Genomic DNA, 114,202 nt, shown 5'->3' with positions numbered 1-114,202 from the left:
ACACCGCACCGCTGGAAGCCGCGATGCAGGCCGGCCTGCGCGATGTGGTCAAAGACATTCTCGACAGCCTGACACCGCGCGAAGCCAAGGTGCTGCGCATGCGCTTCGGTATCGAAATGTCGACCGACCACACGCTCGAAGAAGTCGGCAAGCAGTTCGACGTGACGCGCGAACGCATCCGCCAGATCGAAGCCAAGGCGCTGCGCAAGCTCAAGCACCCTTCGCGTTCGGACAAGCTGCGCAGCTTTATCGATACGCTGTAAGCTGCTTTTTCCTCAAAGCCTCTTGAGAGCCCGGCCCCGGAAGGTGCCGGGCTTTTTTATGCCCGTTTGAAATTCAAGGTGCCGTCAGCCCTACCTTGCGCACGAACGCATCGAGCGGCACCGACCACATATTGCCACCGTAGGTCAGCAGCGAATGCCCATCATGCCCTGGCACCGGGCCCGTCTGGACGAACTGCGTGTCGCTGCCGCCTGCCCTGAAGGCCTCGTGCCATCCGCGGGGCGCCTCGGCTCCCCAGAACTGGTCGTTCTCGGCGTAGAGCCACAGGTTGGGCACCTTGACCAGCTTGCCGAGTTCACCATAGGTTTTACCCATGTTCTCGGGCTTGCAACTCCTGGCCGGGGAGTCTTCCGGATTACCGCCGGAGCCGCCCGCGAAATTGACGGCGCCGACGACGCCCGGCAGATTGAGCGCCGCGACCGACACCGTCGTCATGCCGCCCACCGACTGCCCTTCGAGCAGCACCCTGTCCTTGCGCACCCAGGGCTGCTGCAGCGCCCATTGGTGCAACGCGACTACTGTCTGGCCCGCGTGGCTGGCCACACGCATGAAGTCGGCATCGCCGGTGCAAACCTTGCCGCTCCACCGGATGCCGGAGTCCTCCCTGTCGGAGCCCCCGGTATCCCCGTATCCCGGCCGTACCGGGGCAACCACGGCAACACCCTTGCGAAGCCAGTAGTTGGCGTGCCCGACCAGCACCGGATACTCAAGCTTGGCCCTGTCAACGCGCGACGGCGCTCGCCCGTGGGAAAAGATCACCAGCGGAAACGGACCTTCGCCCGCGGGCTTGTAGAGATGGGTGACAACCTCATACTGTTTACCGTCGATCAGCAGAGGCAGTTTGACGATCTGCGGCGGCACGCGCTCGGGCTGCTGCGCCCATGCGGGCATGCCGGTCGTCTGCGCCGCCCACACCATCCCAAACATCCACGCCAGTTTCCACCATCGCATGCTCAGCTCCTTGCTTGTTGCCGGAGCATTTTGACATGCGGAACGCACTCGCCTAAGAAGTGCCGAAGCGGTAGAGCGTGCGGCCCTGGCGGCGCTGTCCCGGCTCATGTACGGCGGAAGGAAATGCCGGCACATTGGGTGCGTTGGGGTACCCTTGCGGCTCAAAGCACAGGCTTTGCTGCTGCGCGTATTGCCTGCCGCCCTTGCCCGGCCCGCCGGCCAGCGGCTCGCCTGCCACAAGACCGGTGTAGAACTGCATGGTGGGCTCGGTCGACCAGACTTCCATCACCCGCCCGCTAATGGGTGCACTCACGCGCGCGCATAGCGCCAGATCTTCATCACTGGCGGCAGAGCGGTCAATCTCAAAACAGTCGTCATACCCGGCGACGAGGCCAATACCAGCCTCGGCTTGCAAGCCGCGCACCCGCTTGCTCAGCACGACCGGCTTGCGCAAATCAAACGGCGTTCCTTCCACCGGCAGCAACCTGCCTGTCGCGATGAGGTCAGGCGCCATCTCGAAATAGCGGCTGGCGCAAATCGTGACCTCATGCTCCAGCGCGTTACGACTTCCCGCGCCTTCGAGATTGAAAAAAGCATGCGTGGTGAGATTGGCCACCGTGGGTGTATCCAGCGCGAGCGCCTCGTAGTCGAGCACCAGCTCGTTTGCCTCGGTCACGCTGTAGGTCAGGCGCAGTGCCATCGCGCCCGGAAAGCCCTCTTCCCCGTCGGCAAACACATAACGCATTTCAACGCTGGAATCGCTGCACTGCACCGTATCGAATACCCGAAAACGCGAGCCTTTCACGCCGCCGTGCAAGCAGTGCAGGCCGTTGTTGGCGGCCAGCACATGCTCCTTGCCACCCAGCGTGAAGCGCGCATGGCCAATACGGCCTGCATAGCGCCCGATGAAGGCCCCCACCGAGGGCGCTCCGCCGATCACGCCGTCGATGCTGTCGTAGCCCAGCACCACGTCGTCAAAGCGGCCATCCCGGCCCGGCACCAGTACTTGCTCGATCTTTGCGCCGTAGTTTGTCACGCACACAGTCATGCCTTGACCGTTGCGCAACGTGAACAACGCGGTGGGCTTGCCACCGAGCTCTCGTACAAATCGTGTGGGGTCAAGCAGCATGGCAATGCACGGTGTCTGGGACGCTCACTTCGAAATAATCGTCAGCAACTCTTCGCGTGTGGTCGGGTCCGCCATGTATTTTCCATACAAAGGCCCCATGCGCCTGACCATGGGCGATGCATCCCTGACCTTGACGAACTGCGAACCCTGCTTGGTCGTGGTCTCCAGGGCCGCGGCCACCCGTTTGTTCCACAGCTCGCGCATCAGGATGGCGGACTTGACGCCGGCCTCGGTGAACGCGGCTTTGTCTTCTTTGCTGAGTTTTTCCCACAGCTTGGTCGAGACGACCAGGGCCTCGGGCGAGATCACATGGTTGGTGACGTAAACGTTTTTGGCCACCTTGAAGTGTCCGGTGGACTCATACGAAGGCAAGTTGTTCTCGGCGCAATCCACCTTGCCCTGCTCCAGGGCGGCCAATACGTCCTTGAAGGGCAAGGCCACCGGCTTGGCGTCCATCAGCTTCACCATCTCGATGTAAATTTCGGACTGCTGGACACGAATATTCATGCTGGCCAGGTCCCTGATATTGTTGACGGGCTTGACGCAGTAAAAAGAACGGCCACCGCCGTCATACCAGCCCAGCACAACGAAGCCGGCGGCCTTCAGGTTGGCGGCAAAACGCTCACCCAGCTTGCCGTCCAGATGGCGAAACATGTGCGCGGAATCAGTGAACAGGAAGGGCAGGTTCAGCACCTTGATGCCCGGCACGGCGTCCGACAGCGGACCGGAACTGAACTCAGCCACGTCAATCTCGCCGCTCTTGAGCATCTGCACGGCCTTGGGCTGGTCGCCAAGGGTGCCGCTGTTGAAGAGCTCGATGTTATAGCGGCCACTGGTGCTCTTGGCCACCTGCTCCACGAAACTCTTCATGGCCTCCGATACCGGATAGCCATCGGGATGAATGTTCCATGCCCGCAGCTTGGTCTGAGCCACAGTGGCGCTCGCGCATAGGGCAAAAGAGAGGCACAAAAGCCCCTTGAATGAAGTCCGCATGTTTTTGTCTCCTGGCGTGGCTAATAACGGCCAGCCTCTGATGGGCCGACTCGTTTCTTTTCAAAATTGAATCCCTTGCTCGATATTCCCACGGATGCGCGCTCACAACCCAAAGATATCAGGCAATATCACCACTAAGTCACGCAACGATTTTTCAGTCCAGTTTGATGTTTGCTTCTGCAACAACTTTGGCCCATCGGCTGCGCTCCTGGTTGAAAAAAACATCCTGCTGTGCCGGTGTCATGGTCACGACCTCGGCGCCCTGCCCCGCCAGCTTGGCGCGGATGTCCGGGCTGCGGATGATCTTGATGAGCTCGGTGTTGAGGCGATTGATGACGGCTGCCGGCGTACCGTTGGCCACCAGCAAGCCCTGCCAGGTGCCCGACTCGAAGTTGGCAAGACCCTGCTCCGCCAGCGTCGGCACATTGCCAATCAGCGGCATGCGCGTGCTCTTGGAAACACCCAGGATCTTCAGCTTCCCGCTTTGCACATGCGGCAAGGTGGCCAGCATGCCGTTCATCAACACCTGGGTCTGGCCGGCGATCGTATCGCTGACGGCCTGCGAACCGCCCTTGTAGGGGATGTACTGCCACTTCGCCTTGCTCGCCCGCTCGACCGCGACACCAGCCAGGTGCGGCGCGCTGCCCATGGCCGTTACCGCAAAGTTCAGGTCGGTCTTGTGCGAGAGCGCTACGAGCTCCTTGAGATTGCTGGCGGGCACCGAGGGATGAACCACCAGCAGGTGCGGCGAATAGGCCAGCATCGTGACGCCACGCAAGTCCTTGGTCGGGTCGAAACCCAGCTTGGGATAGACCGAAGGGCTGATGGCCAGAGCGCCGGTGTCGCACAGCAGCAGCGTGTAGCCGTCGGGTGCTGACTTGGCCACGATGTCGGCGCCCAGGTTACCGTTGGCGCCGGCCTTGTTGTCCACGATGACCGACTGCTTGAGCGCCTCGGACAGAGGCTGCGCAATGGCGCGCGCGATGATGTCTGAAGAACCGCCGGGTGGGTACGGCACCACCAGGCGTATGGGTTTGGACGGCCATGAAGCCTGCGCGCTCGCAGCGCCAGTCCCCAAAGCCAGTGAAGCAGCCATAAGCTCTCGTCGATTGATCGGCATGTTCGTCTCCGGATGTATGAAAAAGCGGTGTCCTCCACCAGCTGCGCCGTGAGCCTCTGTGGGCTCTTCATGCGGATGAGTTACGCGACTTCGTGGTTGCCCAGAAGTTCAAGCGCACGCACCAGAGCGGAATGGTCCAGGTCCTGCATGCCGTTGGCGGCACAGGCCTGCATCAGCTGGGCGGCGCCCGCCGTTTGCGGTAAAGCCAGACCCAGCGTACGTGCACCGCTGAGCGCGAGGTTCAAATCTTTCTGGTGCAAGCCGATACGGAAGCCCGGCGCAAAGGTGCGCTTGATCATGCGTTCGCCATGAACTTCCAGAATGCGCGACGAGGCAAAACCGCCCATCAGCGCCTGGCGCACTTTGGCTGGATCGGCGCCAGCCTTGCTGGCAAACAGCAGGGCTTCGCCCACGGCCGCAATGTTCAGCGCCACGATGATCTGGTTCGCCACCTTGCAGGTCTGGCCGTCGCCGTTGCCGCCCACCAGGGTGATGTTCTTGCCCATCAGCTCGAACAACGGCTTGACGAGGTCAAACGCGGCCTGCGGACCGCCCACCATGATGGTCAGGCTCGCAGCTTTGGCGCCGACTTCACCGCCCGACACCGGGGCGTCCAGGTAGTCGCAACCCAGGGCATTGATCCTTTTGGCGAACTCTTTGGTGTCCATCGGCGAGACGGAGCTCATGTCGACCACTGTCTTGCCTTTGGTCAGCGCCGAGGCCACTCCGCCCTCGCCAAACAGCACGTTCTCCACGTCGGGGGTGTCGGGCAACATCAGGAAAATGATGTCCGCCTGCTTTACTACGTCGGCGATGGAATCGCAGGCCTTGCCCTTGCCCGTCAAGAGAGCCGCAGGCACTTTGCTCCGCGTGTTCATGAAAACCTCGTGTCCCGCCGCAATCAGGTGCGCAGCCATCGGCGCGCCCATGATGCCCAGGCCGATAAAACCAAGCTTGCTCATAAAAATGTTCCTTGTTCGTAAAAAATAGCGGTAGCCCCGGCCGCGCGGTCAGGGATGACAGAAAAATCAGGCGAGGTATTTGTCGCGCAGGGCCTGCGTGGCGCCACGGAACACGCCGAGATCGCTGCCGACGCCGACAAAAGTTGCGCCCATCTCCATGTAGCGGCGTGCGTCGGCTTCCACCGGCGCCAGGATGCCGACCGGCTTGCCGTGCGCCTTGGCGGCGGCAAAAATTTTCACCATGGCGGCCTGCACCTCCGGGTGCCCGGCATTGCCGAGGTGGCCCAGTCCGGCGGCCAGGTCGGACGGGCCGACAAACATGCAGTCGACACCCGGGGTGGCGGCGATCTCGTCAGCAGCCGCCGTGCCGGCGATGCTTTCGATCTGCACCATCACGCAGATGTGGTCGTTGATGGACTTGAGGTAGTCCGGCACCGTGCCGTACTTGTTGCTGCGCTGGGATACCGAGACACCTCGAATGCCCTGGGGCGGATAACGCGTGGCGGCAACGGCGCTGACAGCCTGCTCGGCGCTTTCGACAAAGGGAATCAGGAAGTTGTAGAAGCCGGCGTCGAGCAGGCGCTTGAGCTCAACCGAGTTATTGCTGGTCGGGCGCACCACGGGTGCGCTGACACTGTCCTTCAGCGCCATCAGCTGCGGGATGTAAGTGGCCATGTCGTTGGGCGAATGTTCACCGTCAAGCAGGATCCAGTCGAAGCCGGCCACGCCCAGCACCTCGGTGGTGATGGCGTTGGACAGCGAGGACCAGCAGCCGATCAGTTTTTTGCCGGCCAGCAGGTCGCGCTTGAAGCTGTTGGGAAAGGATTGGTAAGGCGTGGGTTGTGTCATGGTGGTTTGCTGTTGCTCTCTGAAAGGGGTACGGGCTTATTCGGCCTTGATGTTGGCGGCCTTGATGACCTTGGCCCACTTGTCGACCTCGGTTTTCTGATACTCGAGCAACTGCGCGGGCGTCATGCTGGAGGGCTCCATGCCGAACACCTTGAGCTTGGCCTGAACCTCGGGCTGAGCCAGCACCTTCATCACTTCGGCGTGCAGACGGTCGACCACGGCTTGTGGTGTGTTCGCGGGGACAAACAAGGCCTGCCAGGACACCATGTCGAAGCCCTTCTGGCCGCTCTCGGCGATGGTCGGCACATTCGGGTAGCTGGGCACGCGCTGGCCGCCGGTGACGGCAATCGGGCGCAGCTTGCCGCTCTGGATGTGTGGGCCGACGATCAGGCTGGTGTCGAACATCATGTCGAGCTGGCCCCCTATCAGGTCCTGCACCGCGGGCGCCGAGCCCTTGTACGGCGCATGGGTGAACTTGACGCCCGACTGGCTGGCCAACAGCTCCAGCGCCATGTGCGGCGAGGTGCCGATGCCCGGCGAGCCCGAGCTCAGGCCGCCGTTCTTGGCGCGGGCGGCCTTGAGCACGTCGTCCAGGGTGCGCAGCGGGCTGCTGGCCGGCACCACCAGCAGCAGCGGGCTCACGCCCAGCATGGCGACGGGCGCGAAGGATTTCACCGGGTCGTAGCCGATGGGCGTGCTGTAGAGGCTGACGTTGATCGAGTGCGAGCTGATGGTGCCGCCCAGCAGCGTGTAGCCGTCGGCCGGTGCGCGCGACGCGATGGCCGAACCCACGCTGCCACCGGCGCCGCCCTTGTTGTCGATGACGATGGGCGTGCCGAGCGCGGTGGACAGCGGCTGCGCGATCAGGCGGGCCAGCGTGTCGGTGTTGCCGCCGGGCGGGAACGGCACAACATAGGTGATGGTCTTGCCAGTGGGCCAGGCGCCTTGCGCAAATGCAGAGAGGGCCGACAGGCCGCCGGCAGCTGCGGCGATGGCAGTGTGGATCAGGGTACGGCGTTGCATGATGATGTCTCCTTGCGTGTTTTTGAACGAAAAATCAGGTCACGGGTGCGGGGTTGAACAGCACCAGCGCGTTGTGCAGCTTCCAGTGTTCAGCCCAGGTCTTCTTGCGGCCGCTGGCCACTTCGAGCATGAGGTGGAACATCTCCCAGCCCACGTCTTCGATGCTGGCGTCGCCGTCGGCAATGCGGCCGGCGTTGATGTCCATCAGGTCGTGCCAGCGGCGCGCCAGATCGCTGCGGGTGGCGACCTTGATCACCGGGCATTCGGCCAGGCCGTAAGGTGTGCCGCGGCCGGTGGTGAACACATGCAAATTCATGCCGGCGGCGAGCTGCAAGGTGCCGCAGATGAAGTCGCTGGCCGGCGTGGCGGTGTAGGTCAGTCCCTTGCGCTTGAGCTTTTCACCGGGCGCCAACACGCCGCTGATGGGCGAGCTGCCGGACTTGACGATGGAGCCCATGGCTTTTTCGACGATGTTGGACAGGCCGCCCTTCTTGTTGCCGGGCGTGGTGTTGGCGCTGCGGTCGACCAGGCCTTTTTGCAGGTAGGCGTCGTACCAGGCCATCTCGCGAATCATGGCCTGTGCCACTTCCGGCGTGGCCGCGCGCGAGGTGAGCTGGTCGATGCCGTCGCGGACCTCGGTGGTTTCGGAAAACATCACGCTGGCACCGGCGCGCACCAGCAGGTCGGTGCAAAAACCGACCGCCGGGTTGGCGGTGACGCCGGAGAAGGCATCGCTGCCGCCGCACTGCACACCAACCACCAGTTCGCTGGCGGGCACGGTTTCACGGCGGCGCGCATCGAGCTTTTCCAGGTGCAGCACGGCCGCCTGCATGATGGAATCGATCATGGACATGAAGCCGACATGGTTCTCGGACTGCAGGCACACCACATCAAGCGGCGCTTCGGCGCTGATGCCGACGTCGGCCACGCTGCGTTCGTCGACGATCTGGATGGTGCCGGGCGGCATCAGGCGCTCGGGCTGGAGCTTTTCGCAGCCCAGGCTGACCACCATCACCTCGCCGCCGAAGTTGGGGTTCAGGCTGATGTTGCGCAGCGTGCGTATCGGGATGATGGCGTCGGGGGCGTCGATGGCGACACCGCAGCCGTAGGTGTGTTCCAGGCCGACCACGTCGTCGACGTTGGGAAACTTCGGCAGCAACTCGTCCTTGATGCGCTTGACGGCGAAGTCCACCACGCCGGCCACGCACTGCACCGTGGTGGTGATGGCCAGGATGTTGCGGGTGCCGACGGAACCATCCGCATTGCGGTAACCCTCGAAGGTGTAGCCCTCCAGCGGGGCCTGTAACGGTGGCTTGACGGTGGCGATCGGCAGGCCTTCGAGGCCCCGCGCGTCGGGCATGGCGAGCAGGCGCTCGTGCACCCAGCTGCCGGCGGAAATATCTTTCAGTGCGTAGCCAATCGGCACGTTGTAGCGCAGAACTGCCGTGCCCTTGGGCAAGTCAATCAGCGCCACCTTGTGCCCTTGGGGAACCCGCTCGACCAGCGTCAACCCATCGGCAAACACTGCGCCAGCCGGCAGTCCGCCGTCGTTGGAGACGATGGCGACGTTGTCCGCATCGTGCATGCGGATGTACAGCGGTGGACGGGGGGCGAGTGCGTTCATCAGAAGTCCACGATCTCGACCCAGTTCGGGTTCTTGCCGCCAGGCTGGCTCTTGCCCGCGCCCGGCAGGCCGGTGACGGGATCGATGGCATGCAGCGACACGCCGTGCGAGTCCTGGCCGGTAGCGATCAGGAAGCGGCCGGTCGAGTCCACCGCGAAGCCGCGCGGTGTCTTCTCGGTCGGCGTCTGGCCGACCACCGCGATCCGGCCCGTGGCAGGGTCGACCTTGAAGGTGGTCAGCGTGCTCGAAGTACGCTCGGAGCCGTAGAGGAATTTGCCGTCTGGCGAAATCTGCAGATCGGCCGCCCACACCTTGCCGGCAAAGCCCGGCGGCACAACGGTGCTGCGCTGCAGATGGCTCATTGCGCCTCTGCCGGCGTCATAGCTGAACACGTCCACGCCACCATCCAGCTCGTTGAGCAGATAAACGTATTTTTGCGGCTTGTCCCACACGAAGTGACGCGGGCCGGTTTTAGCCGGGGCGACGTTGATGAGCGCGGGGTCGTTGGCCGAAAGCACACCGGTTGCCGGGTCGAACTTCCAGCTCGAGAGGTTGTCCCCGCCCAGGCTGGTGGCGAAAACGTACTTGCCCGAAGCGTCGGCATGGATGGCATGCGCATTGGGCGCGGTTCTCACGATTTGCTGCACCGCACCCACGACGCCGTCGGCGCCCATGCTGTTCACGGTGATCTTGTTGCCGCCGTACGAGGCGGCGAACAGCCACTTGCCGGTCGCGTCGAGGTCGATGTTGGCCATGCTGTCGGCCAGCGTGGATTCGCCCAGCTTCTTCAAGCCACCCGTGGCCCCGTCGATGGCGAAAGTCACGACACGAAACGGCTGCGAGCGCAGCGCCACGTAGAGGAATTTTTTGTCACGGCTCACCACCATGGGCATGGCCGTGCCGCCCACGGGTACGGTGGCCACCGGCTTGAGGGCACCTGCCGCGCGGTCCAGCTGCATCACCGAGATGTCCTGGCTGTCGGCATTGGCAACGTACACCCAGGTGGCCGCGCTGGCGGCACCGGTGGCGGCGATCAGGCCCGCGCCGGCGAGCAGCAGAAACGAAGTGCGCAACGAGGCTGGAATCATGGCAAGTCCTTGTTTCATGGTTGAAGTTGTCCTGCGGATGGGCGCCGTTCAATAGCGGGGTTGCGCGCCGGTGAATGCGGGGTCGTATTTGCGCATCTGCGCGAGGTCGTCGCGGTTGCGGATGCCGCAGTTCAGGTAGTTGTCGTGCAGGCGCGCCAAAGCCGTGCGGTCCAGCGTCACACCCAGGCCGGGGGTGGTCGTCACGCGCAGGCTGCCGTCCTCGAAGCGCAGGCGGCCGCCCTCCACCACTTCCTCGTCCTGCCAGGGATAGTGGGTGTCACAGGCGTAAGTCAGCAGCGGCACGCTGGCGCACAGGTGGGTCATCGCCATCAGGCTGATGCCGAGGTGCGAGTTGCTGTGCATCGACAGGCCCAGGCCAAAGGTGCTGCACAGCCGCGACAACTGCTGCGTGACGCGCAGGCCGCCCCAGTAGTGGTGGTCGCTCAGCACGATCTTGACCGGGCAGCCCATCTCGGCGTTGCGGCGGAACTCGGCGAAATCAGTCACCACCATGTTGGTGGCCAGCGGCACCTCGCAGTCGCGCGCCACGGCCGCCATGCCCTCCAGGCCGGGGGCAGGGTCTTCGTAGTACTCGAGCACGCCGCGCAGCTTTTCCACAATCTTCAGGCTGGTCGCCACGCTCCAGTTGGCATTGGGGTCGATGCGCAGGGGCACCCCGGGGAAAGCCTCGGCAAGCGCCAGCAGGCCCGCAGCTTCCTGATCCGGCGCAAGCGCACCGGCCTTGAGCTTGATGCTCTTGAAGCCGTACTCTGCAATCATCCGGCGCGCCTGGGCCACCAGTTGGGGTGGTGTGAGCGCTTCACCCCAAGGGTCGGCCGGATATCCGGAAGAAGCAGGCTTGTCGATGTGCTGCGCATACTTGTAGAACAGGTAGGCCGAAAACGGTACGCGGTCGCGCGCCGCACCGCCCAGCAGGTCCACCACCGGTGCGCCAGCCAGTTGTCCCTGCAGGTCCAGCATGGCGACCTCAAAGGCGCTGACGACCTTGGCCACGGTCTTGGACACATGGGTGCCCGGCGCCAGCGACACCTGCTGGCCGAGAAATTCCGATGCGGTCTGCACCGGCGGCGTGACCTGACCGGCAACGCGCGACTCCATCTCGCTGAGAGCCCAGGGCGACAGGCCAACGAGCGTGGGCGCGACCTTGGCCAGCGCCTCGAGCATCGGCAAGTCACCGTAACTTTCGTTAATGCCGACCAGGCCGGAGTCGGTTTCCAGCTCGATGATGGACCGCAACGCCCAGGGCTCGTGAATACCGGCCGCGTTCAGGAGCGGCGGGTCGCGAAAGGCAATGGGCGTGATGCGAACCGCGGTGATCTTCAATACGGACATGAATTACTTGAGCAGCAGGTTGGGCAACCACAGCGACAGCGCCGGCACGTAGGTCACCATGAACAGCACCAGCAACAGCGCGCCAAAGAAGGGGTACAGCGCCCGCACCACTTTTTCGATGGGAAGTTTGGCTACCGCCGCGCCGACAAACAGCACGCCGCCCACGGGTGGCGTGATCAGGCCCATGCCGAGGTTGACCATCATGATCATGCCGAAATGCACCGGGTCCACGCCGAGCTGGGTAACCACGGGCAACAGGATGGGCGTCATGATCAGGATCAGCGGCGCCATGTCCATCAGCGTGCCCAGAATCAGCAGCAGCACGTTGATCATCAGCAGTACCACATACTTGTTGTTCGAGACGCTGGTAAACATGCCGGTGATCTGCTGCGGAATCTGCATCAACGTCATGATGTAGCCGAAGCTCGCGGCAAACGCGATCAGGATCATGACGATGGACAGGGTCTTGACCGTGCGGTGTACCAGCTTGGGCAGGTCGCGCCACTTGTAGTCGCGGTAAATGCACATGGTCACAAAGAAGGCCCAGATCACGGCAATGGCGGCCGATTCGGTGGCCGTGAAAATGCCCGACAGAATGCCGCCCAGGATGATGACCATGGTCATCAGGCCCCAAAGCGCATCGGCGCAAATCTTCAGCGCCTCGCGCATGGGGATGACGCGGCCCTTGGGAAAGTCGCGTTTCTTCGCGATGAACAGACACATGACAGCCAGGGTCAGACCCAGCAGCAAGCCAGGCAGCACACCCGCGAGAAACAGCGCCGCGATCGACACGCCGCCGCCGGCGGCCAGCGAATAAATCACTGCGTTGTGGCTGGGCGGGATCAGGATGGCCTGCACCGAGCCGCTGACGGTGACCGCCGTAGCGAAGTCGCGCGGGTAGCCCTTTTTCTCCATCTCGGGAATCAACACCGAACCGATGGAGGCCGTGTCTGCCATCGACGAGCCGGAAATGGCGCCGAAGAAAGTTGAGGCCAGGATATTGACCAGCGACAGGCCGCCGCGCACAAAACCGACCAGCACACTGGCAAACGCCACCAACCGGCGGGACATGCCGCCCTCGGCCATGATGGCGCCGGCCAGTACGAAAAAGGGAATCGCCAGAAGCGAAAACTTGTTGACGCCGCTGGAGATCGCGATCATCACCGCGTCCAGCGGGATGTCTATCCACCAGGCGCCAATCAGCGCGGACAAGCCCAGCGCATAAGCCACCGGCAGGCCCAGAACCATGAGCAGGAGAAAAGACCCCAGCAGAACAAATGCATCCATCAGAGGGCCTCGCCTTCAATTTTTTCGTGGTCGTAGGTGACAACTTCGCGGTCACCCTGATGGCCCAGCGCCATGCGTTCAAGTACAAAGATAAGCGTAATCAGGCCACCTAGGGGCAGCGGGAGATAGGTCGCACCCACCGGCATCCAGGGGATTTCGCCGATGTACTGGCCCCAGGTCTGCATGCAGAGCTTGGCGCCGTAATAGGCCATGAAGACGGATACCACCGCCATCAAGATGTCCATCAGCCAGGCAACGACGCTGCGCATTTGTTCGGGCATACGGTCTGTAACCATGGCTACAGAAATATGAGCGTTGGCGCGGTAGCCGGCAGCGGCGCCGAAGAAGGTAAAGATCACCATCAACAAAATTGAAATGGGCTCCGGCCACTGCGAACCGGTGCCCAGCACGTAACGTGTGAAGATGCCCCATGGAATGATCAGCGACATGAGAAAGATGGACAGGCCCGAGATCCAGATGCACGCAAGGTACAGCCAGTCGTTGAAGCGAAGGGTATGGTGTTTCATGGTATTTCCGCAATACGGCAAGACGGCCCGGGCGCGCCGCGTCGGCAGCGCACCTGGGCCCGGGAGCAACGCTTATTTGGTTGCGTCGATACGCTTCATCAGGTCAGCAAACTTCACGCCGTACTTGGCGCGCACGGGCGCCGTGGCATCAAAGAACAGCTTCTGGTCCACCGGCACAAACTCGACACCCGCGGCCTTCAGTTTGGCCGAGTATTCCTCGACGCTCTTGTCCCACAGTACGCGCTGTTCCAGCTGTGCCTCACGGCCCAGCTTCTTGACCAGGGCCTGGTCGGCTGGCGTGAGTTTGTCCCATGTCACCTTGGACATCACCAGCAGTTCTGGAATGATCAGGTGATTGGTTTGGGCGTAGTACTTGGCACCGGCGGTGTAATGGTTGGAAGTGAACATGCTGGGCGGGTTGTTTTCCGCACCGTCGATCACGCCGGTCTGCAGTGCGCTGAACACTTCGCCGTAAGCCATGGAAATGCCGTTGCCGCCCATGGCGTTCATGGTGTCGACAAACAGCGGATTGCCCATCATGCGGACCTTCACGCCCTTGAGGTCGGCGGGGGATTTGACCAGCTTCTTGGTGTACAGGCTGCGTGCGCCGCCGTCCATCCAGCCGAGGGCAACCAGGCGCGCCGGGCTGGCAGTGACCTTGGCCAGCAGTTCGTCGCCGATCGGGCCGTCGATCACTTTGCGCATGTGCGGGATGTCGCGGAAAACGAAAGGCATGTTGAACACGTCAACTTCCGGCACGATGGGGCCGATCACGCCCAGCGAGATGCGGTTGATTTGCAAGGCGCCGAGCTGGGTCTGCTCGACGGTTTCCTTTTCCTGACCCAGCACGGCGCCGGGGAACATCTGCATCTTGATGCGGCCATTGGTCTGGGCTTCAAGCTTCTTGCCCATGTTCTCGACGGCGACAACCGTCGGATAACCCGCCGGGTGCGTGTCAGATGCCTTGAGCACGATGTTCTGCGCCGAGGCAGTAAACGATGTGGCCAATGCGACTGCCGCAACGGCTGCGGCGATAAAGTTTCTGCGGAAGGTCATGGTTGTCTCCTTGAAGGACCGGTTTATAAATAACTAGCGGGAAAACTGCGGCTCGGGCAGCCCGCGCACGCCGGGGCGCAACGCGAACACACCGCCGGCCAGCGGCTGGTCAGATAAGTCGACACCTTCAGGGCGTATCGACGTCACGAACAGGGTGTCAAGCCCGGCGCCGCCAAAGGCGCACATGGCAGGTTTTTTCACCGGCACGGCCAGCGAGCGGTCCAGCTTGCCGGCGGGGGTGAAACGATGGATCAGGCCGGCATCGTTGCCGCAAATCCAGTAGCAGCCGTCGGCATCGACAGCCGCGCCATCCGGACGGCCGGGCAGCGGGTTCATGTCGACAAAGACGCGCCGGTTTGATGGCGTGCCAGTGTCGGTGTCGTAGTCAAAGGCCCAGATGGCCTGTACCGACGGATGCGAGTCCGACAGGTACATGGTACGGCCGTCGGGGCTGAAGGCCATACCGTTCGGCGTGATGAAACCGTCCAGGAGTTTTTTCAGTTCGCTATCTTTTTTATAGCTATAGATACAACCCACACGTGCGCCGGCAGCCATATTCATCAACATGGTACCGGCAAGAAAGCGCCCCTGACGGTCACAACGGCCATCGTTGAAGCGCATGCCGGGCATGGCATGCGTAACGGCGGCAAGCTGCTTGAACCCAAGCTGGCCATCCGCCCGTGGACTCAGGCGGAACACGCCGCTTTCAGCGCCTGCAACCCAGTCCTGCGTGCCGCCTATCGAAGCAACGCAGGCCAGCATTTCAGGAGCGGCCCATTCAGTGAGAACGCCTTCGGCCACGCTCCAGCGGCACAGCCTGCGCGCCGGAATATCAACCCAATAGAGCGCTTGTTCGGCGGCCTGCCAGACAGGGCTTTCCCCCGTGCCATTGCGCGCATCCAGAATCAGCTCAACGTGAGATTCACTCGTGTTCATCCTGGCCACTCAGTCGCCGAAAGGGCCGGCCACGACAAAGCCACCACCCTGGTACTGGGCGACCGGGTCTTTCAGGTCAGGTGCAGCGGTTCGGGCGTAGACGGCCTCGCGAAAGATGTCCGAGCTGTCTTTCGGCACATAACCGATGTGGCGTGCGCGGCTGTTGTCCCACCAGGTGACGGCGTTGTCGGACATGCCAAACACAATGCTGTGGCCCAGCACCGGCGTGGTCAGGCAGGCGGTAATCAAGCGGTGCAGGTCGTCAAAGCTCAGCCAGGTCGCCAGCATGCGGCGGTCTTTGGGCTCGGCAAACGAAGAGCCGATGCGCACGCAAGCGGTTTCAATGCCGTAGCGGTCAAAGTACAGGCGCGAGAGATCTTCACCGAAGGCTTTGCTCAGGCCGTACAAACCGTCGGGCCGCGGCGGATGGTCGGCATTGATGGTCTGGTCCTGGCGGTAAAAACCGGTGACGTGATTGGAGCTGGCAAAGACGATGCGTTTGACGCCGTTCTTGCGCGCGGCCTCATACAAGTTATAGGCGCCCAGGATATTGGCCTGCAGGATGGGGCCAAAGGGCCCTTCTACCGAGACACCGCCCAGATGAACAATCGCATCAACACCCTGAACCATGGTGTGGACGGCAGCGGAATCGGCCAGGTCGGCCAGAATCACCTCCTCGTTGACCGCGGCAGCACCGAAAGACTGCACGTCGGACAGCCGGAGTACCGAGCAATTGGCTTTCAGGCGCTCGCGCAAGGCCTTGCCCAAGCCACCAGCCGCGCCGGTCAACAAGAGCTTTTCGTGAACTTTGATGGTCATTTTTTACATCTGTGCCCGGTGCGATTGCAAACACTGGACTTTTTTATGAAGTTTGTTAAAGTCAACCCAAGAACATCGCAGTCATAGGTTGTCTGATGACTTGGAATTCTCCAGTTCGCCCCCTAGCTTGTCAATGGTTTTTTAATGGACTCAAGGAAAACCCCTAGTCGCTCCGAGGCAGGCCTTACGGTTGGCTTTCACGAAGAGCCGTTACGCATGCGCCGCCCCCGCGGACTGGTGGGTGAGATCGTCGAAAATCTGGCCACCAGCATCCGTTCAGGTCACCTGCAGCCGGGCGAAAAACTGCCCACAGAAGCCGAAATCATGGCTCGTTTTGACGTGAGCCGGACCGTGGTGCGTGAGTCGCTGTCCAAGCTCCAGGCCTCGGGGCTGGTCGAAACCCGGCACGGCATCGGCACCTTTGTCCTGCAACCGCAGGACGCCGGCAACTTCAAGATCACCGCCGAGGACTTTGCCACCGTGGCCGATGTGATCTCGGTGCTGGAGCTGCGTATCAGCCTGGAAACCGAAGCCGCCGGCCTTGCCGCCCAGAGGAGAACGCCAGAAAACCTCAAGGCCCTGGAAAATGCATTGCGCGCCTTTCACGACTCCATCAGCCTGGACTCCGACGCCGTGCCACCGGACTTCCAGTTCCATATGGAAGTAGCCCGCGCCACGGGCAACCGGCACTTCGCCGACCTGATGACCTACCTGGGCACCATGATCATTCCGCGCACTCGCGTCAACACGGCGCACAGTGCACCCGAAGGCCGCTTCAACTACCTGCAGCGGGTCAACAGCGAGCACGAGAGCATCTACAACGCCATCCGCAATCAGGATGCGGAGGCCGCACGCGCCGCCATGCGGACGCATCTGTCCAATAGCCGTGAACGGCTTCGCCGGGGCAATAACGCGCATACCATGCAGCCACCCGAAGAGCCTTCCGAACCTCAGGCACCTCGCACCCTGGGTACAAATCTGGTTGCATAAATAATCGGTGAGTTGTACGATAACTGATAAATTGTTTTATCAACCATCCTACAAGCAAGTCCGGTATGCCCGCTTCAAACGCTCCCGCAACAGCCCCTCACGCCCTTTCCCAAACTCCCCGAATCACTCGCGTGCAGGTGATTCCCGTGGCCGGCCAAGACAGCATGCTGTTAAACCTCAGCGGTGCCCACGGCCCATTTTTTACCCGGAACCTGCTGATCCTGACCGATAGTTCAGGCCGCACCGGCGTAGGTGAAGTACCGGGCGGCGAGAAGATCCGCAACACCCTGGAAGACGCCCGTGAACTGATCGAAGGGCAATCGGTAGGCGCGTGGAACCAGATTCTCAACACCCTGCGCACACGTTTTGCGGACCGCGACAGCGGCGGCCGCGGCAACCAGACCTTTGACCTTCGCGTGGCGATTCATGCCGTCACTGCCGTGGAAAGCGCCCTGCTCGACCTGCTGGGTCAATTCCTGGGTGTACCTGTGGCCGCCCTGTTGGGCGAAGGCCAGCAGCGGGATTCAGTGGCCATGCTGGGCTACCTTTTTTATGTGGCCGATCGCAAGCAGACGGACCTGGCCTATTCCAGTGCGCCGGATGCAGAGGACGACTGGCTGCGCCTGCGCCACGAGGCCGCCATGGATGCCGACGCCATCGTGGCATTGGCCGAAGCGGCCTACAAGCGTTACGGCTTCAAGGATTTCAAGCTCAAAGGCGGCGTGCTGCGGGGCGAGGAAGAGATGGAGGCCATCATTGCCCTGTCAGAGCGGTTTCCCGATGCACGCATCACGCTGGACCCGAACGGCGGCTGGCTGCTCAAGGATGCCATCCGCATCTGCCAGGGCCGCGGCGATGTGTTGGCCTACGCAGAAGACCCCTGCGGCGCCGAAGGCGTGTTCTCCGGCCGCGAAGTGATGGCGGAGTTTCGCCGGGCCACCGGCCTGCCGACCGCCACCAACATGATCGCCACCGACTGGCGCGAGCTGTCGCACACCATTCACCTGCAGTCGGTTGACATCCCGCTGGCCGACCCGCATTTCTGGACCATGCAAGGCTCCGTTCGCGTCGCGCAGGTCTGCCAGACCTGGGGGCTCACATGGGGCTCGCACTCCAACAACCACTTCGACATTTCCCTGGCCATGTTCACCCATGTGGCTGCGGCCGCGCCGGGCAAGGTCACCGCCATTGACACGCACTGGATATGGCAGGATGGCCAGCGCCTGACCAAGGCCCCCTTGCAAATTGTGGGCGGCCAGGTTGCGGTGCCGCAAACACCGGGCCTCGGCGTGGAACTGGACATGGCCGAAGTGGAAAAAGCGCACCAGCTTTATCTCAAGCACGGCCTCGGTGCGCGCGACGATGCCGTAGCCATGCAGTACCTGATCCCCGACTGGAAATTCAACAACAAGATGCCCTGCATGGTTCGATAAATCCAGCAGGTCGCCGGAATTTAGAGGGTTCCGGAAATCTGTCATGCCCATTGCACGGGACATTTGTTGCACGCCAGGCGCCGGGGGCGGTATACCGCGGCGCCCTTTCCCCACCAACGATACCCACTGAGCCACAAAAACAATCAGGAGACAAGACATGAAACGCAGAACCCTTTGCAGCATTGCGGGTGCGACACTGCTGGCACTGGCCGGCACGCTGGGCGCAGGCGCCGCCGCAGCCCAGACCAAACTCAAATGGGCTCACGTCTACGAGACCTCGGAGACCTTTCACAAGCAAGCCGTCTGGGCCGCCGACGAAATCAGGAAGAAGACCAACGGCCGCTATGTGGTGGAGGTCTTTCCGGCCTCATCCCTGGGCAAGGAAACCGACATCAACCAGGGCCTGACACTGGGTACCGTCGACATCATCTACACCGGCGCGGCCTTTGCCGGGCGTGCACACCCGCCGTTGTCGATCGCCGCCGCGCCTTTTGTGTTTCGCGATTACGCGCACTTCCAGGCATTCCGTAACGGCCCGATCTTTCAGGAGCTGGCTCAGGGTTATGCCAGCAAAACCGGTGGCCAGCATATTGCAGGCTACACCTACTACGGCCTGCGCCACATGACTTCCAACAAGGTCATCAACAAACCCGACGACATGAAGGGCCTCAAGCTGCGCGTGCCCGACGCACCACTTTTTGTGATGTTCCCAAGGGCCGTGGGCGCGAACCCGACGCCCATCGCCTTTGCCGAGGTCTACCTGGCGCTGCAAAACGGCACGGTCGATGCACAGGAAAACCCGCTTCCCACGATCGAGGCCAAAAGGTTTTACGAAGTCCAGAAATACATCACCCTGACCGGCCACATCACCGAATCGCTGATCACGGCCGTGTCGGGCTCGGTCTGGACCAAACTCAATGAGGCCGACAGGAAAATCTTTGACCAGGTGCTCTGGGAAGCATCAAGCCGCGCCAGCCAGGACATCGTCGATGCCGAAAACCGCCTGGTCGCCGAGTTTGAGAAGAAAGGCAAAACCGTCAACAAGGTAGACCGTGCGCCTTTTGCCGCAGCGGTCTTGCCCTCGCTGACCGCAGCCGATGCCCCCTGGCCCAAGAGCCTGTACGAGCGCATTCAGGCCATCAAGTAAGTTCCAGCCAACACCACCAGACAACACACAGGAGACATCATGAAACGCCGTTCCCTTCTTCACTCTGCCATTGCCGGCGCCATCCTGCCGGCGCTTGCGCTCCCCGTGTGGGCGCAAGACAAGTGGCCCAGCAAGCCCATCACCTTCATCGTGCCTTTTCCTGCGGGCGGGACCACCGACATCCTGGGCCGGCTGATTGGCCAAAAACTCGGGCCGGTACTCGGCACCACCATCGTGATTGACAACAAGGGCGGTGCTGGCGGTAGCGTCGGCTCGGAAGTCGCGTCCCGCGCACCGGCAGATGGCTACACGATGCTGGGCGGCACCGTCAGCTCGCACGCTATCAATGTGAGCCTTTACCCGAAACTGGGCTACGACCCGATCAAGTCTTTCTCTCCGGTGGCGCTCATCGGCACCAACCCGGTTGTGCTGGTGGTGGGAGCCAACAGCCCTTACAAAACGCTGCAGGACGTGCTGGCCGCCGCGAAGGCCAAACCCAAAACCATTTCGTCCGCATCGGCCGGCAGCGGCACGTCGCAGCATCTCTCGCTGGAACTGCTGGGCTTCAAGTCGGGCACCCAGTTCATCCATGTGCCCTACAAAGGCAGCGGCCCCGCCATCCAGGACGTGATCGGCGGACAGGTGGACATGATGTTCGACACCACGGTCGTAGCAGGTCCGCATATCCAGAGCGGCAAGGTGCGTGCGCTGGCGGTCACCTCCGCCAAGCGCCTGGAGTCCATGCCGAATGTGCCAACGGTGGCCGAATCCGTTCCCGGATTTGAGGTTGCCTCGTGGCAAGCCATTTTTGTGCCCACCGGCACCCCCAAGCCCATCATTGACAGGCTGCACGATGAAATCATGAAAATCACCGCGCAGCCCGAGATGCAGGAACGCCTCAAAGGGCTGGGCATGCAACCGTCCAGCATGACGATCGAGCAGGTCTCCGCCTTCCAGAAGGCCGAGGTCGAGAAATGGGCGCAAGTCATCAAGGCGGCCAACGTCAAGCTTGACTGAACATGCCGTTCGTACCCAGCCCTGCGCGGCTGCGCCTCGCCGTCATTGGTGCAGGGCTGGGCTCTGCACCTCACTTCCGAAGTCTTGAAGACCTGGCCAGTGAAGCAGACGTCGCATGGGTTTATGGGCGGAACGCCGAACGGCTGGCCGCTGTAGAAGTGCCTCAAGGGGCGCGCCGAACCACACGCCTGGAAGATATTCTGGAAGATGCCAGCGTGAAAGCCGTGCTGGTTCTTACGCCGCCCAATACCCATCTGGACCTCGTGCAGCAGGCAGCGCGCGCGGGCAAGCATGTGCTGGTCGAAAAGCCGCTCGAAATTGATTTGAACCGGGCCAATGCATTGGTTGAGGCTTGCGAAACTGCGGGGGTCATGCTGGCGGTGATGCTGCAGCACCGCATGCGCGACGCGGCCCTTGCCGTGGCGGCACTGCTGCGTGACGACGTTATGGGCCCGCTGGTCAGCGCCGCCGCGTCGATCCGGTGGTGGCGGCCGCAAAGTTATTACGATGAACCCGGCCGCGGCACCCTGGCGCGGGACGGCGGCGGCGTGCTGATCACGCAGGCCATTCATACGCTCGACCTGCTGCTCAGCTTCACCGGCATGCCGGAGCGCGTCACAGGAGTTGCCAGCACCAGCGCAGTGCATAGCATGGAGGCCGAAGACATGGCTGCCGCATTGCTGCACTACGGCAGTGGTGCGGTCGCTGTGGTTCAGGCCACTACGGCGGCCTACCCCGGTTTTCCCGAGCGCGTTGAACTCAACTTCACCCAGGGCACCGTGACGCTGGAAGGCGGTGAAATGCAGGCGGTTTTTTCCAGCGGAAAGACGCTGACCGCCGGTGCACGCCAGGCCTCCGGCGGTGGCGCCAACCCCATGGCCTTCGACCATGCCGCTCATCGCGCCGTGCTGCAGGATTTCATTCGCTCTGTCCAGAATGGATGCGCACCCGCCGTGACGGGGCGCTCCGCACTTGGGGTGCAACAGGTGATTGAAGCGATCATGGAGTCCTCCAGAACAGGCAGCGCTGTAGCACTTCATCCGGCAACACGGATCCCCGTGATGTAGGTAAAAATAATGTGCTTTGACACCACCCGGTGATCCTGCCAGCGCATTGCGGTGTTCGCCACATCAGGGTTTTCCAAGGCACAAACATGCCCCAGTCCAACTGCAGCGGGCGTGGACAGCTATAAAACTCGTAGCAGTCAGCAATTTGCGTTATATTTGGCCCCAAGCTTTCGAAGCTTTCTGCTTAACAACCCCCTGTGACCAAACTGTGACCCGAGGAGATAACCTGATGAGTGCCAAAGAAAATGCAGCGGTAGGCCAATTGCTTGAACTGCTGGAAGCACGCTACGCACTGCGCGTGCTGTGGGCCCTGAAAGACGGCCATCCCCAGACATTCCGCCTCCTGCAAGACAGCATCGGCAGCATCACACCCAACACCCTCAATACCCGCATCAAGGAATTGCGCGCAGCCGGCCTGCTTGGCCATGGCAGCGATGGCTACACGGTCACCACGCTGGGCGCCGACCTGCTCAAGCGCCTGAACGACCTGCAGGCATTTGCCGGCAAGTGGGCCGTCAGCCAGACCAAGAAAAAGTAAATTACCTGGCCAGCCTGGCCCGAAAAAAAGCGACCTTCAAGGTCGCTTTTTTGTTGCGCTGTTTTACCGATCAACAGGCATTCATCAGGTATTCATCCATGCACTTCCCGGCGCCCTAATCCACTGCAGCGCCGGAACGCTTCACCGCGTCACCCCACAAGGTCATGCTGCCAGCAATATGCCTGGCCAGTTCCTCGGGGGTGCCCGGCGCCACCTCGGCACCACGCGACTGTAGCTGTGCGCGCAACTCCGGATCCGCCAGGGCTTTGTGGATCGCTTCGTTGAGACGATTGATGATGGGCCTGGGCGTTCCGGCCGGAACAAAAATCGCGTCCCACGCGCTCACATCAAATCCGGGCAAGCCCGACTCCGCGATGGTGGGTAGATCCGGCCAGCCCGCCACGCGTGTGGCTGTCGTCACCGCCAATGGTTTGACACGTCCGCTTTTCACCTGGGGTGCGGCATTCGGCATGACCTCGATCATCATGTCGACCTGCCCGCCCATCAGGTCCGTCATGGCCTGTGCGCCGCCGCGGTAAGGTATGTGCACCACCGCCAGGCCCGCGCGCGATTTGTAGATTTCTCCGGCCAGGTGGGACGTGGTGCCATTGCCGGCGGAGCCAAAGGTGTATTTTCCCGGATTGGCCTTGAGCAGCTTGGTGAGTTCCGCCATGGAGTTGACCTGCAGCGTGGGCCGCACCACCACCATGGCGGCGATGCGGGTGAGCTGGGTCACGGGCTCGAAGTCGCGAGACGGGTTGAAGCCGGGTGACCTGTAGATCGCATGGTTGATGGCATGTGTGCCGTTGGTGCCGTATAGCAAGGTGTAGCCATCGGCCGGCGCCTTGGCCGCTGTTGCACTGCCCACGTTTCCGCCGGCGCCGCCCAGGTTTTCGACCACGATGGGCTGACCGAGCTCTTTGGCCGCGCGCAGCATGACCAGTCGGGCCAACGTGTCGCCACCACCGCCTGCCGGAAAAGGAACGATGAGCTTGACGGGCTTGCCGGGATACGCTGCAGCCGGCTGGGCATATGCCACTGTCAAGCCGTTGAAGACAAGTGAGGCCGCACAAGCCGCAGTCAGCTGGACTGCCGTGCGGGCAAACTTACGCAAGCGATTGAAGCGGGGCAGGTTCTTCATGGGTGTCTCCTGAGGCTCGCCGCCGTCACCGGCGCATTGAATGGTTCATGCAGGCAAAAAATACTTAGTACCCTTATTTTATTGCACGCAATAATTGGTATATCACCCTCATAAACCCTAATAAATCAAGATACTGCATGCAATAATTCAACCACTTTCGTCGTTCGTCCATTTACCCCCAGGGCCTATGTCTTCCCAGATTGAATACACCACGCAGACGTTGAGACAAAGAATCCTCAGCGGCCAGGCGGCCCCGGGCGAACGAATGGTGGAGCTTGAGCTGTCCGCCCAATTGGCGGTTTCGCGCACACCGATCCGTATTGCGCTCGGCGAGCTGGAAAAGGAAGGCCTGCTGGAACGCCTGCCGACACGCGGCTTTCGCGTCAGGCAATTCAGCGTTGACGAAATTGCCAATGCAGTCGACGTGCGGGGCGTACTGGAAGGCATGGCGGCCCGGCAGGCGGCCGAGCGCGGCATTACGCCCGAAACCCGGGAGGCCCTGCAGGCCTGCGTCGAAGAAGGCAGGCTGCTACTGGAGCAAGCACAGGCCGCCTGTCACGTGATTGACGCGGCCCGCTGGGTACCGATGAACGCCCGTTTTCATGGCGCCCTGGCGCACGCCGCAGGCAACAGCACATTGACCTCCGCACTGGCCCATGTCAGCAAAACCCCGATGGCCGGCGCCGGTGCGCTCAGCCTGAACGGCGCCCTGCCTCTGCTCGAATACGGGTTCATCCAGCGCGCACAAACCGACCACGAAGATGTGCTGGCCGCACTGCTGGCCGGTGAAGGGGCGCGCGCCGAAGCCCTGATGCGCGAGCATGCCCACCGCAGCCGTGACAACAAGCGCGAACTCATGACGCGCATGCAGAAACCGGCAGCGCCTTGAGGCCTTTTTTACCGCCTCACCAGAGTTTTCGACGATTTGGCCTCCAGCTCAATGTGGGCGTGCGCAAGCAGCTATCAATAACATAGCATAAGGCCTGCATTCGGGCGCCATTCGATGGACAGCCAGAACCAGCCCCGCTAGCCGGGAACATGGGTGGCCAGCCACTACAATTCAGGCCACGAACCAGTTCCTACGGCTGGGGCACACCGGTCCACATAGGGACGGCAGGGCCCCCAACCGCGCTGGGCCCCAGGCCGCGCACCCGCAGCCAAACTATCTGGACCAAAAACGAAGCCCCTGTCTTGAAAAGGGCTTTGCCATCCCCAGCTGGAAACATTACCAGCTTCAACCCTGTCTTCGAGCATGTCTGACAATACACAACCCGAACAAAATCAACCACTTAGCGGTGAGCCCAGCCCTGAAGAACTGGAAGCGGCACAGGCCGCCAACGAGTTTGACGCGCTGACGGTCGCACAAGCCGAAGTCGCCACGCTGCAGGCCAAAAACACCGAGCTGGCCGACAGCTACCTGCGCGCCAAGGCCGAGACCGAAAACGCCCGCCGCCGCGCGGATGAAGAAGTGGCCAAGGCGCGCAAATACGCCCTGGAAAGCTTCGCCGAAAGCCTGCTGCCGGTAGCAGACAGCCTGGAAGCCGGGCTCGCCATCAAGGACGTCACGCCGGAGCAGATCCGCGAAGGCGCCGAAGCCACACTCAAGCAGCTGAAAAGTGCACTCGAGCGCAACAAGGTGGTCGCCATCGACCCGGCTCCTCGCACCAAATTCGACCCGACCCAGCACCAGGCCATCAGCATGGTCCCGGCGGACCAGGAAGCCAACACCGTGGTCAACGTGCTGCAAAAAGGCTACCTGATCGCCGAGCGCGTGCTGCGCCCCGCTTTGGTCACGGTGGCAGCCCCCAAGTAAAACCCCCTTTAAAAACCTTGAAAACTTTGTTGAAGCCCTTGAAGCCGCACAACTTACCCACAAGTTATCAACATAGTTAATCCACACAGCGGCTGCGGCCTCAAACGCCCCGGCCACCCCACCTTCAATCTTTAACGAATCAAAAAAGCAGGAGTAAATCATCATGGGAAGAATCATCGGCATTGACCTCGGCACCACCAACAGCTGCGTGTCCGTCATGGAGGGCAACACCCCCCGCGTGATCGAGAACTCGGAAGGCGTGCGCACCACCCCTTCCATCGTCGCCTACCAGGAAGACGGCGAAGTGCTGGTTGGCGCATCTGCCAAGCGCCAGGCCGTGACCAACCCCAAGAACACCCTGTACGCCGTCAAGCGTTTGATCGGCCGCAAGTTCAGCGAGAAAGAAGTCCAGAAGGACATCGCGCTGATGCCTTATTCCATCGTGGCCGCCGACAATGGCGACGCCTGGGTGGAAGTGCGCGGCAAGAAGCTGTCGGCCCAGCAAGTCAGCGCCGACATCCTGCGCAAAATGAAGAAAACCGCCGAAGACTACCTCGGCGAGCCGGTCACCGAGGCCGTGATCACGGTGCCTGCGTACTTCAATGACGCACAGCGCCAGGCCACCAAAGACGCTGGCCGCATTGCCGGCCTTGAAGTCAAGCGCATCATCAACGAACCCACCGCAGCGGCTCTCGCCTTTGGCCTGGACAAGCAGGAAAAGGGCGACCGCAAGATCGCCGTGTATGACCTGGGCGGCGGCACCTTCGACATCTCCATCATCGAAATCGCCGACGTCGACGGTGAAAAGCAGTTTGAAGTGCTGTCTACCAACGGCGACACCTTCCTGGGCGGCGAAGACTTCGACCAGCGCGTGATCGACTACATCGTGGCCGAGTTCAAGAAAGACAGCGGCATCGACCTGTCGAAGGACGTCGTGGCCCTGCAGCGCCTGAAAGACTCGGCTGAAAAGGCCAAGATCGAGCTGTCCAACAGCCCAGCCACCGAAGTCAACATTCCCTACATCGCGCACGACCCCGCTACCGGCCCCAAGCACTTGCTGGTCAAGCTGACCCGCGCCAAGCTTGAAAGCCTGGTCGACGAACTGATCGAGCGCACGATTGCGCCTTGCCGCATCGCCATGAAGGATGCCGGCGTCAGCGCGGCCGACATCCATGACGTGATTTTGGTCGGCGGCCAAACCCGCATGCCCAAGGTGCAGGAAAAGGTCAAGGAGCTCTTCGGCAAGGAACCCCGCAAGGACGTGAACCCCGATGAAGCCGTTGCCGTGGGCGCAGCGATTCAAGGCCAGGTCCTCTCCGGCGACCGCACCGACGTGCTGCTGCTGGACGTCACCCCGCTGTCCCTCGGTATCGAAACCATGGGCGGCGTGATGACCAAGATGATCAAGAAGAACACGACCATCCCGACCAAGTTCGCACAGACCTTCTCGACCGCTGAAGACAACCAGCCGGCCGTGACGATCAAGGTGTTCCAGGGCGAGCGCGAAATCGCTTCGGGCAACAAGGGCCTGGGCGAGTTCAATCTCGAGGGGATTCCGCCCGCAGCACGCGGCACGCCGCAGATCGAAGTGTCCTTCGACATCGACGCCAACGGCATCCTGCACGTCGGCGCCAAAGACAAGGGCACCGGCAAGGAAAACAAGATCACCATCAAGGCCAACTCAGGTTTGTCTGAAGCTGAAATCCAGCAGATGGTGAAAGACGCCGAGCTGAACGCCGAAGAAGACAAGAAAAAAGTCGAGTTCGTCACCGCCAAGAACAACGCTGAAGCCATGGTGCACAGCGTGAAGAAATCGCTGGGTGAATACGGCGACAAGCTCGAAGCCGGCGAGAAGGAAAAGATTGAAGCCGCCATCAAGGACATGGAAGAAGCGCTCACTGGCGACGACAAGGCCGCCATCGACGCCAAGAACACGGCCCTGATGGAAGCCAGCCAGAAGCTCGGCGAAAAAATGTACGCCGACATGCAGGCATCGCAGGCGGCAGCCGGTGGTGACGCAGGCGCAGCGGGCGCCGCCCAGGCTGAAGCCAAACCGGTCGACGACAATGTCGTGGACGCTGAAGTCAAGGAAGTCAAAAAGGGCTAAGCGCTTTTTTACAAAGCACCCCTGCATTGGCGCGATAACTGCATGCAAAAGCAGACGGCAAAGGCAGCCAGCAAAGGCGGAAAACCGGGAGCAATCCAGGATTTCCGCTTTTGCGTTTCCCGCTGACCCTCACAACAACGATTCCTGACTGACCTGCCATGGCCACCAAAAAAGACTATTACGACACGCTGGGCGTTGCCAAAAACGCCAGCGATGAAGACATCAAGAAGGCATATCGCAAACTCGCGATGAAGCACCACCCCGACCGCAACCAGGGGGATGCGTCCAAGGTTGCCGAAGAAAAATTCAAGGAGGCCAAAGAAGCCTACGAGATGCTTTCCGACGAGAACAAGCGCGCGGCCTATGACCAGTACGGCCACGCCGGTGTAGACCCCAACATGCGCGGTGGCCCGGGTGCGGAAGGCTTTGGCGGCTTTGCCGAAGCCTTTGGCGATATCTTCGGCGACGTGTTCGGCGGCCAGCGCGGCGGGGCACAACGTGGCGGTGGCCGGCAGGTTTACCGTGGCGGCGACTTGAGCTACGCCATGGAAGTCACGCTCGAAGAAGCCGCTAACGGCAAGGACGCACAGATTCGCATTCCGAGCTGGGACGACTGCAATACCTGCCACGGCAGCGGCGCCAAGCCCGGCACCAAGGTGGTGACCTGCACCACTTGCCATGGCCACGGCGTGGTGCAGATGCGCCAGGGTTTCTTCAGCGTGCAGCAGACCTGTCCGCAGTGCAAAGGCACCGGCAAGCTGATTCCCGAACCTTGCGTGACCTGCCACGGTGTGGGTAAGACCAAGAACAACAAGACACTCGAAGTCAAAATCCCCGCGGGCATCGACGACGGCATGCGCATCCGTTCCACTGGGAATGGCGAGCCGGGTACCAACGGCGGCCCGCCCGGCGACCTCTACATCGAGATCCGCCTGAAGAAGCACGACATCTTCGAGCGCGACGGTGACGACCTGCACTGCGCCGTGCCCATCAGCTTCACCACTGCCGCACTGGGCGGCGAAATTGAAGTGCCGACACTCGCCGGCAAAGCGGCCATCGACATTCCCGAAGGCACCCAGGCGAGCAAACAGTTCCGTCTGCGCGGCAAGGGCATCAAGGGCGTGCGCTCCAGCTACCCGGGTGACCTGTATTGCCACATCACGGTCGAGACACCGGTCAAACTGACCGAGCACCAGCGCAAGCTGCTCAAGGAGCTGGACGAGTCGCTGAAAAAAGGCGGAGCCAAGCATTCACCCAGCGAAGAAGGCTGGGCCGACAAGCTCAAGAGCTTCTTCAGCGCCTGATCCCCGCGCCCCAGAAAATGCCGGACCTGCTCCGGCATTTTTTATGGCCGGGCGCTACACACTGTCACACGCCTGTCGTGATCAGACACATACGATCAGCCCTTTAACTCCGGAAACACCCATGACCGTATCGACCCGCCAGGCCGTGAAGCAAGGTAGCCTGCTCGCCCTTATTTGCAGCAGCGTACTACTCACCGCTTGCTCCTCCTCAGGCACAACATCACAAGCAGGCCTGCCCACCCTTGACGGCAAGGCGCCACTGGTCATCGCCCACCGCGGCGCTTCCGGTTATGTGCCGGAAGAAACGATGGAAGCCTATGTGCGGGCGATCGAACTCGGCGCCGACGTGATCGAGATGGACCTGGTCGTGACCAAGGACGGCGTGCTGATCACCCGCCACGACCCCAACCTGGCCATCAGCACCGACGTGGCCAAACATCCGGAGTTCGCTTCACGCAAGAAGACCATCCAGGTCGACGGCGAAACGCAGACCGGCTGGTTCAGCAACGACTTCACACTGGCCGAGATTCGCACCCTGGGGGCGATCTCGACCGACGCCGAGCGCCCGCAGCAGTTCAATGGCCAGTACAAAATCCCCACCCTCCAGGAAGTGGTGGACATGGCCAAAGCCCAGTCCGCGAAAACCGGCCGCACGATTGCGATCTACCCGGAAACCAAGAACCCGACCTACTTCCGGGAACTCGGCCTGCCGATGGAAGACAAGCTGATTGCCATCATCAACGCCGCCGGATGGAACAGCAAGACCGCGCCCATCTATGTGCAGTCGTTTGAACCCGGCAGCCTGAAGTACATGAAGAGCAAGGGCCTCAATACGAAACTGATCCAGCTCGTCGACGGCGACGGCATTGACCCGAAAACCGGCCGCGTGACCTTTGCCGTGCCGAGCGACCGCCCTTACGACTGGACCAAGGCCGGCGACAAGCGTTTCTTCAGCGCCATGGTCACACCAGCGGGCCTGGCCGAGATCAAGACCTACGCCGATGGCATCGGCCCCTGGAAGCGCTACATCATCAGCACCAAGGGCACCTTCGGCGCCGACGGCAAGCAGGTCGACATCAACCGCGACGGCAAGCTCAACGACGCGGACTCCACCTCGCAGCCAGCCACCAGCTTCGTCGCCGATGCGCACAAAGCAGGCCTGTTCGTTCATCCCTTCACCTTCCGTAACGAGTCGCGCCGCCTGGCCAGCGACTACCAGGGCGATGCCAAGGCCGAGTACCTGGCCTTTTACCGCACAGGCGTTGACGGCGTGTTCACCGACTTCACCGACACTGCCATCGCCGCCCGGACGCAGTATCTGAAAGAAGCCGGCCGCTGAGCAAGCCGTGGCGGGTATCACTCGCCAGACCTCAATGCTATGAAATTAATAGCTGCTTGCGCTCATGTTTAATGGGCCAGGCAGCTTTTTCATTTACAGAGAAGGCCATGAAGGCTCTGCTCCCACGATGCGCGGCATATTCCAGCCTTAGGGTCGGCGACACAGCCCGGGTGCATGGCCCAGCTTTTCTCAAAATGAAACATCGGGCCCATGAAGATACGGCTTCAGGGGAGACTCAGCGACGGTGACTGGCTTATAGTGACCTACGCACGGAACCTCATCCCCACTCACTTCAAGCGCAAGCCAACACACCATGAAAACCAAAGCCGCCGTTGCCTGGAAATCAGGCCAGCCCCTGACCATTGAAACCGTGGACCTGCAAGGCCCGAAGTTCGGAGAGGTGCTCGTCGAGATCAAGGCCACCGGCATCTGCCATACCGATTACTACACGCTCTCGGGCGCCGACCCGGAAGGCATCTTCCCAGCCATCCTCGGCCACGAAGGCGCGGGCATTGTGGTTGACGTCGGCCCCGGCGTGACAACGCTCAAAAAAGGCGACCACGTCATCCCGCTCTACACGCCCGAGTGCCGGCAATGCAAGTTCTGTCTTTCGCGCAAAACCAACCTGTGCCAGCTGATTCGCGGCACGCAGGGCAAGGGCCTGATGCCCGACGCCACAAGCCGCTTCAGCCTGGACGGCAAACCCATCTTTCACTACATGGGCACCAGCACCTTCAGCAACTACACCGTCGCCCCTGAAATTTCGCTGGCCAAAATCCGCGAAGACGCTCCCTTTGACAAGGTCTGCTACATCGGCTGCGGCGTCACCACCGGCATAGGCGCAGTGCTCTTTACTGCCAAGGTGGAAGCCGGCGCCAACGTCGTCGTGTTCGGCCTGGGCGGCATTGGCCTCAATGTGATCCAGGGTGCGAAGATGGTGGGTGCCGACAAGATCATCGGTGTGGACATTAACCCCGCGCGGCAGGAGATGGCGCGCAAGTTCGGCATGACGCATTTCATCAACCCCAAGGACACCGAAAACGTCGTCGACGCCATCGTGCAACTCACCGACGGCGGCGCCGACTACAGCTTTGAATGCATAGGCAACACCAAGGTGATGCGCCAGGCGCTGGAATGCACACACAAGGGCTGGGGCCGCAGCATCATCATCGGCGTGGCCGAAGCCGGCGCCGAGATCAGCACCCGCCCCTTCCAGCTGGTAACCGGCCGCAAATGGGAAGGCTCGGCCTTCGGCGGCGCGCGCGGCCGCACTGATGTACCCAAAATCGTCGACTGGTACATGGAAGGCAAGATCAATATCGACGACCTGATCACGCACACCATGCCGCTGGAGGACATCAACAAAGGTTTTGATTTGATGAAGTCCGGTGAGTCCATCCGCGGTGTGGTCCTGTACTAAGCGACATGACAACACCCCTCGAACTCCTCAGCGAACACGGCTGCTTCGGCGGCGTACAACGCTTCTACCAGCACGACTCGCGCGAGGTCGGCCTGCCGATGAAGTTTTCGGTCTTCCTGCCGCCGCAAGCCATGGCTGGGGAGAAGGTGCCGGCGTTGATCTACCTGGCGGGCCTGACCTGTAACGAAGAAACTTTCATGATCAAAGCCGGTGCGCAGCGCGTAGCCGCCGAGCTGGGCCTGGCGCTGATCGCGCCTGACACCAGCCCGCGCGGCGCAAAGATTCCGGGCGAGACCGACAGCTGGGATTTCGGCCGCGGCGCGGGCTTCTATCTTGATGCGACACAGGCGCCGTGGTCACAGCACTACCGCATGGAAAGCTACATCACGGCAGAGCTGCTGCCACTGCTGACGAGCGCCTTGCCGCTGGACGCCAGTCGCATCGGCATCTTCGGCCACTCGATGGGCGGCCATGGCGCGTTGACGCTGGCACTCCGGCATCCGGATCTCTTTCAATCAGTCTCGGCGTTTGCACCTATCTGCACGCCCAGCCAGTGTCCCTGGGGCCGCAAGGCGTTTACCGGCTACCTCGGTAGCGATGAGTTGCAGTGGGTCGAACATGACGCCACCGCCATCATGAATCTCATGCCCGCAGCGCCCTACCCTGGCGGCATACGCATAGACCAGGGGCTGGACGACAAATTCCTTGCCGAGCAGTTGTACCCCGAGCTGTTTGAAGCCGCCTGCGTCAAAGCGGGCCAGCCACTGGCGCTGCATCGCCATGCGGGCTATGACCACGGCTACTATTTCATCGCGACCTTTATGGCCGAACACCTGCGGCACCATGCGCGGCAGCTGGGTTTGACCACCGCCACTTGAGGCGCGCATAAGTCCGCCCTAAGGTGGGGCAAATACAATGCAGCGCTATGCCGCTGCAACCGCCATCCGGGTCCAGACCCCTTTCCTCTCCTGACCAACACCGTCGAGGCATGCGGCCGCTGTGGCTGGTGGTCATTGCAAGCCTCTGGATCGCGACCGTGTGCAATGTGGCCTTGTGGCGCGAGCTGGCCCGCCTGCCGGGCCTTACCGGGGGCCAGGCGGTGGTAATAAGCATCGCCTTGGCGCTGGTGATTGCGCTGGCGACCATCGCGCTGCTCAGCGTGCTGGCCTGGCGCTGGACACTCAAGCCCGCCATCACTGTCTTTCTGCTGTCGGCCGCTTTCGGTGCCTATTTCATGGTGACTTATGGCGTGGTCATCGACAAGACCATGATGATCAACACGCTGCAGACTGATGTGCGCGAAACACGTGACCTGCTGAACTGGCGACTGCTGGCCACGGTGATGGTGCTGGCGGTCCTGCCGATGATCTTTTTGTGGCGGCAGAAGGTCAGACGTGCAGGCGCAGTGCGACAGATGCTCACCAACGCAGCCACGCTGACCGGAGCGTGCGTGCTGCTGGTGTTAGTGGTGTTCCTGTTTTTCCAGAGCATTGCCTCCGTCATGCGCAACTACACGCATGTGCGTTATCTCATCAACCCACTCAATTCCTATTACGCGCTAGGCGCCATCGCGGCCAAGCCCTTTCAGCGCGACGAATCCACTCTGTTGCCGTTGGGTGAAGACGCAAAACTCGGTGCCAATTACACAGCCCAAACCAAGCCACCGCTGCTGTTGCTGGTGCTGGGTGAAACAGCGCGCAGCGCCAACTTTTCACTCAACGGCTACAGCCGGCCCACCAACCCGCTGCTCGCAAATGAAAACGTCGTGAGCCTGCGCAACGCGTGGTCGTGCGGCACCAGCACAGCCGCATCGGTGCCCTGCATGTTCTCCAACTTCGGGCGTGAAGCCTATGACTCACGCCCGGCCAATTACGAGGGCATGCTGGACGTGCTGCAGCGCGCGGGCCTGGCCGTGCTATGGATAGACAACCAGTCTGGCTGCAAGGGCGTGTGCGACCGTGTGCCCAACGTGAACACCATACAGCTCAAAGTACCGGGCCTGTGCGACAGCGGCGAATGTTTTGACGAAGTGATGCTGCACGGCATTGACGAACGCATTGCCGCGCTGCCGGCCGAGCGCCGCGCCAAGGGCGTGGTGGTCGTGATGCACCAGATGGGTGGCCACGGCCCGGCGTATTACAAGCGCTCGCCCCAAGCCGTCAAAAAATTCCTGCCCGAGTGCACCGACAACGCGCTGCAAAGCTGCAGCCGCGAAGGCCTGCTCAATGCCTATGACAACAGCATCGTCTACACCGACAAATTGCTGGCGTCTTCCATCCAGTGGCTCAAGGCACAAGAGGCGCGCAGCGCGCCTGCCCTGCTCTACCTCGCCGACCACGGAGAGTCGCTGGGTGAGAACAACCTCTACCTGCACGGCATGCCCTACGGCATTGCGCCTGAAGTGCAAAAGCGCGTGCCGTGGATCACCTGGCTCTCACCCGCATTCGAGCAGCGCAACAAGCTGACGACGGCATGCCTGAAGGAGCAACTGGACGCCATGGTGAGCCACGACAATTACTTCCACTCGGTGCTCGGCCTGATGAATGTGCAGACCAGCGTCTACAAGCCTGCGCTCGACATCTACGCCCACTGCGCCAAGCCCTGAGTCCGCGCTCAGCGTCCGCGAAGCATCCGGATGCGCCGTAGGGCCTTTGTCGCCCTGCATGCACCAATGTGACGGCAGATTTAATATTCACTTTTCATCTCAATAACAATTCTCTTATGCAAGGGTTGAATATGAATATTCGCAAGGCTGCCGCCTCCACCATCGCTTCCACACTTCTTTTGACGCTCGCACTCAGCGCCAGCGCAGCCGACCTGCTCGACACCGTCAAACAGCGCGGCACCCTCAAAGTTGCACTTGAAGGCACCTACCCGCCCTTCAACTACAAGGAAGGCGGCCAGCTCGCCGGCTTTGAAGTGGAACTGGCCAATGCCTTGGCGCAGAAGCTGGGCGTCAAAGCCGAGTTCTCCACGAGCGAGTGGAGTGCCATCCTGGCAGGCCTGCAGGCCGGCAAGTACGACGTGGTGATCAACCAGGTCGGCATCACCGACAAGCGTAAGGAGACCTTTGACTTCTCCGAGCCCTACACCATCTCTGCACCGCAACTGATCATCCGCAAGGATGAAAAGCGCGAGTTCAAGACGTTGGCCGACCTCAAGGGCAAAAAGCTCGGCCTGGGCCAGGGCACCAACTACGCCGACATCGCCAAAAAAGTCGGCGGCATTGACGTGAAGACCTATCCCGGCGCGCAAGAGTATTTGCAAGACCTGGCTTTGGGCCGCATTGACGCCGCGCTCAACGACAGCCTGCTGATTCCCTACATCGTCAAACAAACCAAGCTGCCGCTCAAGCCCGGTGCGCCCGTGGGCGACCTTGAAAAATCCGGCATTCCCTTCGTCAAGAACAACCCGAAGTTCAAGGCCGCCATCGACAAGGCGCTGGCCGACCTGCAGGCCGACGGCAGCTTCGCGAAGATATCCACCAAGTGGTTTGACCGCGACGTGAGCAAGCCGCCTGTCGCCGTGAAATAACCGAAGTAACATTCGATCAGCCGCGCGCCGCTTTCCGGCAGGCGCCCTGAAGCAACCCCGGCTCACTGCCGGGGTTTTTATTTGTGGAGACTCCCATGGATTTGTCTGGCTTGACCCAGTTGCTGCGCGATGCCCTGCCACTGATGCTCAAAGGCGCGGCGTGGACGCTGCTGCTGGCGGTGGCATCTGTATTCTTCGGTGCCATCATCGGTACCATCGTGGCCGTGACGCGACTGGCGAAGGTGCCTGGGCTTTCGCAGTTTGCAACGCTGTACGTCAGCTGCATGCGCGGCACGCCGCTGCTGGTGCAGCTCTTCGTCATTTACTTCGGCCTGCCTAGCATCGGCATCCAGTTCGACCCGATCAGCGCGGGCATCCTGGGCCTGAGCCTGAACGTGGGAGCCTACCTGTCGGAAACCATTCGCGGCGCGATCAACGGTGTGGAACACGGGCAGTGGAACGCCGCCCGCAGCCTGGGCCTCACACAAGCGCAAACACTGCGCTATGTGATCGGCCCGCAGGCCCTGCGTCTGGCGGTGCCCAGTCTCTCCAACAGCCTGATCAGCCTGATCAAGGACACCTCGCTGGTGTCGGTGATTGCCGTGGGCGAGCTGATGCTGGCGACCAAGGAAGTGATTGCCACGACCTTCCAGCCCTTTCCGCTGTACCTGGCGGCGGCGGGCATTTACTGGGCCATGAGCGCCTCGTTTGAAACGCTGCAGAAAAAGCTTGAAGTGAGGCTGAACCGCAGTTATCTGCGTTAGGGCCGGCTCTCGGTTGCCCGATCAGTTATCGCTGATCAAACCGCTTTGCAGCGCTTGCTCGGTATTCGCAAAAATCGCCATCGCGGTCAGCATGCGACTAAAGCCAAGCTTGCGGTAAAACGGTTCCTTGCCGGCCACCGCGTAGAGGATGATTTTTTTGTGACCGCCGGAAAGCCGCACCAGCGCCGCGACCATGTCCTTGCCCATGCCGGAGCCCTGCCGGTCCGGCGCTACCGCGATGTCGCAGATATAAGAGCAATCCTTGCCGTCCGCCACCGCACGGCCGGCGGCAATCAGCTTGCCGGCGTCGTACACAAAACACTTGAACATGCTGTTGGTGAATACGACCTGCAGGTCGGCCGGCTTCTTGTCGCCCAGTGGGGCCATCCGGTAAAGGTTCGACAGTTCTTCCCAGTCTGCGGCGACCATGCCTTCCGATGAATATTTCCAGTCAAGCGCCAAGGTGAACTCCTTTTATCTTCAAACAGTATGAGGCGTGATGCACACGCTTTTTTGGACTATAGCCCTCGCGTCGAACTGACGCGTGCCCCCTCAGAACAGCCGGCCCTGCCCTTCGGCACCCGCAGCCGCTGGCGGCCGGAACCGGCTCAAATCCAGCTCAATGCGCTGGCGGTTAAAGCCAATCCGGTTGCAGGCTTTCTCAAAACGCTGCTTGATGAGTTCAGCCCACAGGCCGTGGCCTTTCATGCGCGAGGCAAAGTCGCTGTCGTAATCCTTGCCGCCGCGCATTTCGTGGATGCGCGCCATGATGCGCGCGGCGCGCTGCGGGTAGTGCAGCTCCAGCCACTCCTTGAAGATGGGTGCCACTTCCCAGGGCAGACGGATCACGGTATAGAACGCGCTGCGCGCACCGGCCTCCCAGGCGGCCTCCAGCACATGCTCCATGTCGTCGTTCACAAATGGGATTTGCGGCGCCACACTGACGCCGACGGGAACGCCGTGCTCTGCCAGCGTGCGGATGGTGCGCAGGCGCCGGTGCGGTGCGGCCGCGCGCGGCTCCAGCTTGCGCGCGAGTTCGCCGTCGAGCGTGGTGATGGTCACGTAGGCGGCGGCCAGCTTGTCAGCGGCCAGCGGCGCCAGCAGGTCCAGGTCGCGCTCCACGCCGCTGGATTTGGTGATCAAAGAGAACGGGTGCCGCACTTCCTGCATCACCTCGATGATGCTGCGCGTCAGTCGCAGCTCGCGCTCGGCGGGCTGGTAGCAGTCTGTGGCCGAGCCGATGTTAAGCAGCTTGGGAACATAGCTGCGTTTGCGCAGGTCGGCGCGCAGCACCTCGGCAATGTTGCGCTTGGCGATGATCCTGGTTTCAAAGTCCAGCCCAGGCGAAAGATTGAGGTAGCTGTGTGTGGGCCGCGCATAACAGTACACACAGCCATGCTCACAGCCCCGGTAGGGATTGATGCTGTAGTCAAAAAAGATATCGGGCGAATCGTTGCCGACAATGGCGCTGCGCGCTTCTTCCATCGTGACCGTGGTTTCGATCCGGGGCGCCTCGCCCGCCGCGCCTTCTTCCAGCGTACCCCAGCCGTCGTCCCATGCGTTGCGCACGTCTTTTTCAAACCGGTGCGGCATGCGCGTGGCAGTGCCTCGGCCCTTGATGGCGTGTAGCGGGATGATGGCGTCGGACATGGATTAATAAGATTTGGTGGGGGCAAGCGCAGTGCCCGGCAAGGTCGCAGAAAAATACTGTATATAAATACAGTATATTCAAACAAAAACCCTTTAGCAAATGTCTGCAACAGGGCCCGCAATAATGGGTTTAAAGCAGGAGACGTCCCATGGCACACGTACTGGTAAAACTCACCGGCGCGCCGCTGGCCGCCGTTAAACAGCAGCTGGAAAAGGACGCGGACGAACATGCGAAGCAAGGCATGTATCTGGAGCACCTCTGGCAAAACGCGGAAGACGCGGCCGAGGTGTTTTTCCTGTTTCAGGTAAAAGACCTGGCGCATTGCCGGCAGCGCATGAAGCAGACGCATGCAAAAGCCCGAGAAGAAAACCCCGATGCACCGCTACCGGCCCTGACGTTTCTGGAGGATGCCTGAGGACTCATCCAATGCAGTCATTGATACGCCCCCTTTTTTCATTTTTCCGTCCCTCTTCTCCCTTTCCGTTTCACCATGATCCAGCGTCCCGAAAACCTTTATGCCCGCTACCACGCCCATGTGTACTTCGGGCCCGGCACCGTTGAGCAGGCACGCGCCCTGTGCGAAAAGGCCGGTGCGCTTTTCGGGATTGCCGTGGGGCGGGTGCATGAACGAGAGGTGGGGCCGCACCCGCGCTGGAGTTGCCAGCTGGCATTTGACCGCGCGGCGTTTGACAGCGTCATTCCCTGGCTCGAAGAACACCGCGACGGACTGGATGTGTTTGTGCACGGGCTCACCGGCGACGACCTGGCCGACCACACCACGCATGCCTCATGGCTGGGTGAGCCTGCGGCATTGAAGCTGGAGATGTTCAGGCAGTGAGCCTGGCTCCGGTTGAATGCTATTAATTCAATAGCTAGTTGCGCTTGTCCAGAAAGGCGAAGAGCTGCTTTTTAACGCAAATAAAAGCGACTCAACCAGCGCGGCCGCAAAGGAATCGGCCGCGATTCCACCGACTGATACAGCACCCAGCCCGCCAGCAGCGACAGCAGGAAGGCCAGCAGCAGGCCCAGCACATTTGCCGCAAGCTGCGTGGGCCAGAAATGGCTCACGATGGCATTGACCAGCAGGCACACCGGAAAGTGGATGAGGAACACAGAGTAGGACATCTGGCCCAGCTGCACCAGCCGGCGCTGCTGCAGCCATCGCACCGGCCAGGACTGTGGCTGCAGCACCGCCAGCCCGACCAGGCCGAAGGCGGTGACCAGTGCCACCACCAGGCGCCCCCTGAAATCCAGCGCCAGGGCCAGCCCGCCCATCACCGCCAGGGTCACGAGCCAGAAGCTGCGCCGCGCGCCAAGGCGGTTTGAGGCCCAGAAGGCCAGCATGCCCAGGGCATAGGAGCCGCAAAAATAGAGGGCGGTGATATCAAAGGCCGGCAGGCGGTTGAAAAACAGCAGCGAAGCCAAGGCTACCAACAGGATGAGGCTCACGCCGAGCGGGGCCGAAACCGAAGTGGTATGCGTTGCATCGCCGTCATGCGGCTGAAACTGGAACCGCCGGGCAAAGGCAAAAATGAGAACCGCCATGGCGTAGAGCTGGAAGTCGATGGCCACGTACCAGACTCCAGCAGAAAGCGCATCCTGTCCGAGCAGGTCCTGCAGCAACAGGACATGGGCGAGCAGCTGGTGCACCGTGGGAGCCTCCGGCACCGAATGATGTGCGAACCAGGGCCTGACCAACGCGGCCACGAGCATACTCACGGCCAGCGCCACCCCATAAGGTTTGACGAGCCGCCAGTAGCGGCGAAAAATCAGGGCACCAGATGAGCCGAACACGGCCACACCCTGCGGCGCCAGCGAGGCCGCCGCCAGAAAACCGCTCACGACCAGGAACACCTGCACGGCCATGCGGCCGTAGTCGTAAAGCCAGTCCATCAAGGCCGGTGCAAACGGGTGCACCACATCCGACATCGGGCCGTAAAAAGCCAGGTGATGCAAAACAATGAGTACGCAGGCCAGCCCTTTGAGGGCATCCATGCCGGGAAAGCGTCGGGTCGCGGTGGTCAAGGCGGGTATTTCAGGCGCAGCGCTGCTCAAAGGTAGCGATGGCGCTTAAGCGCAGACCCGTTTGCGTGCCTGCTCGTACTCGCGCCTGAGCTGGTCCACAAAGGCCGCGGCGCTTTGGACCTTGCTGACAGAGCCAATGCCCTGGCCGCAACCCCAGATGTCTTTCCACGCTTTGGACTTGCTGCCTTCGCCGCCGCCGAAGTTCATGGTCTTGACGTCGCCTTCGGGCAGGTTCTCAGGGTCCATGCCAGCAGCGCGAATCGACGGTGCGAGGTAGTTGCCGTGCACGCCGGTAAAAAGGCTGCTGTAGACGATATCGTCGGAATTTCCGTCAACGATGGCCTGCTTGTAGGCGTCGGCGGCGCGCGCTTCGTCCGTCGCGATGAACGCCGAACCGATATAGGCAAAGTCGGCGCCCATGGCCTGCGCAGCCAGAACCGCGCCGCCGGTGGAGATGGCGCCCGACAGCGCCAGAGGGCCGTCAAACCACTGGCGGATTTCCTGGATCAGCGCGAACGGGCTTTTGACGCCCGCATGGCCGCCCGCACCGGCGGCCACGGCGACCAGGCCGTCGGCGCCTTTTTCAATGGCCTTGCGCGCGAACTTGTTGTTGATGATGTCGTGCAGCACCACGCCGCCGTAGCTGTGGGCGGCAGCGTTGATGTCTTCGCGTGCACCCAGGCTGGTGATGTAGATGGGCACCTTGTACTTCACGCACATTTCCATGTCGTGCTCCAGGCGGTCGTTGGACTTGTGCACGATCTGGTTGATGGCAAAAGGCGCCGCCGGCTTGTCAGGGTTGGCCTTGTTGTGGGCTGCCAGTGCCTCGGTGATCTCGGCCAGCCACTCATCAAGCTGCGACGCGGGCCGAGCGTTGAGCGCGGGCATGGCGCCCACCACGCCGGCTTTGCACTGCGCGATGACCAGCTTGGGATTGCTGATGATGAAGAGCGGTGAACCGATGATGGGCAAAGGCAGCTTGTTCAATGCGCCGGGCAGTCTGGACATGGTGGCTCCGTTGTTATTCTGAATTCAAGAAAAAACATGCTGCAGCCCTTTACTGACGGGCGCTAACAGCTATCAAATAAATAGCAGTGTGTACGGGGGTCAGAACGCGTCCAGCGCCAGCGCCGTGACGCTGTCTGCACCATCGACAATGCTGTCGCGCACGCCGGGCACCTTGGTCAGCAGGTGGTCAGCATAAAAACGTGCGGTGGTGATCTTGGCCTGCATGAAGGCGACGTCGATGCCTTGGGCGATTTGTTCTTGCGCCACCAGCAGCGAACGCGCCATCTGCCAGCCGGCCACCACATTGCCCGCGAGCATGAGGTAAGGCACGCTGCCGGCAAACACGGCGTTGGGGCTGGCTTTGGTGTTGCCGGCCACGAAATCCACCACATCGATGAATGCCAGGCGCGCGGCCTTCAGGCGCTTGGCCACGGCCAGCGCGTCAGCACTGCCCTGCTTGAGCAGCTCGCCTTCGGTTTTTTCGATCTGCGCGGCAATCGCCTTGGCCGTCTGGCCGCCATCGCGCGAAGTCTTGCGGCCAATCAGGTCGTTGGCCTGGATGGCGGTCGTGCCTTCGTAGATGGTCAGAATCTTGGCGTCGCGGTAGTACTGGGCGGCGCCGGTTTCTTCAATAAAGCCCATGCCGCCATGCACCTGCACACCCAGCGACGTCACTTCCAGGCTCATCTCGGTGCTGTAGCCCTTGACCAGTGGCACCATGAATTCGTAAAACGCCTGGTTCTGCTTGCGCACATCCGCATCGGGGTGGTGATGCGTTGCGTCATACGCCGCAGCAGCGACAGAAGCCATGGCGCGGCAGCCTTCGATGTAGGCTCGCATGGTCATCAGCATGCGCTTCACGTCCGGGTGGTGAATGATGGGCGCGCTGGCCTTGATGGAGCCGTCAACCGGTCGGCTTTGCACGCGGTCTTTGGAAAATTCCACGGCTTTCTGGTAGGCGCGTTCGGCAATCGCGATGCCTTGCATGCCCACGGCGTAGCGCGCCGAGTTCATCATGATGAACATGTACTCGAGGCCGCGGTTTTCTTCACCGACGATGTAGCCTACGGCGCCGCCATGGTCGCCGTACTGCAGCACGGCAGTGGGCGACGCCTTGATGCCCATCTTGTGCTCGATGCTCACGCAGTGCACGTCGTTGCGTGCACCGAGTGCGCCGTCTTTGCCGACCATGAACTTGGGCACGACAAAGAGGCTAATGCCCTTGACGCCTTCGGGCGCGCCGGTCACGCGGGCGAGCACCAGATGCACGATGTTCTCGGCCATGTCGTGCTCACCATAGGTGATGAAGATCTTGGTGCCGAAAACCTTGTACGTGCCGTCGGGCTGCGGCTCGGCACGGCTGCGCACCATGGCGAGGTCCGAACCAGCTTGCGGCTCGGTCAGGTTCATGGTGCCAGTCCACTGGCCGCTCACCAGCTTTTCAAGATAGACCGCCTTGAGGTCGTCGGAGCCGGCCGTGAGCAGGGCTTCAATGGCGCCGTCGCTGAGCAGCGGGCACAGCGCAAAACTCATGTTGGCGGAATTGAGCATTTCACCGCACGCTGCGCCTATGGTTTTGGGCAAACCCTGACCGCCAAAATCAGCCGGGTGCTGCAGCCCTTGCCAGCCGCCTTCGACGTATTGGCGGAAGGCCTCCTTGAAGCCAGGCGTGGTGGTGACTTCGCCGGATTGAAAGCTCGACGGATTGATGTCACCGTCACGGTTGAGCGGAGCCAGCACGCCCTCGTTGAACTTGGCGCATTCTTCGAGCACCGCTTGCGCGGTGTCGAAGCCGGCTTCTTCAAAGCCGGGGATTTGCGCGATCTGTTCGATGTTGGCCAGGTGTTTGATGTCAAACAGCATGTCCTTGAGGGGGGCCTTGTATGTCATGTTTTTGTCTCCGGAAAGTTGTCTTATGCCCGGCGAAGGCAGGGTAAAAATCGGTGCGCCGCCATGGCCTGTCGGCTTGGGATACCCCAGGCGAAATCGGGGTCTCAATTGCCAGGTGAACTCTTGAATCTAGGGCGAAAAATCACGAACTGGAGGTTCCACCAGTTTTTCGGATTTCCGCACGACATAACCGTTGTCCATCAAGGCATTGAGCCAGCCCGCTGCCATCAGGTCCACATGACCCGAATCCGGGGCCGAGGCGTAAAACGCATCCTGAAACTCCAGCATGGGCACGAGCTTCTTGCTGTACAGCGTCACGCGGTAACGGGTAGAACCCCTGCGGGCTTCATGGCCCTGGGAGGTGACGGTAGAGCCCATCGGAACAAACAGCAGCGTGTTGTAACCCTGGCCGGACCATTCGCCCAGCACGCCCCTGATATTGGAACGCTGGCCGAACGTGCCTGCGTACTTTGCGGGAACTCCGTTGAGCTGCATGAAGTCTGCGGCGTGCCCAACACTTTGGTTCATCAGGCGGTTGTCGAGTACACCCGAGAGCCTGTAGCCTTTGACCAGGTCCGGGTTTTGGTTGGCCCACTCGGGGGTCACAAAAACCAGGGCCAAAGACGTCACAGGCTCCTTGATGTCCGACTTGACGCTGACCTGTTCGACTTTGCGGTCAAGCCCCGCGCACGCAGCGAGGAGCAAGCCCGCCAGCATCAAGGCCATGCATGCGCCTCGCCTCATGCCGGATTGGCCGGGTTGCTGCTTGGCTTTCATGTCGCGCTGGCCTGAAACCGTATTACAGGGCTGCGACCAACTCGGGTACGGCAGTGAACAGGTCGGCCTCGAGACCATAGTCAGCGACGCTAAAGATAGGCGCTTCGGGATCCTTGTTGATCGCCACGATGACCTTGCTGTCTTTCATGCCGGCCAGATGCTGGATCGCACCGGAAATACCGGCGGCGATGTAGAGCTGCGGCGCGACAATCTTGCCGGTCTGGCCCACTTGCCAGTCATTGGGGGCGTAGCCTGCATCAACCGCTGCGCGCGATGCGCCGAGAGCTGCGCCCAGCTTGTCTGCCAGCGGCGTCAGCACTTCGTTGAATTTCTCGCTGGAGCCCATCGCGCGGCCACCGGAGACGATGATCTTGGCAGCCGTCAGCTCAGGGCGGTCGCTCTTGGCGATCTCGGAGCCCAGGAAGGTCGACTTGCCGCTGTCGGCAACGCCCGCGGGCGTTTCGATGGTTGCGGAGCCGCCCGTGGCGGCCGCGGCGTCAAAGCCGGTGGTGCGCACAGTGATGACTTTGGTCGCGTCCAGGCTTTGCACGATGGCGATCGCGTTGCCCGCGTAGATGGGGCGCTCGAAGGTGTCGGCGGCATCGACCTTGGTGATGTCGGAGATCTGGCCGACGTCCAGCGTTGCGGCCACGCGGGGGGCGATGTTTTTGCCCGAAGCGGTGGCGGGAAACAGGATGTGCGAATAGGCGGAAGCGATGGCCAGCACCTGGGCGGCCATGTTTTCAGCCAGGCCGTGGGCGAAATGCTCGCCTTCGACGTGGATGACTTTGGCCACGCCGGCAATGGCGGCGGCGGCTTTGGCGGCGGCTTCGGCGCCCTTGCCGGCCACCAGCACGTGCACGTCGCCACCGCACTGGGCGGCAGCCGTCACGGTGTTGAGGGTCGCCGGTTTGATGGAATTGTTGTCGTGTTCTGCGATTACAAGTGCGGTCATTTCAATCAACTCCTTAGATGACTTTGGCTTCGTTCTTGAGCTTGTCCACCAGGGCGGCCACGTCGGCCACCTTGATGCCGGCGCTGCGTTTGGGCGGCTCGCTGACCTTCAGGGTCTTGATACGCGGCTTGACGTCGACACCGAGCTCTTCGGGCTTGAGGTTGTCGAGCTGCTTTTTCTTGGCCTTCATGATGTTGGGCAAGGTGACGTAGCGCGGTTCATTGAGGCGCAAATCGGTCGTGATGATCGCCGGCAGCGTGAGCGAGAGGGTTTCCAGGCCGCCGTCGACTTCGCGCGTGACCTTGGCGGTGCCGCCTTCGACTTCGACCTTGGAAGCAAAAGTGGCTTGTGGCCAGCCCAGCAACGCAGCCAGCATCTGGCCGGTCTGGTTGCAGTCGTCGTCAATGGCCTGCTTGCCGAGGATGACGAGTTGCGGTTGCTCTTTTTCGACCAGCGCCTTGAGCAGCTTGGCGACGGCCAGCGGCTGCAGTTCTTCGGCGGTTTCGACCAGGATGGCGCGGTCGGCACCGATGGCCATGGCGGTGCGCAGGGTTTCCTGGCACTGCAGCACGCCGCAGCTCACGGCGATGACTTCGGTTACGACACCCTTTTCCTTCAGTCGCGTCGCTTCTTCAACGGCGATCTCGTCAAACGGGTTCATGCTCATCTTGACGTTGGCGATGTCGACACCAGTGCCATCGGATTTGACGCGGACTTTGACGTTGTAGTCCACAACGCGTTTGACGGGAACCAAGACCTTCATGAGAGGACTCCAGAGTTGATGGATTGAGTACGAATTGAAATCGAAATGAAATCGGGACTGAATTGACGTTAACGTAAACGTAAGCTTTGCATTCTATGCTGCGGCGCCCCTGATGCGGGCTGCTCAACTGGTCGCCGGAGGGTATCCAGGGGAACCAGGCAGAAAAAGAACGATCGTTCTATTTTTCATTATAGGGCGCCGGATACAGCGAATTAGAGCATCCTGCCCAACCACTGTCCTTCAGGTGTCTTTCAGGCGTCAATTGCCGATGCAGCGAACGGAGGTCGGGCAGGGAAAAAGCGCGCCGCAGGCCGTTTGTGGGCCGCTCAGGAAGGCTTGGCACCGGTAGCGCCCTTCTCGCCCTCCACGTTTTTTGCATTCTCCGAAATGCTCACGCGGGTATGCACCACACGCTGCGGGTACGGAATTTCGATGCCGTGCGAGCGCAGCGACTCCAGGACGGCGAGGTTGACACGCGAGCGCAGGTTCTGCTGGCCGTTTTCGGGATCAACCATCCAGTAGTTGAGCGTGAACTCGAGCCCGTCGACGCCAAAGTGGGTCAGATTGACGCTGGGACCAGGGTCGCGCAGCACACGGTCCTGCTTGAGCGCGGCTTCGCTGAGCAGGCCCATCACCAGCTCGACGTCGCTGTCATAGCCCACCGACACCACGGTGGACTGCAGCACCTGCGTATCGCTGAGCGAGAGGTTTTCAACGCGGCTGCTGATGAACATCTCGTTGGGCACGATGGATTCGCGCCCGGACGGTGCACGCACCACGGTGTAGCGCGCATTGATATCGGTGATGCGCCCTTCAAAGGTGTCCACCCGCACGTTGTCACCGATGCGCACACTGCGCTCGGCCAGCATGACAAAGCCGCTCACGTAGTTGGCCGCCAGCTTCTGCAGGCCAAAGCCCACACCCACGCCTACCGCGCCGCCCAGCACCGACAACGCCCTGAGGTCAATGCCCACCGACGACAGCGCCAGCATCAGGCCGACAAACATCAGCATGGCACGCACCGCATTGCTGACAGCCTTGCGCAGGGAGAGCTCGTTGCCGGTGGCTGAACGCAGCAGGCGCGCCTCAATGGCCGAAGATATCCACAAGGTGATCAGCAGCACCACACCGGCTGTCACCGCACCTTCAAGCATGGTGCGCACCGACAGCGTCGAGTTGCCGACCTTCCACTTGATGTCGTCGAGCTCATCAAGTATCACAGGCAAGAAGCCGCTGACCCACAGCACCATGGCGATCCAGGCCAGCCAGGAAATGGTGCGCTCCAGGGCCCGCACGAGCGGCGCGTCCTTGAAGGCCACCTGCAGCACCTTGACCCCCAGGCGGATCACCGCCAGCGACAGCAGCACAGGAATGGCTACCTTGAATACCGCCAACGGAAAGGTCCTCGCCAAAAGGACCTGCACCGCATTGGCAAAGAAAAGCAGCAGCAGCGGAAACAGCACGCCGTCAATCACGCGCCGCCCGAAAAGGATGGAAGTCCCATCGACCGCCATACGTGCGCGGCCCGCCATGCGCACCACCAGCCAGGCCAGCAACGCGCAGGAAATCAGCGCGGCCAGCTCCGTGAGGGCGGTAGGCTGGGCCAGTGCCGCAAACCAGTCATCCAGCGCATCAATGCGGACGGGAGGAACGGGACGGGTCGTCAGGGCGCCGGCGCTGGCCATTGGGGTTTCCTTTTTTCGATGAAGGCTTGCACGCCTTCCTGTGCCACGGCATGGACCATGTTGCAGGCCATGGACTGGCCCGCCAGCTGGTAGGCGGCCTCGATGCCGGTTTCACGTTGCTGGTAGAACAGCGCCTTGCCCATGGCGAGTGCTTCGCGCGGTTTGGGCAGGAGCGACTGCAAGAGTTTTTCGACTTCGCCCTCGAGGGATTCCGGTGATGCGACACGGTTCACCAGCCCGCGCGCACACGCTTCGTCCGCGGTGATGAATTCACCCGTGAGCAGCATCTCCATGGCTTGCTTGGCCGGAATGTTGCGCACCAGCGGCACGCTGGGCGTGGCGCAAAACAGGCCCACATCGATGCCATTCACGCCAAAAGTCGCATTGCTGGAGGCCACCGCCAGGTCGCATTGCGCCACCAGCTGGCACCCGGCCGCGGTGGCCAGGCCCTGCACCTGCGCGATCACAGGCACCGGCAGCCTCTGGATGCTGAGCATCACGCGCGTGCACTGCGCAAAAAGCTTCTGGTAATAAGCCAGCTCGGGCCGGGCGCGCATGTCTTTCAGGTTGTGGCCGGCACAAAAAGCCTTGCCCTCGGCCGAGATGACCACCGCGCGCGCCGAGCTGTCGGCCGCGATCAAATCCAGTGCAGCCTGCAGTGCAGACAGCACGTCTTCACCGAGCGCGTTAAAAGTAGACGCCCGGTTCAGCACCAGGCGGTGGACACCGCGCGCGTCATGCGTGTGAAGCACGGGAGCCGAAAGCTCAGCAGATACGGCACTCATGAATGCCCTACAAATCGGCCAGGACGCGGATATGCGCTTCCACGCTGCGCGCCAGCGCATTCAGGTTGTAGCCACCCTCCAGCGACGAGACGATACGGCCTTGGGAATGGCGCCTGGCGACGTCCTTCAGGCGCTGGGTGATCCAGGCGTAGTCCTGCTCGACCAGACCCATCTGGCCCAGGTCGTCGTCGCGGTGCGCATCAAAACCCGCGCTGATGAAAATCATCTCGGGCTTGAATTCTTCCAGGCGCGGAATCCATGCCGCTTCGATCAGCTCACGCACGGCCATGCCCTTGGTATAGGCCGGCACGGGCAGGTTGAGCATGTTGCCTGCATGATTTTCGGTGCCGGTATATGGGTAAAACGGGTGCTGGAAAAAGCTGACCATCAGGACACGGTCGTCGCCGCTGAGGATGTCCTCGGTGCCGTTGCCGTGGTGCACGTCGAAGTCGACAATCGCCACGCGCTTGAGGCCGTGGCGCTCCAGCGCATATTTGGCAGCAACGGCGACGCTGTTGAAAACGCAAAATCCCATGGACCGGTTGTGGCAGGCATGGTGGCCCGGCGGGCGCACCGCGCAAAACGCGTTCTCAAGCTCTCCGGACATCACAGCGTCGGTGGCCGCCAGCACGGCGCCGGTCGCGCGCAGGGCGGCGTTCCAGGTGTGCGCATTGAGCGCGGTATCGGGGTCTATCTGGGCATAGGCCGGCCCGCCGGCCCTGATGTCGTCGACCAGACTGTCGCTCAGGCCGCGGATCGCCGCCACCATCATGCGGTCGTGCGCCAGCTCGATGTCGCCCAGCGCTGCCAGGGGGGCCTCGCGCGCGTCCAGGGCGTCCTTGACGCCGGTCGCCAGCAACCAGTCGTCAATGGCGTCGAGCCGCTCGGGACATTCCGGGTGGCCGGGGCCCATCTCATGCTTGCGGCAATCTGCGTGCGTGAAATAACCAGTCGCGTTCATGGGGGAAATAATTTGTAAAAAATTACGGTATGGTTGGCACCATGAAAGTCACAGAAAAACTCCAGGCACTTCTCGATCAGCTTAACACGGTCATCGTCGGAAAACCGGCACAGGTACAGGACTGCGTGGCCTGCCTGCTGGCCGGCGGCCACCTGCTGATTGAAGACGTTCCGGGCGTCGGAAAAACCACCCTGGCCCATGCGCTGTCCCGTTCTTTCGGGCTGCAGTTTTCGCGGGTGCAGTTCACCGCCGACCTGATGCCCAGCGATTTGTCGGGTGTGTCGATTTACGAACGCCAGAAGGAAAGCTTTGTGTTTCACCCGGGGCCGGTTTTTGCGCAGGTGCTGCTGGCCGATGAAATCAACCGGGCCAGCCCGAAAACCCAAAGCGCCCTGCTCGAAGCCATGGAGGAAAAGCAGGTCACGGTCGAGGGCGAAACCCGGCCCCTGCCCCTGCCGTTTTTCGTGATCGCCACACAGAATCCGCACGACCAGCTCGGCACCTACGCCCTGCCCGAGTCCCAGCTGGATCGCTTTCACATGCGGATTTCGCTGGGCTACCCTGACCGCGCCGCCGAACGCGAATTGCTGCGGGGCGCCGACCGCCGCGACATGCTCGAAAAACTGCCGGCCCTGCTGGCGCCGCACGACCTGCTGGAGCTGCAGCAGATGGTGGCGCAGGTTCACGCGTCGGAGCCGCTGCTGAACTACCTGCAGGACCTGGTCACGGCGACCCGTTCAGGCCGCTGGTTTCTGCAAGGCCTCAGCCCGCGCGCGGGCATTGCCATCATGCGGGCCGCCAAAGCACAGGCCTTCCTGAGCAAGCGGGACTACGTGGCGCCGGACGACATTGCTGCCGTGCTGCCGCAAACCGCCGCACACCGGCTCATTCCGGTCAGCGACGCCGGCCGCGGCCCTGTGGAGCAGGTGCGGGCCATGCTCGACGCCGTGCCCCTCCCCTGAAGAAGATGGACGCCCCCCGAAGCGCCTCCGGCGCCTCCCCCCCCGGGGGGCGCCACCAGTGGCCCGGCAAAGCCGGTTCCACGGCGGCCCGCGAATGGAATCCTTTTGCCTTCATTCGCGGGCGCTTCCAGAAGTGGTGGCAAAGCAAGCTGCCGTTCACCGACAGCGTGTCGCTGACCCAGCGCAACGTGTACATCCTGCCCACGCGGCCTGGCCTGATGCTGGGCGTGACGCTGCTGGTGCTGCTGGTGGCTTCCATCAACTACCAGCTCAACCTGGGCTACCTGCTGACGTTCCTGCTGGCCGGCAGTGCTCTGGTCGGCATGCACGTCTGCCACGGCACGTTGCGCGGTCTTGCTATGAATTTAGTAGCGCCTCCCGCTCACTACGCGGGTGCTACCGCCGCATTTGATGTAAAACTCATGAACGCCAGGCGTACCGCGCGCCATGGCATCGGGCTGAGCGTGCTGAACCCACACGATGTGGACACCAAAAAGGACGCCAAAAAGGGCGGGGAGCAGCACTGGGTGTGGACCGACGTGCCCGCGCAGGGCAGCAGCGTGGTGCAGGTGGCCTTCACGCCGCCGCGGCGGGGCTTGTACCGGCTGCCGACGCTGACCGCCGAAACCCGTTACCCGCTCGGCACCTTTCGCGTCTGGACGGTGTGGCGCCCGGCTGCCCAGATCCTGGTCTATCCGCAGCCCGAAGCCCACCCGCCACCGCTGCCGCCCGGCGAGCCCCGCTCCGGTGGCGCGACGGCGGCCTCACGGGCACAAAGCACGGGTGAATTCGATGGCGTACGCGGTTACCGCCGCGGCGACCCCATGAAACTGATCGTCTGGAAAAAAGCAGCCAAGGCCGATGAACAGGGCAACGGCCTGGTCGTGCGTGACACGCAGCAAGCCCAGCGGCATGAGCTCTGGCTGGACTTCATGAATGCGGGCTCTGCCGGTGTTGAACAAAAGCTTTCACGGCTGTGTGCCTGGGTGTTGATGGCCGACAAGCTCGCGCTGGACTATGGCTTGAGGTTGCCTTCGGTGGAGATCAAGCCTGCCAGTGGGGAGGCGCATAAACGGCTTTGCCTGGAGGCGTTGGCGGTATGTTGACGGTTTCTGGGTTTATCCGACCGGGGGGCTTTTTGCTGGGGACGGCTGGCCGGGGGTTGCCCGGCGGCAACTCACTTTCTTTTGCTTCGCCAAAAGAAAGTAAGCAAAGAAAAGGCGACCCTGCTGTTTGCGTCCCTGCGCTGCGCTTCGGGCAGCCTGTGGTGCTCGGTCCAGCCGGGGTCAAAAACAACTCGCCTGCGGCTCAAACAAGTTTTTGCCCTGATCCGTCTGGCCCTGCGCTCCTCGGCGCATACAGAAGGGGTGGGGTAAGGAATACCAACAGCCAACAGCCGAATAGCAGAACCCGAACACTTGAAGAAACAAGGACACGCCATGGCGTGTCCTTGTTGGTATTGGTCCCCGCTCCCGATTTCCCCTTGTGGATGCGCCGAGGAGCGCAGGCTCAGGCGGATCAGGGATCGCGATTGTCTGAGCCGAAGGCGAGTTCGAGCGAGACCCCGCCTGAGCCGAGCACCGCAGGTTGCCCCGTAGCGCAGCGAAGGGGACGCAGGAACCAGGGTCGCCTTTTCTTTGCTTACTTTCTTTTGGCGAAGCAAAAGAAAGTGAGTTGCCGCCGGCAACCCCGGCCCCGGAACTCAATCCACCTCAGCGCCCTTACAACAACGAGGCTTCGACAGGCCCAGCCCGAACGGGGACGGGAAGCCCCATGCTGACCCGCCTCCAAACCCTTCCCCGCGACGCCCGCGACACCCTGTTCCTGTTGCTGGTCATCGCCTGGGTGCTGCTGCCCCAGGTGGGCAACCTGCCGCTGTGGTGCAGCGCGCTGGCCAGTACCGTGCTGGTGTGGCGCGGCTGGCTGGCCGTGCAGGCCCGTCCGCTGCCGGGCAAGTGGTGGCTGCTGGCCCTGCTGGCCCTGACCATTGGCGCCACGCTGACGACGCACCGAACCTTGTTCGGCCGCGATGCAGGCGTGACCTTGCTGGTCGTGCTGCTGACGCTCAAGACCCTGGAGCTGCGGGCCCGGCGCGACGCCTTTGTGGTGTTCTTTCTCAGCTTCTTCTGCATGCTGAGCAACTTCTTTTATTCTCAGTCCCTGCTTACCGCCTTCAGCATGCTGCTAGGGTTGATGGGTCTGCTGACCGTGCTGGTCAATGCCCATTTGCCGGTGGGCAAACCGCCGCTGCTGCAAGCGGCCAAAACAGCAGGCTGGATGGCCCTGCTGGGCGCGCCCATCATGCTGGTGCTGTTTTTGCTGTTTCCGCGCCTGGCGCCTTTGTGGGGGGTGCCGAGCGATGCGATGACCGGCCGCAGCGGCCTGAGCCCCAGCATGCAGGTGGGCAGTATCGCCACTCTGGCACTGGACGACAGCGTAGCCATGCGCATCCGGTTTGAGGGCGGCAAGCCACCACCCCAGCAAGAGCTGTACTTCAGGGGGCCTGTGCTTTCAAACTTCGATGGGCGCAACTGGCAGCCGTTGCGCGCGTTCCTGCCATCGCGTTATGCCCTGCCTGCTAACCTCGAAGTGGCTGGTGCGCCTGTCAACTATGAAGTGACGCTTGCCCCCAATAATCAACCATGGATCTTCGTGATGGAGGCGGCCCCGCAAAGCCCCGACTTGCCCGGATACCGCAATACCATGGAGGCCGATCTCCAGTGGTTCACCAACCGGCCTGTCACCGACCTGGTGCGCTACAAGGCCCAGAGCTATCCGATCTTCAGGCATGGGCCGCGTCAGCAGGTGATCGGCCTGCAGGAATTTGTAGCGCTGCCGGCCGGCTTTAATCCCCGCACGCTGGCGCTCGCAGCCGAGATTCGCCGCGACCCGCGTTATGCGGTGGCAAATACCCGTACGCTGGTGCAAGTTGCGCTGGAACGGCTGCGCACCGGGGGCTACGTTTACACGCTGGAGCCCGGTGTGTACGGGCAACACACCGCCGACGAATTCTGGTTTGACCGCAAGGAAGGTTTTTGCGAACACATCGCCTCGGCCTTTGTCATCCTGATGCGCGCCCTCGACATCCCGGCGCGCATCGTCACCGGCTACCAGGGCGGCGAGCTCAACAGCGTCGACGGCTACTGGGTGGTGCGGCAAAGCGACGCGCATGCCTGGGCCGAAGTCTGGCAGGCCGGTGAAGGCTGGGTGCGCGTAGACCCAACCTCAGCAGTGGCGCCGGGACGCACAGGGGCGTTCCAGCGCCTGGCCGCACCGCAAGGCGTGGTGGCGCAAGCCCTGGGCAACTTCAGCCCGACCTTGACTGCGCAGCTGCGCGCCACCTGGGAGGCCGTGAACAACGGCTGGAACCAGTGGGTGCTGAACTACACCCAAGGCAAACAACTCAATTTGCTGAAAGACATCGGCTTTGAGTCCCCCAGCTGGGAAGACCTGAGCTATGTGCTGATCGGTATCGTGGTGTTGGCCGCCCTGGTCGGCGCGGCCTGGACGCTGTGGGACCGTGCGCAGCACGATCCCTGGCTGCGCCTGCTGGCCCGCACGCGCAAGCGGCTGGAAAAGGCCGGCCTTCACAGCACGCCCGCCACCTCGCCCCGCCAGCTGGCGCAGGAGGTGCTGGGCCGCTACGGCAAGCAAGGCGAGGCCCTGCATGACTGGTTGATGCGCCTGGAGCACCTGCGCTACGCCGCCGTGCCGGCAAGCGGCGGTAAAGCGGCGCTGCAGCTTCATGCGCTCAGGCAGGAGTTCGACCGGCTCGCCTGGCCCGCTTAAAATCGGCTCAGCCCTCCCCGCTCACTCCTCGTCATTCGATCACTCCTTCATGCGCCTTCAACGTTTCGGATTTGCTCTCTTTTTGATAGCTGCTTGCGCAGTATCTGCCTGGTCTGGCGAGGGAAATAACATCAAAAAACGCGTGGCCGCCAAATCGGCCCCGGCGCAAGGGCCGCTGTATTCCACCCGCCCCGAAGCCATGCAGTTTGCCGACGACATGGCCGCACGCCGCGACCTGGACCCCGACTGGGTGCGCGATGCGATCGGCCAGTCGCGTTACAACGCCACCGTGGTGCGGCTGATGCAGCCGCCAGCCAAGACCTTTGTCAAAAACTGGCGCGTCTACCGCAGCCGCTTCATCGACCCGGTGCGCATCGAGGCCGGCAGGCGCTTCTGGCTGGAAAACCAGCAGACACTGGAGCGTGCCGAAAAGGAATACGGCGTACCCGCCGAAATCATCGTCGGCATCATCGGCGTGGAAACCATCTACGGCCGCGACACCGGCAGTTTTCGCGTGATGGATGCCCTGACCACGCTGGCCTTCGATTTCCCTGCCAACCATCCGCGCGCCAAAGAGCGCAGCGAATTCTTCAAGGGAGAAATTGAACAGTTCCTGACGCTGCAACACCGGCTTGAGGCCAGCCCTTTCGACGCACGCGGAAGCTTCGCCGGCGCCATGGGTATGCCGCAGTTCATGCCTTCCAGCCGGGTCAAATACGCGGTGGACTTCGACGGCGACGGCAATATCGATCTGTCGGGCAGCCCGGCCGACGTGATCGGCTCAGTCGCGAGTTATTTCAAGGCCTTCAACTGGCAGCCGGGCATGCCCACGCATTACCCCGTGAGCTTCGACAAAAGCCGGCTCGACATGGACGCCCTGATGGCGCCCGACATCCTGCCTACATTCGGTGTTGAAAGCTTCACGGCCAAGGGTGCTGTCCTGGAAGGCCCTGCGCTGCAGCACACCGGGCCGCTCGCGCTGGTGGAGCTGCTCAACGGCCCGGACGCGCCGCAATACATTGCGGGCACCGAAAACTTCTACGCCATTACCCGCTACAACTGGAGCAGTTATTACGCGATGGCGGTGATTGAGCTGGGGCGGGAAGTGGCGGCGCGGGTCAGGCAGTAGGCACCCACCGGCCGGCCTGTGCCGTCCGTTCGGCCAGACGGTTGGCGCGAGGCCGCGTCAATCCCATTCACCGTCCTCCCGCCACTGAATATCCGTTTTCCTGAGCAGGTGAGAAGTCAGCACAACCCGCCCCTGTTTCAGGGTGCCATTTTCAAGTTTCACCTTCACTAAATATTCTTGGACGTTATCGTCTTGCAGGGGACGCATTCCGCTACCGTCGAATTCATGAACATCTCGCACTTCCAGAAGTTCGCCGCCTTGCCCCCTGGCCCAGGCAGCCAGCCCTCTTTTATCTGCGTTTCGGCTCCAGATCCACAAGACCACCATGCAGATGACAACCGCCACCGGAACAACCCATGATTTCATTGGAGCGTCTCCCTTTGACGTTGTAATTTTGAGGCCCAACGTTGGCGCTCACCATGGGCCGGAGGATCGGATGGAAATCCCGGTGCATGGCAGGATGCCACGAAAGCGCCCAGATAGCCAACAAATTCAGGACAGTGCGGCCCTGCGGCAGTACAACTGACGCCGGTGCCAATGACGCCAAGCGCCAATGATGGCCGCCGGTAAGGATGAAGTAACCTGGTGCGCAGCAGGCGAAGCACGCAGTTGCACGAAGATCAAGGCCCCTTGCCAGAGGGCCAGCGATACCCCAGCACCGTAACCAACGGGTAGGCGTTTTCACACACCTGGTCCAGCTGGTTGCCGCCCAGCAGGTACACATTCGTTTCATCTGCGCGAAGAAAAAAACCCACGTGGCCCTTCCAGCCGCCCGGATCTTCCCGCGACAACACGACAACGCAGCCGGGCACCGGCCCACCGAGCGGCTCACCCCATTCCAGCCAGGAACGCGCCAGCGCAGACCCGGTGCCGGGAATGCCGACCTGTGCCAAAGCCCAATTCACGAATGATGAACACCACGACGCCTTGTCGTCATAGCCGCGAATGTTGGTGTGGGCGTGGTACTCGGTCACTCTGAGGTTGCTTTGGCCGGCAGGGAACGTGCGCACGCCGACTTCGGCAAAGGCGATGGGCATCCAGGGTGCGTGCATAGAAATCAAAACTGGCTCAGACCGTAACCTTGATCTCGCCCGCTAGCTGTGGAGTGACTCTTGGCCCAAAGCTCTGGATGTTTGCCAGGGTCGCCGTATGGTGGGCCGAAATCTGTGCCGCAGTGAGGATTCCGTTGTCCACGGTGGAGTGGCCATCCGAAACCAGCGTGACCGGATAGCCGAGAGCCAGGGCGCGCCGGGTCGTTGTGTCTACGCAAAAGTCGCTTTGCATACCGCAGATGATCAGCTTTTTGATTTCACGCTCCTGCAGCAGCGCGTGCAGCTCCGTATTGTGGAACGAGTCGGTCGCCTTCTTCCGCAGGCGGATATCGGTTGGCTGGGTGTCCAGGCCATCGGCGAGTTTCCACCCTTCAGTGCCATATTCCAGTGGATCATCCGGCGCCTCGTGCTGGATCAGGATGACGGGAGCTCCCGCGGCGCGGGCCATGGCAGACACCTGGTTGATTCTGTCGATGACGCGCCGGCTTTCAAAGGCCCCGCTCTCGCCGGAGCAAAGAGCCTTCTGAACGTCGATGATAAGGAGGGCAGTTGTCGTCATGGATTAAGGTCTGATGTTGATGTGCTGGAGGAAAGGGGAAATTCAGCCCGCCACAATTTGCAGGCTCGACCAGTGTTTAGTTTGCATCGCCGGAGCCACGCTGTTGCATCGCCTCCTGCCACAGCCTGGCGAGCTCCCCCGGGCGATCGGGGTGGGTTTCGTACACGGCAACGCCTGGCGGAATCACCACCCAGGAAAGCGCGCTTTTTGTCCAGAGGTGCGCAACAGGCTCAAACTCCCGCGCGTTGTGCAATGTGCCGGGCAGCAACGCCGCCATGGTCGGCTTGTCGGCCGGTTCCGCCCACAACCGGGTATCGCAATCAACACACACTTTCGCCCTGCGTTGGCGCCCGTTTCCCATGTCAAACGTCAGGAGCTGCGGGCTTCCCTGCGTGACCTCCAGCGCCGAGCGGTCAACCCACATGGCCAGCCGCATGCTACTGCCGGAGCGCCGCTGGCAGTCTGTGCAATGACACGCGTAGAACGTCAGCGGATGCGCAGTCAGCTGGTACTGCACCTTTGCGCAAAGGCAGCTGCCGGTCCATGGCGGTTTTGATTCCGGGTAACGCATTTTTAGCCTGACGTTGAAATCAATCGGCAGCCAACAAGCATGCAAAGCAGGCTGGCCGAACATTCGTGCCTACCAAGCTGGCAAATTGCGTCATGCGCCGCTCCAGCCCCAAGTACCCACCGCAGTCAGCCCTCACGTGAAGCTCGATCTTCGTCGGGTTCACTGCAAACAAACCTGACACCCGTGACGCCGCGAATGCTGGGGACAGCAATCAATGTAATCGGTGTCGCCAGCGTGGTCTCCTGGATTCCTGCCCAGGCACCGTTCTCCCAAATGGAAATTGCTTCCAGTTGATCAAGCTCCGCGTTGTAGCTGGCCGAGCCAATCACATCGCTCCCCTCGATGCGCAGCGTAATGACCGGCTCCGTCATTGCATCCGTGACATCCGCGGTGTTCAAGACCGGGCACTGCCACGTCTCATCTTCCACCTCGCCCTCCAGTCCGGCCTCCCAGGCCCACAACCAAATGGGATGATTCTTGGCGTCCTGCAGCGAGATATCGTCCAGCGCCTTCGGCGTTCCAAATTCGAATTTCATGAGTTTTGTTCTTGTGGGCAGGTGTTTGAGATGAGTGGTTGAGCTTCAGACCGGTTGACTCTTGGAGGTGTACTTCAGGCGTGACGGATTCCAGAAGGCAAACTGGCTCCCGTTTCTTGCAATCTCCAGCGCGGAGGCTCCCCCTAAATCTTCCATGACTTCCGACACCTCGCTCTCGTCACCCAGATCGTCGAACTCGACGGCAAACGCTCTCTCGACCACATCTTCGTAGTGCTTCATGGTGTTCTCCATTGCAACTTCTTCAGCGATTGGGCCTGCAATACGATGCGTGTGGATGTCCTGGTCTATTGCAAACGTTTTGATGCGCCAGGTCTCGTTTTCCGAGAACCACCACTGAACCGTGTCGAAGTGATCACCTTCAGCATCATGCTCAACGTTGCCGACATAGGAGCTTTGAACCGTGAGCTGGAAGACAAGCAATTTGTTCATGATGGATTCCAATATTCAATACAAACAGGCCACCGAGGGCGGCTGAAATGATCGACCGTTAAGGGAAGGAGGGTTCGATCATACGGAATGCCCAGGAAGACCAGCAGCAGGCGGACCTTGCCGGCATTGCCAGAAGTTTCGCGATCGTAAAGGTGAAGCATATGCGCGTTGCGGCACTCAACGTTGGCGTTATGCGGCGAATGGCATTCTCAGCTCACATTTCCCAGTTGAACCTGCCGGTGACTGAGCGATTCGGCAGCTTCAAGATGCCCTCACTACCGCGAACTGAAAGCTCAAAGTCTGGCGGCAGCTTGCTGTCCCCGGGATTCCTGTAGCGAACGAGCAGGATTTTTGCCTTCACGTCAAATGCCACGGCGACCAGATGCGGCGGCCGAAGCATCGGACTCGAGCCCGCCCCAGGCGCGGCAAACGACACACCAGCCAGAACTGGGCGCTCCTGTTGCCCTACTTCAAAGTCCAGAACGTAGCCAGCACTTTCGAACGACAAGGAGCCGGTGGCGAATGCAACACTGCTTGCGGCGGTGGCGAGGGCGGCGATAGCAAAAGCAGGACGCACCATTAATCTCTGGACGGAATAGCGACCGCGCCCAGGCAAAGCCGTCCACAAGGCGCCCGCCCGGTGGAAGGATCAGGCAACATCTGCAAGCCGTGACGGCGAGAGCTCAAGGGCCAGGTACCTGGTACCGGGGACGGGATTGAAGGTAACGGGCGCCGCAGGTTGAAAACCCAGGGACTCGTAGATGCGCTGTGCGGCAGAAAACTCAGGCAAGACATCGAGGCAGATGCGGGAGTAGCCCGCAGCCCGCGCTTCATCGAGGATACGTTCGATGAGCCGGCGGCCAAGGCTTTCGCCTCTCGCATCCGGCCGCACGTAGACGCGCTTCATTTCGCAGGTGGTTGCGTCAACGCGGCGAAGCGCGGCACAGCCAACGACAGCCGGCCCCTTCCATGCGAGAAGCAGGCGACCATCGGGCGCGGCGTACTTTCCGGGTAACGCAGCGAATTCCGCTTCGTAATTCTGGAAGGCAAGGCTTACGCTTGGACTGGCGACGTACTCCCGAAGGATGGCTACGACATGCTCAAGGTCATCGGGGAAGGTCGCGGGCTTGATATCGGTCATCTGAGAAGCCTAACGTTTGACATGAGGGGCGGCCGCAAGTGGGCGAAGCCCGCTTGTGGACGTCCCCTCGATGGAAGGGTTAGGCCGCATTCGTTGTGGCCGCAGTTGACTCGGACTCTGACGACTCCAGCTCAGGAGGGTAGTGATACCAGGCTTCATGCGGAGACAGTTCGCTGCAGGCAAGACACTGGGTCTTCGTCCACTTGTATGCGCAACCCGGGCAAACGCCTCGAGTCCAAAACGTATTCCAAACGGTCCCACAAGACGGCATGCATTCCCATCTGTCTTCTGAGCGTGGCCTCCACTCGCATACTGGACAGTAGATTTCCGCCTTGTCGTGCATTCGCACTCTCCCTCGAACCAAGTATTTCAACGGACTATGCCACAACCGCCTACGGCTTGCCCCGGAACCGGCGGAGGCGCTCGCGAGCTGCACGTACTTCGTCAGGCGTGCGCTGGCGAAACAGCCATTTTGCGGCTGCCACTACAGCGGCCACGAAGACGATTGTGATGAACAACCACGGTTCCATAATGCGGCCTAACGTTTGACATGAGCGGGGGCGAAGGCGATCCGCTCTTGATGGAATGGTTAGCCCTCATCGCTCACTTTTCGATGAGAACTGAATGCTGAGAGCGATCAGAGCGGCGGGAACCGCGAGAGCGAAATGAGCCGCCGCGACGCCTTTCGGGCCGAAAAGGTCTCCAGCAAAAGAGAAGAGAGAAGCCGCTCGACCTGAAGGAGACAAAGATCCCGGGTGGGCCCATTCGTAAGTACCGCAGCCCAGACAGACGAACGTTATGCCCCAAGCGATTGCGAGCCCCGCCCAGCGAGGCAATCCTTGGGAAGAACCGATGGGCAGGTTCATGAGGGCTAACGTGCGTGTGACCGGCGCTCAAGGTCAGGTGCGACCAAAGGGAGCAGACTCACTTGGGCGTCCGTGTCGACTAGCGGGTTATGTGGCGTCCTATCCACGTGCAACTCCAACCAGGGCCGTGACCAAGAAGGCACCCGCCAGTGACACACAGCCTATGTTGAGGCTCGTGCGCAGGCTCGAATAAGCCACAAGATCGACTAACCCCCGAACAAAGGTGACTAGGGTGATGAAAAATGCAGCAATGCCTGTGATCACAATTGCTCCGAGCAACAACGCTCCGTCGCCGTGAACGTTCCAAAGATGTCCTTGGCCTGAGCCCACCATTCCCACAATCACAAAGGCCAAGGGAACTAGGGCCGGCGCAACCAAGCGTATCCTCGGAAACTCGCTTGGATCTGGTGGGACGCAGCGATACCTCATGTGCTCAAGCCATATAGCGTCGGCGCTGTACGGCACGCAGCACGCGCCGCGAAGCGGCATTCTGACGCTGCTTGTCCGCGACGAGCACCCTGTTAGATTGAATTTCTTTTCCTGAGCTTGTGAAGTGCATAGCCAGTGAATCCTTGATGTATGAAACCGAATAGTGCCATGAGAGGTATCCACGCGGCAAAGTATTGGGGCAAAGCCAGTAGCAGCATCAGGCAAGCCAACAGGCCCGCTCCAAACGTTAAGTCGCGCCAAGCAAACCATCGAGCAAATGCTTCAATGCCTTCAGGCGGGCGCGAAATCCATTGATGTGTAAGTTCAACGCGGCCTTTGACTCCCATCTGATAGGCGCGCCAGAGAAGAAATGACGCCATACCAACAGGCAGGACCAGAAATACTAAAACCGTGAGCGCGTACATCTGAAAATCTAACGTTGGCGCTGCCCGGCACACAACCTGCGCCGCAAAGCGGCAGCCTTGGGTTGCGTGTCCGTGCCGAGCAACGGGTTAAATGGCTCAGTAGGCAGGAAGAAGAATGACTGCACCAACACACACCACCATTTCTAGAAAAAACTGAAATACCGCGCGCCAATGCCGCTTGTATGCAAACCAGAAAAACGATCCGAAGGCAACGACAAAGCCCAAAAACAGGACCTCCGCAGAAAAATGATAGACGATGAAATTGAAGGTTGCAGCGGCGAACCCTTTGTCGTCCAGAAAGTTTGGGCGGTCAAAGAAATACGCCGACCACGGCAAGAAAATCAGACCGAAACACACGAGGGCCGTGCTGACGCGGAACCGAAATCGCGGGAGCGTTTGAACTTGCGAGGTTGCCATTTAACGTTCCGCATCACCCGCGCGCGCCGCTGTTGCGCGCGTCGGCGTGGATGCGGCGGTTAGGCGTGACGTTTCTATCCTCCGCGAACACGAAGAATTCTCACATTCGCCTTCATTTCGGAGGGCCTACGCCGCCGTCACGTGCCTTGAGGTGGCGGGCAAGAAACTCGAAAACCCGTTTGCGCGACTCGTCCGCGACCTTGGCGTCGTAAGCGAAGAGCACCCCCTCGGGGGAACTTCCAATCTGACGGACGCGCCGGGGCGGGCTGGATTTGGGTTGGTCCCAAGCGTGGCCGGTATTAGGGAACACATGCCATTCGACCGGTGCGCCGGATTCCTGGAGCTTTTGAAGTCGGGGCAGGCATTCCCGCGGGTCGCCGTCTTCATCCAGCTCGCCGAGGAGTGACAGGAGCGGCGCATCGCTGTCCGGCAGCACGAACGTCGCGCCGAATTCCCGGCTGAAGCACTGGCCGTAAACCGCGACGGTGGCGGCGAAGCGCTGCACGGAATACCTCGCGGCGGTTCCCTTGCTCGCAAGCAAATGCGCGACCCGTCCGCCCTGCGAAAACCCCATCGCGGCGACACGGGAGGTATCTACGAAATCAAACTTGCCCAGATGCCGTAGCGCTTCATAGGCGTCCCGAACGCGGACTGGTAGAGGAGCGAAACCCGGACGAATGACGAAGCAGGTACCCTCCTGGGGAATCCCTCTTTGTTTCCAGCTATCCACGACGAAGGCGACGTAGCCCTCTTCCAGCGCCCGGCTCACCCAGTAACGCATGTGCTGGGGATCAAAATCGACCGCCGCGCACGTGTGCAATAGAAGCAGCGCGGGGAACGGACCATTGCCTTTCGGCTTGAAGATGGCCATCCGAGAAGCGTTGGTAAAGGAGCCAAATTCCTCCACTGTGTCCGGAAACTTCAACCCCATGACGGAGTACGCTTGGAGGCAGAGTTGCCGGGGTCGCTCGTCTGCCACGGCCTCGCAGCGCGCCTTTTGCTCCGGAGTCGGCTCAACAAACTCGACCGCATCGGCGTTCGGCGAAAATCCAAACGAGGAAACGAATCCGAGTACGAGCAGGAACGAAATGACCGATCTCATGTGACACTAGAACTATTCATACACGCCTAACGTTTGAGATGACCGGCGGACAGTAGGCTGGCGAAGCTAGCCGATAGGACGTCCGTGTCGATCGACTGGTTAGGGCGCATCACCGCGTACCCTCTTCCACTCGCAGCGATGCTGAGTCTGGTGAGACCCACGCCTCAACGCCCCAAGACCTAGCCAACGACAATCGGCATGCCTTTGCAACCTCAAGAGCACGGTGTTTCAGTATGGAGCTGTCGTCCGGCATGTAATGGAGCGCTTGACCAAATTGAACCATGGCCGCCTCTACCTCCTTATTCTCAACGAGAGCAAGTTCTCCCCAATAGAGCTCCCAAAAACGCGCGACCGCTTCGGGCCGTGGTGAGGATGCAATTTGAGCACACACTCTCGCAGCTTCTGAATAGAGAGCAAGCTGCCTTTCCAAGAACGGTCTTGTTGATTCCACGCGCCTAGTCTGTGCTGCGCGCTCGTTCTCTCGCTCGATAGCCGCAAGTTTCTCGCGATGTGTCTCCCGCCAGGTCCACACGCCCCATAGGAAGAGAACTCCGCCACCGATGCTCTTGAAAAGGAATTCGAGTAAGGCGATGTCCATGGTGCGCTCTAACGTGAAGATGACCGGCGCACAACACTTAGCGGCGAAGCCGCCTCGTGATATTGTGTGTCCGCGTCGATTGGCATGTTAGACCTCACGACGGGCAAGCCAGAGCTTTTCCATGCTGACAATTTCCATGCATTCCTGGATGATTTTATGAAGTCGCCTACGTGGCGGAAAGGAATGGATTCCCCATGTCAGGACTCCGGTCTCAAGGCGCGTGAGCTTGCCTTCGAACAAGTCATTTACTTCATAAACGATGCCGATGGCTTTGAACTGGTAGGTACAAACATAATGAATGCGCTCAGTGGCATCGTATGGGTGGTTGCACTCGCCTTCTAGTCGTCGAACAGTCATCTTATTGATGCCCAAAGAAATTGCGTGGTGGGGAACTCTCGCGCAGGGACGGGCCCGCTAGCGTTTGATTGAGATCGGGCCATGAGGTCTAACGTAATGTATGCCGCAAAACCTGCGGTATAACCTGGCGCTTGCAATCTAATCTGGACATTAAAACCTCCTGTAAGCCGCTTGCATGCTGGGCCTAAAAGAAATACACTGTAATTTCATACAGGTATAAAAGTTCCGTGAAACCCCGCAATCCTCCACTGCAGTCTGCCCGCTTGCTGGATCAGGTCCGGGAGCGGGTTCGGTATTTGCACTATAGCCTTAGCACCGGGAAAACTTACCTGTACTGGGGTACGTTTTTGTTCGATGCCACCGCGGCAACAGCCAGATAACGCATACAACATATCCGTTCGGTATTGGTCGCCGGTGGCGGTTTTTCGATCACGCTGACCAAAGTCCTGCCAGGCCGCCAGCTGTATGGCTCGCCTGGATTGCTATCAATTCAATAGCTTCTGGCGCTTGCTTTGATTGGGCTGGATTCCCTTTTGATGCTTAAAAAAGTCGACTTGAGCCGCTGCAGGCCTCTTTTGCGCCTCCGGGGCGGTCAATTGAGGCGTTAAAACGGGTTTTAGAGCGCTTTTGGGCCTGTTTTCATTCATATTTTAGGTCTGCAGGCCAATAGTAGCGGGCGCGAGCAGCTATGAAAACAATAGCAATCAAATGGACTGATCGGGTATCTACCTCCGCATTGCGCTCAGTGCATCTGCCCATCCAGGCCCGGGCAGGCTCACACCGGCTGAATCGTGATCTCCACCGTCATCGATTCTTCCCCGCCGCCCTGCCGCACGCCCTTGATGGGGGGGCAGGCGTTGTAGTCAGTGCCCATGGCCAGGCGCACGTGGCGCTGGTCGATCAGGCAGCTATGGGTGACGTCGATGCTGACCCAGCGGCGGGTGGCCACATCGAGGCATACGTCACACCAGGCGTGGCTGGCAAGGTCGGGCTCGTTGGCGGCGTAGAAGTAGCCGCTGACATAGCGCGCTGGGTAGCCCAGGCTGCGGCAGATGGCGACCATGACGTGGGCCTGGTCCTGGCAGACCCCTGCCCCGGACTTGAAGGCTTCCAGCGCCGTGGTCGTCACGCTGGTGCTGTTTTTCAGGTAGCCCACAGCGTCTGCCACGCCCTGGCTCAATGCCAGCAGGGACGGCAAGCTTGCGGTGCCGTCAAGGCTTTGCGGGATAAAGCGGCGGCCAAATTCGGCGAGCTCCCAATGCGGCTCAGCCAGATGCGTGGCACGCAGAAAAAAATACGGATGCGGCAGGGTTTCCGGGTCGTTGAACTCAGCCACGCCAAAGGTTTCCACATCACCAGCCGCGTTGACCAGGCTCCAGCGCACGTTATCGGCATCCTTGCCCACAAAGGTGTAGGAGCTGATGGTGTTGCCAAAGGCGTCGCGTTGGGTAAAGAGTTTTTCGGGCGCGCCCAGGCTCCAGAAATGCACCGTCTGCGCCGGGCTGGACTGCGGCGTGAGCCACAGCGTCTGCAACGCGTAACGCAGCGGCTCCGTGTACCGGTAGTCGGTGATGTGTCTGACGTGCAGTTTCATCAAGCCTCTGCCTTCCAGCGGCGCCGGGCTTGCCTTGGCTGGCCCGGCGCTGCGGCCGGTGGGTTACCGTCTTTCAAGTGGTGGCCGGCACCAAAAACTCTCGGCTGATGTGTGCGCCCAGCTCGTTCACGCGGTCCAGGAACTGCGTGAGGAATGCATGCAGGCCCGTTGCCAGGATTTCGTCGATACGTGCGTACTGCAGGTCGGCACGCAATTTGCCGGCGCGGCGCTGGGTTTCGCTGCTGGTGTCGCTGGTCACCATGGCAAGGTTGCTCATGACTTCGTTCAGGCAGGCCAGCAGGGAGCGCGGCATGTCGGCGCGCAGGATCAGCAGCTCGGCCACGCGCTCGGGTTTGATGACGTCGCGGTACACCTTGCGGTAGACCTCAAAGCCCGAAACGCTGCGCAGGATGGCGCTCCAGTGGTAGAAGTCGTATTCCTGGTCTTTCTCACCGGCCATGCCGAGGAAGTCGTTCTGCACGGCGTGAAACTTCACGTCCACCAGCCGCGCGGTGTTGTCGGCGCGCTCGAGGAAGGTGCCCAGCCGCAGGAAGTGAAAGGCTTCGTCCTGCAGCATGGTGCCCAGGGTCACGCCGCGCGACAGGTGCGAACGGAACTTGACCCATTCAAAGAACTGGCCCGGGTCGCGCTCGAAGTCGCCGCTGCGCAGCATGCGGATGACTTCGAGGTAAGTCTGGTTCTGCGTTTCCCATACTTCGGTGGTCAGCGTGCCGCGCACAGCCCGGGCGTTTTCACGGGCGTTCTGCAGGCATGAAATGATGCTGGACGAGTTTTTCTCGTCGCGCACCATGAAGTCCATCACGTCGCGCGGGTTGATGGTGTCGCCGTACTTGGCGGCAAACGAAGGCTTGAGCTCACTGATGCTGAGCAGGCCCTGCCAGCCGGCCTGTACCAGCGCATCGGACTGCGGCAGCAACGAGGTCTGGTAGTTCACATCCAGCATACGCGCTGTATTCTCCGCCCGCTCGGTATAGCGCGACATCCAGAAGAGGTGGTCTGCAGTGCGTGACAACATGATTACATTCCTCCCCGGGATTGCGACTGCGATTGGGACTGGTACTGCATGGACGAGCCGTCCTGCAATATCCAGGTGTCTTTGGTGCCGCCGCCCTGCGACGAATTGACCACCAGCGAGCCGTCTTTGAGCGCCACGCGCGTGAGGCCGCCCGGCACCATCTGCACTTCTTTACCGCTCAGCACAAAGGGCCGCAAGTCGATATGGCGCGGTGCAATGCCGCTTTCCACATACGTGGGGCAGGTTGAAAGGCTGAGGGTGGGCTGCGCAATGTAGCCCGACGGATTGGCCAGCAAGGCCGCACGGAACTCTTCGATCTCGGCCTTGGTGGCAGCTGGCCCCACCAGCATGCCGTAGCCGCCGGCGCCGTGCACTTCCTTGACGACCAGGTCTTTCAGGTTGGCCAGGGTGTATTGCAAATCCTCGTTGTTGCGGCACATGTAGGTCGGCACGTTTTTCAGGATGGGCTTTTCGCCGAGGTAGAACTCGATCATCTTGGGCACGTAAGGGTAGATCGACTTGTCGTCCGCCACGCCGGTGCCGATGGCGTTGCACAGCGAGACATTGCCGCTGCGGTACACATTGAGCAGGCCGGCGCACCCCAGTGTGGAATTCGGCCGGAAGGCCAGCGGGTCGAGGAAGTCGTCGTCCACGCGGCGGTAGATCACGTCGACGCGCTTGGGGCCGCGTGTGGTGCGCATGTAGACAAAGTTGTCCTTGACGAAAAGGTCCTGCCCTTCGACCAGCTCGACGCCCATTTGCTGCGCCAGGAAGGCGTGTTCAAAATAGGCCGAGTTGTACATACCGGGCGTCAGCACCACCACCGTGGGTTCGGCCGTGGCCGGCGGCGCCATGCCGCGCAGGGTTTCGAGCAGCAGGTCGGGGTAATGCGCAACAGGCGCAACGCGGTTTTCGCTGAAAAGCTCGGGAAAGAGCCGCATCATCATCTTGCGGTCTTCCAGCATGTAGCTCACGCCGCTGGGCACGCGCAGGTTGTCTTCAAGCACGTAGTACTCACCGTTGCCCTGCGCATCGGGTGCACGGACGATGTCGATGCCGCTGATGTGCGAATAGATATTGCCGGGCACATCAACGCCCATCATCTCGGGCCGGAATTGCGCATTCTGGAAAATTTGCTCAGACGGCACCACGCCAGCCTTGATGATTTCCTGGCCGTGGTACACGTCGTGGATGAAGCGGTTGAGCGCAGTGACGCGTTGTACCAGGCCTTTTTCCATGCTGGCCCATTCGTGGGCGGGAATGATGCGGGGAATCAGGTCAAAGGGAATCAGGCGTTCGGTGCCGGCGCCGTCTTCGTCCTTGGCACCGTAAACCGCAAAAGTGATGCCGACCCGGCGGAAAATCATTTCAGCTTCGGCGCGGCGGGCCTGCATCACGTCGGCAGGCTGCCGGGCCAGCCAACGCTGGTAACCCTGGTAATGCTCACGGACGCTGGACTCCGTGGCGTTCATTTCGTCGAACATCGGTCGGCTCATTGGCTTGATCTCCAGCAAGTTATGCGCATGGCAATTGTTTTAACGTAGCTTAGCAAGTTATGCGCCAAGGCGGTGCGTCCGCCAATATTTTTAGCGTTCAGGCACATGATGCCAGTAGCGCCTGCCCTGCTCCCGCTGGCACAAAATCTCCCCGGGGCGAAGGCTTTGCCAGGTGGCAGCCCCGCACTGCGGCGACTTCACCAGGCGTACGCCGCGCTCCTCATAACGCGCCACCACGGACTCCACCGGGTGGCCAAAACGGTTTCGGTAACCCGACTGCACCACCGCCCACTGCGGCCTGACGGCATCGAGGAACACCGCGCTGGACGATGTTTTGCTGCCGTGGTGGGGTACCAGCAGAAAGTCAGCCTTGAGGCTGGCCGGCACGCTGGTTGCCAGCCGGAGTTCCTGCGGCGATTCGATGTCGCCGACCAGCAGGGCTGTGCGGCTGCCGCCAGGGACGCTGCTGGAGATGCGCAACACGCAGCTCATGGCGTTTGACTTGCTGGCAGCGTCGTAATCGGCGGCTACGGGGTGCAGCACCTCAAATGCCACGCTGTCCCATTCCCAGCGCTGGCCGGCCACGCAGCGGCCGGCTTTGCGCTGCATTTGCAGCGGATGCGCGTCTTCAATCGAACTCACCAGGCTGGCTTCTGGCTGCATGGCCAGGACGGCTTGGGCGCCCCCGATGTGGTCGATGTCCCGGTGGCTGATCATGAGCATGTCCAGCCGCTCGCCCAGCGCGCGCAGAAGCGGCACCAGCACGCGGTGCCCGGCATCACTTTCGCGCGAAAAGCGCGGGCCGGCGTCATACAGCAGCGTGTGGCTTGCCGTACGCACCAGCACGGAATTGCCTTGCCCGATGTCCGCGGCAAGCAATTCAAACTGCCCCGGCGCCACGCGCACCGGCTGCCACAACAGCACCGGCAGCAACAGGGGAAGGCCCAGCGCTCGAAAATAAAACGGCAGGCGCGTGGCCAACAGGCCGCCGCCCGCAACGCCGGCGACAGCACACCACAGCGGCGCCGCCGCCACGCTGACCGAGGCCAGCGGCCAGCTCGCCAGCCATTGCAAAAATATCGCCAGCCCGCCGACCGACCATGCCGCCAGCGACCACACCGGCGCCCACGCCACGCCCAGCAAAGCCAGCGGCGTGATGACCAGTGTTACCACCGGAATGGCCACGGCATTGGCCAGAAGGCCGACCAGCGAAACCTGGTTGAACAGCAGCAGCGACAGGGGCGTGAGCGCCAGCGTGACGACCCATTGCTCCCGCATCGCACGCCCAACGCTGTCCAGCCATCTGGGCCGGCGCTGCCACCAGTGCCCGTCCTCAGGTTGTTTTTTTGAGTCGAATTGGGCTGCAGCCCTTTCCCCATGAGCGCGAGCAGCTCCTGAATCTGTAGCAAACAAAACACCCACCGCAACGAAAGACAACCAGAACCCGGCTTGCATCAACGCCCATGGGTCCAGCGCCACCACCACGGCCATGGCCAGCAGCCAGGTCTGCAGCCAGGGCCACTGCCTGCCGCCTTGCCGAAGCAGGATCACGGTGGCCAGCATCCAGATGGTTCGCTGCGCGGGCACGCCCCAGCCGGAAAACAATGCATACAGGGTGGCAAGCAGCAAGCCGCCCAAAGCACCTGCAGCGGCTGCCGGCAACACCAGGCACAACCGCGGCGTGAAACGCGCTGATCGCCGCCACAGCGCGCCGATCAGCAGTGAGGCAGCCCAGGCAAACATCGTTATATGAAGGCCTGAAATACTCATCAAGTGAGCTACGCCCGTGGCACGAAACACATCCCAGTCGGCGCGTTCGATGGCGGCCTGGTCGCCGACCACCAGCGCGGCAATGACGCCTGCCAGCTGCCGGTTTTCAATGCGCCCAAAAATCGCTTCACGCACGGCCTGCCGGGCCTGCTCAATGGGGTGTTGCCAGCTGCTGGAGAGTTTTGCCGGCGGTGCGTCGCGCGGGCCGGCACGCACATAGCCCGTGGCCTGTATGCCCTGCTCCCACAGCCAGAGTTCGTAGTCAAAACCAAACGGGTTGCTGTTGCCGTGCGGCGCCTTGAGCCGCACCGTCATTTGCCAGCGTTCTCCGGCGCGCAGGGCTTGCGGCTGGCGCTGCAAGGCCAGTGCTATCTCGAACGGGTCGGCGTCCTGCGCCGGTACGGCGGGCTCGCGCCCGGCAAAGCCCGAATACCAGCCCAGCATGATTTGCGGCGGCAGGGTGACTGTGCCGCCATTGAGGCGGGCAGATTCCACCGCGAAGCGAAAGCGCAGGCCATCTTCTCCGGGTTGCGGCATCGCCAGCACCTGGCCTGTGACCTCGATATCGCGGCCCTCCAGCGCCGGATTGAGCGCCGCCGTCAGGAAGACGCCGGCACGCCAGCCCGTGAGGCCCACACCGAGCAAGGCAGCAAGGGCAAAGGCCGAAACCACCCTTCCCCACGAAGGAAGACGCAGCCTGCCAAAGCGCAGGTACAGGCCAGCCAGGGTGCAGGCCAGCAGCGCCATGGCGGCATAAATCTGTTGTGGCCACAAGACGGGCTGCTGCAACTGCAGGGCAACACCCGCAATAAAACCGGCAAACACCGGCCCCGGGCTTGCCGCATACAGCCGTGCCCCGGCTGATACAGGTCGATTCAAACCCGCCTCCCCTTTGAACTGTTTTTATGCACTGACCGCTTTGAGCTTAACGGGAAAGCGCGGCAGATAGCCAACAAACAGCGCCAAACAGCCGGTTCACACTCAAGAGACCACGTGGCGCAGCTCTTGCTTTCAGAAATGCCACCAAATCCGGGTAAGCTGTTTACACGGCGTTCCTGAGACCGCAAGATGTGGCGGTCTGTTGAACGTATTTTCCAGAGGGCGTGATTACACGCCCGTTCCTTTAAAAGCGAGGCTGCCTTGTCCATCCACGTCGCCCTGAGCCACATCACGCATTACAAATACGACCGCCTGGTCAAACTCGGCCCCCAGGTCGTGCGCCTGCGGCCTGCGCCGCACAGCCGCACACAGGTACTGTCGTATTCCCTCAGGGTTGAGCCCGCCGGCCACTTCATCAACTGGCAGCAGGACCCGTTTGCCAATTACCAGGCCCGGCTGGTGTTTCCCGAGCCGACACGCGAGTTCAAGGTCACGGTGGACCTGGTGGTGGAAATGGCGGTGTTCAACCCGTTTGACTTCTTCCTGGAACCGGCTGCCGAAGAATTCCCGTTTACCTATAACGCACTGCAGGCCCGCGAACTGGCACCCTACCTGGCCACCCAGCCGGCCACGCCGCTGCTCAAGCGCTACCTTGAAAAAATCGACCGTACGCCCAAACGCACCATCGACTTTCTGGTGGGCCTGAACCAGGGCCTGCAGTCGGACATCAAATATTCGATCCGCATGGAGCCCGGCGTGCAAACGCCCGAAGAAACGCTGCGCCTGGCCTGCGGCTCCTGCCGCGACACCGGCTGGCTGCTGGTGCAGCTGCTGCGGCACATGGGACTGGCCGCGCGTTTTGTCTCGGGCTATCTGATCCAGCTGAAAGCCGACGTCAAATCCATCGACGGCCCCAGCGGCGCCGAAGCCGACTTCACCGACCTGCACGCTTGGTGCGAGGTGTTTTTGCCCGGTGCCGGCTGGGTCGGCCTGGACCCGACCTCGGGACTGATGGCCGGCGAAGGCCACATTCCGCTGGCGTGCACGCCCGAGCCGTCGAGCGCAGCGCCGGTCGAAGGCGGCGTCGACAAATCCGAAGTCGAGTTCGAACACCACATGGCGGTGCAGCGCATTTACGAATCGCCGCGCGTGACCAAGCCCTATACCGAGGAGCAATGGCAGGAGGTGCTGGCGCTCGGCGAAAAGGTCGACAAAGACCTGGCGGCCGGCGACGTGCGCCTGACCATGGGCGGCGAGCCGACCTTTGTGGCCACCACCGACCGCGACGCGGCCGAATGGAACATCGACGCGCTGGGCCCGACCAAACGCGGCTATGCGACCGAACTCGTGCAAAAGCTGCGCGCCGAATATGGCGAAGGCGGCTTCCTGCATTTCGGCCAGGGCAAGTGGTACCCGGGCGAGCAATTGCCGCGCTGGGCACTCAGCATTTTCTGGCGCAAGGACGGCCAGCCGATCTGGCAAAACCCGAGCCTCTTCGCCGACGAGCGCCAGCCCTGCAACTACACCAGCGCCGACGCGCAGCGTTTTGTGCAGACACTGGCGGGCAAGCTGGGCCTGGCCACCACCTACATCACGCCAGGCTATGAAGATACCTGGTACTACCTCTGGCGCGAACGCCGGCTGCCAGTCAATGTCGACCCATTTGATTCGAAGCTGGACGACGCCATGGAGCGCGAACGCCTGCGCCGCGTCTTCATGCAGGGCCTGGATTCCGTCGTGGGCTATGTGCTGCCGCTGCAAACCAAGGAGCAACTCAAGCAACGAAACGCAGGCGCCTCGCCCGCGCTGAGTGGGCCCAAATGGACCACCGGCCCCTGGTTCTTCCGCGAAGAGCGCATGTACCTGATGCCGGGCGACTCGCCCATGGGCTACCGCCTGCCGCTGGATTCGGTGCCCTGGGTGTCCAAGACCGACTACCCTTACATGATCGAGTCCGATCCGTTTGCCCCGCGACAGGACCTGCCGGCGGCTTCCGCACTGGCGGCGCGCTACAACGGCAGCTTCAGCGCAGCCCGCGGCGCCACACCGGCGGCCGCATCGGCAGGCGGCAGCGCCAGTTCGCTCGCGCAGTACATGGCGCGCTACATGACGGGCAATACCGCGCTGTCGCAAGCCAGCCGCATCCTTCAGTTCCGCCCGCTGGGCAATAACGGCGCCGGCGGCGCAGACGGCAAACCGGCCGGTGCGCCTGCCGCAGAAGACGCAACCGCAGCAGACGATCGCGCGCCCAAGCCCTTTGAATCGGCCGCATGGCTCACGCGCACCGCGCTCTGTGTGGAAGTGCGCGACCCGCAGCGCGCCAACGGCCCGAAAGACAAACCCAAGGCCGACCCGGACAGCAAGGCCAACAAGTCGGGCCGTGGCGAAACCGGTGCGATTTACGTCTTCATGCCGCCCATGGAAAGGCTCGAAGACTACCTCGACCTGTTGGCCGCGGTGGAAGCAACGGCGCAATCGCTGGGCGTGAGCATCGTGCTCGAAGGCTACCCGCCACCGCGCGACCCGCGCCTGAAGATGCTGCAGGTCACGCCCGACCCCGGCGTCATTGAAGTCAACATCCACCCGGCTTACAACTGGGGCGAGCTGGTGGAGCACACTGAATTCCTCTACAAGATCGCGCATGAAACGCGCCTGTCGGCCGAGAAATTCATGACCGACGGCCGCCACACCGGCACCGGCGGCGGCAACCACTTCGTGCTGGGCGGCGCGACGCCCGCCGACAGCCCCTTCCTGCGCAAGCCCGAGGTACTGGGCAGCCTGATCGCCTACTGGCACAACCATCCGTCGCTGAGCTATCTTTTCTCGGGCATGTTCATCGGCCCGACCAGCCAGGCACCGCGTGTGGACGAGGCCCGCAACGACCAGCTGTACGAACTGGAAATCGCCCTGCGCGAGATCGAAAACAACCGCAAAAAATACGGTGCCGACATGCCGCCCTGGCTGGTGGACCGTACGCTGCGCAACATCCTGGTCGACGTGACCGGCAACACGCACCGCAGCGAATTCTGCATCGACAAGATGTACTCGCCCGACTCCGCCACCGGGCGCCTGGGCCTGCTGGAGCTGCGCGCGTTTGAAATGCCGCCGCATGCGCGCATGAGCATTGCCCAGCAGCTACTGCTGCGCGCGCTGGTGTCGCGCTTCTGGAACAAGCCCTACCACGGCCGCGTCACGCGCTGGGGAACCGAGCTGCACGACCGCTTCCTGCTGCCGGGCTTTATCCGCATGGATTTTGAAGACGTGCTGACCGAGCTGCGCGAAGCCGGCTACGGCTTCGACATGGCATGGTTCGAACCTCACTTCGAGTTCCGCTTCCCGCTGATCGGGCAGGTCAAGTCCAACAGCATTGAGCTGACGTTGCGCAGTGCGCTGGAGCCCTGGCATGTGATGGGCGAAGAAGGCTCGGCCGGCGGTACCGTGCGTTATGTGGATTCATCGCTGGAGCGCGTCGAAGTGCATGTGACGGGCCTCAATGACAACCGCTATGTCGTCACCGTCAACGGCCGGGCATTGCCGCTGCAAAGCACCGGCCGCGTCGGCGAATATGTAGCCGGTGTGCGCTACAAGGCCTGGAACCCGCCTTCGGCCCTGCACCCTTCCATCGGCGTGCATGCGCCGCTCACGTTTGACATCGTCGACACCTGGATGGAACGCTCGCTGGGCGGTTGTCAATACCATGTGGCGCATCCGGGCGGGCTCAGTTATGACACGCTGCCGGTCAATTCATACGAGGCCGAAAGCCGCCGCCTCACGCGCTTTTTCCGCATGGGCCACACCCCGGGCAAGATGCGCGTGGCGCCGGCGCAGCCCAGCCGGGAGTTCCCGTTCACGCTCGATCTGCGCTGAATCCGCCCCTGCGGCGGCGGCCCGGGGCTTGAAAGCCCCGGGCGAAGCGCCTCCCCGTACCGTTAACGGCTGTCTTATGGCTGCAACATTTGCATGCGCAGGCGGCATAAATAGCCATTTTGGCCGTGCATTCAACCCGCCTTGAGCCTTGCAGGGGATGGGCCGCAGGCATACTTGCACCCACGTGGAAAATAACACTCAGTCACTTTTTGCCGCCCAGTCGCTTGAATCTCCCTGCGCACTGGCTGCGGCGCTGGCGCCTCATGCGGCGGCGGGGCATTTCGATGAGTTGCGGGGCCGTGCGTCCGAGGGCCCCGCACCTGTAGAAACGGCCGCGCCGGCACAGCCCGCGCTGCGGGCCGCAGGCAGTCCCCCTGAAACAGCCCCGGCCCGGCCCGAAGCCCCAGCGGCGGGGACTGATGACGCCTTGTCGCCCGACTGGACACGCTTTTTCAACTTCCTCGGCAGCGACGGCTTTTACGACCTGAACCACCGCACCGCCAACCTGCGCCGCCAGATCCGCGACAACGGCGTGACCTACAACGTCTACGCCGACGCCAATGGCCCGCAGCGGCCCTGGTCGCTGGACCTGTTCCCCATGATGGTCTCGCCCGCCGACTGGGCGCAGATCGAGGCCGGTATCCAGCAGCGCGCCCGCCTGCTGGACCGCGTGATGGCCGACATCTACGGCCCGCAGGAGCTGCTCTCCAAAGGCCTTCTGCCCAGCGCGCTGGTGCATGCCCACCCGGGTTACCTGCGCGGCATGCAGGGCGTGCAGCCGGCCGGCGGCACCTATCTGCACATTGCCGCCTTCGACATCGCGCACGGCCCCGACGGCCGCTGGTCGGTGGTGTCGCAGCGCACGCAGGCGCCTTCGGGCCTGGGCTACCTGCTCGAAAACCGCCTGACGATTTCGCTGCTGTTCCCCGAAGCCTTCCGCGAAATGAAGGTCGAGCGGCTGGCCGCGTCGTACAAGGCGCTGGTGGATGGCCTTAAAGCCATGAGCCCGACGGACAGCAACGAGGAAAGCCGCGTGGTGCTGCTGACGCCGGGGCCTTACAACGAAACCTATTTCGAGCATGCTTACCTGGCGCGCTTCCTGGGCCTGACACTGGTCGAGGGCAGCGACCTGCTGGTGCGCGATGACAAGCTTTACCTGAAAACCCTGCGCGGCCTGGAGCGGGTGCACGGGCTGCTCAAGCGCCTGGACGACCAATTCCTCGATCCGCTGGAACTGCGCTCGGACTCCACACTGGGCGTGCCCGGCCTGCTGCAGGTAATACGCGCGGGCAATGTGCTGGTGGTCAATACGCCGGGCTCGGCCTTCCTCGAATCAAGCGCGCTGCTCGGCTTTCTTCCCGCACTCTCCGAGCACCTGCTCGGTGAAACCCTGGCCCTGCCCTCGCTGGCCACCTGGTGGTGCGGCGAGCAGGCGGTGATGCAGGACGTGCTGAGCCAGCTCAAGACCTGCGTGATCAAGCCGACCTATCCGGGCACCGGCATGGAATCCGTCATCGGCCATACCCTGTCGCGCCGCGCGCTGGACGAATGGGCCGGCCGCATTGTTCGCCGGGGCGAAGACTTCACCGTGCAGGCTTATCTGCCTCTGCCGCAAACGCCGACCTGGCAGGGTGAGCGGATTTCCCCGCGCTCGGCCATGCTGCGCGTGTTTGCGGTGGCCGACGGCAACGGCTCCTGGCAGGTGCTGCCGGGCGGGCTGGCACGGCTGGCGGGCAAGAACGAAAACATGTCGTCGATGCAGCATGGCGGCAGCAGTGCCGACGTGTGGGTGCTGGGCGATCCATCGGCAGCCAGGGCGGCGGCCGAACACACCGCTGCGCCGCGCACCGAGCAGCCGGCGCCTGCCTGGGCCGCAGCGCCGCTGCGCCACCGCCCGCCCGTGACCAGCCGCGCGGCCGAAAACCTTTTCTGGCTGGGCCGCTACACCGAGCGTGCCGAAAACTCCACGCGCCTGGCGCAGATCACGCTGCAATGCCTGGGCGGCGAAGACCAGACGTCGCAACCGCTGCTGGCCTGGCTGACCAGCATGGCCGTCGGCAATGCGCTGGTGCTGGACACCGTGCCGCCGGCCACGCATGCGCGCCGTGTCTTCGAACGCGCGCTGATCGCCAATCTGGCCGACACCGAACAGGCCGCCAGCGTCGGCTTCAACCTGCGGGCGCTCAAAAGCGCGGCATCTGCCGTGCGCGAACGCCTGTCGCAGGAACAGTGGCACATGATCGTGCGCACCGAGACCGACTTCTTCCAGCGCTGCTCATCGTTCAGCGCCGTGGGCCAGACCCAAAGCCAGGGTGGGCAAAGCCAGAGCCAATCCAGCCAATATCTGCTCGAATATTCTTCCGTCGAGGCGCTGCGGGCGCTGGAGTCGGCCAGCGGCTTCCTCTCAGCCATGACGGGCGCGCAAACCGACCGCATGACACGCGACGACGGCTGGCGCCTCTTGAGCGTGGGGCGGCTGATTGAACGGCTCAATACCCTGGCGGGCGCACTGGTGCGCGGTTTCGAAACCGGCTCCGTGTTCGAGGAAGGCGGCTTCAACGCCATGGTGGCGCTGTTCGACAGCACCATCACCTTCCACGCGCAGTACCAGCAGCGCCGCGACATCCCGGCCCTGCTTGATCTGCTGGTGCTGGACCGCGACAACCCGCGCTCCCTCGGCTGGGTGGTGCAGACCCTGCGCGGGCGCCTGGCCAAGCTGGCGGGCAGCGCGCCGGGCGACATGCCCGACCTGGCGATGGAACTGCCCGACCCCGGCAGCTGGGCCCTGGCTGATTTGTGCCAGGAGGTCCCAGCCCGCACCGGCGAAGGCGAAGATGAAAACGACGAGCAACATGACGGGCGGCTGGTGCAGCTGCTCGAGCAGTGCTGCGATGCCGCGCTGGAGCTGTCAGACACCTTGAGCCGCCGCTACTTCAGCCACGCGGCTTCGGCCAGCCAGAGCTTAGGCGCCTGAGGCCCCAGGAGTTTTCCCGTGCTGCTTCACGTCGTTCACGAAACCCGTTACCGCTATGCCCCTGTGGTGGAAAACGCGCACCATGTTGTGCATCTCAAGCCCGCCAGCCGAAACGGCCAGACCCTGCTGGACTATGCGCTGCGGGTGAATCCCGAACCGGTCCAGCTGCGCGAAACCGAAGACGTCTACGGCAACACGCGCACCTACTTCTCCCTGCAGGCGGCACATGAGAGCCTCACCGTGGTGGCCGACAGCATCGTCTCCACGTCGGCCCTCAACCCGCTGCAATCAGAAGCGACGCTGTCCACCGGCAAGCCTGCATCGCCCGCCTGGGAGCAGGTGCGCGAACAGTTCCGTTACCGCGCCGGCGCGGCCTACGACAGCGCCTCCGAATTCCTCTTCGCCTCGCCCTATGTGCCGCGCGACGATGCCTTCATTGAATTTGCCCGCCCCAGCTTCCTGCCTGGCAGGCCGCTGCCCGAGGCGGCGCGCGACCTGATGGAACGCATTCACAGCGCCATGACCTACGAAAGCGAAAGCACCGAAGTCAACACGCCGGCGCTCGAGGCGCTCAAGCTGGGCAAGGGGGTGTGCCAGGATTTCGCGCACATCATGGTGGCCTGCTGCCGCGCCATGGGCCTGCCGGCGCGTTATGTCAGCGGTTACCTTCTCACCACGCCACCGCCCGGCCAGCCACGGCTGGTGGGCAGCGACGCCTCGCATGCCTGGGCTTCGGTGTACTGCCCCGGCCTGGGCGCCTGGCTCGACTTCGACCCCACCAACAACCGCGCGCCGGGTGAAGATTACGTCACGCTGGCCATCGGCCGCGACTTCCTCGATGTATCGCCCATGCGCGGCGTGATACGCGGCGGCGCACAGCACATCCTGGACGTGGCCGTTACGGTGGAGCCGGTGGCAAGCGCCGGGAACTGAGGGGCTTGCGCGAAGCTGTCGGCTCTTCCAGCAGCGAACCCTCCGGCAGGCTGCGTGCCAGGCAGCGCCGGCACAGGCTCACAAACTCCTGCGCGGCACCCGACTGCGCCTGGCGCGGCTTGAAAGCCAGCAAGGCCCTGAACGACACATCAGCCGCCAGCGGAACGCTGCGCAGGCCCAGCGCCACATATTCACGCGCCACCAGCGGATTGGTAACTGCCAGCCCGGCCCCGGCCAGCACCAGCGAACACTGCGTTGCGCTGTAAGGTGTTTCAACCACAAAGCGCGGCTGCACACCCGCCTGTGCAAATGCGGCTTCCAGCCGGCGCTGGGCTGTATCCGAGGCGGACAGGCCGACCAGCGGCACTTCTGCGAGATCCCTGGGCTGCAGGACCTGCTTGCGCGCGAGCGGGTGGGCCGCGGGCATGATGCACACCGCCGGCACCTGGTAAAAAAGCGAGGACACCAGGCCGCTGGTGTCCGCCTCGTCGCCCAGGAAGGCCAGGTCCACAGCGCCCTGGAACAGCGCCTCGCGCAGCACTTTCGAGCTGTCGACCAACAGCAGGCAGCGCGTGCGTGGATAGCTGCGCTGGAACTCCGCCAGCGCCCAGGGCATCACGCTGGCGGCCATGGCATGCAGTGAACCGATGCGCAGCACGGTGTCTTCATGCGACTGCAGGGCCACGATTTTTCGCTGTACGGCTTCCAGGCCTTCGTAGACCCGCTCAACCTCTTCCATCAGCGCGTGCGCCTCCGGCGTGGGCGTGAGCTTGCCTTTGGGCCGGTCAAACAGCTTGAGCCCGGCGCGCGCTTCGAGCTGCTGCAGCAGCTGCGTGACCGCCGGCTGGCTCACGTGCAGCGCCGCCGCCGCGCGGTTGGCGGTGCCCAGCCGCATGACCATGCGGAACACCTCAATCTGACGTGCACTGGCTTCAGCCATGGCTTCTTCCTATAAGTTTTACTTATTTTAAATCGCAAACAAGCGATGCATGAGAGGCCACGGTCTTCGTACCATCTGCCCATGAATCCTGTTTTCCCCGAATCCCTTCCAAGCCCTCAGGCATGGAACGCCATCAGCCGCAATCCCCGGATGACCGGGCTGCGCTGCATCCTCTGCGCCCGTAAATACCCGCTGAAGGATTTGCCCACCGGCTGCCCGCACTGCGCGGCGCAAGGTACGCCCGCCAGCCTGGAAGCCGTTTACACCGGGCTGCCCCAAACACTGAAAACTGCCAGTACAGGTTATAAGTGGGGAGACTGGCTGCCTTACACCCACGGCGTGTCCCTGGGCGAAGGCGACACGCCTTGCCTGGACCTGCCGCGCCTGGCGCGCGAGCTTGGCCTGCGCCAGCTCAGCGCCAAACACGAGGGCATGAACCCCACCGGCTCGCACAAAGACCGCATGTCGGCACAGGCCGTCAGTCGGGCGCTGGACGCAGGCGCACAGACCGTGGTGCTGGCTTCCAGCGGCAACGCAGCAGTGTCGGCAGCAGCCTATTGCGCCGCGGCCGGACTGCCCTGCGAAATCGCCACCTACCGCGACATGCCGGCGCCTTTTGCGCGAGCCCTCCATCACCTGGGCGCCCGGCGCGTGGTGTTCGACCACGGCTTTGACCGCTGGAGCCATGTACGCCGGCGGGTCGAGCAGGACGGCGCATTTGCGCTCACCAACTACAGCGTGCCCGCGGTCGGCAGCCCGGCCTTTGGCGTGGAAGGCTACCGCGCGGTGGCGCTCGAATTTGTCGCCGGCGGCTGCGTGCCGGACCACGTGCTGGTGCCCACTGCGCGCGGCGACCTGCTCTGGGGCATTTACAGCGCACTGCGTGATTTGCACCAGGCGAAACTCATCGGGCACATGCCCAGGCTGTGGGCCGTTGAGCCGTTCCCCCGCCTTTCCCGCGTACTCGAGGGTGCGCCACTGCAATCGGAATTTAACGGCCAGACGGCACAATTTTCAACAGGCGGCAGCACCGTCACGCTGCAGCAGCAACTGGCCGTGCAGCAGTCAGGCGGCGGCGCCGTGGCCATTGATGATGCCGGCGCCATTGAGGGCAGCGCCCGACTCGCGGCGCAAGGCCTGTGGGTGGAGCTTTGCGCCGGCGCCTGCCTCAGTGCGCTGGCGCACCTACGCGCACTCGGCCAAGTACAGGCATCAGAACACGCCTTGCTGCTGCTCACGGCCAAAGGCGACCGCGACACCTTTAACCCCATCCCTTGACCACACGACTCCTTTTTCTTCAGCCCGCAAAGGAATTTTTCACCATGAAGACCCGACTGCTCCCCGCCCTGCTTCTGGCCTGCGCCACCCTGGCGGGAACCGCCCATGCCGCCTACCCCGACAAACCCATCCGCCTCATCGTGCCCTGGGCGCCCGGTGGCAGCACCGACGCCATCGCCCGCGCGATTGCCCAGCGCATGGGCGAAACCATGGGGCAAAGCGTGGTGGTCGACAACCGCTCCGGCGCTTCCGGGCGCATCGGCACCGAAGCCGCGGCCAAGGCCGCGCCTGACGGCTATACCTTCGCCATCGTCGAGCTGCCGCATGCGATTGCGCCGGCCGTGTTCAACAAGATGCCCTACGACCTGCTGCGCGACTTCACGCCGGTGTCCATGGTCGGCACCTCGCCGCTGCTGCTGTTTGCCGGCGGCGCGCAGTACAAGAACGGTGACATCAAGGGCTTCCTCAAAAACTACCGGAGTAACAAGGTGCCGCTGGCGCTCGCCCACAGCGGCAATGGCTCCATCAGCCACCTTTCCAGCGAACTGTTCGCCAGCGCCACCGGGATCAAGGTCAACGCCATTCCCTATCGCGGCTCTGCGCCCGCGCTCACCGACGTCGCGGCCGGCCAGGTGGACGCGCATTTCGCCACGCTGGCCAGCGGCAGTTCGCTGCTGGGCGCGAACAGGATCTCTGCCTTGATGGTGACCGGCAATGCGCGCCTGGCCACCCTGCCCGGCGTGCCGACCGCGCGCGAAGCCGGCATCGAGGGCATGCAGTTCAACCAGTGGTGGGCGCTGGTGGCGCCGGCCACCACGCCGATCGAGATCGTCGAGCGGTTGCGCAGCGAAGCGGTGGCGGCGCTGGCGCACCCTTCCACACGCGAGCGCCTCACCACCCTGGGCATTGACCTGAAAGGCTCGACACGCGACGAACTGCGTGCCTTCATGCGCAACGAAGTGGACCGCTGGGGCGCTGTGGTGCGCAAGGCCGGCATCAAGCCCGAGTGACGCCGGCATGTGGAACGGCGGAAGTGGCGCGGAACAAGCCGCATAGTCCCTGGCGCCGTTCCATCATTTCCTTTCATGACCCCAAAGGCCTCCGGAACCCGGGCACCATCCTACAATTCCCTGCACTGCCAGCCGGCCGCGCAGCCTCCTTCGCTATCAAAAGCATAGCTGCTCGCGCTTATACTCATTGGGCTGGTGCCATTTTTCTTCACCAAAAGGATCACCATGAGCGCCTACGACAAGCTGAAAGCACTGAACATCACCCTGCCAACCGTGGCAACGCCCCTGGCAGCTTACCTGCCCTTCGTGCAGACCGGCAACCTGGTGTTCCTGAGCGGCCACATCGCCAAGAAGGACGGCAAGCCCCTCGTCGGCCAGCTCGGCAAGAACATGACGACAGAAGAAGGCAAGGCCGCCGCGCGCTCGGTCGCCATCGACCTGATGGGCACACTCGAAGCCGCCGTCGGCCTGGGCAAGGTCAAGCGCATCGTCAAGCTCATGAGCCTGGTCAACTCGACCGGCGACTATACCGAGCAGCACCTGGTGACCAACGGCGCCAGCGAGTTGTTTGCAGAAGTCTTCGGCGACGCCGGCAAGCATGCGCGCAGCGCCTTTGGCGTGGCCCAGGTTCCCATGGGCGCTTGCGTCGAGATCGACCTGATTGCTGAAGTCGAGTGAGACAAGACGTCAGGCCGGAGCTTTGTACCCCCGGCCTGAATTTGACTTCCAGCAGAACCTTCTTCATGGCAAGTGCAACGAAGTTTGTACGGAAGCCGACTTTCTGAAAGTATTCACCATGAACAAGGAAAAGCGGCATTTCCGCAAACTCGCCAAGCTCGGGATGTCTGTCCTGTACCTGGCTTTGGCCTGTCCCCCGCTGGCAGTTGCCCAAGCTCCTGCGGGTGCAGCCAACGACATCAGGTCTGTCTGGAATTTATCGCTCCAGCCCTGCAACGGCGGAGGCGGAAACCTCATGGTGCGCAATGCAGACGAAGCGACCATCAAGTCCACCCGAAAAATCATCCTGAAGGACGCGGGGTTTCAAATTGCCGTGCCGCAGCTTCCCGAACTGGAACGAACGCACGTCAAGCTTTTCCTGAACGACAAATCGCGCGGGGTCACTGATCACTATGTGCTGCTTTCCCCGGGAGATCTGGCTCCCCCGATTGCCGCGATCGTGGTGACAGAGCTTCCTTCCAGCATGAGAAGCAACGCAAGCGGTCTGCGTGCTGCGGCCGACTTACAGGTCAAGTCATCCCGCGGCGCGCCGTTTTCCTTCTCCAGGTTGACCGGCCCGTTTGGTGAGTCCATTGAACTCCTGGTGCCCAACAGGATTGGCTCGCATTGCTTCCCGACGGCGGACTTTCAGGTTTCACCGGACGCCTCTGTACTGAACACGCTGGGCATCAGCAGGTTCTCGGTCATTGGAGACAAGCTGGTCGAATTTGCACTGATCATGCGAATCCCCAGCGGAACCAGCAAGGAAAAAGCGATTGCAGACGCAAGAAAGCTGATGGACAGCTACTGGACCTCGCTGAGTACCCTCCTCTGAGCTGGCGCCAGGGCATTCACCCGCCCGGCAAAGGTTTCTCGCAAACCATAAAATTCACTTCGCCCCGGCCATTTTGCCGGGGCAGCGTTCTCAGGGCGGGGTGAAATTCCCCACCGGCGGTGTTTGCAGGCAACTGCATCAGCCCGCGAGCGCCTGGTTGCCGTGCTTCATACGGCAACCAGGGTCAGCAGATTCGGTTCAACTCCGAAGCCGACGGTCACAGTCCGGATGAAAGAGAGCGCGATGCTGGCGGCTGTGCCGTGGGCGACGATGGCTGGTGCGGACTCTCCGCGCGGGCTTTTCGCGTGCCCATGGGCTGGCCGCAGGCTCGTGCGCCCTGATTCTGGTAACACCTGGCAAAGAGGATTCCATGAGTCAGACAGATATTTCCCCACCTTCGGCTTCCCGTTCGGGCGGCACACCCACCAAGGCACGTTTCGCCTTTATCCAGTCGTCCTGGCACGAAGACATCGTGGACCAGGGCCGCGGCGCCTTCCTGGCCGAGATGGCCCGGCAAGGCGTGGGCGCTGAATCCATCAACACGTTTGAAGTGCCCGGCGCGTTCGAGATTCCGCTCCACGCGAAAAAACTCGCACAGTCGGGCCGTTATGCAGGCGTGGTCTGCTGCGGGCTGGTGGTGGACGGTGGCATCTACCGTCACGAGTTTGTGGCCGATGCGGTGATCAGCGCGCTGATGGGTATCCAGCTGGAAACCGGCGTGCCGGTGTTTTCAGCGGTGCTGACGCCGCAGCATTTTCATGAGCATGACGAACACCGAAAATTCTTCACGGAACATTTCCTGAGCAAGGGCAAGGAAGTGGCGCAAGCCTGCCTGGAGACGGTGGCGGGCCTGAAAAAGCTTGATCTGCTCTTGGCAGCTTGATTGCTGAATAGCTGCTGACCAGACCGGTGAGCGCAGCATCTTGCTATTAAATCAATAGCTACTTGCGCCCGCCAGTTATGACCTTCAGTCAGTTTTACTCAACGCGGCTGATGCCGGTGGGTTTGAAGCCCAGATCGGCCGCCTTGCCCTTGCGCGCGCGCGCCGCACGGGCATTGTTCAGGCTGCGGATTTCCAGCGTTTCCTCACGCGCCTTGCCGCCGCGGCCAATGCCTTCAATCTTCACGCTGCGCGTGTAGGCGGCTGCACCGGCCAGGGTGTCCTTGGCTTCGAGGTCGATCAGCATCAGGCCGCGCCCGCCGGCGGCCTGCATCTTGAGTTCCGCGATTTCAAACGTCAGGATGCGGCCGCCCGTCGAGGCGCAAGCCACATGCGTGGCCGGCACCAAGGGCGCCGCTGCGCTGGTGAACGCGGCATGCGAAGGCCTGCAAATGGTTTCACCTTCAGCGCAGCTGATAAAGGCCTTGCCGGCTTTGAGGCGCGACGTCATGTTCTCGACCGTAGCGAGGAAGCCGTAGCCGCCGCTGGCGCTCAGCAGCAATGCGGCATTGGACGGGCCCGCAAAATAATGCACCAGCTGCGTGCCGGACTCCAGGTCGATCAGGGTGGTGAGCGGCTGGCCGTCGCCGCGCGCACCGGGCAGCAATGACACCGGCACCGAATAAATGCGGCCGCGTGAGCCGAAGGCCAGCAACGTGTCGATGGTGCGGCATTCGAAGGTGCCGTAAAGCCCGTCGCCCGCCTTGAAGGCGAAGCCTGCCGGGTCATGTCCGTGACCGTTGCGTGCGCGCACCCAGCCCTTGTCGCTGATGACCACGGTCACCGGCTCGTCGAGCACCTTGACTTCGAGCACGGCCTTTTTCTCGGCCTGGATCAGCGTGCGGCGCGCATCGGCGAATTGCTTGGCGTCGGCCTCGATTTCCTTGACCAGCAGGCGCTTGAGCGCCGCCGGGCTGCCCAGGATTTCCTCGAGCTTGCCCTGCTCTTCGCGCAGGTTTTTCAGGTCCTGCTCGATCTTGATGGCTTCAAGCCGTGCCAGTTGGCGCAGGCGGATTTCAAGAATGTCCTCGGCCTGGATTTCGCTGAGCTTGAAGCGCTCTATCAATGCGGGCTTGGGCTCTTCCGACTGGCGGATGATGGCGATCACCTCGTCGATGTTGAGCAGCACCAGTTGCCGCCCCTCGAGGATGTGGATGCGGGCCAGCACTTTGTCGAGCCGGTGCTGCGATCGTTTTTGCACCGTGGTCTGGCGGAACTCGATCCACTCCGTCAGCATCTGGCGCAGGTTTTTCTGCGTCGGCTTGCCGTCCAGCCCGACCATGGTCAGGTTGATGGGCGAGGAGCTTTCCAGGCTGGTGTTGGCCAGCAGGGTGTTGATGAGCTCGGACTGGCTGATCTTGCTCGTCTTGGGCTCGAACACCAGGCGCACGGCGGCGTCCTTGCTGGATTCGTCGCGCACCACGTCGAGCACGGCCAGGATGGTCTGCTTGAGCTGCACCTGGTCCTGGCTCAGGGCTTTTTTGCCGGCCTTGATTTTCGGATTGGTGAGCTCTTCGATTTCCTCGAGCACTCGCTGGGTGCTGACACCGGGCGGCAGTTCCTGCACCACCAGCTGCCATTGGCCGCGCGCGAGTTCTTCAATCTTCCAGCGGGCACGCACCTTGAGCGAGCCGCGGCCCGTGCTGTAGGCCGCCGCGATTTCCGCGCCGCTCGAGATGATCTGCCCACCGCCTGGGTAGTCGGGCCCGGCGATCAGCGCGTACAGCTCTTCGTCCGCATGCTTGGGCGTCTTGATGAGCGCCACGCAGGCATCGGCGACTTCGCGCAGGTTGTGACTGGGGATTTCAGTGGCCAGGCCCACGGCAATACCGCTGGCGCCGTTGAGCAGCGTGAAGGGCAAGCGTGCCGGCAACTGGCGCGGCTCTTCAAAGGAGCCGTCGTAGTTGGGCACAAAGTCGACCGTGCCTTCGTCAAGCTCGTCGAGCAGCAGCGTCGTGATGCGCGCCAGCCGAGCCTCGGTGTATCGCATGGCCGCTGCGCCGTCGCCGTCGCGGCTGCCGAAATTACCTTGTCCATCGACCAGCGGATAACGCTGGCTGAAGTCCTGCGCCATGCGCACCATCGCGTCGTACGCCGCCTGGTCGCCGTGCGGATGGTATTTGCCCAGCACGTCGCCGACAACGCGCGCGCTCTTGACAGGCTTGGCACCGCTCGCGCCATTCGCCCCGCCAAAACCCAGGCCCATGCGCGACATGCTGAAGAGGATGCGGCGCTGCACCGGCTTCTGGCCATCGCAAACGTCGGGCAAGGCACGGCCCTTGACGACGCTGAGGGCATATTCAAGGTAAGCCCGCTGCGCGTACGCGGCCAGGGAATCCTGGTCTGCGGGTTCGGGGATCGGGGCTACGGCGTCCGGTGTAAAGAGATCCATCTTGAGTTTGGCTTGGCGGGTAAGGTGGCGTGAGGCATGCCGGCACACGCGGGTGCGGCCGCCACAGGGTTACAAAAAAGGAAAGCTGTCTATCAGGCTGCCGGGCAGGACACAAGGCGCATTGTGACCTCAGTACGGCTCGGGCAAGGCCTCTGGCGTGGCGGTGGACACCACCGTGGGTGACACCATGTTGCCGCGGCCGGTGGCCCCGCCCATCATTTCCATGCGAACGCGGCCGCCGGACGCCATGCTGGGTGGCTTGAGGTGGTTATAGAGCTGCATCACGGTCTTGACGTAGTTTTTGGTTTCGGGATAGTTCGGAATCTTGTTGCCGGCACGCTGAACGGCGCCCTCGCCGGCGTTGTACGCAGCGATGGCCAGTTCGAGCTGGCCGGGAAACATGGCAATCAGATCACTGAGGTAGCTGGAGCCGGCCCGGATGTTGGTCTTGGGATCGGTGAGCCTTTTGTGGATGGTGGAATCCTTGGTGGCCCGTACGCCATAGCGCTCCGCTGTCGGCGGGATCAGCTGCATCAGCCCGACCGCACCCTTGGGCGAAACGGCCTGGGCGTTGAATCCGGACTCGGTGGCGATCAGTGCCTGCAGCAGCTCGTAGTCGATGCCATGTTTGGCGGAAGCCTCGCGCAGCAGGTGCTTGACGGCCTTGTAGTTGGGGGACACATCAAAGTAAGCAAGCAGCTTGGGCGGCGCTTTGGCCACACCGGTGGCCCGGTTGGCGCCGTTGCCGACGGCTTTGCCGCTTTTGGCAACGTTGTCGCCTGCGCTGAAACTTTCAACACCACGAAAGAAAAGCTCATAGCGCTCATCCAGCCGCACAGCCGAAAAATGCGCAATGCCATCTTTGTCCACGTAGCCCCAGATGTCGGCATGGGCAGATTGCTGCGACAGCAGCATTAGCAGGCTCAAAAAGAAACCCGGCCAGAGCCTGGGTTTGCCACTAAAAATTTTCATAAAAGAAATCCATTGTTGATTGCTCAACCATCCAGGCAAACCTGTCGGCCTCAGGCCGTCGGAACCACGAGGTCAGCTTGCAGGAACGGTAAAACATCAAGTTATTCATCGTCACGAGTCAGGACTTCAGTGTGAGCACAATTCTTAAAACGGCCCCACCAATCATGACAATCAGCAAAACCACCATTCCCCTGTAAAACCATTTCAGCGGCTTCAGGCGCTCATCCAGTGCACTCATGTTGTGCTTGAAAGCATTTACTTCTGCATTGGCCGCTGAACTCATCCGTTCGAGTTCAGCCTGCATTTGACGGTCAATTTCCGCCAGTCTTTTTTCATCAACAGGTCCCGACCGGTTCATTCGCTGCAGCTCGGCAAACAGCAGGTCACTCTTGCGGTTTGCCTCCCTGCGGAGTTCAGCAGCTTGCTCTCGCTGCTCCGCCACGTCAATTGCTTCAAGGTAGTTCCAGCCCTTGACCCTTCGCCCACCTGATTTGTCCGCGATGAACTGGACGGCCCGAACGACGAGCTCCGGGTCTCTTCCTAAAAAATCGCAACCAAACTCTACTACCGCAGGCTTCTCCCTTAATTTGGGACCCGTCCAATGAAGCGACCTCGGCACCAAGGCAGATTTCAGCTCGTTGAACGTCGCCGGATCAAGCGCCAACATCAAGATGGCTTTCTTTTGCCCCTTGACTTCAAACTGCTTAAGGTCGATACCGCGAATATGCTTCCAGGCGATAGCGGGCAAGCCGCAGAGCCTCAAGCCCAGCAAATCCGCCTTCAACGCGCTGCCGGATTGCCATGCGGCATAACCTGAAACAAACAAACTGCCAATGTACACAAACAATAGAACAGCAAAACTGCCCAGCAAGGCCACGGGAACCAACTTCCCTTCCTGCCAGGTCGCCCTTGCCAGCAAACCCGTTACCCCAAAAATCAGCAACAGCGCAACGACAAAACAGAGCCAGCGAAACCAGCGAAATGGCACGTCCAGCGCACTGTCGCTAAACAGCAGCGCCTCCAACGTGACCTCCTTCTCCGCCTGCTGCTTCTTTCTGGCGATGGCCTTCTCTGAAAAAATCGACAAACACAAACCACCTGCGGCAAGAGCGAAAGCAAAGCCGGAGGCCATGAATTCATGGCGCGCAAGTGCCACCGTCGCCCAGAATGCGGCAAGCACCAGTACCACGATGCCCATCACACGCGCAAACGACAGGAGAAGCCTCAAACGTCCACCTCGACGCTGTCACCGTGCAACTCCATCAGTTCGCGGCGCGCTGCGGCCTCGCCTTTGCCCATCAGCTTGGTGATGAGCGTCTCGGTTTGCAGAAAATCCTGGTTGCCCAATTGCACGGGCAACAGGCGGCGGGTGTCAGGATTGAGTGTGGTTTCCCATAATTGTTCCGCGCTCATCTCGCCCAGGCCCTTGAAGCGGCTGATGCTCCAGGCGCCTTCCTTCACGCCATCCTTGCGTAACTTGTCCAAAATGGCAATCAGCTCGCCTTCGTCCAGGGCATACACCTTGGATGCCGGCTTTTTGCCGCGGGCCGGCGCGTCCACCCGGAACAGCGGCGGCCGGGCGACATACACATTACCCGATTCGATCAATTTGGGGAAGTGGCGGAAAAAGAGGGTCAAAAGCAGCACCTGGATGTGCGAGCCGTCCACATCGGCGTCGCTCAGGATGCAGACCTTGCCGTAGCGCAGGCCGCTCAGGTCGGGCGTGTCATTGGGGCCGTGCGGATCGACGCCGATGGCGACCGCGATGTCGTGGATTTCGGTGTTGGCAAACAGGCGGTCGCGCTCGACCTCCCAGGTATTGAGCACCTTGCCGCGCAGCGGCAGGATGGCCTGGCTTTCCTTGTCGCGGCCCATCTTGGCGCTGCCGCCGGCCGAATCGCCTTCGACCAGGAAGACTTCGTTGTGCGCCAGGTCCCGGCTTTCGCAGTCGGTCAGCTTGCCGGGCAGCACGGCCACGCCGGAGCCTTTGCGTTTTTCGACCTTCTGGCCGGCTTTCTGCCGGGTTTGGGCGGCCTTGATGGCCAGTTCGGCCAGTTTGCGGCCGTAGTCGACGTGCTGATTAAGCCAGAGCTCCAGCGTCGGCCGCACAAAGCTCGACACCAGCCGTACCGCGTCGCGTGAATTGAGGCGTTCCTTGATCTGGCCCTGGAACTGCGGATCGAGCACTTTGGCGCTCAGGACATAGCTGGCACGGGCAAAAACGTCTTCGGGCAAGAGCTTGACCCCCTTGGGCAGCAGCGAATGCAGGTCGACAAAGCTCTTGACGGCATTGAAGAGGCCGTCGCGCAGGCCGCTTTCATGCGTGCCGCCGGCGCTGGTGGGAATCAGGTTGACGTAGCTTTCGCGCACCGGCTGGCCCTCTTCGGTGAAGGCCACGCACCACTGCGCGCCCTCGCCTTCGGCAAAACTCTCGTGCGAAGCGTCGGCAAAACCTTCGCCCTCAAACATCGGGATCACCGGGTCGCCGGTCAGGGTCTGCATCAGGTAGTCGCGCAGGCCGCCCTTGTAGAGCCAGGTCTGGACGTCTTTGGTTTTCTCGTTGGTCAGCGTCACCGTGACGCCGGGCATCAGCACCGCCTTGCTGCGCAGCAAGTGCGTGAGTTCAGCCATGGGCAGCGCGGCCGATTCAAAGTATTTGGCATCGGGCCAGGCGCGGACGGTGGTTCCGGTCTTGCGGTCGCCCTCGCCGTTTTTGCGCAGGTGCAGTTTCTCGGTCACGTCCCCGCCGGAGAACACCAGATGGGCGACCATACCTTCACGGTAGGAGGTGACTTCCAGGCGTTTGGACAGTGCATTCGTCACGCTCACGCCGACGCCGTGCAGGCCGCCCGAAAAGCTGTAGGCGCCGCCCTTGCCCTTGTCGAACTTGCCGCCGGCGTGCAGCCGGGTGTAGACGATCTCGATGACCGGCACCTTTTCTTCCGGGTGCAGGCCAAAGGGAACGCCCCGGCCATCGTCATCAACGCTCACCGATCCGTCGGTATGCAGCGTCACCTTGATCTTCTTGCCGTAGCCGGCCAGGGCCTCGTCGGCGGAGTTGTCCAGCACCTCCTGGATGATGTGCAGGGGGTTGTCGGTGCGGGTGTACATGCCCGGGCGCTGCTTGACGGGCTCCAGGCCCTTGAGCACGCGGATCGAGCCTTCGGAATATTCGGTGGGTAGTTTGTCAGCCATGGCAGATGAAAGAATTGCCGCAATTGTAGTCGGGGCCGCAAAAGTCACTGTACAAACATACAGCTCACCTGATTCATGGATGGGAACGAAGGACGGCCCCGGCAGTGTTTCGCCATTTTCGTTACAGTCGGCAAAGAGCCTCCCGGCCGCCTCAGGCCTTTCCTTTTTTCGCCACTCGAGGCGACTCGCCCATGACCACCGACACCAAAAAACTCTCCATGCTGCAGGTGCTGATCTGCGGCGCCACCATCGTCACGCTGTCCATGGGCATTCGCCACGGCTTTGGCCTCTGGCTGCAGCCCATCACGCAGGCGCAGGGCTGGACGCGCGAGACTTTTGCCTTTGCGCTGGCGGTGCAAAACCTGTCCTGGGGCGTGTTCGGCATCTTCGCCGGCATGGCGGCCGACCGCTTTGGCGCCTTCCGCGTGATCGTGGGCGGTGCTCTGCTTTACGGGCTGGGCCTGGTGGGCATGGCGCTGTCGCCCACCGGTTTCCTGTTCACCCTGACAGCCGGCGTGCTGATTGGCGCCGCACAGGCCGGAACCACGTATGCCGTGATTTACGGCGTGATCGGGCGCAATATTTCGGCCGACAAACGCTCGTGGGCCATGGGCGTGGCCGCGGCGGCGGGCTCATTCGGCCAGTTCCTGATGGTGCCGACCGAAGGTTTGCTGATCAGCAGCCTGGGCTGGAAAGAGGCTTTGCTGGTGCTGAGCGGCGCGGTGCTGCTGATTGCGCCGCTGGCATTGGGCCTGCGCGAAGGCGGTTTTACCGGCGGGCAGCCTGCCAAACGCGAGCAGACCATTCTTCAGGCGCTGCGCGAGGCTTTCAAGTACCCGAGCTTTCAATTGCTGATGGCGGGTTACTTTGTCTGCGGCTTCCAGGTGGTGTTCATCGGCGTGCACATGCCCAGCTACCTCAAGGACAAGGGCCTGTCTCCCCAGGTGGCCAGCTATGCGCTGGCGCTGATCGGCCTCTTTAATGTGTTCGGCACCTACATTGCGGGCTCGCTGGGTCAGAAAATCGCCAAACGCAAGATCCTGGCGACGATTTATCTCTCGCGCGCCATCGTGATCGCCGTGTTCCTGGCGGCACCGCTGAGCCCCTTGAGCGTTTACATCTTTGCCAGCCTGATGGGCCTGCTGTGGCTGTCGACCATCCCGCCGACCAACGCCGTCGTGGCGCAGATCTTCGGCATCCAGCACTTGTCGATGCTGGGCGGCTTTATCTTCTTCAGCCATCAGATCGGCTCCTTCCTGGGCGTCTGGCTGGGCGGCTATTTGTATGACCGCACGGGCAGCTACGACATCGTCTGGTACATCGCGATTGCATTGGGCGTGTTTGCCGCGCTGGTGAACCTGCCGGTGCGTGAATCACCGATTGCACGCGCGGCCGTGCCCCAAGGGGCCTGAGATGGCCAAAAGAATCGGCCTGTGGACGCTTGCGATCATCGCGTCGCTGGGGGTGTTTGCCCTCTACACACGGCCGGATTTCCTGTTCACACTCGCCAACCAGGTCTGGGCCTGCTTCTAGCGCAAGGCCCTTCCCAGGGGTTTTATGTGTGTTTTGGGCTGCGGCCCAATCAGGACGGGCGCAAGCAGCTATGAAAACAATAGTAATTACCGGAGCCTCTGACGGCATAGGCGCTGAAATGGCGCGGCAATTGGCCAAAACCCACGGCGCCGGCGTGGCGCTGGTGCTGGCCGCGCGCAATGAAGCACTGCTCAATGAGGTTGCGGGCCAATGCGCCGCCCATGGGGCGCTGACCCTGGCCGTCAAAACCGATGTGTCGCAAGAGGACCAATGCCGCCAGCTGGTGGCCGCCACCATCGGCCGGTTCGGGCAAATCGATGCCTTGATCAACAACGCAGGCATGTCGGCGCAAGCCCTTTTTGAAGACGTCAAGGCCCAGGACCTGGCCTGGTACGAACAGTTGATGCGCATCAACCTCTGGGGCAGCGTCTGGTGCACCCATGCCGCCTTGCCTTACTTAAAAGTGCGCCACGGCAGCATCGTGGCGGTCTCCAGCCTGGCGGGCCTGATCGGTGTGCCGGGCCGCACAGCCTACAGCGCCACCAAATTCGCCATGACGGGCTTCTTCGAGGCATTGCGCGCCGAGCTTAAAACGGCCGGTGTCAGCGTAACGACGGCCTACCCGGGCGTGGTCGCCACCCGCATCCGCCACCGCGGCTTCAACGCGGCCGGTGAGGCGGCCGGTGCCAGCGGCCTGAAGGAAGACGACGCCATGAGCGTGGAAGAATGCGCACGGCTCATCCTTGAGGGCATGGCGCGCCGGGAACGCGAGGTGGTCATGACGGCCAAGGGCAAGCTGGGCCGCTGGCTCAAGCTGATCGCGCCGGGCCGGGTCGAGGCGATGGCGCTCGCCGCGCTCAAAGATGACGTAAGACCATGAATACAGCCCCCACGCTTGTCACTCCGAGCCTGCGGCGCGCTGCCCCTGATCTCACTTATGGGGCGCATTTTTCCTTGGGGCGGCCCGGCGGAAAAATCCTATGACCGGTACCGCGCATGGCACGGAACCACCCTCCGCCTGGGTGCAGCGCTGGTCGCACCTGGTGCCTGAGCGCGGCGTAGTGCTGGACGTGGCCTGCGGCCATGGCCGTCATGCCCGCTGGTTTTATGAACGAAATCACCCTCTGGCCCTTGTGGATCTTGCGCAAGCAGCTATCGAATTCATAGCATCAGCTCTTCCCACGCGCCCCGCCCAAACCGTTGAAGCCGTGGTGGCCGACATTGAGGAAGGTCCCTGGCCTTTTGAAGGACGACAGTTTGAAGCCGTCATCGTCACCAATTACCTGTGGCGGCCGCTCCTGCCCACGCTGCTGGCCAGCCTGGCGCCGGGTGGCGTGCTGATTTACGAAACTTTTACGCAGGGCAATGAAACGGTAGGCAAACCCTCGCGCCCCGACTTTTTACTGCGTCCCGGTGAATTGCTGCAGGTCTGCCAGGGCCTGAAAGTGGTGGCCTTCGAGGAGGGTTTTGAGGAGCGTCCGCCACGCTTTGTCCAGCGCATCGCCGCCGTCCGCGACTCAGCCAGCACCGCGGGTTTATCCGCCCCCCTTCATACCGCGGAAGGGGGTCCACCCCGCTATAGACTGACCTAGGCTCTGGGTAGAATGCAGGATTGGCCTTTTCCGGGGCCGGCTTGAAGCTGTTCAGGCCGGAACACCCCAGATACCTGCATGGCCGCGAACGTTTACAAGCAGAGCATGAAACCCATTACTGGCAGCATCGTTGCACTGGCAACGCCCTTGCACGAAGACGGCAGCGTAGATTACCCCACCCTGCGCAAGCTGGTTGACTGGCACATTGCCGAAGGGACCGACTGCATCGGCGTGGTCGGCACCACCGGCGAATCCCCAACCGTCAATGTCGAAGAACATTGCGAAATCATCCGGGTGTCAGTTGAGCAGGCCAAAAAGCGCGTGCCGATCATGGCTGGCTGCGGTGCCAACTCAACGGCCGAAGCCATCGAATTGGCCAAATTTGCCAAAGGCGTTGGCGCGGACTGCCAGCTGCAGGTCGTCCCTTATTACAACAAGCCCACCCAGGAAGGCCAGTACCGGCACTTCAAGGCGATTGCGGAAGCGGTTGGCGACCTCCCCACCGTGCTTTACAACGTGCCCGGCCGCACCGTCGCCGATATGGCGCATGCCACCGTGCTGCGCCTGGCCCAGGTGCCCGGCATTGTCGGCATCAAGGAAGCCACCGGCAATATCGAGCGCGCCCAGTGGCTGATCAAGGAAGTGCCCAAGGGCTTTGCCGTGTATTCAGGCGACGACCCGACCGCGGTGGCGCTGATGCTTTGCGGCGGCCAGGGCAATGTCAGCGTGACGGCCAACGTCGCGCCCCGCCTCATGCACGAGCTGTGCGTGGCCGCCGTGGCCGGCGATGCCCGCCGCGCCATGGAGCTGCAACTTAAATTGCTGCCGCTGCATCGAAACCTGTTTGTCGAAGCCAACCCGATTCCCGTCAAGTGGGCCATGGCCCGGATGGGCCTTTGCGGCGGCACATTGCGCCTGCCCATGACACCGCTGGAAACATCGAACGAAGCCGCTGTGGAAAGCGCCCTGCGCATCTGCGGCCTGGTCTGATTTGCCTGATCTGATTTTTAAGGGAACCCAAGTGAAGATATTGCCAACACATCCTGCATTTTCCAAAGCCCGGAGCGCCGCAACCGTGTCTGCACTGGTTGCCCTCAGCCTGCTCGCCGGCTGCTCTTCCATCAGGGATGTGATGGAAGGCGAACGCGTCGACTACAAAAGCAGCGGCGCCAAAGCCCCTTCCCTGGCGATCCCTCCCGACCTGACACAACTCAGCCGCGAAACCCGTTATGTGGTGCCCGGTACGGCGGTGTCCGCCAGCAGCTACCAGGTTGGCCAGCCGACACAGGCCGTGCAGACAGCCGCAGTGACCGTGGGCGACGTTCGCATCGAACGCGCAGGAAGCCAGCGCTGGCTGGTGGTGAACCGGCCGGCAGACAAGCTCTGGACGCCCGTGCGCGATTTCTGGCTGGAGAGCGGCTTCCTGCTGTCCCAGGACCAGGAAAACCTCGGCATCATGGAAACCGATTACGCTGAAAACCGCGCCAAGCTCCCGCAGGATTTCATCCGCAACACTATCGGCAAAGTATTCGACAGCCTGTACTCCACAGGTGAACGCGACAAGTTCCGCACACGGCTGGAGCGCCGCCCTGATGGCGGCACCGAAATCTATGTCAGCCACCGCGGTATGGTCGAGGTGCTGACCGGCGTCAAGGCCGGCTCCACCGGCGGCGACAGCACCATGTGGCAACCCCGCCCTGCCGACCCGGAGCTGGAAGCCGAATTCCTGCGCCGCCTGATGGTCAAGCTGGGTGTCACGCAAGAGCAATCGAAGGCCCTGGTGGCCGCCGGTGCAGACAAACAAACCTCGCGGATCGCCACTGTCAACAGCCAGCCCGTCGTGCAGATCGACGAAGGCTTTGAACGTGCATGGCGCCGCGTCGGACTGGCACTGGACCGCACCGGGTTCACGGTTGAAGACCGCGACCGCAGCCAGGGAACCTACTTCGTGCGCTACGTCGAGCCCATCGTGAACAAAACCGAGCCCGGTTTCTTCAGCAAGCTGTTCAGCGGCTCGCCAGCCGCCGTGCCGCCGTTGAAGTACCGTATCGCCGTCAAGAGCCAGGGTGAAAGCACCACGGTGTCGGTCCTCAATGCCCAGGGTGCCCCTGAAGCATCGGCCAATGCCCAGCGCATCATCCAGGTGATTGCCGACGATCTGCGGTAAATCCCGGTTCGTGATCCTGTTCATCCCGACTGAAGATTCCATACCGGTGTGCTGAGGTTCAAAAGCCTGGGCAGTGGCAGTTCAGGCAATGCCACACTGGTTGAAGCGTCGGGGATCACGCCGCTTCGCATTCTTGTCGACTGCGGGTTGGGGCTCAAGCACCTGCTCTACAGGCTCGGTGAGGCGGGCCTGCAACCCGAAGACATCCACGCCGTGTTCATCACCCATGAGCACGGTGACCACATCGGCTGCGCGCGGTCACTGTCGCTTCGCTACCGGATCCCGGTCTGGATGAGCCATGGCACCCACGCAGGCATAGGGGCACCAGATTTTGACGGGTTGCTGCACAAGGCGCGCGACGGGAAAGCCATTGACCTCGGCGGCATGCAGCTGACGCCTTTTACGGTGCCCCACGATGCCCGGGAACCCTTGCAGCTCAGCTGCACCGATGGCTCGGCAAAGCTGGGAATCCTCACTGATCTCGGTCATGCCACTTCGCATGTACTGGAACACCTTGGGGGCTGCGACGCCCTGATGCTGGAGTGCAACCACGATTCCGACATGCTGGCCCAATCGTCCTATCCCGCATTCCTGAAGCGGCGGGTGGGCGGCCAATTTGGGCATCTTTCCAATACGGCCGCTGCGGATGTCGCCCGCGGCGTCATGCATCAGGGGCTACGCCACCTGGTGGCAGCCCATCTCAGCGCGCAAAACAACCGGCCGGAGCTGGTGCAAGCCCTGATGGCCGAGGCCCTGGGCTGTGGCGCAGAAGACATTATTGTGGCCAGGCCCGACGTCGGCACACGCTGGATCCATATCTGAGGAAGGGTCGTGGGCCCTGCAATGCGGGTGCATACCGGCCATCGCGGCAAACAAGCGCCCATAAAAAAAGCCGCCTCGCGGCGGCTTTTTTCGACTCGCTGAAGAATTACTTCGCAGCGCTGGCTGGAGCGGCGGTAGCAGCGGCAGCAGCGGCAGCAGCGTCAGCAGCAGGTGCCGATGCAGGTGCAGATGCGGCAGCGGCAGGAGCCGATGCGTCAGCAGCAGGGGCTGGAGCTGGTGCAGCAACTGGAGCTGGTGCTGGAGCTTCTTCTTTCTTGCCGCAAGCAGCCAGAGCAACAGCGGCAACGATAGCTGCCAAAACGAGTGACTTGTTCATTTTTACGATCCTTGATGATATTTAAGAAAACAATTTCCGGAAATTGCCAAAAGAAAACCCAAACCGGAATTCAAGTTATTTTTGACCGGGGAAAGGACTCGAGCTCTTTCTACCCAGCTTTAAATTATATGCCGGATATTACAAATGGGAACGCAAGCCGGAAAACCCTAAGCCAGCCTTTACAGGCCTGTAGCGCCCTCAGACGCACAAATGCCCGCCTTAAAGCCCCAGCGTGGTGGCGGGGAACGACGGCGAACTTTTCAGCAAACGCTCATTGATGCGCTCCCTCAACGCCACCCGCCTCGCAACCTCAGAGCCGGCAATGCCGGTGCAGCGCTGCACATCCAGCCGCTCAAAGACCCAGCCGGGGCCGAGCAAGGCGCTGGGCATATCGTCCGCCGCACCCGACGTATTGGCACGGCATTCCACAATGTGCGCCCAGGTACGCCGCCAGGTGACGAACCGGGCGTGCCGCCTGACCACTTCATCGTAGTTTTTGGCCAGCATCGTGAATTTCCGGCCCGTCATGGACCAATCATTCAGCGCCTGAACGACTGCACGTTCTCCCAGGGGCCAGTCTTCGAAATCGGGATCGCACACAATGATTTCACGCCACCCCTGTGCGGCTGCCGCTGAAAGCGACTTCCTGATCAACTCCGTGAAATCGCTGCGGCCGGTAAACCGGCCTTCCAGCAAGGCGGGCGGCAGGGCAGAACTGGTTTTTTCCGTATCCATAAAACGTCTCCAGGCTGTTTGGCAATCAGGTCAGTCGTCTTCCGCAGGCAGCGTCTGCCGCAACCAGCCCGCGTCGTGCCAGTCGCCCAGCAGCGCGATGGCAGATGCGCCAGCCTTGCGCAGCTCCCGGGGGGCCAGGCTGCGCTGGTCGGCCAGGCGGTGCATCAGGGCAGCATCGGCACCTTTGGCGCGATAGCTTTCGCCATTGATAAACACATGGTCGCTGTCATACATCATCCGCGTGCGTGTGTCGAGATGCACGCCGGCACTCCCCTGCCGCGCCGCATCGACATCCCACTCGCACTCCACCTCATCAAACCATACCGAAGGCTTGGGTTCGGTCATGTATTCGCCCAGGGCGCAAGCCACGGCCAGGGGATCTTTCAACGCGTCCAGAACCGCCTGGCCGGCGAAGGCCGTGAGCTCTGACGGCATGGCGGCCGGTGTTGGGGTTGCGGCCTGCCCCGCATCGCGGTACAGGCGGGGCCGTGCCTTGCGGCCGAGTTCTTCCGCGGCAGATTCATCACCCTCATGGCGATCGTCCTCAGTGAACTCGGCCAGGCGATGCAGCAGTTCCGCGGCAAGTTCCCCCTGTGCAGGCGACCTGAATCCGATGGAATATGTCATGCAATCTGCAGGTTTTCCGTCGGCCTGCAGCGACGCCTCGGCAATGCCGTCGTGGGCATAGCGCGGAGGCAGGTAGAGCATGTCGCCCGCTTCCAGTACAAACTCTTCCTCAGGAACAAAATTCTGGAGGATTTTCAGCGGCACGCCTTCCTGCAGCGTCAGGTCTTTCTGCCGCCCGATCTTCCATCGCCGCCGGCCGCTGGCCTGCAGCAGAAACACGTCATAGCTGTCAAAGTGCGGCCCAACGCCGCCGCCGGGCGTGGCAAACGAAATCATCAGGTCGTCGAGCCGGGCATCAGGCACAAAACGGAACTTCTGCAAAAGCGCATGCGCGCCGGCGTCATGCAGGTCCACCCCCTGCACCAGCAAGGTCCAGGCTTTCTGGCTCAGCGGCGGGAGGCTTCGCGCGGCAAAAGGCCCCTGTTTCATCCGCCATCCCTTGGGCTGCTGGACGATCAGCCGGGACTCGACTTGCTCACGCGACGCGAGCCTGAACAGTGCTGCGCGGCTGAGCACAGGTTGCAGCCCCGGCAGCGCCTGGCGGATGAGAAGCGGCTTTTTTTGCCAGTGCCGGCGCATGAATTGCGCCGGGCTCAGGCCGGCGAGGAGCTCTAGAGATTGATTTACATCCATGGGACAATTGTCGGATGAAAATCACCCCGCAATGCGTCGTAGCCCTGACATGGACGCTGAAAGACACTCTGGGCGATGTGCTGGACGAGCTGGACGAACCCATCGAGTTTTTACTCGGCGGCGATGATCTCCTCGCGAAGATCGAGGAGGCACTGCAAGGCCATGAAGCCGGAGAGAAGCTTGAGCTGCACCTTGAGCCCGAAAACGCCTTCGGTGACTACGACGAGAATCTGGTTTTCCTCGAACCCCGCAAGATTTTTCCAGCCGAACTGGAAGAAGGCATGACCTTCGACGGCATGGCCCTTCCGCCAGGAAGCAGCGGGCAAGCGCCTCATGATCATATTTACACCGTGACCGAGATCTACCCCGATCACGTCGTGCTCGATGGCAACCATCCCCTTGCGGGCATTGCCATCCGGTTGAACCTCAAGGTTGAAGCCGTGCGCGAAGCCAGCGAAGAGGAAATCGGCCAGGGCTCACTTGGTACCGGTTTTTTCAAACTTGAGCCGATCACACCGGGAAGTGGCACGCTGCACTGAGACGCGTGCAATTCCAGGCGTAAAAAAGCCGGCCCTTCCCTGCGGGAGTAGCCGGCTCTTCATATGCGGAGGAACCGCAGCTTTACATGACCCGGTTGATCTGGCCGTTTTCGATCTTTACGCGGTCTCCCACGCGAAGGTTGCCGTAGCTGGGCACGTCGTAGGCGCGTGAGCTGCCATTGTCCAGTTGCACGGAGACGCGATAGCTTTCACGAATGGTCGCATTGCGGTTCTTTTCAATGGCGTTGCCGGCCACTGCGCCGCCCACCGCACCCACCACGGTTGCAGCATCCTTGCCGCTGCCGCCACCGATCTGGTGACCCACCACAGCACCCGCCACACCGCCCAGGACAGCACCCACGCCAGAGCCGCGGCCCTTTTCCGTAGTCTGGATGGCTTCCACATTGATGACCCGTCCGTACTCAACATAAGCATTCTGCTGATTGGCGGGATAGGACGAAGAAGCGGGATAGGTTGAGGTGGTGGCCGGGTAGGACGAATCGCCGCTGGGGCTCATGGGCGCGCAAGCAGCCAAGCCCACCAGTGCCAGCACAGCGGAAGCCGAGGAAATAAAGCGGAATGTGTTTTGCATGAGTCTCTCCTGTTAATAAGTTCATGAGCTTCCCGGCCCCTGCCATCGGCTTCACGCTAGCGAGAAGCCGATACCAGGAGCGCGGAGACTCCCATGACCCATTAAGGGCACGCCGCAGCAAATACAAGGTGGGGATTAGAGCTGTCGCGGCGTGGGAGCCGTGTCGCAGGGGTTGTAGGAAAACACCCTCCCCTGACGCCTTTTGCCCGCCAGCGCCAGCCCTTCAGGCGGTCAGGCTTTGCCCGTGGAGCCGTACCCGCCTTCGCCACGCTCACTGGCGGGAAATTCCGCCACCACATTGAACTGCGCCTGCACCACCGGCACGATCATCAGCTGGGCGATCCGCTCCATCGGCTCAATGGTGAATGGCACATCGCTGCGGTTCCAGGCGCTGACCATCAGCTGCCCTTGGTAATCACTGTCGATCAGGCCGACCAGGTTGCCCAGCACGATGCCGTGCTTGTGGCCCAGCCCCGAGCGCGGCAGGATGAGCGCGGCATAGCCGGGGTTGTGCAGGTAGATCGCAATGCCGGTCGGTACCAGTTGCCACGCGTTGGCGGCCAGCGTCAGGGGCGCCTCCAGGCAGGCGCGCAGGTCCAGGCCGGCGCTGCCGGGCGTGGCGTAAGCAGGAAGGTTGTCCTGAAGGCGGGGGTCGAGAATCTTGACGTCGATGAGCATGAATTATTTTTTCTTCGGTTGTTGATTTTTTTGCGCCTCTTCGGCGGCCTGCCGGGCGAGCTCGCGCAGCCGCTGGACCAGCGCACCCGAGGAGTTGCGGTTGGCCTTGAAGACCACCCAGGCCCCATAGACCAGCAGCGCGGGCAAAAACAAAAAGCCCGCGCCGGGCAGCACTTCGGAGAGCGCCTGGGTAGCGATCCACAACACTACTACCCATCTAACGTGGCTGAGGAAGGACATGCCAGCCAAAGGCGCCAGCGCAGCCTTCACCGAAGGCGTGCCTGAACTCGCTGAAAACCGGGGGTTGGCGGAAACACCCGCCTGGGGTTTGAGCAAATCCTCACGCACTCCCGCAGCGGCATTGGCCCCCGTCAGGCGCTCCACGTAGCTGGCGAAATCACCGTCAGGCGGTGTGTCCGAGGGGTGATTCATGGTGCAGCCGCCTTTCCGTGCGATGGCCCGGCCGCCATCCGGGCGGCGATCTCCTGCACCAGACGGCGCGCCAGCGAGAGCTTGGAAGCCCTGGGCAGCGCGGTGCTACCCTCCGCATCTACCAGCAGCAACGCGTTGTGGTCCTGACCGAAAGTGTCGGGGCCGATGTTTCCGACCAGCAGCGGCACTTTTTTGCGCAGGCGCTTGGCCCCGGCGTTGTCGGCCAGGTCATGGCTTTCAGCGGCAAAACCCACGCAGAATAACCGGCCGGCCTGGGCGGCGGGTGACTGGGCGACAGTGGCCAGGATGTCCGTGTTTTCGGTAAACACCAGCTGCGGCGTCTGGCCGGAGCCGTCTTTCTTGATCTTCTGCGTTGAAGGCGCGGCCGGCCGCCAGTCAGCGACAGCCGCAGTTGCTATAAAAATAGTAGCTGCTTGCGCACGCCCTGTAACGGCTTCAAGCATATTTTGTGCAGATTTGACGTCAATGCGATTGACCCCGCGTGGCGTTGACAGCCCGACCGGGCCCGCAACAAGAGTGACCTCTGCTCCTGCTTCGTGCGCCGCCCGCGCAATGGCGAAACCCATTTTCCCGCTCGACAGGTTGGTGATGCCGCGCACGGGATCTATGGCCTCATAGGTCGGTCCGGCCGTGACCAGCACATGCTGCCCGGCCAGGACCTTGGGCGCAAAGAAGGCAATCAGGTCTTCGAGGATCTGCTCAGGCTCCAGCATGCGTCCGTCGCCGGTCTCACCGCAGGCCTGAAAACCACTACCCACGCCCAGCACCGTGGCACCATCACCGGCCAGTTGGACAAAATTGCGTTGGGTCGCCGGGTGCGCATACATCTCGCGGTTCATGGCCGGCGCCACCAGCAGCGGCACGTTGTCGATGGGCCGGGCCAGGCACATCAGGCTGAGCAGGTCGTCGGCACGCCCATGAAGCAGCTTGGCCATGAAATCGGCGCTCATGGGCGCAACCAGGATCGCATCGGATTCGCGCGACAGGTTGATGTGCGCCATGTTGTTCGCTTCACGGCTGTCCCACTGGCTGGTGTAGACCGGCCGTCCGCTCAGGGCCTGCATGGTGACGGGCGTGATGAACTGCTCGGCAGCTTCGGTCATGACTACCTGCACCGTGGCACCCGCCTTGATCAGCGCCCGGCACAGTTCAGCGGCCTTGTAGCATGCAATGCCACCCGACAGGCCCAGCACGATGTGTCTGCCGGCCAAGTCCAGGGCTTCATTGCCGTCCGGGCCGCTTCCCATGGGATTCACTTGATTCGTCATGTTCCGCAATGTATCTCAGTTGGAGGAAAGGCCCCCACGCTTTTCGCTTCGCGTAATGCGCTGCCCCCCGAGGGAGCGCTGCGCCTGCGGCCCGGCTAAGCCGGTTCCGCGGCCCCGGCTTGCTTGGTCAACACCGGCCAGCCTTACGTGGGCTGCGAGCCACCGTGCAAGCCCGAACAGCTGTGGGCTGAAATTCAGTATCCCCTGCAAGAAGTAACCCGGCGGGCAACCCGTATAATCTCCGTTTACCACCTCTACGAACTTGCGGTTCGTACCTGACATGACCAAATTTGTCTTCGTCACCGGCGGTGTGGTGTCTTCCCTGGGCAAGGGAATCGCCTCAGCCTCCTTAGCTGCGATCCTCGAATCGCGAGGCCTCAAAGTCACTTTAATCAAGCTCGATCCCTACCTGAATGTGGATCCGGGCACCATGTCGCCCTTCCAGCATGGCGAAGTTTTTGTGACCGACGACGGCGCCGAGACCGACCTGGATCTCGGCCACTATGAGCGTTTCATCGAAACGCGCATGCGCAAGGCCAACAACTTCACCACCGGCCAGATCTACAAAAGCGTGCTTGAGAAAGAACGCCGTGGCGACTACCTGGGCAAGACCGTGCAGGTCATCCCGCACGTCACCAACGAAATCCAGGAATTCGTCAAGCGCGGCGCCGGCTACGAGACGGCTGATGCGGTCGACGTGGCCATCGTCGAAATCGGCGGCACCGTCGGCGACATCGAGTCCCTGCCCTTTCTTGAAGCCGTGCGCCAGATGAGCCTGCGCCTGGGCGCCAACAACACCGCCTTCGTTCACCTGAGCTACGTGCCCTGGATCGCCGCCGCCGGCGAGCTCAAGACCAAGCCGACCCAGCACACCGCCAAGCAACTGCGTGAAATCGGCATCCAGGCCGACGTGCTGCTGTGCCGTGCCGACCGCCGCATTCCCAACGAAGAGCGCGAAAAAATCTCGCTGTTCTCCAACGTTCCCGAGTGGGGCGTGATCTCGATGTGGGACGTCGACACCATTTACAAAGTGCCCCGCATGCTGCACGAACAGGGCCTGGACGGCCTGATCTGCGACAAGCTACGCCTGAACACGCCACCGGCCAACCTCAAGCGCTGGGACGACCTGGTCTACGAGACCGAGCATCCGCAGACCGAAGTGCACATCGCCATGGTCGGCAAGTACGTAGACCTTTCAGACAGCTACAAGTCGCTTAACGAAGCCCTGCGCCACGCCGGCATGAAGAACCACGCCAAGGTGGTCATCGAGTATGTCGACTCCGAAACCATCACGCAGGACAATGTCTCGCGCCTGGCGCGCTTTGACGGCATCCTGGTGCCCGGCGGCTTCGGCATACGCGGCGTCGAAGGCAAGATCTGCGCGGCCCGCTTCGCCCGCGAGCAAAAGATGCCTTACCTTGGCATCTGCCTGGGCATGCAGGTAGCGACCATCGAATTCGCGCGCCATGTGGCTGGCCTGAAGGACGCCAACAGCACCGAGTTCGACCCCGCCACACCGCACCCCGTGATCGCGCTGATCACCGAGTGGAAAGACGCCGACGGCACGATCAAGACACGCAATGCCAAATCCGACCTGGGCGGCACCATGCGCCTGGGCGCGCAAAGCTCGGACGTCGCAGCCGGCACGCTGGCCCACAAAATTTATGGTGACGTGGTGACAGAACGCCACCGCCACCGCTATGAAGCCAACGTCAACTACCTCGATGCCCTGCGTGCGTCGGGCCTGGTCATCTCCGCGCTAACGCAGCGCGAGCAACTCACCGAAATCGTCGAGCTGCCGCAAGACGTCCACCCCTGGTTTGTCGGCGTGCAGTTCCACCCCGAGTTCAAGTCCACGCCTTGGGATGGCCACCCGCTGTTCAATGCCTATATTGCGGCCGTACTCCAACAGCGCGCCACGGCAGGCCAGGACCCGAAAGCTGCCGCCAAGCCCCTCAAGGCGGTAGCCTGACCATGAAACTCTGCGGATTCGACATTGGCCTGAACCAACCCTTCTTCCTCATCGCCGGCCCCTGCGTGGTGGAGTCCGAGCAATTGCAGATGGACACCGCCGGTACGCTCAAGGAAATCACTTCCTCGCTGGGTATTCCCTTCATCTTCAAGAGCAGTTTCGACAAGGCCAATCGCACCAGCGAGACGGCCTTTCGTGGACTGGGCACGGAAAAAGGACTGGAGATCCTGGCCAAGGTCAAAAAGGAAATTGGCGTGCCGGTGCTGACCGACATCCATTCCGAAGACCAGATCGCCCAGGTCGCCAAGGTCGTCGATGTGCTGCAAACGCCGGCCCTGCTGTGCCGCCAGACCGACTTCATCCACGCCGTCGCGCTGTCCGGCCTGCCGGTCAATATCAAGAAGGGCCAATTCATGGCCCCGGGCGACATGAAGAACGTCATCACCAAGGCGCGCGCGGCCGTCAAGGCGGCCGGTCTGCCGGAAGACAACTTCATGGCCTGCGAACGCGGCGCCAGCTTTGGCTACAACAATCTGGTCAGCGACATGCGCAGCCTGGCCATCATGCGGGAGACCAACGCGCCGGTCGTGTTTGACGCGACCCACTCGGTGCAGCTGCCCGGCGGCCAAGGCACCAGCAGCGGTGGCGTACGCGAGATGGTGCCGGTGCTGGCGCGTGCCGCAGTGGCCGTCGGCGTCTCTGGCCTGTTCATGGAAACCCACCCGGACCCGGCCAAAGCCCTGTGCGACGGTCCCAACGCTGTGCCACTCAAGCACATGAAGGCGCTGCTGGAAACACTGTTCGAGCTGGATCGTGTCACCAAGAAAAACGGCTTCCTCGAAAACAACTTCAGCGCCTGAGCCAGCGATCCATCCCGGAAACCTACACAAGCCATGACATTCGCCTACATCATTGTCGACATGAAGATCACCGACCCCGAGCAGTACAAGCAGTACATGGCGGCCGCGCCTGCCGCGGTTGCGGCCGCTGGGGGCGAATACCTGGTGCGCGGTGGCAAGTTTGAGGCGCTGGAAGGCACCTGGCAACCTGCACGCGTCGCCATGCTGCGCTTTCCCAGCTACGAAAAGGCCAAGGCCTTTTATGACGACGAAATGTACCGCGCCGCGCGTGCCAAGCGTGCTGGCGCCACCGAGTTTTTCAATATGGTCCTGGTCGAAGGCGTTGCCGCCCCGGTCTGATCCCCTCTCTACAAAAAAAGGAACCTAATGAGCGCAATTGTTGATATCGTCGGCCGCGAAATTCTCGACAGCCGTGGCAACCCTACCGTTGAGTGCGACGTGCTGCTGGAGTCCGGCGTCATGGGCCGTGCTGCAGTGCCTTCGGGCGCGTCCACCGGTTCGCGTGAAGCCATTGAGTTGCGCGACGGCGACAAGTCGCGCTACCTCGGCAAAGGCGTGCTCAAGGCCGTCGAACACATCAACACCGAAATCTCCGAAGCCGTGCTGGGCCTGGACGCCAGCGAACAGGCCTTCCTGGACCGCACGCTGATTGACCTGGACGGTACCGACAACAAATCGCGCCTGGGCGCCAACGCCACGCTGGCCGTCAGCATGGCCGTGGCACGCGCAGCAGCTGAAGAAGCCGGCCTGCCCCTGTACCGCTACTTCGGCGGCAGCGGTGCCATGCAGATGCCCGTGCCCATGATGAACGTCGTCAACGGCGGCGCGCATGCCAACAACAACCTGGACCTGCAGGAACTGATGATCATTCCCGTGGGCGCACCAAGCTTTCGCGAGGCCGTGCGCTACGGTGCTGAAGTGTTTCATGCGCTCAAGAAAATCCTGCACGACAAGGGCATGAGTGTGGCCGTCGGCGACGAAGGCGGCTTTGCACCCAATGTGGCCAACCATGAATCGGCCATCCAGATGATCCTGGAGGCCATCGACGCCGCTGGTTATGTGGCCGGCGAACAAATTGCCCTGGGCCTCGATTGCGCAGCGTCGGAGTTCTACAAGGACGGCAAATACGTCCTGGGCGCAGAAGGCCTGAGCCTGGACGCCACCGAATGGACCAACATCCTGGCAACCTGGGTCGACAAATACCCCATCATCAGCATCGAAGACGGTATGGCCGAAGGCGACTGGGACGGCTGGAAGACCCTGACCGAACGCCTGGGCAAAAAGGTGCAGCTGGTCGGCGACGACCTGTTCGTCACCAACACCAAGATCCTCAAGGAAGGCATCGACAAGCAGATTGCCAACTCCATCCTGATCAAGATCAACCAGATCGGCACGCTGACCGAGACCTTTGCCGCCATCGAGATGGCCAAGCGCGCCGGCTACACCGCCGTCATCAGCCATCGTTCGGGCGAAACCGAAGACTCCACGATTGCCGACATCGCCGTGGGCACCAATGCGGGCCAGATCAAGACCGGTTCACTCTCGCGCTCGGACCGCATGGCCAAGTACAACCAGCTGCTGCGCATCGAAGAAGACCTGGGTGACATCGCCACCTATCCGGGCCGCGCGGCCTTTTATAACCTCCGGTAAATGGCCCCCACGCTCGTCGCTTCGCGTACTTCGCTGCCCCCCGGGGGGGCGCGTTTTTTCTTGGGGCGGCCCGGCGAAAAGTCAGCCCCCACGCTCGTCGCTTCGCGTACTTCGCTGCCCCCCGAGGGGGCGCGTTTTTTCTTGGGGCGGCCCGGCGAAAAAACCTTGTCCTTTAATCATCACCCTCAAGCATAGGCATGGGAAACCGACTCGTCCCCGCCATCCTGATTGCGCTGCTAGCCATATTCCACGCGCAACTCTGGATCGGCCGGGGCAGCATTCCCAGCGTGCGCGACATGCAGCACCGGCTGACCGAGCAGCTCGCCAAAAACGTTCAGGCGCAGGCTGCCAATGACCAGCTCGCTGCAGAAGTCCGAGACCTGAAGGAGGGGCTCGAAATGGTCGAAGAAAAAGCCCGGATCGAACTCGGAATGGTCAAGCCGAATGAAATCTTCGTGCAGGTGACCAAGTAAGCCCTGGGTATCCAGCCTGCGAAAGTACCCGTGCTGAAAATTGCCGTTACCGGCGCTCCACTTACCGGAAAGAGACAGCTTGCCGCTGCGCTGGACTGCGCCCTGAAAATCTCGGGGCACGAAGCCACCGTAGCCGTGACCGATGCCGCGTCCCTTCCTGCCGACCTCCCCAGCTTTGGGCTGACGCTGCTCATGGGACTGGAAGAAGTGCAGGCGGCAACAACGGCCGATGAACGCCGGCAACTTCAACACAGCGCCGACCAGTCGATTCGTGCAACCCTGTCGCACGCGGGCATTCCCTATCGCGTGATGTACGGGACCGCAGAGCAGCGCCTTGCCCGGGCGCTGGAGGCCGCGCAAAGTCTGCGGCCCCGTGCCCCGACTTTCACCCGAAGCACGCCCGGCGCGACAGCAAGCCCCCAAAAAAGCAGGAAGGCCTGGGTGTGGGTCTGCGAAAAGTGCAGCGATCCTGCTTGTGAGCACCGCCTGCTCAGCGACCTGCTGGCGGAGCGCGCTGCAGCAACCGCTTGAAGCATTGCCCTGCCGCAGCGCGGCCGACGAAACTATTGCACGGTGGACGTGGGTGGCTGGTGGTTGGTCTGGCTGGTGAAAAGCTGCGCCGCATCCACCGGGTCAAATTCATACTGTGCGCCGCAAAATTCGCACCCAACCGCGACCTTGCCACGTTCGGAAATGATGCTTTCGATTTCGTCTGTACCCAGGCTGCGCAGCATGTTGCCCACACGGTCGCGCGAACAGCTGCAGGCAAAACTGGGGGTGGCGGGTTCAAACCGGGTGACCTGCTCTTCCCAGAAAAGGCGGCGCAGGATCGTGTCGGCATCGAGAGTTAAAAGCTCTTCGCGCTTGAGCGTGCCGGCCAGCATGGCAATACGTTTGTAGTCTTCATTGACGCCGATCTGGTCTTCGTTGGCGTCCCGGTCGATCTGGCCTTCAAGGTTCCCCTGGCCTTTGACCGGCAGCCGCTGGATCAGCAGGCCGGTAGCCACCTTGCCGTCGGCTGCCAGAATCAGTTTGGTGTCGAGCTGCTCACTTTGCAGCATGTAATGCTCAAGCACTTCCGCCAGGTTCTCAATCTTCTCGCGCTGATCGCCAAAAAGCGGCACCACACCCTGGTAGGCCTGCTGCCCCGGCAACTTGTCCTTGGGGTCCAGCGTGATCGCGCAGCGCCCCTGATTGCTCACGTTGACCAGCTGGCTCAGCGAACTGCCCGCATCGACCGTACCCGTCACCGTGGCGGTGGCGCGCAAGCTCAGGTCGGGCTGAACCTCGGCCACGGCCAGCTTGACCGGGCCGTCGCCGAAGATCTGAAGAATGAGCGCACCATTGAACTTGATGTTGCTCTGCATCAGCGCGCCGGCGGCCGTCATTTCGCCCAACAGCTGCATGACCTCGGCCGGGTAGCCGCCGGCCGCCTGTCTGCGCTTGAGGATTTCCTGCCAGGAATCGGTCAGGCGAACCAGCATGCCGCGAACCGGCAGGCCTTCAAAGATGAATTTATGCAACTCAGACATTGGGCCCCCACGGTCGCTCACTGCGTGTAGCTCCCTGCCCCCCGAGGGGGCCGCTCCGCCTGCAGCCCGGCAAAGCCGGTTCTGCGGCTCCTGCTTGCATAAGAGCGCCGGTTTTGGCACTCGGCTTGTAGTGTTTTGGTTTGGTCATCTTGGGTGTTTAGGCAATCTTTTTAAGCCCGGCCTTGTAGCGCTGGGCATTTTCTATATAGTGCTTCGCGATCATTTTTAAACCCTCGATCTGCTCGGGGGAAAGCTGCCTTACCGCTTTGGCGGGGCTGCCGATGATCAGGGAGCCGTCCGGGAATTCCTTGCCTTCGGTGACCACGGAGCCCGCCCCGACCAGGCAGTTCTTGCCGATCTTTGCGTGATTGAGCACAACCGCCTGGATGCCGATCAGCGAACCATCGCCGATGGTACAGCCGTGCAGCATGACCTGGTGGCCCACCGTGACGTCTTCCCCGAGGGTAAGGGGCACGCCCATGTCGGCATGCAGCACGCTGTTGTCCTGGACATTGGTGCCCCGGCCCACCGTGATGGTTTCGGTGTCGCCCCGGATCACCACGCCAAACCAGACGCTGCAGTCTTCGCCAAGCCGCACATCGCCGATCACCTGGGCGTTGTCGGCCACCCAGGCAGACGCAGGAACGGTGGGGGTCAGCTTGTCCAATTGATAAATAGCCATGCGTTCTCACTCAAAATTAAAGCCAAAGGCCACAAACGGGAAAGAGCGTGGCGGCTATGCACCGATTGTAAGGAGGCAGCTTCCCCTGTCATTCAGCGTACACCGCCGGCAACCAATCCCGGCATCCCGAGGTATCAACGACAATGGATTCATGACGGATCTACTGGCCCCTGCAGAACTGCGCCAGCAAGCGCTGCAGGCCCTTCTCACCAAAAATCCAGAGCAAAAAGTGCGCCTGGCCCAACAGGCGCAAGCGCAAGCAGCTACTGTTTTGATAGCAAAGGAGCTGGCGATTCCTGCGCCGCCGGGTCTGCCCGGATGCCCGGAACGGCCGGAACTGCGCTCTCACCTGGATGTACCCAAGCGCTCACCTTTCACACACGAGGGGTTGGCGGCCCTGCTTCATGCCGTCACGCACATCGAGTTCAATGCCATCAACCTCGCCCTGGACGCCATCTGGCGTTTTGCCGGCATGCCGCGGGCCTACTACCTGGACTGGCGGCAGGTAGCCGCCGAAGAAGCCCACCATTTCAGCCTGCTGCGCGCCCATCTCCAGGCCATGGGTTACGACTACGGCGATTTCCCATCGCACACAGGGCTATGGGACATGACCGCCAAAACCGAAGGCGACGTGCTGGCGCGCATGGCGCTGGTGCCGCGCACCCTGGAGGCCCGCGGCCTGGACGCCACCCCACCCATGCAGGCCAAGCTGCGCAAGGTCGGCACGCCGGACGCGCTGCGAGCCGTGGACATCCTGGACATCATCCTGCGCGACGAAATCGGCCACGTCGCCATCGGCAACCGCTGGTACCGCTACCTGTGCGCCCAGCGGGGCCTGGATCCGGTGGCGACCTACCCGGTGCTGGCCAGGCAGTATGGGGCGCCTCGCCTGAAGGGCCCGCTGAACCTGGACGCCCGCCGGCGGGCTGGTTTTGACGAGGCGGAACTGGCGCTTCTGGTCTAGCAACAGGTTCCAGGACGCGGCGAATTCCTACACATACAGTCACGGCAGGGATTTTCGAACAGCGCTAGACTGCAAAACTCTTGAAAAGGAGTTTGCGCATGATCCGGCATCTCGTTCCAGACATCCCTTCGCAAATGCCGGGCTTGCCCGCGGACATCGCCTTGCAGCTGCCGCAGGGCCAGCGTCTCGGAGAGCCTAACGCCCCCGTCAAGCTCGCGTTTTCGCACTGGTCTTCCATCGCCCGCCTCAAGGCCGGCCAGATCGGCGCCCTGGCAGAGGACTACGTCGAAGGCAAACTCCAGCTCGAGGGCGCCATGCGCGACGTGATGCGCGCCGTCACCAAACTGCTGCCCGGCAACCCGGTGCAAAGCGACACCGGCTGGTGGTCCGGCCTGCTGCACCGCGCCAAGTCCCTGGCCGCCCACACCCAAAGCCGGGATGCAGCGCAAATCCAGTTCCACTATGACGTGTCCGACGCCTTCTATGCGCTCTGGCTCGACCCTCGGCGGGTGTATTCATGCGCCTACTACAGCGACAACGCCATGACATTGGCCCAGGCCCAGGAAGCCAAGCTCGACCACATCTGCCGCAAGCTCATGCTCAAGCCCGGCGAACGTTTCCTGGACATTGGCGCCGGCTGGGGTGCGTTGCTGATGTGGGCGGCCGAACATTACGGCGTCGATGCCACCGGCATCACCCTGTCGAAAAACCAGCACGCGCACGTGCAGCGGCTGATTCAGGAAAAAGGCCTGGAGGGGCACGTGCGCATGGAGCTGCGCGACTACCGCGACATGCCGGAAGACCAGCCCTTCGACAAGATCTCGTCCGTGGGCATGTTTGAGCATGTGGGCCATGCCAACATGACGGCCTACTTCCAGAAGATCATGCGCCTGCTGGCCCCGGGCGGGCTGGTCATGAACCACGGCATCACGGCCGGCGGCCTGGAAAACCGCCAGCTCGGCGCCGGCATGGGCGAATTCATCGAAAAGTACATCTTCCCCGGCGGTGAGCTGATGCACGTCAGCGCCGTGCTGGAGCACATGTCACGCGCAGGCCTGGAGATGGTGGACACCGAAAACCTGCGCCCCCACTATGCACGCACGCTGTGGAACTGGTCGGACGCCCTGGAGGCCAGGCTGGACGACGCGCGTCAGGTACTGGCCGCAGACGGCGGCGCCGAACGCGCGGAGAAGACTTTGCGCGCCTACCGCCTCTACCTGGCAGGCAGCGCAATGAGCTTTGAGCAAGGCTGGATCTCGCTGCACCAGATGCTGGCGGCGCGGCCCTCAGGTGATGTGCACAACACACCGGTCACCGGCGCCCAGTCTAGCTACCCGTTCAACCGGGACTACATGTACACCCCCGTCCAGGCTCACTCCGTGTAGCCTGTTCCCCCCTTGCAGGGGGCGGCGCCGGGGGCCGGCGAAACCGAAAAATCGGCACACCCCTATCGGGCTCACTTCGTGTAGCCCTTTTCCCCTTGCAGGGGACGGTGCCTGCGGCCCGGCAAAGCCGGTTCCGCGGCACCTGCTGGTGAAATACCTCTCTACTCGATTACGCCCGCGGAACTATTCATGCCAGCATGAGCGCCGGAACCGGCTTTGCCGGGCCGTAGGGTGGGCGGCCCCTCGGGGGCAGCGAGTTACGCAGCGAACGACCGTGGGGCTCTACTACCCCCTGGGGTGGTGCTGCGCATGCAGCGCTTTGAGCCGTTCACGCGCCACATGGGTGTAAATCGTCGTGGTGGAAATATCGGCATGGCCCAAAAGCATCTGCACCGCGCGCAGGTCGGCGCCGTGGTTCAGCAAATGCGTGGCAAATGCATGGCGCAAGGTGTGCGGAGACAGCGGCGAGTTGATGCCGGCAAGCCGCGCATATTTTTTCACCAGCATCCAGAACATCACGCGGCTCATTCCCTTGCCGTGGCCGGTGACAAACAGGTCGTCGGTCTGCTGCCCGCCCAGGATGGCCGGCCGCGCGTCTGCCAGGTATTTCACAATCCATTCCCGTGCCACCTGGCCGAAGGGCACCAGCCGTTCCTTGCTGCCTTTGCCCATGACGCGAAGCACCCCTTCGTTCAGTCCCACATGAAATGTCTTGAGGCCCACCAGCTCGCTTACGCGCAGGCCGCTGGCGTACAACAGTTCCAGCATGGCGCGGTCGCGCTGGCCCAGCGGCGTGCCGTCGTCGGGTGCGGCCAGCAGGGCTTCAACCTGGGCTTCGCTCATGACTTTGGGCACCCGAAGCGCCTGCTTTGCCGACTGGAGTTTGAGCGTCGGGTCTGCAGCAATCAGGTGCTCGCGTAATGCCCAGCGAAAATAGCGCTTGAACACCGTCAGGCGCCGGTTGGCGGATGTTGCCTTGGTCGCAGCGTGCCGGGCCGAAAAGTAGCGGTTGAGATCGGCCTCCGCCGTCTCGTCAAGTTTTCGCCCTCCCTGCTCCCTGGCAGCCAACCATCCGGCGTAGAGCGACAAGTCGCGGCGGTAAGCCGCCAGGGTGTTTTTGGACAGCCCGTCTTCCAGCCACAAGGCGTCAATAAACCCATCAATACTGGACTGGCTTTCTGGCTGCATGGGGTGACCATAACAAAAAAGCCGCCGCACATTTGAATGCGCGGCGGCTTACGGGTAGCTTTGCTTCCGGTCAGCCCGGCTTCAAAGTTCTATTCGAGCTTGAGCTTGGCCGAGTCGACCACTTTTCTATAGACATCAAATTCGGCCTTGATCTGCGCCGTGAACTGCTCGGGCGTATTCGCAATGATCAGGGAGCCGGTGTCTTCGATCCGTTTGCGTATCGCCGGATCTTCCAGCGATTTCTTCACCCCGGCGCTGACCTTGTCGACCACGTCCTTTGGCAAGCCTTTCGGGCCGATGATGCCGTAATAGGCCATGCGGTTCACAGGCTCCAGGCCGACTTCCTTGAAAGTGGGTACATCCGGCAGCACAGCCAGGCGCTGGGGCGCGGCCACCACAATGGGGATCAGGCGCTTTTGCTGGATGAACGGCAGGGCCGATGGAAGGTTGTCAAAAATCATGGGCACCTGCCCGGCCACGGTGTCGTTCAGGGCCGGACCCGCGCCGCGGTAGGGGATGTGCGTCACGAAAGTACCCGACATGCTCTTGAAGAGCTCCATCTGCAGGTGACCGATGCCACCGGTGCCCGAGGATGAATAGGAATACTTGCCGGGGTTCTTTTTGAGCTCAGCCACAAACTCCTTGTAGTTGCGCGCCGGAAAGCTCGGGTGTACCGCAATGATGTTGGGCGTTGCGGCGATGTTGATGATGGGCGTGAAGTCCGTCAGCGTGTTGTACGGGATCTTGGGGTTGATGGCCGGATTGGCCGCGGTGGTGGACACCGTGGCCACGCCCAACGCATAACCATCGGGAACGGCGCGCGATGTCTCAAGTGCGCCCACCACGCCGCCGCCGCCGGCCCGATTTTCGACGATCACGCTCTGGCCCAAGGCCTTGCCCAGTGGCTCGGAGATGACGCGGGCGACGATATCAGTGGTGCCACCCGGTGCAAACGGCACCACGAGCTTGACCACCTTGTTGGGATAACCCTGTGCCAATGCGGGGCCTGCGGCGGCGCCCAGCGCAAGCGCGGACACCACGGAATAGGCAAACAGATAACGACGTTGCATGTTCAGTCCTTCAATAAAAACAGCAGAAATGGTAATCGCAACATTCATGCCCCGCAGTTGTGGATTACGCATAAGGGCAAACCCGGGGGGATTGCGGTTATTCTCGGCGAGTGAACTACGCGCAGCTTCTTTTTCCCGACTTTTCCCTGATTGTTTGCGGCTACCTCGTCTGCCGCTACACCGCCCTCAACCGCACCGTATGGGAACAGGTGGAGAGCCTGGTTTATTACTTTTTGTTTCCGGTCCTGCTTTTTCATTCGATCGTCAAAAGCCCGCTGGACCTGGGCGCCGCCTCCAGCCTCATCAGCGCCGGCATCCTGCTGGGAATAGCCGGTATTGCGATGGCCTACAGCCTGCCGCACCTGCCTTGGCTGGGCAGGCACATCGACTCGCGTGAGCACGCCGCCAGCGCGCAGGTGGCGTTTCGCTTCAACTCCTTCATTGCGCTGGCCCTGGCCGACCGGCTGGCGGGCAGCCAGGGCCTGCAGCTGATCGCCGTGCTGATTGGTGTATGCGTGCCGCTTTTCAACGTGGCGGCGGTGTGGCCCATGGCGCGGCATGCCAAGCGCGGCTTCATGGGCGAGCTGGTGCGCAATCCGCTGATCCTTGCCACGGCCACAGGCCTGGTGGCCAACCTGCTCGGCTTTACCCTGCCTGTCTGGCTCGAACCCACGGTGACCCGCATCGGAGCCGCCTCGCTGGCCCTGGGCCTGATGGCAGCAGGCGCCGGCATGCAGTTCGGTCACCTGTCGCAAGCCAAAACGCTGGCAGTGGCCGTGCTGTCGATACGGCATCTGTTGATGCCGGTCGTGGCCCTGGGCCTGTGCAAAGCCTTCGGGCTGTCGTCCGTACAAAGCACCATCCTGCTGGCGTTTTCCGCCTTGCCGACGGCCTCCAGCGCGTACGTGCTGGCGGCGCGCATGGGCTACAACGGGGGTTACGTGGCGGGCCTGGTGACACTTTCAACAATGCTGGGCATTCTTAGCCTGCCTTTCGCTCTCGGTATACTGATGTAAAAATTTGTGACATCAGACGCCGGCAGGGAGGAAATACGTGGGAATTTACAGGCCAATGATGGTCGCCGTATTTGCGGCGATCGCGTGTTCTGCAGCAAGCAGTCAGCAAT

General features: G+C 62.0%; 107 protein-coding genes, 1 pseudogene and 1 riboswitch (2 of these 109 only partly in view). Of the genes and pseudogenes, 50 read left to right on the top strand and 58 right to left on the bottom strand.

Annotation, left to right across the window (positions count from 1 at the left end; all coding sequences use genetic code 11):
* Positions 1-263, top strand: partial view of an RNA polymerase sigma factor RpoD gene (rpoD, locus tag AC1DVV_RS04145; RefSeq protein ID WP_477667111.1) — the 3' end only. The gene continues 1,969 nt to the left of window position 1, outside the view; the window shows 263 of its 2,232 coding nt (coding positions 1,970-2,232); its start codon lies beyond the left edge, outside the window; the stop codon is at positions 261-263.
* 73 nt (positions 264-336) lie between these two features.
* Here the strand turns inward: rpoD and AC1DVV_RS04140 are convergent, their stop codons facing one another.
* The 15 genes from AC1DVV_RS04140 to AC1DVV_RS04070 form a co-directional block, all read right to left on the bottom strand.
* Positions 337-1,233, bottom strand: coding sequence for a dienelactone hydrolase family protein (locus AC1DVV_RS04140; RefSeq protein ID WP_457278848.1), 897 nt, complete (start codon positions 1,231-1,233; stop codon positions 337-339).
* A 52-nt stretch (positions 1,234-1,285) separates the two neighbouring features.
* Positions 1,286-2,362: an aldose epimerase family protein gene (locus AC1DVV_RS04135; protein ID WP_477667110.1), complete on the bottom strand. Its 1,077-nt coding sequence runs from the start codon at positions 2,360-2,362 to the stop codon at positions 1,286-1,288.
* A gap of 24 nt (positions 2,363-2,386) precedes the next feature.
* On the bottom strand, positions 2,387-3,355 hold the full coding sequence (locus AC1DVV_RS04130; protein ID WP_477667109.1) for a TRAP transporter substrate-binding protein: 969 nt from the start codon (positions 3,353-3,355) through the stop codon (positions 2,387-2,389).
* A gap of 154 nt (positions 3,356-3,509) precedes the next feature.
* The gene (locus AC1DVV_RS04125) at positions 3,510-4,475 is read right to left on the bottom strand and encodes a Bug family tripartite tricarboxylate transporter substrate binding protein (protein WP_457278851.1); all 966 of its coding nucleotides are present in this window, start codon (positions 4,473-4,475) and stop codon (positions 3,510-3,512) included.
* 80 nt (positions 4,476-4,555) lie between these two features.
* Positions 4,556-5,437: a 2-hydroxy-3-oxopropionate reductase gene (gene glxR, locus AC1DVV_RS04120; protein WP_457278852.1), complete on the bottom strand. Its 882-nt coding sequence runs from the start codon at positions 5,435-5,437 to the stop codon at positions 4,556-4,558.
* Positions 5,438-5,503: 66 nt separating this feature from the next.
* Complete coding sequence (gene garL / locus AC1DVV_RS04115) at positions 5,504-6,286, bottom strand: 2-dehydro-3-deoxyglucarate aldolase (protein WP_457278853.1); 783 nt, start codon at positions 6,284-6,286, stop codon at positions 5,504-5,506.
* 36 nt (positions 6,287-6,322) lie between these two features.
* On the bottom strand, positions 6,323-7,309 hold the full coding sequence (locus tag AC1DVV_RS04110; protein WP_477667108.1) for a Bug family tripartite tricarboxylate transporter substrate binding protein: 987 nt from the start codon (positions 7,307-7,309) through the stop codon (positions 6,323-6,325).
* Positions 7,310-7,343: 34 nt separating this feature from the next.
* Positions 7,344-8,933: a galactarate dehydratase gene (gene garD, locus AC1DVV_RS04105; protein WP_477667107.1), complete on the bottom strand. Its 1,590-nt coding sequence runs from the start codon at positions 8,931-8,933 to the stop codon at positions 7,344-7,346.
* A complete protein-coding gene (locus AC1DVV_RS04100; protein ID WP_477667106.1) occupies positions 8,933-10,039 on the bottom strand; it encodes a lactonase family protein in 1,107 nt (368 codons plus the stop codon). The genes garD and AC1DVV_RS04100 overlap by 1 nt, the downstream gene beginning before the upstream one ends.
* Positions 10,040-10,069: 30 nt before the next feature.
* Positions 10,070-11,374 carry a glucarate dehydratase family protein gene (locus tag AC1DVV_RS04095; protein ID WP_457278857.1) on the bottom strand — a complete coding sequence of 435 codons (1,305 nt, stop codon included), beginning with the start codon at positions 11,372-11,374 and terminating at the stop codon, positions 10,070-10,072.
* A gap of 3 nt (positions 11,375-11,377) precedes the next feature.
* Complete coding sequence (locus tag AC1DVV_RS04090; RefSeq protein ID WP_457278858.1) at positions 11,378-12,661, bottom strand: TRAP transporter large permease; 1,284 nt, start codon at positions 12,659-12,661, stop codon at positions 11,378-11,380.
* Complete coding sequence (locus tag AC1DVV_RS04085) at positions 12,661-13,188, bottom strand: TRAP transporter small permease (protein ID WP_457278859.1); 528 nt, start codon at positions 13,186-13,188, stop codon at positions 12,661-12,663. Before AC1DVV_RS04085 ends, AC1DVV_RS04090 begins: the two co-directional genes overlap by 1 nt.
* Positions 13,189-13,260: 72 nt before the next feature.
* On the bottom strand, positions 13,261-14,244 hold the full coding sequence (locus AC1DVV_RS04080) for a TRAP transporter substrate-binding protein (protein ID WP_457278860.1): 984 nt from the start codon (positions 14,242-14,244) through the stop codon (positions 13,261-13,263).
* Between the two features lie 33 nt (positions 14,245-14,277).
* Positions 14,278-15,180, bottom strand: a complete 903-nt coding sequence (locus AC1DVV_RS04075) for an SMP-30/gluconolactonase/LRE family protein (RefSeq protein ID WP_457278861.1) — start codon at positions 15,178-15,180, stop codon at positions 14,278-14,280.
* Between the two features lie 9 nt (positions 15,181-15,189).
* Positions 15,190-15,999 carry an NAD-dependent epimerase/dehydratase family protein gene (locus tag AC1DVV_RS04070; protein WP_477667105.1) on the bottom strand — a complete coding sequence of 270 codons (810 nt, stop codon included), beginning with the start codon at positions 15,997-15,999 and terminating at the stop codon, positions 15,190-15,192.
* Positions 16,000-16,215: 216 nt separating this feature from the next.
* Here AC1DVV_RS04070 and AC1DVV_RS04065 point away from each other — a divergent pair, with 216 nt between their 5' ends.
* The 6 genes from AC1DVV_RS04065 to AC1DVV_RS04040 all read left to right on the top strand — a co-directional run bounded on the left by AC1DVV_RS04065 (position 16,216) and on the right by AC1DVV_RS04040 (position 22,191).
* A complete protein-coding gene (locus tag AC1DVV_RS04065; RefSeq protein ID WP_457278863.1) occupies positions 16,216-16,989 on the top strand; it encodes a FadR/GntR family transcriptional regulator in 774 nt (257 codons plus the stop codon).
* Positions 16,990-17,054: 65 nt separating this feature from the next.
* Positions 17,055-18,422: a glucarate dehydratase gene (gene gudD / locus AC1DVV_RS04060; RefSeq protein WP_477667104.1), complete on the top strand. Its 1,368-nt coding sequence runs from the start codon at positions 17,055-17,057 to the stop codon at positions 18,420-18,422.
* Positions 18,423-18,579: 157 nt separating this feature from the next.
* The gene (locus AC1DVV_RS04055) at positions 18,580-19,569 is read left to right on the top strand and encodes a sialic acid TRAP transporter substrate-binding protein SiaP (protein ID WP_457278865.1); all 990 of its coding nucleotides are present in this window, start codon (positions 18,580-18,582) and stop codon (positions 19,567-19,569) included.
* 39 nt (positions 19,570-19,608) lie between these two features.
* A complete protein-coding gene (locus tag AC1DVV_RS04050) occupies positions 19,609-20,586 on the top strand; it encodes a Bug family tripartite tricarboxylate transporter substrate binding protein (RefSeq protein ID WP_457278866.1) in 978 nt (325 codons plus the stop codon).
* A gap of 2 nt (positions 20,587-20,588) precedes the next feature.
* On the top strand, positions 20,589-21,653 hold the full coding sequence (locus tag AC1DVV_RS04045; protein ID WP_457278867.1) for a Gfo/Idh/MocA family protein: 1,065 nt from the start codon (positions 20,589-20,591) through the stop codon (positions 21,651-21,653).
* A gap of 229 nt (positions 21,654-21,882) precedes the next feature.
* On the top strand, positions 21,883-22,191 hold the full coding sequence (locus AC1DVV_RS04040; RefSeq protein WP_457278868.1) for a winged helix-turn-helix transcriptional regulator: 309 nt from the start codon (positions 21,883-21,885) through the stop codon (positions 22,189-22,191).
* 115 nt (positions 22,192-22,306) lie between these two features.
* Here the strand turns inward: AC1DVV_RS04040 and AC1DVV_RS04035 are convergent, their stop codons facing one another.
* Positions 22,307-23,332: a Bug family tripartite tricarboxylate transporter substrate binding protein gene (locus AC1DVV_RS04035; protein ID WP_457278869.1), complete on the bottom strand. Its 1,026-nt coding sequence runs from the start codon at positions 23,330-23,332 to the stop codon at positions 22,307-22,309.
* A gap of 187 nt (positions 23,333-23,519) precedes the next feature.
* Here AC1DVV_RS04035 and AC1DVV_RS04030 point away from each other — a divergent pair, with 187 nt between their 5' ends.
* From AC1DVV_RS04030 to AC1DVV_RS03985, 10 genes are all read left to right on the top strand, one after another.
* The gene (locus AC1DVV_RS04030) at positions 23,520-24,221 is read left to right on the top strand and encodes a GntR family transcriptional regulator (protein WP_457278870.1); all 702 of its coding nucleotides are present in this window, start codon (positions 23,520-23,522) and stop codon (positions 24,219-24,221) included.
* A 363-nt stretch (positions 24,222-24,584) separates the two neighbouring features.
* The gene (gene grpE, locus AC1DVV_RS04025) at positions 24,585-25,145 is read left to right on the top strand and encodes a nucleotide exchange factor GrpE (protein ID WP_457278871.1); all 561 of its coding nucleotides are present in this window, start codon (positions 24,585-24,587) and stop codon (positions 25,143-25,145) included.
* 163 nt (positions 25,146-25,308) lie between these two features.
* A complete protein-coding gene (gene dnaK, locus AC1DVV_RS04020; protein ID WP_457278872.1) occupies positions 25,309-27,252 on the top strand; it encodes a molecular chaperone DnaK in 1,944 nt (647 codons plus the stop codon).
* Positions 27,253-27,410: 158 nt separating this feature from the next.
* Positions 27,411-28,556: a molecular chaperone DnaJ gene (dnaJ, locus tag AC1DVV_RS04015; protein WP_457278873.1), complete on the top strand. Its 1,146-nt coding sequence runs from the start codon at positions 27,411-27,413 to the stop codon at positions 28,554-28,556.
* 121 nt (positions 28,557-28,677) lie between these two features.
* Positions 28,678-29,895, top strand: coding sequence for a glycerophosphodiester phosphodiesterase (locus AC1DVV_RS04010; RefSeq protein ID WP_457278874.1), 1,218 nt, complete (start codon positions 28,678-28,680; stop codon positions 29,893-29,895).
* Positions 29,896-30,208: 313 nt separating this feature from the next.
* Positions 30,209-31,315, top strand: coding sequence for an S-(hydroxymethyl)glutathione dehydrogenase/class III alcohol dehydrogenase (locus AC1DVV_RS04005; RefSeq protein ID WP_007868626.1), 1,107 nt, complete (start codon positions 30,209-30,211; stop codon positions 31,313-31,315).
* A 5-nt stretch (positions 31,316-31,320) separates the two neighbouring features.
* On the top strand, positions 31,321-32,193 hold the full coding sequence (fghA, locus tag AC1DVV_RS04000; RefSeq protein WP_457278875.1) for an S-formylglutathione hydrolase: 873 nt from the start codon (positions 31,321-31,323) through the stop codon (positions 32,191-32,193).
* Positions 32,194-32,240: 47 nt separating this feature from the next.
* Positions 32,241-33,920, top strand: a complete 1,680-nt coding sequence (locus tag AC1DVV_RS03995; protein WP_457278876.1) for a phosphoethanolamine transferase — start codon at positions 32,241-32,243, stop codon at positions 33,918-33,920.
* Between the two features lie 131 nt (positions 33,921-34,051).
* On the top strand, positions 34,052-34,849 hold the full coding sequence (locus tag AC1DVV_RS03990) for a transporter substrate-binding domain-containing protein (RefSeq protein ID WP_457278877.1): 798 nt from the start codon (positions 34,052-34,054) through the stop codon (positions 34,847-34,849).
* A gap of 95 nt (positions 34,850-34,944) precedes the next feature.
* Positions 34,945-35,613 carry an amino acid ABC transporter permease gene (locus AC1DVV_RS03985; protein ID WP_457278878.1) on the top strand — a complete coding sequence of 223 codons (669 nt, stop codon included), beginning with the start codon at positions 34,945-34,947 and terminating at the stop codon, positions 35,611-35,613.
* 21 nt (positions 35,614-35,634) lie between these two features.
* Here AC1DVV_RS03985 and AC1DVV_RS03980 read toward each other — a convergent pair whose 3' ends face one another.
* Together AC1DVV_RS03980 and AC1DVV_RS03975 are read right to left on the bottom strand one after the other, a co-directional pair.
* Positions 35,635-36,075, bottom strand: coding sequence for a GNAT family N-acetyltransferase (locus tag AC1DVV_RS03980; RefSeq protein ID WP_457278879.1), 441 nt, complete (start codon positions 36,073-36,075; stop codon positions 35,635-35,637).
* A 90-nt stretch (positions 36,076-36,165) separates the two neighbouring features.
* Positions 36,166-37,263: a PA0069 family radical SAM protein gene (locus tag AC1DVV_RS03975; RefSeq protein WP_457278880.1), complete on the bottom strand. Its 1,098-nt coding sequence runs from the start codon at positions 37,261-37,263 to the stop codon at positions 36,166-36,168.
* Positions 37,264-37,412: 149 nt separating this feature from the next.
* Between AC1DVV_RS03975 and AC1DVV_RS03970 the strand changes: the two genes are divergently transcribed.
* On the top strand, positions 37,413-37,679 hold the full coding sequence (locus AC1DVV_RS03970; RefSeq protein ID WP_457278881.1) for a hypothetical protein: 267 nt from the start codon (positions 37,413-37,415) through the stop codon (positions 37,677-37,679).
* Positions 37,680-37,754: 75 nt separating this feature from the next.
* Positions 37,755-38,102, top strand: a complete 348-nt coding sequence (locus AC1DVV_RS03965) for a DOPA 4,5-dioxygenase family protein (protein ID WP_457278882.1) — start codon at positions 37,755-37,757, stop codon at positions 38,100-38,102.
* A 71-nt stretch (positions 38,103-38,173) separates the two neighbouring features.
* Here the strand turns inward: AC1DVV_RS03965 and AC1DVV_RS03960 are convergent, their stop codons facing one another.
* From AC1DVV_RS03960 to AC1DVV_RS03920, 9 genes are all read right to left on the bottom strand, one after another.
* Positions 38,174-39,289, bottom strand: a complete 1,116-nt coding sequence (locus tag AC1DVV_RS03960) for an acyltransferase family protein (RefSeq protein ID WP_457278883.1) — start codon at positions 39,287-39,289, stop codon at positions 38,174-38,176.
* Between the two features lie 45 nt (positions 39,290-39,334).
* Positions 39,335-40,297 (bottom strand): NAD(P)H-dependent flavin oxidoreductase, encoded by a 963-nt coding sequence (locus AC1DVV_RS03955; protein ID WP_457278884.1) that lies wholly within the window; start codon positions 40,295-40,297, stop codon positions 39,335-39,337.
* Between the two features lie 99 nt (positions 40,298-40,396).
* Positions 40,397-42,187: an acyl-CoA dehydrogenase gene (locus tag AC1DVV_RS03950; protein WP_457306790.1), complete on the bottom strand. Its 1,791-nt coding sequence runs from the start codon at positions 42,185-42,187 to the stop codon at positions 40,397-40,399.
* A 129-nt stretch (positions 42,188-42,316) separates the two neighbouring features.
* On the bottom strand, positions 42,317-42,964 hold the full coding sequence (locus tag AC1DVV_RS03945; protein ID WP_457278886.1) for a hypothetical protein: 648 nt from the start codon (positions 42,962-42,964) through the stop codon (positions 42,317-42,319).
* 22 nt (positions 42,965-42,986) lie between these two features.
* Positions 42,987-43,919 carry an electron transfer flavoprotein subunit alpha/FixB family protein gene (locus AC1DVV_RS03940; RefSeq protein WP_457278887.1) on the bottom strand — a complete coding sequence of 311 codons (933 nt, stop codon included), beginning with the start codon at positions 43,917-43,919 and terminating at the stop codon, positions 42,987-42,989.
* A gap of 13 nt (positions 43,920-43,932) precedes the next feature.
* Complete coding sequence (locus AC1DVV_RS03935) at positions 43,933-44,682, bottom strand: electron transfer flavoprotein subunit beta/FixA family protein (RefSeq protein ID WP_457278888.1); 750 nt, start codon at positions 44,680-44,682, stop codon at positions 43,933-43,935.
* Positions 44,683-45,008: 326 nt separating this feature from the next.
* Positions 45,009-46,367 carry a mechanosensitive ion channel family protein gene (locus AC1DVV_RS03930; RefSeq protein WP_457278889.1) on the bottom strand — a complete coding sequence of 453 codons (1,359 nt, stop codon included), beginning with the start codon at positions 46,365-46,367 and terminating at the stop codon, positions 45,009-45,011.
* Positions 46,346-47,152: an enoyl-CoA hydratase gene (locus tag AC1DVV_RS03925; RefSeq protein ID WP_457278890.1), complete on the bottom strand. Its 807-nt coding sequence runs from the start codon at positions 47,150-47,152 to the stop codon at positions 46,346-46,348. Before AC1DVV_RS03925 ends, AC1DVV_RS03930 begins: the two co-directional genes overlap by 22 nt.
* 7 nt (positions 47,153-47,159) lie before the next feature.
* Entirely contained in the window at positions 47,160-48,113 is a 954-nt protein-coding gene (locus tag AC1DVV_RS03920; protein WP_457278891.1) for a histone deacetylase family protein, read from the bottom strand.
* Between the two features lie 41 nt (positions 48,114-48,154).
* Here AC1DVV_RS03920 and AC1DVV_RS03915 point away from each other — a divergent pair, with 41 nt between their 5' ends.
* From AC1DVV_RS03915 to mltB, 4 genes are all read left to right on the top strand, one after another.
* Positions 48,155-49,075, top strand: coding sequence for an AAA family ATPase (locus tag AC1DVV_RS03915; protein WP_457278892.1), 921 nt, complete (start codon positions 48,155-48,157; stop codon positions 49,073-49,075).
* 5 nt (positions 49,076-49,080) lie between these two features.
* Positions 49,081-50,181 carry a DUF58 domain-containing protein gene (locus AC1DVV_RS03910; RefSeq protein WP_457278893.1) on the top strand — a complete coding sequence of 367 codons (1,101 nt, stop codon included), beginning with the start codon at positions 49,081-49,083 and terminating at the stop codon, positions 50,179-50,181.
* 667 nt (positions 50,182-50,848) lie between these two features.
* Complete coding sequence (locus AC1DVV_RS03905) at positions 50,849-52,864, top strand: transglutaminase TgpA family protein (protein ID WP_457278894.1); 2,016 nt, start codon at positions 50,849-50,851, stop codon at positions 52,862-52,864.
* A gap of 49 nt (positions 52,865-52,913) precedes the next feature.
* Entirely contained in the window at positions 52,914-53,993 is a 1,080-nt protein-coding gene (gene mltB, locus AC1DVV_RS03900; protein ID WP_457278895.1) for a lytic murein transglycosylase B, read from the top strand.
* A 57-nt stretch (positions 53,994-54,050) separates the two neighbouring features.
* Here the strand turns inward: mltB and AC1DVV_RS03895 are convergent, their stop codons facing one another.
* From AC1DVV_RS03895 to AC1DVV_RS03845, 11 genes are all read right to left on the bottom strand, one after another.
* Entirely contained in the window at positions 54,051-54,359 is a 309-nt protein-coding gene (locus AC1DVV_RS03895; RefSeq protein ID WP_477688923.1) for a hypothetical protein, read from the bottom strand.
* 254 nt (positions 54,360-54,613) lie between these two features.
* Positions 54,614-55,045 carry a TIGR02594 family protein gene (locus tag AC1DVV_RS03890; RefSeq protein WP_477667541.1) on the bottom strand — a complete coding sequence of 144 codons (432 nt, stop codon included), beginning with the start codon at positions 55,043-55,045 and terminating at the stop codon, positions 54,614-54,616.
* A gap of 16 nt (positions 55,046-55,061) precedes the next feature.
* A complete protein-coding gene (locus tag AC1DVV_RS03885) occupies positions 55,062-55,604 on the bottom strand; it encodes a cysteine hydrolase family protein (protein WP_457278898.1) in 543 nt (180 codons plus the stop codon).
* A 76-nt stretch (positions 55,605-55,680) separates the two neighbouring features.
* Positions 55,681-56,238: a GFA family protein gene (locus AC1DVV_RS03880; protein ID WP_457278899.1), complete on the bottom strand. Its 558-nt coding sequence runs from the start codon at positions 56,236-56,238 to the stop codon at positions 55,681-55,683.
* 62 nt (positions 56,239-56,300) lie between these two features.
* The gene (locus tag AC1DVV_RS03875) at positions 56,301-56,711 is read right to left on the bottom strand and encodes a hypothetical protein (RefSeq protein ID WP_457278900.1); all 411 of its coding nucleotides are present in this window, start codon (positions 56,709-56,711) and stop codon (positions 56,301-56,303) included.
* 45 nt (positions 56,712-56,756) lie between these two features.
* Positions 56,757-57,161 carry a hypothetical protein gene (locus AC1DVV_RS03870; protein WP_457278901.1) on the bottom strand — a complete coding sequence of 135 codons (405 nt, stop codon included), beginning with the start codon at positions 57,159-57,161 and terminating at the stop codon, positions 56,757-56,759.
* Positions 57,162-57,375: 214 nt separating this feature from the next.
* Positions 57,376-57,738 carry a hypothetical protein gene (locus AC1DVV_RS03865; RefSeq protein WP_477701702.1) on the bottom strand — a complete coding sequence of 121 codons (363 nt, stop codon included), beginning with the start codon at positions 57,736-57,738 and terminating at the stop codon, positions 57,376-57,378.
* A gap of 72 nt (positions 57,739-57,810) precedes the next feature.
* Complete coding sequence (locus AC1DVV_RS03860) at positions 57,811-58,302, bottom strand: GNAT family N-acetyltransferase (protein WP_457278903.1); 492 nt, start codon at positions 58,300-58,302, stop codon at positions 57,811-57,813.
* Positions 58,303-59,689: 1,387 nt separating this feature from the next.
* Entirely contained in the window at positions 59,690-60,022 is a 333-nt protein-coding gene (locus tag AC1DVV_RS03855) for a hypothetical protein (RefSeq protein ID WP_457278904.1), read from the bottom strand.
* Positions 60,023-60,118: 96 nt separating this feature from the next.
* Positions 60,119-60,439, bottom strand: a complete 321-nt coding sequence (locus AC1DVV_RS03850; RefSeq protein ID WP_477667455.1) for a hypothetical protein — start codon at positions 60,437-60,439, stop codon at positions 60,119-60,121.
* A gap of 112 nt (positions 60,440-60,551) precedes the next feature.
* Complete coding sequence (locus tag AC1DVV_RS03845; RefSeq protein ID WP_457278906.1) at positions 60,552-61,541, bottom strand: dienelactone hydrolase family protein; 990 nt, start codon at positions 61,539-61,541, stop codon at positions 60,552-60,554.
* Between the two features lie 682 nt (positions 61,542-62,223).
* Between AC1DVV_RS03845 and AC1DVV_RS03840 the strand changes: the two genes are divergently transcribed.
* The gene (locus tag AC1DVV_RS03840) at positions 62,224-62,481 is read left to right on the top strand and encodes a hypothetical protein (RefSeq protein WP_457280218.1); all 258 of its coding nucleotides are present in this window, start codon (positions 62,224-62,226) and stop codon (positions 62,479-62,481) included.
* A gap of 790 nt (positions 62,482-63,271) precedes the next feature.
* Here the strand turns inward: AC1DVV_RS03840 and AC1DVV_RS03835 are convergent.
* The 4 genes from AC1DVV_RS03835 to AC1DVV_RS03820 form a co-directional block, all read right to left on the bottom strand.
* Positions 63,272-64,090, bottom strand: a complete 819-nt coding sequence (locus tag AC1DVV_RS03835) for a transglutaminase family protein (RefSeq protein WP_457278907.1) — start codon at positions 64,088-64,090, stop codon at positions 63,272-63,274.
* A gap of 73 nt (positions 64,091-64,163) precedes the next feature.
* Positions 64,164-65,126, bottom strand: coding sequence for an alpha-E domain-containing protein (locus AC1DVV_RS03830; RefSeq protein ID WP_457278908.1), 963 nt, complete (start codon positions 65,124-65,126; stop codon positions 64,164-64,166).
* Between the two features lie 2 nt (positions 65,127-65,128).
* Complete coding sequence (locus tag AC1DVV_RS03825; RefSeq protein ID WP_457278909.1) at positions 65,129-66,622, bottom strand: circularly permuted type 2 ATP-grasp protein; 1,494 nt, start codon at positions 66,620-66,622, stop codon at positions 65,129-65,131.
* 90 nt (positions 66,623-66,712) lie between these two features.
* A complete protein-coding gene (locus AC1DVV_RS03820; RefSeq protein WP_477701703.1) occupies positions 66,713-69,271 on the bottom strand; it encodes a DNA internalization-related competence protein ComEC/Rec2 in 2,559 nt (852 codons plus the stop codon).
* 336 nt (positions 69,272-69,607) lie between these two features.
* Here AC1DVV_RS03820 and AC1DVV_RS03815 point away from each other — a divergent pair.
* The 4 genes and pseudogenes from AC1DVV_RS03815 to AC1DVV_RS03800 form a co-directional block, all read left to right on the top strand.
* Positions 69,608-70,210: pseudogene (locus tag AC1DVV_RS03815) on the top strand (transglutaminase family protein); the annotation flags it as partial.
* A gap of 72 nt (positions 70,211-70,282) precedes the next feature.
* Positions 70,283-73,138, top strand: coding sequence for a transglutaminase family protein (locus AC1DVV_RS03810; protein ID WP_477689140.1), 2,856 nt, complete (start codon positions 70,283-70,285; stop codon positions 73,136-73,138).
* Positions 73,139-73,322: 184 nt separating this feature from the next.
* Positions 73,323-76,112 (top strand): circularly permuted type 2 ATP-grasp protein, encoded by a 2,790-nt coding sequence (locus AC1DVV_RS03805; protein WP_477701704.1) that lies wholly within the window; start codon positions 73,323-73,325, stop codon positions 76,110-76,112.
* Positions 76,113-76,130: 18 nt separating this feature from the next.
* A complete protein-coding gene (locus AC1DVV_RS03800) occupies positions 76,131-77,045 on the top strand; it encodes a transglutaminase family protein (RefSeq protein WP_477667461.1) in 915 nt (304 codons plus the stop codon).
* Here the strand turns inward: AC1DVV_RS03800 and AC1DVV_RS03795 are convergent.
* Positions 77,011-77,985 (bottom strand): LysR substrate-binding domain-containing protein, encoded by a 975-nt coding sequence (locus AC1DVV_RS03795; RefSeq protein WP_477701705.1) that lies wholly within the window; start codon positions 77,983-77,985, stop codon positions 77,011-77,013. The genes AC1DVV_RS03800 and AC1DVV_RS03795 overlap by 35 nt on opposite strands.
* Before the next feature lie 81 nt (positions 77,986-78,066).
* Here AC1DVV_RS03795 and AC1DVV_RS03790 point away from each other — a divergent pair, with 81 nt between their 5' ends.
* From AC1DVV_RS03790 to AC1DVV_RS03770, 5 genes are all read left to right on the top strand, one after another.
* The gene (locus tag AC1DVV_RS03790) at positions 78,067-79,263 is read left to right on the top strand and encodes a pyridoxal-phosphate dependent enzyme (RefSeq protein WP_477667463.1); all 1,197 of its coding nucleotides are present in this window, start codon (positions 78,067-78,069) and stop codon (positions 79,261-79,263) included.
* 44 nt (positions 79,264-79,307) lie between these two features.
* Positions 79,308-80,273 (top strand): tripartite tricarboxylate transporter substrate binding protein, encoded by a 966-nt coding sequence (locus AC1DVV_RS03785; protein WP_477701706.1) that lies wholly within the window; start codon positions 79,308-79,310, stop codon positions 80,271-80,273.
* A 225-nt stretch (positions 80,274-80,498) separates the two neighbouring features.
* A complete protein-coding gene (locus AC1DVV_RS03780; protein ID WP_477701707.1) occupies positions 80,499-80,951 on the top strand; it encodes a RidA family protein in 453 nt (150 codons plus the stop codon).
* Positions 80,952-81,069: 118 nt separating this feature from the next.
* Positions 81,070-81,825 carry a hypothetical protein gene (locus AC1DVV_RS03775; protein ID WP_477701708.1) on the top strand — a complete coding sequence of 252 codons (756 nt, stop codon included), beginning with the start codon at positions 81,070-81,072 and terminating at the stop codon, positions 81,823-81,825.
* Between the two features lie 82 nt (positions 81,826-81,907).
* Positions 81,908-82,069, top strand: a riboswitch (FMN riboswitch).
* Positions 82,070-82,195: 126 nt separating this feature from the next.
* Positions 82,196-82,708, top strand: a complete 513-nt coding sequence (locus AC1DVV_RS03770) for a 6,7-dimethyl-8-ribityllumazine synthase (protein ID WP_477701709.1) — start codon at positions 82,196-82,198, stop codon at positions 82,706-82,708.
* A 94-nt stretch (positions 82,709-82,802) separates the two neighbouring features.
* Here AC1DVV_RS03770 and parC read toward each other — a convergent pair whose 3' ends face one another.
* The 4 genes from parC to AC1DVV_RS03750 all read right to left on the bottom strand — a co-directional run bounded on the left by parC (position 82,803) and on the right by AC1DVV_RS03750 (position 89,324).
* Positions 82,803-85,157, bottom strand: a complete 2,355-nt coding sequence (parC, locus tag AC1DVV_RS03765; RefSeq protein ID WP_477707113.1) for a DNA topoisomerase IV subunit A — start codon at positions 85,155-85,157, stop codon at positions 82,803-82,805.
* A gap of 129 nt (positions 85,158-85,286) precedes the next feature.
* Positions 85,287-86,129: a lytic transglycosylase domain-containing protein gene (locus tag AC1DVV_RS03760; RefSeq protein ID WP_477707112.1), complete on the bottom strand. Its 843-nt coding sequence runs from the start codon at positions 86,127-86,129 to the stop codon at positions 85,287-85,289.
* 118 nt (positions 86,130-86,247) lie between these two features.
* Positions 86,248-87,357: a hypothetical protein gene (locus tag AC1DVV_RS03755; protein WP_477667468.1), complete on the bottom strand. Its 1,110-nt coding sequence runs from the start codon at positions 87,355-87,357 to the stop codon at positions 86,248-86,250.
* The gene (locus AC1DVV_RS03750) at positions 87,354-89,324 is read right to left on the bottom strand and encodes a DNA topoisomerase IV subunit B (protein WP_477701711.1); all 1,971 of its coding nucleotides are present in this window, start codon (positions 89,322-89,324) and stop codon (positions 87,354-87,356) included. Before AC1DVV_RS03750 ends, AC1DVV_RS03755 begins: the two co-directional genes overlap by 4 nt.
* Positions 89,325-89,515: 191 nt before the next feature.
* On the opposite strand from AC1DVV_RS03750, the gene AC1DVV_RS03745 reads away from it, so the two are divergent.
* The 6 genes from AC1DVV_RS03745 (at position 89,516) to AC1DVV_RS03720 (ending at position 95,438) form a co-directional block, all read left to right on the top strand.
* Entirely contained in the window at positions 89,516-90,736 is a 1,221-nt protein-coding gene (locus AC1DVV_RS03745) for an MFS transporter (RefSeq protein ID WP_457278924.1), read from the top strand.
* 191 nt (positions 90,737-90,927) lie between these two features.
* Positions 90,928-91,737 carry an SDR family oxidoreductase gene (locus AC1DVV_RS03740; RefSeq protein ID WP_477701712.1) on the top strand — a complete coding sequence of 270 codons (810 nt, stop codon included), beginning with the start codon at positions 90,928-90,930 and terminating at the stop codon, positions 91,735-91,737.
* A gap of 100 nt (positions 91,738-91,837) precedes the next feature.
* Entirely contained in the window at positions 91,838-92,449 is a 612-nt protein-coding gene (locus tag AC1DVV_RS03735) for a class I SAM-dependent methyltransferase (protein WP_477667471.1), read from the top strand.
* Positions 92,450-92,554: 105 nt separating this feature from the next.
* Positions 92,555-93,439, top strand: coding sequence for a 4-hydroxy-tetrahydrodipicolinate synthase (gene dapA / locus AC1DVV_RS03730; protein WP_457278927.1), 885 nt, complete (start codon positions 92,555-92,557; stop codon positions 93,437-93,439).
* Positions 93,440-93,470: 31 nt separating this feature from the next.
* Complete coding sequence (bamC, locus tag AC1DVV_RS03725) at positions 93,471-94,616, top strand: outer membrane protein assembly factor BamC (RefSeq protein WP_457278928.1); 1,146 nt, start codon at positions 93,471-93,473, stop codon at positions 94,614-94,616.
* Positions 94,617-94,664: 48 nt separating this feature from the next.
* Positions 94,665-95,438: an MBL fold metallo-hydrolase gene (locus tag AC1DVV_RS03720; protein WP_457278929.1), complete on the top strand. Its 774-nt coding sequence runs from the start codon at positions 94,665-94,667 to the stop codon at positions 95,436-95,438.
* A 106-nt stretch (positions 95,439-95,544) separates the two neighbouring features.
* Here AC1DVV_RS03720 and AC1DVV_RS03715 read toward each other — a convergent pair whose 3' ends face one another.
* The 3 genes from AC1DVV_RS03715 to AC1DVV_RS03705 form a co-directional block, all read right to left on the bottom strand.
* A complete protein-coding gene (locus AC1DVV_RS03715) occupies positions 95,545-95,775 on the bottom strand; it encodes a hypothetical protein (RefSeq protein ID WP_457278930.1) in 231 nt (76 codons plus the stop codon).
* Positions 95,776-95,994: 219 nt separating this feature from the next.
* Complete coding sequence (locus AC1DVV_RS03710) at positions 95,995-96,510, bottom strand: hypothetical protein (RefSeq protein ID WP_457278931.1); 516 nt, start codon at positions 96,508-96,510, stop codon at positions 95,995-95,997.
* Positions 96,511-96,540: 30 nt separating this feature from the next.
* Positions 96,541-97,770, bottom strand: a complete 1,230-nt coding sequence (locus tag AC1DVV_RS03705) for a JmjC domain-containing protein (protein WP_477688914.1) — start codon at positions 97,768-97,770, stop codon at positions 96,541-96,543.
* A gap of 14 nt (positions 97,771-97,784) precedes the next feature.
* Between AC1DVV_RS03705 and AC1DVV_RS03700 the strand changes: the two genes are divergently transcribed.
* Complete coding sequence (locus AC1DVV_RS03700; RefSeq protein ID WP_457278933.1) at positions 97,785-98,309, top strand: FKBP-type peptidyl-prolyl cis-trans isomerase; 525 nt, start codon at positions 97,785-97,787, stop codon at positions 98,307-98,309.
* Positions 98,310-98,391: 82 nt separating this feature from the next.
* Here AC1DVV_RS03700 and AC1DVV_RS03695 read toward each other — a convergent pair whose 3' ends face one another.
* From AC1DVV_RS03695 to coaBC, 4 genes are all read right to left on the bottom strand, one after another.
* Positions 98,392-98,901 (bottom strand): outer membrane lipoprotein, encoded by a 510-nt coding sequence (locus tag AC1DVV_RS03695; RefSeq protein ID WP_457278934.1) that lies wholly within the window; start codon positions 98,899-98,901, stop codon positions 98,392-98,394.
* A gap of 231 nt (positions 98,902-99,132) precedes the next feature.
* Positions 99,133-99,579, bottom strand: coding sequence for a dUTP diphosphatase (gene dut / locus AC1DVV_RS03690; protein WP_457278935.1), 447 nt, complete (start codon positions 99,577-99,579; stop codon positions 99,133-99,135).
* 3 nt (positions 99,580-99,582) lie between these two features.
* Positions 99,583-100,011 (bottom strand): hypothetical protein, encoded by a 429-nt coding sequence (locus AC1DVV_RS03685; RefSeq protein ID WP_457278936.1) that lies wholly within the window; start codon positions 100,009-100,011, stop codon positions 99,583-99,585.
* Positions 100,008-101,300, bottom strand: coding sequence for a bifunctional phosphopantothenoylcysteine decarboxylase/phosphopantothenate--cysteine ligase CoaBC (gene coaBC, locus AC1DVV_RS03680; protein WP_477701713.1), 1,293 nt, complete (start codon positions 101,298-101,300; stop codon positions 100,008-100,010). Before coaBC ends, AC1DVV_RS03685 begins: the two co-directional genes overlap by 4 nt.
* Before the next feature lie 280 nt (positions 101,301-101,580).
* Here coaBC and AC1DVV_RS03675 point away from each other — a divergent pair, with 280 nt between their 5' ends.
* From AC1DVV_RS03675 to AC1DVV_RS03650, 6 genes are all read left to right on the top strand, one after another.
* Positions 101,581-103,272 (top strand): CTP synthase, encoded by a 1,692-nt coding sequence (locus tag AC1DVV_RS03675; protein ID WP_457278938.1) that lies wholly within the window; start codon positions 101,581-101,583, stop codon positions 103,270-103,272.
* A gap of 2 nt (positions 103,273-103,274) precedes the next feature.
* The gene (gene kdsA / locus AC1DVV_RS03670) at positions 103,275-104,132 is read left to right on the top strand and encodes a 3-deoxy-8-phosphooctulonate synthase (RefSeq protein ID WP_457278939.1); all 858 of its coding nucleotides are present in this window, start codon (positions 103,275-103,277) and stop codon (positions 104,130-104,132) included.
* Positions 104,133-104,165: 33 nt separating this feature from the next.
* Complete coding sequence (locus tag AC1DVV_RS03665) at positions 104,166-104,471, top strand: DUF1330 domain-containing protein (protein WP_457278940.1); 306 nt, start codon at positions 104,166-104,168, stop codon at positions 104,469-104,471.
* Positions 104,472-104,498: 27 nt separating this feature from the next.
* A complete protein-coding gene (eno, locus tag AC1DVV_RS03660; protein WP_457278941.1) occupies positions 104,499-105,782 on the top strand; it encodes a phosphopyruvate hydratase in 1,284 nt (427 codons plus the stop codon).
* Between the two features lie 197 nt (positions 105,783-105,979).
* On the top strand, positions 105,980-106,255 hold the full coding sequence (locus AC1DVV_RS03655; protein ID WP_457278942.1) for a septum formation initiator family protein: 276 nt from the start codon (positions 105,980-105,982) through the stop codon (positions 106,253-106,255).
* 30 nt (positions 106,256-106,285) lie between these two features.
* Positions 106,286-106,786: a hypothetical protein gene (locus tag AC1DVV_RS03650; protein ID WP_457278943.1), complete on the top strand. Its 501-nt coding sequence runs from the start codon at positions 106,286-106,288 to the stop codon at positions 106,784-106,786.
* 32 nt (positions 106,787-106,818) lie between these two features.
* On the opposite strand, the gene hslO is transcribed toward AC1DVV_RS03650, so the two are convergent.
* Positions 106,819-107,787: an Hsp33 family molecular chaperone HslO gene (gene hslO / locus AC1DVV_RS03645; protein WP_477701714.1), complete on the bottom strand. Its 969-nt coding sequence runs from the start codon at positions 107,785-107,787 to the stop codon at positions 106,819-106,821.
* 157 nt (positions 107,788-107,944) lie between these two features.
* The gene (locus AC1DVV_RS03640) at positions 107,945-108,469 is read right to left on the bottom strand and encodes a gamma carbonic anhydrase family protein (RefSeq protein ID WP_457278945.1); all 525 of its coding nucleotides are present in this window, start codon (positions 108,467-108,469) and stop codon (positions 107,945-107,947) included.
* A gap of 151 nt (positions 108,470-108,620) precedes the next feature.
* Here AC1DVV_RS03640 and AC1DVV_RS03635 point away from each other — a divergent pair, with 151 nt between their 5' ends.
* Positions 108,621-109,433: a ferritin-like domain-containing protein gene (locus AC1DVV_RS03635; protein ID WP_477667476.1), complete on the top strand. Its 813-nt coding sequence runs from the start codon at positions 108,621-108,623 to the stop codon at positions 109,431-109,433.
* A gap of 98 nt (positions 109,434-109,531) precedes the next feature.
* The gene (locus AC1DVV_RS03630) at positions 109,532-110,818 is read left to right on the top strand and encodes a class I SAM-dependent methyltransferase (protein ID WP_477667477.1); all 1,287 of its coding nucleotides are present in this window, start codon (positions 109,532-109,534) and stop codon (positions 110,816-110,818) included.
* 285 nt (positions 110,819-111,103) lie between these two features.
* On the opposite strand, the gene xerD is transcribed toward AC1DVV_RS03630, so the two are convergent.
* Positions 111,104-112,006 carry a site-specific tyrosine recombinase XerD gene (gene xerD / locus AC1DVV_RS03625; RefSeq protein ID WP_457278948.1) on the bottom strand — a complete coding sequence of 301 codons (903 nt, stop codon included), beginning with the start codon at positions 112,004-112,006 and terminating at the stop codon, positions 111,104-111,106.
* 89 nt (positions 112,007-112,095) lie between these two features.
* Entirely contained in the window at positions 112,096-113,076 is a 981-nt protein-coding gene (locus tag AC1DVV_RS03620) for a tripartite tricarboxylate transporter substrate binding protein BugE (RefSeq protein ID WP_457278949.1), read from the bottom strand.
* Positions 113,077-113,186: 110 nt separating this feature from the next.
* Between AC1DVV_RS03620 and AC1DVV_RS03615 the strand changes: the two genes are divergently transcribed.
* Positions 113,187-114,092, top strand: coding sequence for an AEC family transporter (locus AC1DVV_RS03615; protein ID WP_457278950.1), 906 nt, complete (start codon positions 113,187-113,189; stop codon positions 114,090-114,092).
* Between the two features lie 55 nt (positions 114,093-114,147).
* Positions 114,148-114,202: the 5' end (the start) of a hypothetical protein gene (locus AC1DVV_RS03610; protein ID WP_457278951.1), read on the top strand. It continues 470 nt past the right edge of the window; 55 of the gene's 525 nt are visible here — the first part of the coding sequence; the start codon lies at positions 114,148-114,150; the stop codon falls past the right edge of the window.

The sequence above is a fragment of the Polaromonas sp. P3_B4 genome (assembly GCF_056402835.1).
The sequence above is the reverse complement of the archived record's forward strand: the minus strand, read 5'-3'. Positions and strand labels throughout refer to the sequence as shown.

Coding starts and splice junctions, on each gene's coding strand:
- AC1DVV_RS04140 (WP_457278848.1), bottom strand. CDS start 1,233: ATGCGATGGTGGAAACTGGCGTGGATGTTTGGGATGGTGTGGGCGGCG.
- AC1DVV_RS04135 (WP_477667110.1), bottom strand. CDS start 2,362: ATGCTGCTTGACCCCACACGATTTGTACGAGAGCTCGGTGGCAAGCCC.
- AC1DVV_RS04130 (WP_477667109.1), bottom strand. CDS start 3,355: ATGCGGACTTCATTCAAGGGGCTTTTGTGCCTCTCTTTTGCCCTATGC.
- AC1DVV_RS04125 (WP_457278851.1), bottom strand. CDS start 4,475: ATGCCGATCAATCGACGAGAGCTTATGGCTGCTTCACTGGCTTTGGGG.
- glxR (WP_457278852.1), bottom strand. CDS start 5,437: ATGAGCAAGCTTGGTTTTATCGGCCTGGGCATCATGGGCGCGCCGATG.
- garL (WP_457278853.1), bottom strand. CDS start 6,286: ATGACACAACCCACGCCTTACCAATCCTTTCCCAACAGCTTCAAGCGC.
- AC1DVV_RS04110 (WP_477667108.1), bottom strand. CDS start 7,309: ATGCAACGCCGTACCCTGATCCACACTGCCATCGCCGCAGCTGCCGGC.
- garD (WP_477667107.1), bottom strand. CDS start 8,933: ATGAACGCACTCGCCCCCCGTCCACCGCTGTACATCCGCATGCACGAT.
- AC1DVV_RS04100 (WP_477667106.1), bottom strand. CDS start 10,039: ATGAAACAAGGACTTGCCATGATTCCAGCCTCGTTGCGCACTTCGTTT.
- AC1DVV_RS04095 (WP_457278857.1), bottom strand. CDS start 11,374: ATGTCCGTATTGAAGATCACCGCGGTTCGCATCACGCCCATTGCCTTT.
- AC1DVV_RS04090 (WP_457278858.1), bottom strand. CDS start 12,661: ATGGATGCATTTGTTCTGCTGGGGTCTTTTCTCCTGCTCATGGTTCTG.
- AC1DVV_RS04085 (WP_457278859.1), bottom strand. CDS start 13,188: ATGAAACACCATACCCTTCGCTTCAACGACTGGCTGTACCTTGCGTGC.
- AC1DVV_RS04080 (WP_457278860.1), bottom strand. CDS start 14,244: ATGACCTTCCGCAGAAACTTTATCGCCGCAGCCGTTGCGGCAGTCGCA.
- AC1DVV_RS04075 (WP_457278861.1), bottom strand. CDS start 15,180: ATGAACACGAGTGAATCTCACGTTGAGCTGATTCTGGATGCGCGCAAT.
- AC1DVV_RS04070 (WP_477667105.1), bottom strand. CDS start 15,999: ATGACCATCAAAGTTCACGAAAAGCTCTTGTTGACCGGCGCGGCTGGT.
- AC1DVV_RS04065 (WP_457278863.1), top strand. CDS start 16,216: ATGCGCCGCCCCCGCGGACTGGTGGGTGAGATCGTCGAAAATCTGGCC.
- gudD (WP_477667104.1), top strand. CDS start 17,055: ATGCCCGCTTCAAACGCTCCCGCAACAGCCCCTCACGCCCTTTCCCAA.
- AC1DVV_RS04055 (WP_457278865.1), top strand. CDS start 18,580: ATGAAACGCAGAACCCTTTGCAGCATTGCGGGTGCGACACTGCTGGCA.
- AC1DVV_RS04050 (WP_457278866.1), top strand. CDS start 19,609: ATGAAACGCCGTTCCCTTCTTCACTCTGCCATTGCCGGCGCCATCCTG.
- AC1DVV_RS04045 (WP_457278867.1), top strand. CDS start 20,589: ATGCCGTTCGTACCCAGCCCTGCGCGGCTGCGCCTCGCCGTCATTGGT.
- AC1DVV_RS04040 (WP_457278868.1), top strand. CDS start 21,883: ATGAGTGCCAAAGAAAATGCAGCGGTAGGCCAATTGCTTGAACTGCTG.
- AC1DVV_RS04035 (WP_457278869.1), bottom strand. CDS start 23,332: ATGAAGAACCTGCCCCGCTTCAATCGCTTGCGTAAGTTTGCCCGCACG.
- AC1DVV_RS04030 (WP_457278870.1), top strand. CDS start 23,520: ATGTCTTCCCAGATTGAATACACCACGCAGACGTTGAGACAAAGAATC.
- grpE (WP_457278871.1), top strand. CDS start 24,585: ATGTCTGACAATACACAACCCGAACAAAATCAACCACTTAGCGGTGAG.
- dnaK (WP_457278872.1), top strand. CDS start 25,309: ATGGGAAGAATCATCGGCATTGACCTCGGCACCACCAACAGCTGCGTG.
- dnaJ (WP_457278873.1), top strand. CDS start 27,411: ATGGCCACCAAAAAAGACTATTACGACACGCTGGGCGTTGCCAAAAAC.
- AC1DVV_RS04010 (WP_457278874.1), top strand. CDS start 28,678: ATGACCGTATCGACCCGCCAGGCCGTGAAGCAAGGTAGCCTGCTCGCC.
- AC1DVV_RS04005 (WP_007868626.1), top strand. CDS start 30,209: ATGAAAACCAAAGCCGCCGTTGCCTGGAAATCAGGCCAGCCCCTGACC.
- fghA (WP_457278875.1), top strand. CDS start 31,321: ATGACAACACCCCTCGAACTCCTCAGCGAACACGGCTGCTTCGGCGGC.
- AC1DVV_RS03995 (WP_457278876.1), top strand. CDS start 32,241: ATGCCGCTGCAACCGCCATCCGGGTCCAGACCCCTTTCCTCTCCTGAC.
- AC1DVV_RS03990 (WP_457278877.1), top strand. CDS start 34,052: ATGAATATTCGCAAGGCTGCCGCCTCCACCATCGCTTCCACACTTCTT.
- AC1DVV_RS03985 (WP_457278878.1), top strand. CDS start 34,945: ATGGATTTGTCTGGCTTGACCCAGTTGCTGCGCGATGCCCTGCCACTG.
- AC1DVV_RS03975 (WP_457278880.1), bottom strand. CDS start 37,263: ATGTCCGACGCCATCATCCCGCTACACGCCATCAAGGGCCGAGGCACT.
- AC1DVV_RS03970 (WP_457278881.1), top strand. CDS start 37,413: ATGGCACACGTACTGGTAAAACTCACCGGCGCGCCGCTGGCCGCCGTT.
- AC1DVV_RS03965 (WP_457278882.1), top strand. CDS start 37,755: ATGATCCAGCGTCCCGAAAACCTTTATGCCCGCTACCACGCCCATGTG.
- AC1DVV_RS03955 (WP_457278884.1), bottom strand. CDS start 40,297: ATGTCCAGACTGCCCGGCGCATTGAACAAGCTGCCTTTGCCCATCATC.
- AC1DVV_RS03950 (WP_457306790.1), bottom strand. CDS start 42,187: ATGACATACAAGGCCCCCCTCAAGGACATGCTGTTTGACATCAAACAC.
- AC1DVV_RS03945 (WP_457278886.1), bottom strand. CDS start 42,964: ATGAAAGCCAAGCAGCAACCCGGCCAATCCGGCATGAGGCGAGGCGCA.
- AC1DVV_RS03940 (WP_457278887.1), bottom strand. CDS start 43,919: ATGACCGCACTTGTAATCGCAGAACACGACAACAATTCCATCAAACCG.
- AC1DVV_RS03935 (WP_457278888.1), bottom strand. CDS start 44,682: ATGAAGGTCTTGGTTCCCGTCAAACGCGTTGTGGACTACAACGTCAAA.
- AC1DVV_RS03930 (WP_457278889.1), bottom strand. CDS start 46,367: ATGGCCAGCGCCGGCGCCCTGACGACCCGTCCCGTTCCTCCCGTCCGC.
- AC1DVV_RS03925 (WP_457278890.1), bottom strand. CDS start 47,152: ATGAGTGCCGTATCTGCTGAGCTTTCGGCTCCCGTGCTTCACACGCAT.
- AC1DVV_RS03920 (WP_457278891.1), bottom strand. CDS start 48,113: ATGAACGCGACTGGTTATTTCACGCACGCAGATTGCCGCAAGCATGAG.
- AC1DVV_RS03915 (WP_457278892.1), top strand. CDS start 48,155: ATGAAAGTCACAGAAAAACTCCAGGCACTTCTCGATCAGCTTAACACG.
- AC1DVV_RS03910 (WP_457278893.1), top strand. CDS start 49,081: ATGGACGCCCCCCGAAGCGCCTCCGGCGCCTCCCCCCCCGGGGGGCGC.
- AC1DVV_RS03905 (WP_457278894.1), top strand. CDS start 50,849: ATGCTGACCCGCCTCCAAACCCTTCCCCGCGACGCCCGCGACACCCTG.
- mltB (WP_457278895.1), top strand. CDS start 52,914: ATGCGCCTTCAACGTTTCGGATTTGCTCTCTTTTTGATAGCTGCTTGC.
- AC1DVV_RS03895 (WP_477688923.1), bottom strand. CDS start 54,359: ATGAAATCATGGGTTGTTCCGGTGGCGGTTGTCATCTGCATGGTGGTC.
- AC1DVV_RS03890 (WP_477667541.1), bottom strand. CDS start 55,045: ATGCACGCACCCTGGATGCCCATCGCCTTTGCCGAAGTCGGCGTGCGC.
- AC1DVV_RS03885 (WP_457278898.1), bottom strand. CDS start 55,604: ATGACGACAACTGCCCTCCTTATCATCGACGTTCAGAAGGCTCTTTGC.
- AC1DVV_RS03880 (WP_457278899.1), bottom strand. CDS start 56,238: ATGTTCGGCCAGCCTGCTTTGCATGCTTGTTGGCTGCCGATTGATTTC.
- AC1DVV_RS03875 (WP_457278900.1), bottom strand. CDS start 56,711: ATGAAATTCGAATTTGGAACGCCGAAGGCGCTGGACGATATCTCGCTG.
- AC1DVV_RS03870 (WP_457278901.1), bottom strand. CDS start 57,161: ATGAACAAATTGCTTGTCTTCCAGCTCACGGTTCAAAGCTCCTATGTC.
- AC1DVV_RS03860 (WP_457278903.1), bottom strand. CDS start 58,302: ATGACCGATATCAAGCCCGCGACCTTCCCCGATGACCTTGAGCATGTC.
- AC1DVV_RS03855 (WP_457278904.1), bottom strand. CDS start 60,022: ATGTACGCGCTCACGGTTTTAGTATTTCTGGTCCTGCCTGTTGGTATG.
- AC1DVV_RS03850 (WP_477667455.1), bottom strand. CDS start 60,439: ATGGCAACCTCGCAAGTTCAAACGCTCCCGCGATTTCGGTTCCGCGTC.
- AC1DVV_RS03845 (WP_457278906.1), bottom strand. CDS start 61,541: ATGAGATCGGTCATTTCGTTCCTGCTCGTACTCGGATTCGTTTCCTCG.
- AC1DVV_RS03840 (WP_457280218.1), top strand. CDS start 62,224: ATGTTAGACCTCACGACGGGCAAGCCAGAGCTTTTCCATGCTGACAAT.
- AC1DVV_RS03835 (WP_457278907.1), bottom strand. CDS start 64,090: ATGAAACTGCACGTCAGACACATCACCGACTACCGGTACACGGAGCCG.
- AC1DVV_RS03830 (WP_457278908.1), bottom strand. CDS start 65,126: ATGTTGTCACGCACTGCAGACCACCTCTTCTGGATGTCGCGCTATACC.
- AC1DVV_RS03825 (WP_457278909.1), bottom strand. CDS start 66,622: ATGAGCCGACCGATGTTCGACGAAATGAACGCCACGGAGTCCAGCGTC.
- AC1DVV_RS03810 (WP_477689140.1), top strand. CDS start 70,283: ATGGCCGGCGAAGGCCACATTCCGCTGGCGTGCACGCCCGAGCCGTCG.
- AC1DVV_RS03795 (WP_477701705.1), bottom strand. CDS start 77,985: ATGGCTGAAGCCAGTGCACGTCAGATTGAGGTGTTCCGCATGGTCATG.
- AC1DVV_RS03790 (WP_477667463.1), top strand. CDS start 78,067: ATGAATCCTGTTTTCCCCGAATCCCTTCCAAGCCCTCAGGCATGGAAC.
- AC1DVV_RS03785 (WP_477701706.1), top strand. CDS start 79,308: ATGAAGACCCGACTGCTCCCCGCCCTGCTTCTGGCCTGCGCCACCCTG.
- AC1DVV_RS03780 (WP_477701707.1), top strand. CDS start 80,499: ATGAGCGCCTACGACAAGCTGAAAGCACTGAACATCACCCTGCCAACC.
- AC1DVV_RS03775 (WP_477701708.1), top strand. CDS start 81,070: ATGAACAAGGAAAAGCGGCATTTCCGCAAACTCGCCAAGCTCGGGATG.
- AC1DVV_RS03770 (WP_477701709.1), top strand. CDS start 82,196: ATGAGTCAGACAGATATTTCCCCACCTTCGGCTTCCCGTTCGGGCGGC.
- parC (WP_477707113.1), bottom strand. CDS start 85,157: ATGGATCTCTTTACACCGGACGCCGTAGCCCCGATCCCCGAACCCGCA.
- AC1DVV_RS03760 (WP_477707112.1), bottom strand. CDS start 86,129: ATGAAAATTTTTAGTGGCAAACCCAGGCTCTGGCCGGGTTTCTTTTTG.
- AC1DVV_RS03750 (WP_477701711.1), bottom strand. CDS start 89,324: ATGGCTGACAAACTACCCACCGAATATTCCGAAGGCTCGATCCGCGTG.
- AC1DVV_RS03745 (WP_457278924.1), top strand. CDS start 89,516: ATGACCACCGACACCAAAAAACTCTCCATGCTGCAGGTGCTGATCTGC.
- AC1DVV_RS03740 (WP_477701712.1), top strand. CDS start 90,928: ATGAAAACAATAGTAATTACCGGAGCCTCTGACGGCATAGGCGCTGAA.
- AC1DVV_RS03735 (WP_477667471.1), top strand. CDS start 91,838: ATGACCGGTACCGCGCATGGCACGGAACCACCCTCCGCCTGGGTGCAG.
- dapA (WP_457278927.1), top strand. CDS start 92,555: ATGAAACCCATTACTGGCAGCATCGTTGCACTGGCAACGCCCTTGCAC.
- AC1DVV_RS03715 (WP_457278930.1), bottom strand. CDS start 95,775: ATGAACAAGTCACTCGTTTTGGCAGCTATCGTTGCCGCTGTTGCTCTG.
- AC1DVV_RS03710 (WP_457278931.1), bottom strand. CDS start 96,510: ATGGATACGGAAAAAACCAGTTCTGCCCTGCCGCCCGCCTTGCTGGAA.
- AC1DVV_RS03705 (WP_477688914.1), bottom strand. CDS start 97,770: ATGGATGTAAATCAATCTCTAGAGCTCCTCGCCGGCCTGAGCCCGGCG.
- AC1DVV_RS03700 (WP_457278933.1), top strand. CDS start 97,785: ATGAAAATCACCCCGCAATGCGTCGTAGCCCTGACATGGACGCTGAAA.
- AC1DVV_RS03695 (WP_457278934.1), bottom strand. CDS start 98,901: ATGCAAAACACATTCCGCTTTATTTCCTCGGCTTCCGCTGTGCTGGCA.
- dut (WP_457278935.1), bottom strand. CDS start 99,579: ATGCTCATCGACGTCAAGATTCTCGACCCCCGCCTTCAGGACAACCTT.
- AC1DVV_RS03685 (WP_457278936.1), bottom strand. CDS start 100,011: ATGAATCACCCCTCGGACACACCGCCTGACGGTGATTTCGCCAGCTAC.
- coaBC (WP_477701713.1), bottom strand. CDS start 101,300: ATGACGAATCAAGTGAATCCCATGGGAAGCGGCCCGGACGGCAATGAA.
- AC1DVV_RS03675 (WP_457278938.1), top strand. CDS start 101,581: ATGACCAAATTTGTCTTCGTCACCGGCGGTGTGGTGTCTTCCCTGGGC.
- kdsA (WP_457278939.1), top strand. CDS start 103,275: ATGAAACTCTGCGGATTCGACATTGGCCTGAACCAACCCTTCTTCCTC.
- AC1DVV_RS03665 (WP_457278940.1), top strand. CDS start 104,166: ATGACATTCGCCTACATCATTGTCGACATGAAGATCACCGACCCCGAG.
- eno (WP_457278941.1), top strand. CDS start 104,499: ATGAGCGCAATTGTTGATATCGTCGGCCGCGAAATTCTCGACAGCCGT.
- AC1DVV_RS03655 (WP_457278942.1), top strand. CDS start 105,980: ATGGGAAACCGACTCGTCCCCGCCATCCTGATTGCGCTGCTAGCCATA.
- hslO (WP_477701714.1), bottom strand. CDS start 107,787: ATGTCTGAGTTGCATAAATTCATCTTTGAAGGCCTGCCGGTTCGCGGC.
- AC1DVV_RS03640 (WP_457278945.1), bottom strand. CDS start 108,469: ATGGCTATTTATCAATTGGACAAGCTGACCCCCACCGTTCCTGCGTCT.
- AC1DVV_RS03635 (WP_477667476.1), top strand. CDS start 108,621: ATGACGGATCTACTGGCCCCTGCAGAACTGCGCCAGCAAGCGCTGCAG.
- AC1DVV_RS03630 (WP_477667477.1), top strand. CDS start 109,532: ATGATCCGGCATCTCGTTCCAGACATCCCTTCGCAAATGCCGGGCTTG.
- xerD (WP_457278948.1), bottom strand. CDS start 112,006: ATGCAGCCAGAAAGCCAGTCCAGTATTGATGGGTTTATTGACGCCTTG.
- AC1DVV_RS03620 (WP_457278949.1), bottom strand. CDS start 113,076: ATGCAACGTCGTTATCTGTTTGCCTATTCCGTGGTGTCCGCGCTTGCG.